The sequence below is a fragment of the Herbaspirillum sp. 1173 genome, assembly GCF_031455335.1.
Classification (GTDB): Bacteria; Pseudomonadota; Gammaproteobacteria; order Burkholderiales; family Burkholderiaceae_D; genus Herbaspirillum; species Herbaspirillum huttiense.
Window position 1 is genome coordinate 1,378,650 of record NZ_JAVDSP010000001.1, and the last position, 115,343, is coordinate 1,493,992.

The following is a 115,343-nucleotide window of genomic DNA, read 5'->3' on the forward strand; positions in this document are numbered from 1 at the left end:
GATCTTGATGACTTTCTTCTGCACCAGATCGACCACCGCCACCAGGTTTTCGATGGGATGGGCCCAGTAATTGCCGTCGCCGACATCCAGGTAGCTGACCACCTTGAGCAGGCGGGCATCTTCCTGCAAGGCATCCTTGCCGCCGAAGTAGCCCACGGTCAGCGGAGTGGCCACCACCTTCTTGATGTCGGTGATGCCGCGCTTGGCCAGCGCCTGGGCGTAGTCGGGGCTGGTTTCCATCGCATTCTGGACGGTGGCGAAGTCATCCACCAGCACCATGCCATGCACGCCGGTCTTGGGCTCCCAGCGCGTCACGCTGCGTTGGCCCAGATCCACCGTACCTTCGATCACCTGGCTGCCATCTAGCAAAGTGAAATCGGCGCGCCGGGCAAAGGTCTGTCCGCGTTCGCCGAGGGCGAATTTCCAGACCTGCTCCTTGGGCGCTTCGGCCACCGTGATTTCGGTAAAGCGATAGGACGGCTGCCAGCGGCCGCTGGCCTTCAAGACATCCAGCGTGGCATTGATCTCATCGGCGCTGAGCGGGTTCAGCGGATGCGGCACGGCCTCGATCTGGAAAGTCTTGTCCAGACTGGGCGCAAAGACGGTATTGATGAATTCGTCGGAGACATAGGGCTGTCCGTTCTTCATCACCAGCGGCACCGGCAGCTTCACGCTCTGGCCGTTGACCAGCGCGGTCGTGGCGCGCGGCTTGACGCGCACGGTCACGCTGTTGCGCTGGATGGTCCACAGACCCGCATAGGCATCCCAGCGCACGGTAGCGCCGAAATCTTCCAGGGTCTTCTTGAGCGGCAACATGTGTGCGGCCGCGCCATGGGCGGCGGCCGGCAGCGGCGCCAGCAAGGCAGTGGCCAGGCCGGCTACGGAAAGCGTAGACAAGACCGCCTTGCGCAGCAGGCGGGAACGGAAACGAGTGGAGGTCATGGTCGGAACGTGTCGGTGTGGAACGGGTGTGATGGATTATTGCGTTCCCTTCCCGCACCGGCGTAGCCCGATTTGGCAAACCTGCGCGCCGCACGAGGTCCTGCGGCGCGCGCAGCCTGCGTTCTCTTCCCGCATGCAGCCTTTCTTTGCCCCTGATGTCTCCGGATCGCACCGCTCAAAAGCAAAACAGCCCCCGCACTGCGGAGGCTGTTTTGCCGTTTTCGGCTATGTTTTTCGGCGCTCTCAGAACTTGTGCCGCAGCCCGATACGCAGGACATTCTGGCTGCTGTCGTCCGCCGGTGCCGACGAATAGGCCGCGCTGATGACGCCGGGATTGAGCACGTCGCTGGCTGACTGGCGGCTGGCCATGGCGTAGAGATCGGTGCGCTTGCTGAAGAAATAATCGATGCCGACATTGAGCTGCGTGGTGTGTCCGCGCGTAGCACCACCGCTGGCACGGGACAGATCGGCACGATCATGGATGACACTGCCCAGCAGGTGCAGCCTGGCATTCATCGCGTAATCCACGCCGACGTCGAACACATTGGCGCGGGTAGCGCTGGTGATGGCCACCAGTCCGCTCGCCGCCAGCGGCTGCTGGGTCGGGCGGCGCACCTGTGACCAGGCTGCGAACAGCTTGGCCGGACCGGCCTGGTAGCTGGCCCCCAGGGTGAAGGTCTTGAGGTCGGTATCACCGGCACTGGACGGCGGCGTATCCGCGGCCAGCTTGCTTTGGTAGTAAGCGGCACCGATGCCGGCATTGCCGCGCCGATAGTTGGCTCCGACGCCGAAGGCTTGTCCCGCTGAAGTCTTGCCTGCGACCTCGCCGAAGCCGTAGAAGAGGCTGCCGGTAAAGCCATCAATGTCGGCCGTATCGAAGCGCAGCGAATTGCTGGTCCGTGCGCCGGTCAGGCGATCGAGGCTGTTGAAGTGACCGGCACGCACACCGCCACCCCCGAAAATCTGGAAGGAACTGTATTGCAGACCAATCTCCTCCAGGTAATCGGTCTGGCGGCCGATGGTCAGGGTGCCGTATTGACTGCTCAGGCCGACCACCGACTTGCGGTCGAACAGGCTGCCCGGCGTGGCCATGGCACCGTCGTCAGCGGAGAATCCGTTTTCCAGCTGGAAGATGGCCGCCAGTCCGCCACCCAGTTCCTCGCGGCCGCGAAAGCCGATGCGCGAGGCCATGGCGTCACCGGAGTCGACACTGACGCGGCTGTTGTTGCCGGCACCGACCTTGCTGGCATAGACCAGGCTCATGTCGATGACGCCATAGACGGTGACGCCGGAAGTCTGGGCCTGGGCACATTGGCTGGCGTTGAGCAGCCCCAGGGCGGAAAGAGTGAAGACGAGTTTTTTCATGAGAAGCGTGCCGCACGCGGCATGGTGCAGAAAACGTCAAATCATCCCGGGTGCTTTCTGCCGGGTGGAGGGAGGAGAATGGCACTGGCCGGGTCCAGGGAAGGCACATGGTAGGAGCCCCTTCCCCCCGCAGCAATTACCTCTTGGGATAGTGCCCGCGCGGGTCATTGCGGCTGGCGCGAAGCCTGTGCCCATGCCATACTTGCGGCGGCCCGCTGACGCTTTTTGCGCAGTGGCGCGCAAGTTCGGTACACTGCCCTCTTCCAACCTTGCCCTCGCTGGCCTGACCTGATTTGAACAACGCCGCCACCTTCCGCCTCGAACCGTCCAGCCCGCCTGTGCTGCACGTGGAAGGCGACTGGACCTTGCGCAACTACCGCGCGCTGTCGCACCAGATCGCGCAGCAGCGGCCGGCGGTAGACGATCAGCTGGTGCTGACGTTTTCTGCACTGACCGCCTTTGACACCGTGGGCGCCAAGCTGCTGGTGGATCTGCTGGGCGTGCCCGCAGCCTTGCGCCAGACCGGCGAGGACAGCAATCTGCCGCGCGCCTGGCGCGGCCTGCTGGCCGCCGTGGCCGAGGCCAAGGCCATCGCCATGCCCAAGGCCGCCCCGCCGCCGCAGGCCTGGATTACCGACATGCTGGAACGGGCCGGCGTCGCCACCCTCAACCTGCGCGCCTGTTCGCGCGGCCTGCTGGGTTTTGCCGGACTGTGCCTGCAGACCTTGGCGGCCTCGTTCTGGCGTCCTTCGCGCTGGCGCTTTACGGGCGTAGTGGCCCAAGTGGAACAGACCGGGCTGGACGCGGTGCCCATCGTCTCCCTGCTGACCTTCATGGTGGGTGCCGTGGTCGCCTTCCTGGGGGCGACCGTGCTGGCCGATTTCGGCGCCAGCCTTTATACGGTGGACCTGGTGGCCTTCTCCTTCCTGCGTGAATTCGCCGTCCTGCTGACGGCCATCCTGATGGCCGGGCGCACCGCCAGTTCCTTTACGGCGCAGATCGGCTCGATGAAGGCCAACGAGGAAATCGATGCCATCCGCGCGCTCGGACTGGACCCGATCAACCTGCTGGTCCTGCCGCGCATCATCGCGCTGCTGATCTCCATGCCCCTGCTCACCTTCATCGCCATGATGTCGGGCCTCTTCGGCGGAGCCATGGTGTGCGCGCTGTCGCTGGACATCAGCCCGACCATGTTCCTCTCGCTGCTGCAGCAGGATGTGGGCATCCGCCACTTCGTGCTGGGCATGGTCAAGGCACCGCTGTTTGCCTTCGTGATCGCCATCATCGGCTGCAACGAAGGCTTCAAGGTCAGCGGCAGCGCCCAGTCGGTAGGCCAGCACACCACCTCCAGCGTGGTGCAGTCGATCTTCGTGGTGATTTTGCTGGATGCACTGGCGGCCCTGTTCTTCATGGAGATGGGATGGTGACCCCGGCGCACGACGATCAGGCCGTCGAAGCGATCATCGACGTGCGCGGCCTGCGCAACCAGTTCGGACCGCAAGTGGTCCATGACCAGCTGGACTTGCAGGTGCGGCGCGGTGAAATCCTGGGCGTGGTGGGCGGTTCCGGTACCGGCAAATCGGTCCTGCTGCGCAGCATCGTCGGCTTGCAACGTCCTGCGGCGGGACAGGTGAAAGTGTTCGGACAGGATCTGTCTGCACTGTCCACCGAAGCACGTTCGCAGTATGAGCGTCGCTTCGGCGTGCTGTTCCAGCAGGGCGCATTGTTCTCTTCGCTGACCGTGCTGGAAAACATCGCGCTGCCCCTGACCGAATACGGCGGACTCGATGCCGATGAGGCGCGTGGGGTCTCGGCGATGAAGCTGGCGCTGGCCGGTCTGCCCATTGCAGCCGGCGACAAAACTCCGGCGGAACTTTCGGGCGGCATGATCAAGCGCGCCGCGCTGGCCCGTGCGCTGGCGCTGGATCCGGACATCCTGTTCCTGGACGAACCGACCGCCGGCCTCGACCCCATCAGCGCCGCCGCCTTCGACCGCCTGATCCTGACCCTGCGCGACGCGCTGGGCCTGACCGTGTTCCTGGTCACCCATGACCTGGACACCCTCTATGCCATCTGCGACCGCGTTGCCGTGCTCTCGGCCAAGCGCGTACTGGTGGCCGACCGCATCGAGGCCGTGGCGGCCTTCGATGATCCGTGGATACGGCAATACTTCCAGGGCCCGCGCGGACGGGCCGCCAGCCAGGCCGCACTGCGTGCTTCGGCCACCCCAACGCATCAAGGAAACGCCTAATGGAAACGCGTGCCCATCACGTCCTCATCGGACTCTTCACCATCCTGGTCGCCCTGGCGGCACTGGTGTTCTGCCTGTGGCTGACCAAGGTCGGACAGGACCGCGACGTCGACTACTACACGGTCATCTTCAACGAGGCGGTCAGCGGCCTCTCGCGCGGCAGTCCTGTGCAATACAGTGGCATCAAGGTGGGCGATGTGGTCGGCCTGAGCCTGGACCCGGCCGACCCGCGCAAGGTGCGCGCCCGCATCCGCGTGACCGGCAAGGCGCCCATCAAGGAAGACACCGGCGCCAAGCTGGCCCTGGCCGGCATCACCGGTACCGCACTGATCCAGCTGACCAATGGCTCGCCCGAGAGTCCTCGGCTGGAGTCCAAGGATGGCAATGACCCGATCATCATCGCCTCGCCCTCGCCGCTGTCGGCGCTGCTCTCCAACGGCGAGGACCTGCTCTCCAACGTCAATGAAGTGCTGCTCAATGCCAAACAGTTCCTGGCGCCGGAAAACGCCCGCCGCCTGAACCAGACCCTGGCGCACCTGGAACAGCTGACCGATACCCTGGCCAACCAGCGCGGCAACGTCGGCACCGCCATGCAGGAACTGGCGGCAGCGGCGCGCCAGGCCAATCTGGCGATGCAGTCGGCCAACCAGTTGCTGGCCACACGCGGCAATGACGCCATGGGCAACCTGCAGCAAGCCATGCGTTCGCTGGCGGCCAGCAGCCAGCAGATCGAAAAGCTGATCCAGCAGAACCAGGCCGCCCTCAACAACGGTGCCCAGGGCGTGGCCGAGATCGGCCCGGCCATTACCGAACTGCGCAGTACCCTGGCCTCGGTGCGGGCCATCAGCCGCAAGCTGGAAAGCAATCCCGGTGCCTACCTGCTGGGCCAAGACAATCTTCAGGAATTCCAACCATGATGACCCCGCTCCTGCGCACCGCCCTGGTGACCGCCAGCCTGGCCCTGACCGCGTGTTCGATTCTTCCCAAGTCCGATCCGCTGGCGGTCTATCGCCTGCCGCCGCTGGCTTCGCCGCATGCGGCGAGCACCGGCACGCCCTATCGCGCGCTGCGCATCGCCACTCCGGCGGCCAGCCGCAGCATCGACAGCGAACGCATCCTGGTGCTGCCTGAAGGCGACGTGGTCAAGTCCTATGCCGGCGTGCGCTGGAGCGATCCGGCACCGCAGCTGCTGCGCGACCGCCTGCTGGATGCCTTCCAGGCCGACGGACGTTTCCCGCGCCTGTCCGGCGACAATGCCAACATCGCGGCCGAGGTCGAACTCGATGGCGCACTCAACGCCTTCCAGACAGAATATCGCAACGGCGCGCCCAGCGTGGTGATCGTCTATGACGCGCGACTGGTCGACACCGCCACGCGCCAGCAACTGGCGGCGCGGCGCTTTGCGGTGGTGGAAGCGGTGGCCGGCAGCAAGGTGCCGGAGGTGGTCAGCGCCTTTGGCAGCGCCTCGGCGCGGCTGGCGGGCGAAGTGGTGGCGTGGGCCGCCACGGTGCGATGAACGGATTTTCCGGACGCGCCATTATCCGAACGTAGCATGGGCAGGCGCACGCTGCTGTGGCAATCTGACCGGTATTTTTCTTGCGGATCGGAAAGCAGCCATGGACAAGTTGCAAGCGATGGAAACCTTTGTCGCCGTGGTAGAGAGCGGCAGCTTCGTAGCCGCCGTGGAGGTGACCGGCCAGTCCAAACCGGCGGTCTCGCGGCAGGTTTCGGAGCTGGAACAGTTCCTCGGCATCCGCCTGCTCCACCGCACCACGCGGCGGCTCTCGCTGACCGATGAGGGCCGCGTCTACTTCACGCGTTGCAAGGAATTGCTGGAATCCATCCAGGATGTGGAGAGCGAAGTCGGGCTCAATTCCGACCAGGCCTGCGGACGGCTGCGCATCGGCGCTCCGCAGGATTTCGGCGTGGAGCAACTGGCTCCGCTATGGGGCAAGTTCACCGAACAGAATCCGCTGATCACGCTCAACATCACCTTGTCTGACCGCACCATCGACCTGCTTGAGGAAGGTTTCGACATGGCCATCCGCATCAGCACCCTCGGTGACAGCCGCATGGTGGCGCGGCCGCTGGCACCGGTGCGCATGATTGCCTGCGCCTCGCCGGCCTTCCTGCAGCGGCACGGTACGCCGGTGAGTCCGGCGGAACTGCGCGACTATCCCTTCATCTCCTACAGCTACCGCAACGGCGGCGATGAGTGGCATTTCAAGCATGAGCACGGCGACACCTGCACGGTGCGCGTGCGCTCCACCGTCTACGTCAACAATGGCGCTACCTGCCGTGCCATGGCCATGGCCGGCCAGGGCATCGCGATCCAGCCGGACTTCATCGTCAACGCGGCAATCCAGTCCGGTGAACTGGTGGAATTGTTTGAAGGCTGGAGCACCGGCGAGCAGCTGGTGGTGCATACGCTCTACCCGACCCGCACGCATCTGCCGCCCAAGGTGCAGCGCATGCGTGATTTTCTGGTGGAGCAGTTCAAGGTACCGCCATGGTGCCCGAAGCAAGTAACTTAAATTTAAATTATTTAGTTCATTCTCAATTTCCGGTCCAGCGCAGGAACAGCGGCATGAGCACCGGCACCAGCACGGCGGTGAAGACGCCATTGAGTCCCATGCCCAATCCGGCAAAGGCCCCCATCTCCGCACTGACCTGCAAAGCGCGCGCGGTACCGATGCCATGCGAGGCCACGCCCAGCGCGAAGCCGCGCACCGGATGGCTGTCGATGCGCAGGAAGTTGAGCACGTAGCGCGCCAGGACCGCGCCCAGGATGCCGGTGCAGATCACCAGCACGGCGGTCAGCGACGGCAGGCCGCCGAAGCGTTCCGAGATGGCCATGGCAATCGGCGTGGTGGCCGACTTGGGTGCCATGGAAATGACGATGTCGCGCGAGGCCCCCATGGCGTAGGCGATCCCGACCGCCGAGACCACGGCCGTCACGGAACCGGCGGCCAGTCCCAGCATCAGCGGCAGCACTGCGCGGCGGAAATTGTGCCACTGCTTGTAGAGCGGCATGGCCAGCGCAACCGTGGCCGGTCCAAGCATGAAATGCACGAATTGCGCGCCTTCGAAATACGTCTTGTAGGGCGTATGCGTGATGCCCAGGATGCTGACCACGATGACGATGGCGATCAGCACGGGATTGGCCAGCGGGTGGTAACCCAGCCGCCGGTAGATCCACAGTGCCACGAGATAGGCCACCAGCGTGGTCGTCAGCCCCAGCAGCGGCGAGGCCGCCAGGTAGACCCAGACATCGGTCAGACGGGCCAGGCCGTGCATCAGTGCGACTCCTCATCGTGATCCGGCTGGCGTGCCGCAGAGAAGCGCTTCATCGCCGCATTGGTCACCAGCGCGCCGACGCCGATGGCCAGCACCGTGCTCACCACCAGCGCCACCGCGATGGCCGGCAGATCGCCTTTGAGCTGGCCGGCAGCGGCAATCACGCCGACACCGGCCGGCACGAACAGCAGCGACAGGTGCTGCAGGATGCCCCATGAGGTCGGCTCCATCATCTGCGCCAGGCGTGAGGAAGAGAGAAAGGCGATCAGCAACAGCAGCATGCCGATCACCGGACCGGGAATGGGCAGGCCCAGCAATTGCGCGGTGCCTTCGCCCAGGCATTGGAAGACCAGGAGGATGGCGAGGGGGGTGAGGTTCATGGGCGGCCAATGGTGATGGAAGTGGCAGACAATCAAAAAATGCGAGGAAAGCGGATTGATTTCACGATTTCGCTGCCAGACCAGGCAATTTGCGCGAGCATGCGCCTCTTCCATCCAAGGAGTGACATCATGCGCACGCAAGCAACCAGCAAGGCAGGCCTCTATAATGTACAGGAATCTGTACATCATTTTAGGAGGTCCGAGATGGCCTTTTCTTCCACTGACGTGATTACGCTGACGCAAGCCCGGGCCCAACTTTCCGAACTGGCGGATCAGGTCAAGGCGGGCACAGAGAAAATCATTACCAAGAACGGCGTCAGCTACGTCGCCTTGATCGATACAGAGCGACTGGATTACTACCATCAGTTGGAGCGGGAGCACCTGCACCTGCTGACCATTGAAGATGCCCGCGCCGGGCTGGCCGATGTCGCGGCCGGTCATGTGGACGATGCCCGCACCGCCCTCAACGGCCTCAAACGCCGCCGCACTGCCAAGACCACGCGCTGAGGTACAAGGTGGCCGTCCCGCATCGGGTCGAGGTCACGACGTATTTCCTTCGCGGGCTGGCGCAGATCGAGGATTTCCTCGACGCCAATGAGGCAACCGATGCCTATGACCAGCTGCTGGATGAACTGATCGCGACCGTCATCCCCAATCTGGAAAGTTTTCCGCAGCTCGGCCCCTTGATTCAAGGCGGCGCCGGGCAATCAATCGAAGTCCACAGCGCCCTGCGCCTCCTCGAACGGCAATTGGGCAGACTGGCCCGACACACGGAGGTACGAGAGTACGTAATGAAGGATACCCTGGTGCTCTATGCCCGCTCCAGGGGTGTCGTTCACTTGCTCTCAATACGCCACCAGCGGCAGCGCCGCAACTATCTCGCCGCGCCCTCACCGTAAGTCCTGCGCCCGGGCCAGCCAAGCTTGCCCGGGCGCAATGACGATAACGCGTATGCTCCGTCCAAGCCTCGCCCTGTCGCCAGAACCAAATCTTCACGGGTCTTGTCCCACATCCCGGGCTGTCTCTGCTTATCGGATGGCCCCACCAATCCGCGCACCACGCTGATGCCAACAATCAACAAGAACAGCCCAACGCCGGTCACGACCTCGATTTGATACAGGCGCGCTCACGCAGCCTTTACTGGAGCATCATGGACCACGCCACGCCCAGCCGCCCTCTCCGGGTACTGTCGATTTTCGGTACCCGCCCCGAAGCCATCAAGATGGCACCGCTGGTCAAGGCCCTCGATGCCGAGCCCGCCATCGAGTCCATCGTCTGCGCCACCGGCCAGCACAAGCAGATGCTGGCGCAGGTACTGGAGCTGTTCGCCATCGAGGCCGATCACAGCCTCGATGTGATGGTGCCGGACCAGACGCTCAACGGTCTCTCCGCGCGCCTCTTCGCCGGCATCGACCAGCTGCTGGAGCAGACCCGGCCCGACCGCGTGCTGGTCCACGGCGATACCACCACCGCCATGGTGGCGGCCATGGCGGCCTTTCACCGGCGCATCCCGGTCGGCCACGTGGAGGCCGGCCTGCGCACCCATGACATGCGCCGGCCCTGGCCGGAAGAGATGAACCGGCGCACCATCGACGTGGTCAGCGACCTGATGTTCGCCCCCACCGCGCAGTCGCGCCGCAACCTCGAAGCAGAAACCCTGCAGGGAAAAATCGTGGTCACCGGCAACACCGTCATCGATGCCCTGCAGATGACGGTGGCGCGCATCGATGCCGATGCCGGGCTTCGCGCCCAGCTCGATGCCGCCCTGCCACCGCTGCTGCCCGAACGCCGCCTGCTGCTGGTCACCGGCCACCGGCGCGAGAACTTCGGTACCGGATTCCTGCAGATCTGCCGCGCACTGGCCCAGTTGGCGCAACGCGATGACCTGCAGATCGTCTACCCGGTGCACCTCAATCCCAACGTGCGCGGCCCCGTCATGCAGGAGCTGTCCGGCCTGCCGCGCCTGCATCTGATCGAGCCGCTGGACTATCTTCAGTTCGTGCGGCTGATGCAGCGCGCCCACGTGATCCTCACCGATTCCGGCGGCGTCCAGGAAGAAGCGCCCGCATTGGGCAAGCCGGTACTGGTCATGCGCGACGTCACCGAACGCCCCGAGGCCGTGGCCGCAGGCACCGTGCAACTGGTCGGCACCGATACCGGCCGCATCGTCGATACCGTGGCCACCCTGCTGAGCGAAGACCGGCTCTGGCGCAGCTTCGCACGCAAACAAAATCCCTATGGCGACGGACAGGCCTGTGCCCGCATCGCCGATGCCATTCTCGGACGCAACTTCCAGCCCTTCTCCGCCTGACTCATCCATTCGCAAGCCACGGGGGGCGAGACGTTGCGGTTTGTAGCGTCGTCCCGTTTACTTAGTTTTTTATGGAAAGTTTTGCCCGCCAGAACCTGGTGAAATCAAACAATATAAAAAATTTTTTACGTCCCTTGATGTAGGTAATTCTCACAAAAATCCTTGTCAGTGTTGCGTTACCCCGCCTTTTCTCCTCAGGCGAAATCAGCCAGCAGCTCCCCTTTTCCCATGCGCTACTCCGGACGATGCCAGACGGCAATCGCCCTGAATACTTAGTTTTTCTGGCTCGCCATTTCAAGCAAAAAATCACGGAAAAATGGACACAAGGAAAGTGTCCGCGTGCTGCAAGGTGTAAAGAGTGATATCGAACATGCAACCAAATTGACCTCCCTCCGCTCCTACCGCACGCAACCGAGCCACGCAACCGAACAACAAACAATTCAACGAAACGCCACAAGGTCCGGACTACGCGGACCGATGGTCCCTCTTGCGACAGGAATCTGATGATTGCACGCCACCACCCCCAGCCAGCGGCTGCGCGCCGCCTGCGCTTGTCCGCGGGAACGCCGATGTTCATGACGCTGGCCGTCGCCGTGCTTGCCGCCGGCTTTTCGCCGGTCCTGCTGGCCGCCCCCACAGGCAATAACGCCGCCGCTGACGCTTTCCGCACCTTGACTGACGATACCTGGATCGAGCGCCGCGAGACCCTGGCCTCACTGGGCATTACCTCGCCGCTGGTGCTGGCGTCCAATGACAGCAGCCGCGAACTCTATCTGCCGGTGCCTTCCAACGTGCCGCTGGCGGATGCCAATCTGATACTCGACGCAAAGTATCTGCGCGCCGATGGCGGCCGCACCACCATGGTCCTGGCCATCGATACCTATCCGGTCGCGGCGCGTGCGATGACGGCCGATCAGGGCGATGCCAGCCTGGCGCTGGGCATCGATGGCGCGCCTCGCGCCAATGGATTCGTGCGCATGGGCGTGAACTGGACCACCATGCTCTCCGGCCTGTCGCAATGCGCCGACCCGCGTACGCCCGGCAACGTGCTGCAGGTGAATCCCGATTCCTCCTTCAGCTACCGCTACGACAGCCGCGCCATCGGCGACCTGCGCACCGCCTGGGGGGCGCTGCCGGCCCTGACCTCCATCATGGTGGCGGGACGCCAACTGGATGCACAGAGCTACGACAGCGCCTGGCGCATCGGTGTGGCGCTGGAACGCGCGGGCAAGCACAGTACGGTGACGGTGCTGCCGCGCGTGGGTGACGTGATCGACCTGAGCCGCCTCAACGTACCCGATGGGCTGCGCGGCATTGCCGCGTTTGCCGCGCTCAAGGGCAGCGGCCAACATGCCCTGAAGGATCCCGCCGAAGTCGGCGCCTTGCTGGCCCTGGGCCGCAACCAGGTGCGGGCCGACATCGTGGTGGCCGATGCAGCGCTGCTCTCCGGTATCGACAGCGCCATGAACGCCCTGCAGCAGCAGGTGCAGGCCAGCGCGCCCGAAGCGATGCCGGCCTTCAGCGCCTGGCGCGCCCGCGTGCAGCCGCAGTCCGCCAGCCTGCAGGCAGGTGAACTGCGGCTGTCGTCAGCCTTCGGCCATCCGGTGATCCTGGCGGGTGCGCAGTCCGGCCCCGCCTTTGCGCAGATGTTCGACCGCTACTGGCGCAACATCAGCGGTGCCGCCTCGCTGGTGGCGCGCACGGCGCACAAGCCGGTGACGGGTGAAGACTTCATCCTCCTGAAAAACCTGGGCGGTGCGCCGGGTAGCATCGATGTGCTCAGCCGCGCCGACTGGAGTGCGTCCTTCGATATCGCCGAAGTCGCCAGCGACGGCCGCCTGCCGTCCGAACTGGTACTGGATGTCTCGGCCGCGCCGGGTGCCACGCGCACGCCGCCGGTGGCCTCGGTGTTCCTCAACGATGTGCTGCTGGGAGCGCGCAGCCTGCAGGCCGACGGCCAGCGCGAGCGCATCATCGCGCGCATCCCGCCGGGTGCGCTGGCTGCACAGAACCAGTTGCGCGTGTCCTTCGTGCGCCAGCCCTCCAGCGACAACTGCCGTGAAACGCCCCAGGCCTTCCCGGTAGCGGTGCTGGGATCCAGCCACCTGAAACTGGACAAGGCCCAGGACGAAGCCAACTTCACCGGCATGGTCCGCCGCTTCGCCGCCGGTGCGCAGTTGCTGGTGCCGCACAGCTATCTGGACGACGTGCCGGCCAGCCTGCAGCGCGTCATCATGGTGGCCTCCAGCGCCGGCCTGCCCGCCGACCGCACCCGCATGACCGTAGTGGACGACGGCAAGGAGGCCGCTCCTTCTGGCAGCTTCCTGGCGTTTGACCTGCCCTTCAAGGATGCCCAGGGCATCGTGCAGGTCAAGGGCAATACGCTGGTGATGAATGACAGCAGCGCCAAGCCCATGCTCGACGTCACCGGCTTCGACCGCCTCGGCATCCTGGAGGTCGCCAAGACCAACGGCCAGCAAGGCGTGGTCTGGCACAGCGTCGGCAAGGAACGGCCGCTGGTGGCCAAACCGTTTGCGCTGTCGTCCGGCAATGTGGCAGCCGTCTCCTCGACCGGCCTGCTGGCGGAAATCGACACCAATGACGCCAGTGGCCGCGATGCAGTGCAGGACGCCCCCTCGCTGACCATTCCGGACATCCTGTGGTGGGTGGTGCCGCTGACCATCATCGGCCTGTTCATTCTCCTGCTGATCCTGGCCAGCCGCACGCGCCGCCGTCGCATGGCCGAGCAGGAAGCCCAGCGCAAGCAAGCCCAGGCGACGCCGCGCGACGCCGGCCAGGACTGAGGACGGCGCATGTTCACCACAGCCAATGCCACGGCCCAGCTCAACTTCCTGTTCGCCAACTACTACGCGGCACTGGAAATTGCGGCGGCCGTGGTGGCCCTGCTGATCCTGCTGTCGGCGCTGGACGACCTGTTCTTCGACCTCTGGTACTGGTCGCGCCGCCTGTGGCGCCGGTTCACCATCGAGCGCGTGCGCACGCCATTGACGGTCGAGCAGCTGCGGCAGCGCGATGAGCAGCCCATCGCCATCATGGTGCCGGCCTGGATGGAAGCGGACGTCATCGCGCAGATGATCGAGGACATGGTGGCCGTGCTGGACTATCGGCGTTACCACATCTTCGTCGGCACCTACGTCAACGACCGCGAGACCATCGACGAAGTGGAGCGCATGCGGGTGCGCTACAAGCAGCTGCACCGGGTGGAAGTGCCGCATGCCGGTCCGACCTGCAAGGCCGATTGCCTGAACTGGGTGGTCAAGACCATCTTTGCCAGCGAAGCCGGATTGGGCATGCAGTTCGCCGGTGTGGTCCTGCACGACAGCGAAGACGTGCTGCATCCGATGGAGCTGAAATTCTTCAACTACCTGCTGCCACGCAAGGACATGATCCAACTGCCGGTAGCCTCGCTGGAGCGCGAATGGTTTGAACTGGTGGCCGGTACCTACATGGACGAATTCGCCGAAAGCCATGCCAAGGACATGATGGTGCGCGAAAGCGTGGCCGGACTGGTACCCTCGGCGGGGGTCGGCACCTGCTTCTCGCGCAAGGCGCTGCATGGCCTGATGCAGGCCTCCGATGGGGAGCCCTTCAACGTGTCCAGCCTGACGGAAGACTACGAGGTCGGCACCAAACTCTCGCAGATGGGCATGCAGACCATCTTTGCGCGCTTCCCCGTGAAGTTCAAGGTACGCCGCAAACCCTGGTTCTTCGGCAAGCGCGAGCAGGTGGCCGAGAGCACGCTGGAAATGCCGCTGGCGGTGCGCGAATATTTCCCCGACACCTTCACCCAGGCCTATCGCCAGAAGGCGCGCTGGGTCATCGGCATCGGCCTGCAGAGCTGGGAGCAGATGGAGTGGCGCGGCTCGCTGGCGGCACGCTATCTGCTGCTGCACGACCGCAAGGGCGTCGTCACGGCCTTCGTCAGCATGCTGGGTTATGTGCTGGCCTTGCAGTTCATCCTGTTTTCGGCGGCCACCACTTTCCAGTGGTGGGACGTGTTCTACCCTCCCCTGCTGGCCGGTGACGGCTGGTGGCGCACCGTGCTCACGCTCAATGCTTTGGCGATGCTCAATCGTGCCTTGCACCGTTTCTATTTCACCACCGAGCTGTACGGCTGGCGTCACGGCCTGATGGCCCTGCCGCGCATGGTGGTGGCCAACTTCGTCAACTTCATGGCCGTGGCGCGTGCGTGGCGGCTGTTCCTGCTGTACCTGTTCGCGGGCCGCGCACTGGCCTGGGACAAGACCATGCACGACTTCCCCACGGATGGCATCGCCAGCCGCGTGCGCCTGCGTCTGGGTGACCTGCTGCGGACCTGGCAGGCAGTCGACGAGGCCACGCTGTCGATGGCGCTGGAGGAACAGCGCCGCACGCAATTGCCGCTGGGGACCGTCATGGTCAGCCATGGCTGGCTGGATGAAGAAACCCTGGCCGAAGCACTGGCCTATCAAGAAGGCCTGCCGCGCGTGAGCCTCACGCGGGAACGCGTGCAACGCCATGCGGGCGAACTGCCGGTGGAAATCTGCGCCCGCCTGCGCACGCTCTACCTCGGCCCCGGCAAGGAAGGCCGGCCCGACCAGGGCATGGCGCGGGTGGCCGTGGCCAGTGCGCTGACCGATGCCGCGCGGGCCGAGCTGGAAGCGGTCCTGGGCCGCGCCCCCTTCGCCATGGTGGCGCGCGAGTCCGAGATCGCTGCCGGCTTGCGCCTGCTGCGCGGGCAGGACAATGCCTTCGACCCGGCCCGCACCGAAGCCCGCGTCCCGCTGCTGGGCGACCTGCTGATCGCCAGCGGCCTGCTGTCGCGCCCGGTCTTCGATGCCGCCATGCAGCGCTATCGACCCGACCTGCATGGCCGCATCGGCGACTACCTGGTCAATGAAGCCGTGATCTCGCGCGAGGCCATCGAAGAGGCGGTACGGCGCCAGCGCGACTGGCTGGCACAAGGCGGCCAGCCTGCCTGAGCCCCGCCCTCATCACCACAACAAGAAGACACGATGAAGAACAAGACCTTGTCCCTGCTGCTCCTGCTGCTGGTCAGCGGTGCTGCTGCCACCACCGGAACCGCGCTGGCACAAACTGCGGTGGTGGAACTGCCGCTGTCCGGCCCGGCCTATCGCCTGGCGCAGCAGGCCTATGCCTCGGCGGCGCGCGGTGCGTTCGGGCAGGCGCAGGCGCAACTGCAGGAAGCGATACGCCTGCGCCCGGATTCCATGGCCTTGCGCCGCCAATTGCGCGAACTGCGCCAACAGCAGCGCGGCGGAATGAGCGCCGGGCGTGGCACGGCGCGCGACCCCGGCTATGCCGCCGCAGCAGCGGCCTATCGCGCCTACGATGGCAAGCGCTACGAGCAGGCCGTCACGCTGGCACGCCAGGCTGTGGCAGCCGCCCCGCACAATAGCGCCTACTGGCTGCTGCTGGGCAATGCGCTGATCGAGACCCATGACTACGACCGCGCCAGCGAAGTACTGGCCCAAGGCGCGGACAAGGTCACGGACCAGCGCCCGCTGCTGCGCCGCCAGCTGGAACTGCAACGCGAACGCGCCGCCATGGCTGCGGCCGAAGTCTTCCGCGCACAAAGCGGCAACCAAGTCGAGGCCGAGCTGGACGCTGCCCGCCGGGCCGTGGCACTGGCACCGCAGGAAATGGAATATCGCCTGATGCTGGTGATAGCCCTGCTGCACAACGAGCAGATCGCGCAGGCCGAGCGCTCCGCCGACGAAGCCCATGCCATGGACGAACGCCAGCCCGGCCCGCTGCTGCTGCGCGCCTATGCCCGCGTGCGTCTGGGCCAGGCCGATGCCGCCCGCGCCGACTTCGCGCAGGCACGCCGGTTGGCAACCAGCGACAGCAGCGCCGCTGAACAACTGGATGCAGGGATTCTGCAGGCCGATGCCGAACTGGCCATGCAACAACCGCAGGCAGCACTGGATGTGCTGAACGATCTTGATCCCGACACGCTCGCCCCCGCAATCGATGCACGCCAAGCTGCGCGCTTGCGCCTGACGCGCCAGCAGGCCACCCAGGCACTGGGACGCTATCGGCTGGCGGCGCTCGGTGCCGAACAGCGCAACCCGTCCGTATCGTCAAGCCAGTACCCCGTGCCGGCGCTGGATTGCAGCCGCGATGGTGCAGAAAACGTCAATCCCTGCCACGTGACGTTTGGCGCGCAAGCGCGCGATGCGGGCTTCGATGCCGCCACACGCGGCTACCAGGCGATGCAGCAGCAACAGTACGCACAGGCGGCGCAAGCTGCGAACGAGGCCGTAGCCCTGTCACCGCAGAATGCCGAATACCGCCTGCTGCTGATCGATGCCTTGCAGGCTGGTGGACAGGATCAGCAAGCCGAGCAGGCCATCAGCGCCACCCTGCAGGCACAGGGTGCGGACGGCCCCTTGCTGGCAAGGCGCGCAGCCTTGCGCGCGCAACTGGGAGATAGCGCGGGTGCCCGCGCCGATGGTGAGGCGGCCTTGGCGCAAGGCGGCTTGCCGGTCGAGACCGAGATCGCGCTGCTGGCCCGCACCGGTCATCCACGCGAAGCGCGTGAACGCTTCCTCGCCGCGCGCGATGGCGGCGCGCTGGATGGACTGGATGATCTCCAACTGGCCTACCTGGCGTCCCAGGCGGGGGATGCCCCCGCTGCCCGGGACGCCTTCCGTCGTGCCGATGCAGGCGGCACCCTGCCCGCCCGCGCACTTTCTGATGCGGGGTATGCCGCCATCGATGCCGGTGACGATGACGCCGCGCTGGGCTGGTTCAAGCGCAGCGTCGACCGTGCCGACGATGGCAGCCTGCAGCAGACGCCGCAGCAGCGCTTCGATACCCGTCGCAGCATCGCCACCATCGATCGCAGCGGCGGCTTCATTGCCTCGCTCACGCACAACGGCGGCGGCCCCAGCGCCGGCAATGGCGGACGTCCCGGTGCCTCCGCCACCGACAGCACCCTGCAGGCGGGAGCAGAAGCCTACTGGCGACCCTTCGGCTATCAGGGCGGCCGTCCGGTCGAACTGTTCGCACGCGTATTCCAGACCCTGCAGGACCAGTCCGGCGGCACCACCGGCACGCAGACTGCGCAAGCCACCGTAGGCGCGCGCTGGAAGCCGCTGGCCAGCCAGAACCTGGTGCTGTCGCTGGGGCGGCTGATCCCGCTGGGAAGCCAGTCCGCCGCCGACTGGCTGGTGCAGCTGGCCTATTCCGATGGCATCGGTACCGACCTGCGAGTGGATCGTCCCGACTGGTGGACCACGCAATGGTATGGCGAGGTCGGCCGCTACCTGCGCAATCCGCAGACCTATGGCCTGGCCTCGCTCCAGACCGGACGCAGTTTCCGGCTCGACAGCGTGAGCGATCAGCTGGTGCTGTTCCCGCATCTGAGCCTGAACGCCGACTTCAATTCGCTCAATACCCATCGCACTGCCATCGGCATGGGTCCGGGGGTGAACCTGCGTTACTGGTTCCGGGGCGATCGCTATCATGCACCGCGTTCCTATGTGGACCTGTCGCTGCAGTATCGCTGGCGCGTCGGCGGCGATGAACGGGCGCAGGGATTCTTCTTCAGCACCACGCTGTCCTACTGAGTCCTCATGAACCGCAGGTGCTCCCATGAAGTGCATGCCACCGGCACCCTTGTCCTCCCCGTTGCGCCGTAGCGCCCTGCTGGCCGCTGCCTCGGCGTGCCTGCTGGCCGCCTGCGCCGGCTGTGACCTGCGCGCGCAAGCGCAGGGCGAGATCGAGGGCATCGTCTGGCAGCCCGACAATGCCACCGTCGAACCACGCGGCCAGTGGCAAAAACTGGGAGCGCGAACGCTGCTGGTGCAATGGAGCGCAGTCGATGGCCAGGCCTTTGTTGCAGGCAGTGATTTGCCGACCGTGCCACGCCTGCCCGACTGGCAGCGCATAGCGCGCGAACCATGGGCACAGGAGGTGATCCTCGGACTGGCCGGCCGCTTCGATGAAGCAGCCGCCCGCGCCGACCTGCCGCAACTGATCGCGCAATCCGCCAAGCTGGCAAGATTGTCCACGCCGCTCAAGGTCAGCGGCTGGTACTTCCCGGTGGAGATCGATCCGACCTGGACCGAGGCTGCTCAACTGGGCCAGCTGCTCGGCCAGTTGCCACGACCGCTGTGGATCAGCGTCTACGACAGTGCCAATGTGGGGCCGGAAGCACTGGCCGCCGGCTTGCTGAGCTGGCTGCCGCCGGATGTCGGCGTGTTCTTCCAGGATGGCGTCGGCGTCTATGCCCGCGAGCCGCAGGTGGCGCTGCACTACGTGCAGGTGCTGTCGCAGCGGCTGGGGCCGGCGCGGGTGCGGATCATCGCCGAGGCCTTTCGCCCGCAACCCGGAGGCGGATTTCGCAGTGCCACCGTGGAGGAGCTGACGCCGCAATTGCAGCACTATCGCGGGTATCGGGTCTGGCTCTTCGACGGACCGCATTACGTGAACGATGCGCTGGTAGAGGCGCTGCGTCCACGCTGAAACCGAGCGCGCCTCTCGTTACATCCCGTTACGTTTGTGAAGCATCTTCCCATGGTGCAGCCAGGCCGAGGCGGCCATCATCCCGCCCTGGCCTCATCAGGCGCGCATTTCCGGCCGCGCCATTGCTCTTCCATGGACATCGTCTACCTGCACAGCCCCATCACCTATTCCATCGCACGGCAATTGCAGCGCGAGGGAGAAGTGCGCGCGCCGCTGGTGGTCTGCGGACGTGGCATGCAATGGGAGGGTCCCTACGTCAGCGTCATCGACGACGGCATCTGGGATCCGGCACGCACCGTGGCGTTTCTGGAGGGGATGGTGGCGGCCCTGCCTGCCACCTTCACGCCCTTGCGCATCTTCGTGCCGCACACCGGCTTCCTGCTGGGCAAGCTGCTCAAGCTGGCGGCAGCGGTGCAGACCGTGTGTTACCTGGAAGAAGGCAACACCTCCTGCAATCCCCTGCTGGCCGCACCGGCGCAAAATGCCGCCGTCGATGCCACCACACTGCTGCACATGCTGCAAGCCAAACCCATGCTGATGCAGCGCCTGGGCCTCACACCGCAAGCCGTCCTGCAGGTCAATGCGATGCCCGCCATCTGGTTCGATGCGCAGAGCCCGAAATATGGCGGCGCCTACCGGGTCTCGCCGCAAGCCTTTGCGGGCCTGCCGCAGGTGCGCACGATCAGCCTCGAACCTCAGGGCGGACTGCGCGAGACGGAGCGCCACTGGCTGTGCTTCCTGCCCAACATCATCAACATGGTGGCGCACTGCGGCCAGCACAGCGAAGAGGCCCAGCGCAACCTGCATGGCCTGATGAGTTCGCTGCGCACCATGCAGGCGCTGGTGGCCAGCCAGCATGCGCGGCTGGTCATGAAATTCCACCCGGTCGACGAGGCCAATCTCAATCCGCAGTTCAAGCAGCAGTTCTACAGCTTCGGCCTCAGCTACGCCAGCTTCGCGGCCCAGCAAGCCATCGACGCGCAGCTGGAACCGGCGCTGTTCGATTTCACCCGCTTCATCGTGATCAATGAATCGGCGGCCAGCCGCTATGTCGAACTGTTCCAGGGACTGGACTTCCTGATTTCGCTGAACCTGTTCTGACAACGCGGCACGCAGCACTCTGGGCGCGTTGACGCTTTCTGCACCGAGGCTGACGTTTTCTGCACCATGTCGCCGCTGCCAGCCCTCTACCATGGGCGCTCCTCAACCTTGACCGGAGCGCATTCATGTCCTTTTTCCGCTTTTCCGTGGCCACGCTGGCCCTGACGTTTTCTGCACTGTCGGCCCACGCTGCCGATTTCACCGTGACCAGCCGCGACATCCAGAATGGCAAGGCGCTGTCGAACGCGGAAGTCTTCAACGGCTTCGGCTGCAGCGGCCTGAACCGCTCGCCGCAGCTGTCCTGGTCCAACGCCCCGGCCGGCACCAAGAGCTTCGCCGTGACCGTGTATGACCCGGATGCCCCGACCGGCAGCGGCTGGTGGCACTGGACCGTGTTCAACCTGCCGGCCTCCACCACCAGCCTGCCGACCGGCATCGATGCCCAGGGCCGCGGCCTGCCCGCTGGTGCCATCCAGGGCCGTACCGATTTCGGCAGCAGCGGCTACGGTGGTGCCTGCCCGCCAGCGGGTGACAAGCCGCACCGCTATCAATTCGTCATTTGGGCACTGAACACCGAAAAATTGCCACTGGATGCGCAAGCCAGCGGTGCTATGCTCGGCTTCTTCCTCAACGGCGCGGCCCTCGGCCAGGCCCGCTTGACCGCCACCTACGGACGCTGATTCCCGCATGCAAAGTGACATCGCCATCCTGCCCTTCGCCCATGGCACCCGCCCCACGCTGACACGCATCCGCGCCCGGCACGAACAGCAGTTGCGCCAGGTCTTCATCGGCCTGGCCAGCATCTGCCACGTCCGCCAGGGCAAGAAGCGCATGCAATGGGGCCATCGCCATCTGCTGTGCGGGCAGGATGTGCTGGTGCTCATCGCCGCCGGTACCCAGGTCAATGTCGCCAACCTGCCCAAGGGCGGCGAATATGCGGCCGACATGGTGTCCCTGCCGCCGGCACTGATCGAGCGCTTTCGCCTGCACTATCCCGGCCAGGGCGTACAGGCGCGCGATGCCAGCGCGGTCAGCAGCGTGGCGCAGGATGCCGACATCCTGCGCGCCTGGCGCCATCTGCAGGACTGCATCCGCGAAGAAGCCGCCAGCGAACTGCAATGCCAGGCAGCCGAAGGCCTGCTGCTGGCCCTGAGCCTGCGCGGCGCCATCGGCGGCCTGCTGCGTGAACGTGGCGACGCCATCAGCCATCACATCGAACAGCACCTGCTGATGCTGGCCCCGGAAGAACGCAGCCTGGAACGCGTGGCCGAGGCTTTTCACTGCAGCGTGTCGACCCTGCGGCGGCGGCTGGCGCGCGAGCAGACCGGCTTCCGCGAATTGCTGGACAAGGTGCAGCTGGGACTGGCGCTGGACCAGTTGCAGGCCTCGTCCTTGCCCATCGCCGACATTGCCTCGGCCTGCGGCTATGACTCGCCCTCGCGCTTTGCGATGCGCTTTCGGCAGCATTACGGGATCAGCCCCAGCGAGTTGCGACAGACCCTGCCCTGAGGTCAAAGCCTCCCGAACCTTACCCCCAAACGGCGCGTTGACCTGCGTGGCTCAACAACAAGCGCCGTCATCCCGGTACGAAAGCACCGACACGCGATTGAAACAGCGTCCGACTGCCCGCATTCGGCGCAGGACCTAGTATGGCTCCAACGGCTCGCGATGGCGGGACGCCCCCCACAACAACCTTAGGAGATCTCCATGTCCAAACCGACCCTGAAATTCCTCGGCACTGCCCTGGTAGTGGCTGCCTTCAGCACCGGCGCCTTCGCACAGAATGCCGGCGGTGCCAGCGGTGGTGCAGCCGGTTCCGGCGCGGCTGGCTCGGGCGCAGCAGGTGCCACCGGCGCACAGACCACGCCCAACAACAGCGCCACTGAGTCGGGCGGCTCCTCTTCCGGCAAGAGCATGCGCAGTCACAACAAGTCGGACAAGTCGATGGACAAGTCGATGAAGAGCGGCAGCCAGAATTCCCGCTCGGGCAACAACGCCAATACCACTGACTCGAAGAACGGCCCGCTGGGCACCTCGCCGGGCGGCAATGGCGGCGGCACCGGTGGCGCCGGCGGCTCGGGCTCCTGATCGCTTGCGCAGCAATGCGCAGATGACTCAGATACTCTGATGACCTTTTTCAGCTTTTGTTGTCTCCGTAGTTCCTGTTGTTTCGTTGTGTAGTTGTTTCTGTTGTCTCCGTAGTTTCCTGTTGTTTGATGCTTGAGCGCAGCATGGCGAAGTCTTCATGCCTCCCGCCATGCATGATTTGCCCCGTCGAAGCTGACGGGGCTTTTTTATGGCTGCAGCCAGCAGTCGTTCGACGGTGAAAACGCGCGTGGCGGGAGGGTACAATGTCGCCTTCGCTCACTGCCCGCGCCTGTCCATGACCGATCATCTGGAAATTTTTTACCGGCTCCTGTTCGCCATGCTCATCGGCTGCGTCATCGGCATCGACCGCAACCTGCGCGGCAAGCCGACCGGCATGAAGACCCTGGGCCTGGTGGCGCTGGGATCGGCATTGGTCACGATGGCCGCCATGGACTTCTCGCTGGAGTCCGATGTGCATAGCCGCGATGCGGTCAGCCGTGCCATCCAGGGTGTCATCACCGGCATTGGTTTCCTTGGCGCGGGCGTGATCATCCATGAACAGCGCAGCGAGAAGGTACGCGGCCTGACCACGGCGGCATCGATCTGGGTGACCGCTGCCGTGGGCATCGTCTGCGGTGCCGGCTGGTGGCGCGTGGCGCTGATGGCGACGGGTCTGATCCTGACCTTGTTCGTCGTAGGCCGTCCGCTGGAACACTTCCTGCACCGCCGATGGCTGCGCAAGACCGACGACGAACGCGCCGACATCAGCGCGCGCGAAGAAGATTGAACGCCTCGCGCGCATGAAAACCGTTTTCCTCTATCTCTGCACCGCACTGGCCGAAATCGTCGGCTGCTATCTTCCTTACCTCTGGCTCAAGCAGGATCGCAGCGCCTGGCTGTTGCTGCCGGCCGCCGCCAGCCTGGCCCTGTTCGCCTGGCTGCTGACCTTGCATGAAGCCGCGTCCGGACGCGTCTATGCGGCCTATGGCGGGGTCTATATCGCCGTGGCCATGCTCTGGCTCTGGGCCGTAGATGGCGTGCGCCCTTCCGCCTGGGATTGTGCCGGGGTGGCCGTGGCGCTGGCAGGCATGGCGCTGATTGCCTTCCAGCCGCGATAAGCACGATTCTTTCCGGTCCCGTGCAGACGGGCTATCCCTGCGGCAACAAACACGTCACCGGCTTCATCTTTTCGGGCCCGCACGCTCACGCACTGTCACGATGCACTGCACCACGAACGCGCAGACTGCACTCGAATACATCATGCAATGATATATATCGGTGATCGGGCCCCGCGCCACTATTGCGCTTCATTTCCGCCTTCCTCTCCACAAAACCGCGCCCGTGCTGCCTCCGTGCCAAATCCCTGCGGCTGGCACGGCCTTTGCTCAATGTCCATCAGGATCAAGGACGATCCACCACTTTGATGCCGATCTAACGATGGATCTGCAATGCATACGGACAATGGCGTCCGCTTGAAACGAGGCAAGGCCTCGGATTCGAGCGGGCGCCTTTTTGTTTTTACGGGACCCCGACATGAGCAAATCCAATCGTATCGCGCTGTTCTCCCTGGGCACGCCCCAGATGCGCGCCTTCCACCTCACCTGGATGGCCTTCTTCGTCTGCTTCTTCGCCTGGTTCGCCTGCGCGCCGCTGATGCCGGTCATCAAGGGGGAATTCCACCTCACCCCTGGCCAGATCGCCAACATCAACATCGCCGCCGTGGCCGTGACCATCCTGGTGCGCCTCATCATCGGCCCCATGTGCGACCGCTTCGGTCCGCGCAAGGCCTATACCGGGCTGCTGCTGGCCGGTGCCGTGCCGGTCATCGGCGTGGCCTTCGCGCAGAGCTACGAGAGCTTCCTGTTCTTCCGTCTGCTCATCGGTGCCGTCGGTGCCAGCTTCGTCATCACCCAGTACCACACCTCGGTCATGTTCGCCCCCAACGTGGTCGGCACGGCCAATGCGGCCACGGCCGGCTGGGGCAATGCGGGCGGCGGCGTGGCGCAGGGCGTGATGCCCCTGCTGATGGCCGCCATGCTGATGCTGGGCGTCTCGCAAGGCTGGGGCTGGCGTGCGGCGCTGCTGGTGCCGGGCGTGCTGATGCTGGTGATGGCCGCGCTCTACTGGCGCTTTACCCAGGACTGCCCGGAAGGCAACTATGACGAACTGCGCGCCGCCGGCGTGACCATCGAAAGCGGCAAGCGCGGCGGCTGGGCCAGCTTCCGTGCAGCGGCCGCCAACTATCGCGTTTGGATGCTCTTCATCACCTACGGTGCCTGCTTCGGCGTGGAAATCTTCATCCACAACATCGCCGCCATCTACTACGTGGACCACTTCCAGCTCTCGCTGGAGTCGGCCGGTATCGCTGCTGCCAGCTTCGGCCTGCTGGCGCTGTTTGCCCGCGCCCTGGGCGGCTACATCTCGGACAAGGTGGCCCTGCGTGGCGGCCTGAACCGCCGCGCCACCCTGCTCTTCGTGATGATGCTGGGCGAAGGCCTGGGCCTGCTGTGGTTCGCCCATGCCGGCAGCGTGGTGGCCGCCGTCATCGCCATGCTGTGCTTCGGCCTGTTCACCCACATGGCCTGCGGCGCGACCTATGCGCTGGTGCCCTTCATCGACCGCAAGGCACTCGGCGGCGTGGCCGGCATCATCGGTGCCGGTGGCAACGTCGGTGCAGTGGCCGCGGGCTTCCTGATGAAGGGCCTGGGCAACACCCAGCAGACGCTGTCGATGCTGGGCGTGCTGGTGACCATTTCGGCACTGTGCGCAGTGGCCATCCGTTTCACCGCGTCGGACAAGAGCGGCGATGCCGCCCTGGCCGACAGCAAAGTTGCAGCCTGAGGAGAGCACCCATGAACATCATCGTCATCGGCCACGGCATGGTCGGCCACAAATTCCTGGAATGCCTGGCCGAGAGCGGCGCAGGCGACCTCAAGGTCACCATCCTCTGTGAAGAACCGCGTCCGGCCTACGACCGCGTGCACCTCTCCGAATTCTTTGCAGGCAAGAGCGCGGAAGATCTGTCGCTGGTGGCACCCGGTTTCTTCGACGCCGGCCGCAGCCCGGTGCAGTTCGATCTCAAACTGAACGCCAAGGCGCGGCACATCGACCTGGAACGCAAGCAGGTGGTGGTCAACGTGGCCGGCGCAGAAGAGACCTTGTCCTATGACAAACTGGTACTGGCCACCGGCTCCTATCCCTTCGTGCCGACGGTGGCGGGCAACCAGCGCAAGGATTGCTTCGTCTATCGCACCATCGAAGACCTGGAAGCGATGCTGGAATGCGGCAGCCGTTCGAAGAGCGGCGTGGTCATCGGCGGCGGCCTGCTGGGCCTGGAATGCGCCAAGGCCCTGCGTGACCTGAAGCTGGAAACCCACGTGGTCGAATTCGCGCCGCGCCTGATGGCGGTGCAGGTCGATGAAAGCGGTGGCCGCATCCTGCGCCAGAAGATCGAAGAACTGGGCGTGACCGCCCATACGCAAAAGAACACGGTCGAGATCGTCGATGGCAAGCAGCACACCCATCGCATGAATTTCGAAGATGGCTCGCACCTGGAAACCGACATGATCGTCTTCTCCGCCGGCATTCGTCCGCGTGACGAACTGGCTCGCCAGGCGGGCCTGAAGGTGGGAGACCGTGGTGGCATCGTCATCGACAACAGCTGCCTGACATCGGACGCGGCCGTCTACGCCATCGGCGAATGCGCGCTGTGGAACGGCAAGATCTTTGGTCTGGTCGCCCCCGGCTACGACATGGCCCGCACTGCGGCCAAGCACCTGCTCTCGCACCGCGATGACGCCATCGAAGTGCCGGCCTTCAACGGTGCCGACATGAGCACCAAGTTGAAGCTCATGGGCGTGGACGTAGCCAGCATCGGCGATGCGCACGGCAAGGAAGCCGGCAGCCGCTCCTACCAGTTCACCGACGAACGCAAGCAGATCTACAAGAAGATCGTGGTCTCCGAATCGGGCAAGCATCTGCTGGGCGCAGTGATGGTCGGTGATGCCGCCGAATACGGCACCCTGCTGCAAATGATGCTCAACAAGATCGAGCTGCCGGAGTCGCCGGAATTCCTGATCCTGCCGCAATCGGACGGCAAGGCAAAACCGGGTCTGGGCGTGGATGCCCTGCCGGAATCGGCGCAGATCTGCTCCTGCAACAATGTCTCCAAGGGCCAGCTGTGTGCAGCGGTCGCCTCGGGTGTCACGACGATTGGCGACCTGAAGGCTTGCACCAAGGCCGGCACCGCCTGCGGCGGCTGCGTGCCGCTGGTCACGCAGGTGATGAAGGCGGAGATGAAAAAGCAGGGTCTGGCCGTCAACAACCATGTCTGCGAACACTTCCCCTACTCCCGCCAGGAAATCCACCACCTGGTGCGCGTGGGCCAGATCAGGAGTTTCGATGAACTGCTGGCCAAGCATGGCAAGGGTCTGGGCTGCGATGTCTGCAAGCCGATGGTGGCCAATGTGCTGGCCTCGCTGTGGAACGACTTCGTGCTCAAGAAGGAACACGCCGGCCTGCAGGATTCCAACGACTATTTCCTCGGCAACATCCAGAAGGATGGCACCTACTCGGTAGTGCCGCGCATGGCCGGTGGCGAAGTCACGCCCGACGGCCTGATCGCGGTCGGCCAGATCGCCAAGAAATACGGCCTCTACACCAAGATCACCGGCGGCCAGCGCGTGGACCTGTTCGGTGCCCGCGTGGACCAGTTGCCGGACATCTGGGAAGAACTGATCGCCGCCGGTTTCGAGACCGGCCATGCTTACGGCAAGTCCCTGCGCACCGTGAAATCCTGCGTCGGCTCGACCTGGTGCCGTTACGGCGTGGGCGACAGCGTGGGCTTCGCCGTGCGCCTGGAAAACCGCTACAAGGGCCTGCGTTCGCCGCACAAGATCAAGTTCGGCGTCTCCGGCTGCACCCGCGAATGTGCCGAGGCGCAGGGCAAGGACGTGGGCATCATCGCCACCGACAAGGGCTGGAACCTGTACGTCTGCGGCAATGGCGGCATGAAGCCGCGCCATGCCGAGCTGATCGCCTCCGACCTCGATGAAGAAACCCTGACCCGCTACGTCGACCGTTTCCTGATGTTCTACGTGCGCACGGCCGACCGCCTGCAACGCACCAGCACCTGGCGCGAGAATCTGGAAGGCGGACTGGACTACCTCAAGAGCGTGGTCATCGATGACAAGCTGGGCATCGCCGCCGAGCTGGAAACCGAGATGCAGCGCGTGGTCGACACCTACCAGTGCGAATGGAAGAAGGCCGTCACCGATCCGGAAACGCGCAAGCGCTTCCGTCACTTCGTCAACAGCAAGGCGGCTGACGGCAACATCAAGTTCGTCGAGGAACGCGGGCAGATCCGTCCGGCCACGGTGGCCGAGAAGAAGCTGCTCGATATTCCGGTCGTCGTCGAGACCGTGTGAACATCAGGAAAAATCAGGAGCTCGGCATGCACAGCGACCAACAAATCAAGCACTGGACCCCCGTCTGCGAACTGGCCGAGATCGTCCCCAACACGGGCGTGGCCGCGCTGATCGGCGACCAGCAGGTAGCCATCTTCCACGTGATCGACCGCAGCCAGGGCGAGCCGCAGCCGCGCGTCTTCGCCATCGGCAATTACGATCCCAACGCCCAGGCCGCCGTGCTCTCGCGCGGCCTGGTAGGCAACCTGGGCGAACGCATCGTGGTGGCCTCGCCGATCTACAAGCATCACTTTGATCTCACCACCGGGCAATGCCTGGAAGAACCTGCCAATTCGGTCCCCGCCTGGCCGGCGCGCATCGATGAAGGCAAAGTCTGGATCGGTGGCTGAGATGACGACCGCCAAGCCCTCGCTGGTGGTGGTCGGCAATGGCATGGCCGGCATGCGCACGGTGGAGGAGTTGTTGAAGCTCGCACCGGATCTCTACGACATCACCGTCTTCGGTGCCGAGCCGCATGGCAACTACAACCGCATCATGCTCTCGCCGGTACTGGCCGGTGACAAGAGCATCGATGACATCATGCTCAACCCGCGCGCATGGTATGACGAACACGGCATCACCCTGCATGCGGGCGACCCGGTGGTGCAGATCGACCGCCGCCAGCGTACCGTCCACGCGCAATCCGGCCTCGCGGTGAAATATGACCGCCTGCTGCTGGCCACCGGCTCCACGCCTTTCATCATCCCGGTGCCGGGCCATCAACTGCCGGGCGTGATCGCCTTCCGCGACATCCAGGACGTGGACACCATGCTGCAAGCCGCACGCACGCATCGCCATGCGGTAGTGATCGGCGGCGGCCTGCTCGGACTGGAAGCGGCCAATGGATTGATGCGCCAGGGCATGGACGTGACGGTGGTGCATGTGACGGATGCGCTGATGAACCAGCAGCTCGACAAGCCCGCCGCCGCCCTGCTCAAGAAAGCGCTGGAAGACAAGGGCCTGCGCTTCCTCCTCAACGCCCATACGGACGAGATCGTCGGCCCGGATCGCGTGACCGCCGTGCGCTTCAAGGATGGCAGCAGCATTCCGGCCGACCTGGTGGTGATGACGGCGGGCGTGCGCCCCAACATTGCGCTGGCCAAGTCGGCAGGCCTGCACTGCGAGCGCGCCATCATCGTCGACGACACCCTGCAGACCTACGACCCGCGCATCTATGCGGTGGGCGAATGCGTGCAGCACCGCAAGGCCACCTTCGGACTGGTGGCCCCGATCTGGGATCAGGCGCGCGTGTGCGGTGCGCACCTGGCCGGTGCCGGCCATCGCCGCTATGTGCAGCAGGCCACGGCCACCAAGCTCAAGGTCACCGGTGTGGATCTATATTCGGCCGGCGATTTCATCGGCGGTGAAGATACCGAAGATCTCGTGGTACGCGACCCGCGACGCGGCATCTACAAGCGCCTGGTATTGCGCGGCTCGCGCCTCATCGGTGCGGTGCTGTATGGTGATGTCAAAGATGGACCGTGGTACTTCGACCTGATCCAGAGCGGACGTGACATCAGCGCCTTCCGGCGCGAACTGCCGTTTGGACAGGCCATGTGCCAGCATGCTGCCTAGCCATTGCGGCGAGAACGGCAATTAGTAACAGAGGATACCAATGAATCTTGCACAGACCCCGCTGGCCCTGGCCGTGGCCACCACCTCGACCACCTGCCCCTACTGCGGCGTGGGCTGCGGCGTGACGGCTTCGCTCAAGGACGATGGCCGCATCGGCGTGCAGGGCGACGTGCAGCATCCCGCCAACTTCGGCCGCCTGTGCGTGAAAGGCTCGGCCCTCGCCGAAACGGTGGATCTGGATGGCCGTCTGCTGCATCCGCAAGTGCGCGATGCGCAGGGCGCATTGCAACAGGTATCGTGGGATCAGGCGCTGGACCAGGTGGCGAGCAAGTTCTCTGCCGTCATCGCCGAACATGGTCCGGATGCCGTGGCCCTGTATGTCTCGGGACAATTGCTGACCGAGGACTACTACATCGCCAACAAGCTCATGAAGGGCTACATCGGCAGCGCCAACATCGATACCAATTCGCGGCTGTGCATGTCCTCGGCGGTGGCCGGCCACAAACGCGCCTTCGGTGAAGACCTGGTGCCGGTCTGCTATGAAGACCTGGAGCTGGCCGACCTGATCGTGCTGGTCGGATCCAATGCCGCGTGGTGCCATCCCATCCTCTTCCAGCGCATCGCCAAACTGAAGGAGACCCGCCCTGCCCTGCGCCTGATCGTGATCGATCCGCGCCGCACCGCGACCTGTGAACTGGCGGACTTGCACCTGCCCGTCAAGGCGGGCACGGATGTGTGGCTCTTCAACGGCTTGATGAGTTACCTCGCCCATCGCGGCCTGCGCGACAACGCCTTCATCGCCGCGCACACCAATGGCTTCGACGAGGCATTGGCAGTGGCCGATGCCGAGTGCGCCGATCCTGCCACGGTAGCGCGCATCTGCAAGGTGGATCTGCAGGACTTGCTGGACTTTTACGAAGCCTTTGCCGAGACGGAGAAAGTCGTCACCGGTTTTTCCATGGGCGTGAACCAATCCTCGGCCGGCACCGACAAGGTCAACAGCATCATCAACTGCCACCTGGCCACCGGCCGCATCGGCAAGCCCGGCATGGGCCCCTTCTCCATCACCGGCCAGCCCAATGCCATGGGCGGACGCGAGGTCGGCGGACTGGCCAACATGCTGGCCGCGCACATGGACCTGGACCAGCCATTGCATCGCGAGATCGTGCAGGAGTTCTGGCAATCCCCGCGTATCGCGGACAAGCCGGGCCTCAAGGCGGTGGACATGTTCCGCGCCATCGAGGAAGGCCGCATCAAGGCGGTGTGGATCATGGCCACCAATCCGCTGGTGAGCCTGCCTGATGCCGACCTGGTGCAGCGGGCGCTGCAGAAGTGCGAGCTGGTGGTGTCTTCCGACGTCATCACGCAAACCGATACCAATGCACTGGCCCATGTGCTGCTGCCGGCGCTGGCCTGGGGCGAGAAGGATGGGACGGTTACCAATTCCGAACGCCGCATTTCGCGGCAACGGGCTTTCCTCACGGCACCGGGCGAGGCACGCGGTGACTGGCAGATCATCTGCGAGGTCGCGCAGCGCATGGGCTTTGCGGGATTTGATTTCGACGGCCCGCATGCGATCTTTGACGAACACGCGCGCCTCTCCACGCATCGCAATGGCGAGGCCGATGCAGGGTGCGCACGCCGCGTTTTCAATCTGTCAGGCCTGACCGGGATGGACAAGGACGCCTATGACGCGCTGGCACCGATCCAGTGGCCGGTGCAGCGCTTGTCTGATGGCAGCATCAGCGGCACGGCACGCGTCCTGGAAGATCATCGTTTCACCCACACCGATGGACGCGCGCGTTTTGTGCCGACCGCCCCCCGCACGCCGGGCCACGCGGTTTGCGAGGATTACCCGCTGATCCTCAACACCGGCCGCGTGCGCGATCACTGGCACACCATGACGCGCACCGGCAAGTCGGCCACGCTGGCCAGCCATATTCCGGAATCCTTCATCGACCTGCACCCACAGGATGCGCTGCTGTATGGCGTGCGCGAAGGCGGTCTGGCGCGCATCAGCAGCCGCTGGGGCGCGATGGTGGCGCGCGTGCAGCATGGTGGCGGCATCCCGCGCGGCAATGTGTTCGTGCCGATTCACTGGAACGGGCAGTCGGCCTCCGATGCGCGTGTGGGTGCAGTGGTCAATCCGGTGGTCGATCCGGTCTCGGGCGAGCCGGAGTTCAAGCACACGCCGGTGGCGATCGAAGAATTCCGCGTGGGCTGGCATGGCTTCATCCTCACGCGCCATGCGCTGGATCTGGATGACATCACTCACTGGACACGCGTGCAGGGCCGGGATTTTGTGCGATATGAACTGGCCGGCCGCAATCACATCAGCGACCACACCGCGTGGGCAAGGGCGCTCTTGGGCGTGCAGGCCGATGATGCGGACTGGCTTGAATATGAAGACCTGAGCGATGGCAGCTATCGCGCGGTGCATGTGGTGGATGATCGCATCGACATGTGCCTGTTCATGTCGGCGCGCCCTGACCTGCCCTCGCGCTCGTGGCTGGCGGGACTGTTTGCCAAGGAGACGCTGGAAGAAGCCGACCGCGTCGGCCTGCTCGTGGGCCAGCCGATTGAGAAAGGTGCTGACGCCGGGCCGACGGTGTGTTCGTGTTTTGGTGTGGGGCGCAACACCATCTGCAATGCGATCCGTGCGCAGGGATTGACGGAGGTCAGCCAGGTGACGGCGTGTGTGAAAGCGGGCGGCAATTGCGGCTCGTGCGTGCCGGAGATCAAGAAGCTGATGGTGGAGATCAGGGTGCAGGGCGAGGCCGAAGCACGGGAGCGGGAGACGGCGGCTTAGGATCTTCTTTGAAGAATTTGCATTCTTTGTTGACCATTTGAAAGAGATGCTGCTATTATCTCGCTTCTCGGAGTGTAGCGCAGCCCGGTAGCGCACCTGGTTTGGGACCAGGGGGTCCAAGGTTCGAATCCTTGTACTCCGACCACTCATCAAAAACGGGCTGTCTGTGACAGCCCGTTTTCTTTTCTGGATCGTTGGCGGTAGCGCATCGGCGCAGCATCACCGCCAGCCACGCCGAACTGCCCTTAGCTCAACTGGATAGAGCAATGGCCTTCTAAGCCATAGGTCGGGGGTTCGAGTCCCTCAGGGCAGGCCAGTTTCAGTTCTCAGCTATCCCCTTTGCGATCAGGTGCTACGTTCAGGAACGCCGCGCGGATTCTTGCTCTGCTTGCGCATGACGCAATTGGCAAAGTAATGGAGTTCGGCTTGGAAATCGACAAAGCAACAGGGAGTAGTCAGTGAACAAGATGAACTGGTTAGGAACCCTTCGCCGCCACGTCTCAGTTGTCGCTTCGGCTATAGTTCTAGGCATCGCCTGGGGTATGTTGGCCGCAGCTGGTGGACGTTTCTTGTTCGGACTCCAAGAGGCGCAGTCGCTGTTATTTGTTGGATTGCCTTTCGGCTTGCTTGTTGTTGTTCTGATGTGGAAGCGCCTACCTCGGATCCTTGGCTTTGACGAGTAGTACGCAGCCTCAGTGTCATCGGGGGAAGGTCTTCATTTTTACGACCTTCCCGGTGACCACGCCCATGACCACCCCGGCCGCATAAAATTCTCCTGCAACGCTGTACCTGCTCGACTAGGCCCAGGCGTGACGTTTTCGTTACCCGACCTGTTGCTTCCCTAATAAACTCATCAGAGATCAATCATCAGGAACTGGCTCCGCTCGGTTGGTCGACGACTGCCGTATTGATGGGCAGCCAAGCTTTGGCGCTATGCGCACACGAGGCAACACCAAATTTTCTGCGTGCGCGGGTAACGGGGTGAGTCGGTGATCATTCAGCCGATTTATGCCGTCAATGAAACCCGTTTTTGGCACCAGCTACAGAGCCAAAATCGTTAGAAGAAATTCATCGCGTGTCTCATCCAATCAGATGACAGCGCGAGTAAACATGTGATTCTCAACCGATGGCCACTGGAAACGCCCGCTTTGATGGGCCTATTTCGGTAATTGGCGGTGGGCGCGATCGCGTACCATCTCACGCAATTCGATCTTGAGGATACGCGCTCATGACAGTTGCCAAGAAACTCTACGCGCTGGCCGCCATCGCCATTTTTGGAACGCTGCTGATCGTCGGCGTCGAAACCTACCATCTGCACCGAGTGGATTCTGCGGCCAGCTACGCCAGCGCCAATACTGTCCCGAGCATCCTGGAACTCGACAGCGTCATCGACGGAGCGTACGCCATGCGCATCTCGGTATGGAAATACCTCGCCAATCCCACCCCTGAGCAACGCCAGGAAACCGAAAAAGTCATCAACGCGTCTTCCAGCCAGATTGCAAGAGCACTGGACACGTACGAGAAAGAGGACATCTCCGACGCCACCGATGCGCAAATGCTCAAGGACGTTCGGCAGCACATCGCGACCTATGACGTATCGCTGGCCAAGGTCATGATCCTGGCGCAGAAGGATGCGGTCGCGGCCCGCAATGCCATGGCGGCCGATCAGGCGATCGTCGATACCATGATGTCCGCCCTGGACAAACAGAAAAAGTACAACCAAAAGCTGGGCAAGGCAGCCGCACAGACCGCCACCGCAACCAAGAATCAGGCGATGGTCACCGCCCTTGCAATTTCCGCGCTGATCGCTGCGCTGGTCGGCATGATTCTGTATTTCCTGCTCGCAAGATCCGCCCATCCCTCCCGATAGCGGCTAATGGAGCGAAAAAGCCCAAGCACTCCCAGTCCTTCGTCGGCGTCTTCGCACAGATAAGCACTGCATCGAGGCACTGACGATTTCTCGGCAAAAACCAATCCCGCCGCTTAAAATAGCCAGCGCTGAAGACGCCAACTCCGGTCAGCGATCTTCAGCGGAACACCTGAACATAAAAATTAACAGGGGGAAAAATGAAAACAGTCCTTTCCGCATCAGCCTTGGCACTCATCCTCACCGGCTGCGCCTCGACCCCGTCGAGCAAACCCGCTCCCGATCTGCCCTTCGCCGGCCCCGGCACCGGCGTGGTCTGCAAATCAACCACAGGCAAAGAAATCGCCGCCCTCTTCGAGCGCTGGAATGCGTCATTGCAAACCCTCGATCCCGAAGCCGTCGCCGAAAACTACGCCCCGCGCGCCCTGCTCTTGCCCACCGTGTCCAACAAGCCCCGGTTCACCAACGAAGAGCGCATCGATTATTTCGAACACTTCCTCCACAACAAGCCGGTAGGCAAGATCGACCAGCGCTGGCTCTGGATAGGCTGCAACACCGCCATCGATGCCGGCCTCTACAGCTTCACCTTCGGCACTACCGGCCAGGTCGTGCATGCCCGTTACAGCTTTACCTATGAATGGAATGGCAGGGAGTGGCTGATCACCAGCCATCATTCTTCAGGCATGCCGGAGAAGTAAGAACGCTTCGATTCGGTACGACATTGCCGTCGCCCTGAAGAAAAGAAAGAAGAGAAAGAGAAGAAACAAAAGAGGGACGCAGCAATGCGTCCCTCAATGCGTACCGATCTTCCTCAAGCCTGCACGCGCCCACCCACCAGCAGCAGATCGGCAGCCCGCTCCGGGATAGTCTCCCCGGACACCAGGTCAATGGTCAGCTCCCGTTCACGATCCAGCTTGAAGACCTGCACCGCGCCCGCCAGCTGCACCGCCTGCTCCTGCAGCGATTGCGAGGCCGCAGCCGCCTGCTCCACCAGCGCCGCATTCTGTTGTGTCGCCTGATCCATCAAACCGATGGCCTGATTGACCTGCACGATGCCATCGCTCTGCTCGGCGCTGGCGGCCGTGATGTCGGCAACGATGTCAGTCACGCGGCGCACGCTGTCGACCACGTGCTGCATCGTCTCGCCTGCCTGTGCGACCAGCCGGCTGCCGCTCTCCACCTTGCCGACCGAATCATCGATCAGTTCCTTGATCTCGTGCGCAGCCGCAGCCGAACGCTGGGCCAGTGAACGCACTTCGGCCGCCACTACCGCAAACCCGCGTCCCTGCTCGCCAGCACGCGCTGCTTCCACGGCGGCATTGAGCGCGAGGATATTGGTCTGGAACGCGATGCCGTCGATCACGCTGATGATGTCCACGATCCTCAGCGAGGAGGCATTGATCTCGTCCATCGTCTGCACCACCTGCTGCACCGCCTGGCCACCCTCGGTAGCGACGCTGGAGGCGGATGTCGCCAGCACATTGGCTTGCTGGGCGTTGTCCGCATTCTGGCGCACGGTGGCGGTCAGTTGCTCCATGGCCGACGCGGTCTCTTCGATGGAACCGGCCTGGGCTTCCGTACGCGCCGACAGGTCAAGATTGCCGGCGGCGATTTCCGCCGTGGCGGTGGCGATGGTGTTGGCACTGTTGCGCACGTTGCTGACGATGCGCACCAGGCTGTCGCTCATCTGCTGGATGGCCTGCATCAACTGGCCGACTTCATCATTGGCGCGGCGGCGGATGCGGGTGCTGAGGTCACCCGTGGCAATGGCGCGGGCCGTCATGATGGCCTCCCCCAGTGCGGTGGAAATGGTGCGCGAAATCAGCAGGCTCACCACCGCTACCACTGCACACACGGCCAGGCTCATCAGCACCGCCTGAACCACCGCCGAACGCAGGCTGGACTGCGCCGCCTGCACGCCTTGCTGGCCGAGCTGCTCGTTGTAGCGGCGATGGGCCGCCAGGGCGTTGATGAGTTTGTCACCGGGCGGGACCACCTGGTGCTCGACCGCATGCAAGGCTTCCTCGGTCTTGCCTTCAGCGCCCAGGGCGATGACGGCCTGGCGGCTCTTCTCGTAATCGGCGAAGGCATCACGGTCCGCCTGCAGCAGCTGACGGTCGGTGGCGTCGGAGATATCTTCCTTCTCGTAGCGGTCGAAGGCGGCGATGACCTTGTCGCGGTTCGTGTTCATGGACTTCTCCAGCTTGGCGCGCGTGGCGGCATCCGTGGCAGCGGCATAGCGCCAGATGCCAACCCGGATGCGGAAGACCGCTTCACCCGCCTCCCCCAACACCAGCAGGCTGGGGACCGTGTTGAACGACGAATAGCTGGCAGCATCGGCAATGCGGTTGCTGTGATAGATGCTCAAGCCGGTGAGGCTGGCCAGGCCGAGGACGACGGCGAGCAGAAGCAGACGGAGTTTGTTGGCAATGGTCATGGTCAGGATTCGTGGGTGCGCAGCATGGCGCAGCGGGTCGATGAGCTGAAATGAATGAGTGCCAAAATTATAAGTCTGCAAAAATGATGAAAATTCGCATCTGGCCGCTTCTTGATGCGGATCATCTTTGGGTCATTGCGACCGGAACTGGATCAAGTGTTCATCAAAACTAAGTTGCATGCTCCGTACACGCTGGTTTGACGCGGCGAATGGAATAAAAATACTTAGGAAGGGAAACGGAAGGAGGAGACCGGCGAAGCCATCGCATCGCACGCCGCAGGAATCGTCAGGCGCGAAGCGAGAGAGGAACAAGGAAGGGAAATCGCTGAAAAACTAAGTTTACTGGCAAAGCCAGCGAAGACCGGCAAGGTAAATCAGCGGAGCCACCCTGCGCTCCGCTGGACCGGGAATGCCGGTTTACTGCTGCACGCCCTGCTTGTAGATATCCGGACGCGAGATATGCCACACGAAGTCACCGCGATTGATGGCCTCGAAGCCACAGCTGGCATACAGCCACGGTGCGGTAGATGTGGTCAGCATGACGCGCCGCAGTTTCTGCAGCGTGGGATGCTGGTTGACTGATTCGATCATCCAGCGGCCCAGGCCCTGGCCGCGCAGGTCGCCGACGACGAAGACGTCGCACAGGTAGCCGAAGGTGGCGTGATCGGTCACCACGCGGGCAAAGCCGATCTGCTGCTTGCCGCGATAGAGGCCGAAGCACAGGCTGTTGGCCAGCGCCGTGCGCACGGTGTTGAGGTCGATGCCGGGAGACCAGCTCGAATGGGTCAGTACGTCGTGGATGAGGGGGATGTCCAGCCGGTCGGGATCGGTGTCGATGAGGAAATCATCGCGCCGCCAGATCAGGTGATGGCTCATGGTCGTTCCTTGCTTGATGGCTTGTTGTCGTAAAAAATTTGCCTTGGTACGTACTGCGGGTACTGCGAAAACTGTTTAGAACGTTTCTCTTCAACAAGAAAAGGCACGCCGGCCCTGGTTGTCCGGCCGCTGCAGCGCGTGCAAGGAATCGTGGCGATTGATCTGCGCGAAGCATGAAAACCGCTCGATTGATCGATTCCGTTGATGAGATTTGTTCCGTGGCCATTCATGATGCCACAGGCTCCCCTGCCTTGCGCAAGGCTTTCCCATCGGCAACCCGCGAGGCTCAGCCGACCCGGCGCTGAAACATCGCTTGCAATTCCGTTACACCTCGCCTGTCCGAGCTGGCAGACCATAGGCTCACCTCAGTGCGCCGGACCTGGCAATTTGTTTTTCCTCTTCCTGGTGCACGCCATCGCGCAAGGAGAACAACGTGAACAAGACATCCCTGGCCTGGGCCACCTGCCTGGTCTTCTCTCTGGTCTCAGGCCTGCCCGTGCAGGCGCAGACCGCTTATGCACCGCCGCCCGCGCCCGTCTATACCCAGCAACAGCTGGACCAGATGCTGGCCCCGGTGGCACTCTATCCCGATTCGCTGCTGGCCCAGGTGCTGATGGCCTCGACCTATCCTCTGGAAGTGGTGCAGGCCCAGCGCTTCGTCGAAGCGCGGCCCGGTCTGCAGGGCGATGGCCTGGCGCGCGCCGTGGCCCCCATGCCGTGGGATCCCAGCGTGAAGGCGCTGGTGCAGTTCCCCTCGGTGCTGGCCATGCTCAATGATCGCCTCGACTGGACCCAGCAGCTGGGACAGGCCTTCCTCGCCCAGCAGCCCTCGGTAATGGATACGGTACAGAACCTGCGCGAACGCGCCCGCATCGCAGGCACGCTGGAATCCAGCCCGCAGCAGCGCGTGGTGGTGCAGGATGAAGTCATCGAGATCGTGCCGGTCAATCCACAGGTGGTCTACGTGCCGTATTACAACCCGACCGTGGTGTATGGCAGCTGGTGGTGGCCGTCCGCTCCGCCGGTGGTGTGGGCGCCGCCGCCGCGTTATCGTCCGCCCAGCTATGAGCCGGGCTTCTCGGCCAGCATCAGCTTCGGGGTGGGCATTGGCGTCATGAGTGCGGTGTTTGGCGATGCGCGTCCCGACTGGCGCCAGCGCCAGGTGATGGTGACGCAGACACGCATCAACAACGTCACCAACGTGAACAACGTCAACAACACCAACGTCATCAACAATCGCTACGTCAACAACAACATCAACGTGAACCGCAACGTGAGCATGAACCAGCGCCCGGTGGTGTGGCATCACGACCCGCGTTACGCCGGCGGCCGTTATGCGCAGCAACCGGCCCCTGCGCTGGCCCCGCCGCCGGGACAGCGTCCGCTGGCCGGTCCGCAGGCACAGAACCTGACCCAGGCGCAGCACGTGCCGCAGTGGAATGGACATGGTCCGCAACCGCAAGCGGGCCAGCCCTTCCCGGCCAATACGCCGCGTCCGCTGCCAGTGGCCGACAACGTGCAGCAGCGATTGGCCCAGCAGGATCAGCTCCGCCAGCGCCAGGCCATCGATCAGCAACGCCAGCGTGAACAGCAGGCCAATGACCAGCAGCGCCAGCGTGAGCAGATGATCCGCGACCAGCAACACCAGCGCGATCAGCAAGCGCAGGAGCAGCGCCAACAGCAGCAGGCCCAGGAACGCCAGTGGCAGCAGCGCCAGCAACAGGTGCAACAGCAGCAACAACGCCAGCAGCAGATGCAGCAACAGCAATTGCAGCTGCAACAGCGTGAGCAGCAGATGCGCCAGCATCAACTGCAGGAGCAGCAACGCCAGCAGCAGATGATGAACCAGCAGCGCGAGCAGCAGCATCGCCAGATGGAGCAAGCCCGTCAGCAACAGCAGCAACATCAGGCCGCCCAGCATGAACAGCAGGCGCGCCAGCAGCAGGCCCAGCAGCGCGACGCCCATCAGCGGCGCGAGGACCGTCGCGACGAACGCTCCTGATCCTGCAGCGCCTCTGCCCCGCCAGTGATCGCCTGAGCGGCCCGCCGCGCGCACGTTGCCTCCCGGCAAACATGCGGGCAAGCGGGCCGCTTCAGTTATAATCTCGGGTTTTCCAGAGCTGTCGGAACAGGGCGTGCGCCGCCTCCTTGTCAAAGGAACAGTGCGCGCCGCTCAAGGCCAAGCGGGTTGGATCGTCCAGCCGCGCCAGGGGCCGCGTTCCGCCGGGCTCCCACCCCGACCGATCCGCCATGCAAGAACCCAGCAACGAACTCCCCGAAGTCGCCGCCACCGCTCCTGAGGCCGCTGATGCAGATACCGCCAGCGCGCCTGGCGCCGCCACCAAGGTCTCGTCCGACCTGATCGCGCGCGAAGTCAAGCGCCGCCGCACCTTCGGCATCATCTCCCACCCCGACGCCGGTAAAACCACGCTGACCGAAAAGCTGCTGCTGTTCTCGGGCGCGATCCAGCTGGCCGGCACCGTGAAGGCCCGCAAGAGCGGCCGCCACGCGACCTCGGACTGGATGGAAATCGAAAAGCAACGCGGCATTTCCGTGGCCAGTTCGGTGATGCAGTTCGAGTACCGCGACCACGTGGTCAACCTGCTCGACACGCCGGGCCACCAGGACTTCTCGGAAGATACCTATCGCGTGCTCACCGCCGTGGACTCGGCGCTGATGGTGATCGATGCCGCCAAGGGCGTGGAAGAACAGACCATCAAGCTGTTGAACGTCTGCCGCATGCGCAATACGCCCATCATCACCTTCATGAACAAGCTGGACCGCGAGACCCGCGATTCGCTGGAGCTGCTGGATGAGCTGGAGTCGGTGCTGAAGATTCAGTGCGCACCGGTGACCTGGCCGATCGGCATGGGCAAGAATTTCCGTGGCGTGTATCACCTGCTGCGTGACGAGATCATGCTCTTCAAGGCCGGTGAAGAACGCGCGAACGGCAACGTGGAAATCATCAAGGGCATCGACAACCCCAAGCTGGCCGAGATGTTCCCGCTGGAAATCGAACAGCTCAAAATGGAAGTGGAACTGGTGCATGGCGCCTCCCACCCCTTCAACCTGGAAGACTTCCTGGCCGGTGTGCAGACGCCGGTCTTCTTCGGTTCGGCCATCAACAACTTCGGCGTGCGCGAGATCCTCGATGCGCTGCTGGACTGGGCGCCGGGTCCGGGCGGACGCGACGCCACCGTGCGCGAGGTCAAGCCGACCGAAGAGCCCTTCTCCGGTTTCGTCTTCAAGATCCAGGCCAACATGGACCCGGCGCACCGCGACCGCATCGCCTTCCTGCGCGTGTGCTCGGGCCGCTTCGAACGCGGCATGAAGTTGAAGCACCTGCGCCTGAACCGCGACATCAAGGTGTCCTCGGTGGTGACCTTCATGGCCTCCAGCCGCGAACAGGTGGAAGAAGCCTATGCCGGCGACATCATCGGACTGCCCAACCACGGCAACATGCAGATCGGCGACAGCTTCTCCGAAGGCGAGATGCTGCAGTTCACCGGCATCCCCTACTTCGCACCGGACTTCTTCCGTGTGGCGCGCATCCGCAATCCGCTCAAGATCAAGCAGTTGCACAAGGGCCTGCAGCAGCTCGGCGAAGAAGGCGCTGTGCAGGTCTTCAAGCCCGTCACCGGCAGCGACCTGATCCTGGGCGCAGTGGGCGTGCTGCAGTTCGAAGTGGTGGCCAGCCGCCTGCTCAACGAATATGGCGTGGATGCGGTCTTTGAAGGCACCAGCATCAGCAGCGCCCGCTGGATCAGCTGCGATGACAAGAAGAAACTGGCCGACTTCGAGAAGTCCTCGGCCGGTGCCAACCTGGCCATCGATGCGGCCGGCAACCTGGCTTACCTGGCCAGCTCGGGCGTGAACCTGCGCCTGACCCAGGAACGCTGGCCGGAGATCACTTTCCACGCTACCCGCGAGCACGCGGCCAAGCTGGATTGACCCGGCGTTGAAGGGATCGACCGGCCACGTGCCGGTCATGAAAAAAATCGCCCGACAGGCGCAAACCTGTCGGGCGATTTTTTATGTCTTGCTGACGGGGAATTACTTGGCGTTCTTGAACGCTTCCACACCGGCCAGGATTTCAGCGCGGGCAGCGTCCGGGCCTTCCCAGCCTTCGACCTTGACCCACTTGCCCTTTTCCAGGTCCTTGTAGTGTTCGAAGAAGTGCTTGATCTGGTTCAGGCGCAGTTCGTTCAGATCTTCCGGCTTTTGCCAGTGGGTGTAGATCGGCAGGATCTTGTCGACCGGCACGGCCAGCAGCTTGGCGTCGATGCCCGATTCATCGGCCATCTTCAGCACGCCGATGGGACGGCAGCGCACCACCACGCCCGGGATCAGCGGGAACGGGGTGATCACCAGCACGTCGACCGGGTCGCCGTCTTGCGACAGGGTCTGGGGGATGTAGCCGTAGTTGCACGGATAGTGCATGGCGGTGCCCATGAAACGGTCGACGAAGATGGCGCCGGTGTCCTTGTCCACTTCGTACTTGATCGGATCGGCGTTCATCGGGATTTCGATGATCACGTTGAAGTCATTGGGCAGGTCGCGGCCAGCGGGGACGTTGTTCAGGCTCATGGGATTCTCACTAGGGAAAGAAACGAAAAGCGGTTTTCGGGCCGGCAGCGCCAAGGGCATCTTGTTTAATGCTCGATGCAATGAGCATTAAACGGGGCTTAATGCTCAGTTCTGGCATGCCAAACACCGGAAAGCGGCAATTATAGCGGCATTCAGGCTCAGACCGGCATCTTGGCCGGTGCAACTTACGCCAACATGACAGTGCCCGGCAGCGCACGTGAAAAAGGCGGAAGGGCTTGCGCCGCTTCCGCCTTGGTCATTCACCAGCGCAACAAGTTCAGCGGATGGCCGTGGCCAGGGCGCATTGCTTGTAGTGGCCGGCGGCCTGGTCCGGCTGATCCAGCGCCTCGTGCAGCTGGGCCAGGGCCAGGTGCGATTCGCGTACGGTGCGCGGTTCGATGGCGTCCGACAGGGCTTGCTCCAGGTGGCGCTGGGCCTTGCCCCACAGCTTCTGGCGCAGGCAGAACATGCCCAGCGTCAGCGCCAGTTCGGCATCGGTCGGATTCTTGGACAACCAGGATTCGCAATGCTCGATCTGCGACAGCAGGGCCGGCGAGCCGGCTTCGGCGGTCGATTCGCGATAGGCACGCAGCAGGCGGATATCCCAGTCGGCGGCCAGCGCGCGTTCCAGCAGGCTGCGCGCTTCGTCATGCAGGCCACGGCTGGAGAAGGCGTGGGCGGCCCGTGCGGCGATGTAGGGCTTGAGCTTGTCCACGCCGGGCACGCCATTCCACAAGAGGCGAATCGATTCGGCATCGTGCGAGCGGTCCGACAGCAAGGCATCGTAAGACAGCTCGCGCAGGCGGTTCGACAAGGCCGGATGCAGGGCATTGCGCTTGTCCAGGGTCTGCACCAGGCGCAGCACTTCGGGCCAGTTCTTGGCTTGCTGGTTGGCCTTCAGCGCCCATTGCAGGGCCTGGATGTGGCGCGTGCCGTTGGCGTTCAACTCTTCCACCGTTTCCAGCGCCTGCTTGAAGTGGTGTTCGTCCACTTGCAGTTCCAGCGCCGTCATCAGGCGCGCAGCCTTCAAGGTCGGATCGACTTCGGTGCTGGCCAGCCAGATGTCGCGGCGGTCGCCCTGGCGCATGCGATGCGCGGCGCGGGCGGCGATCAGGGCGGCGATGCCAGCGTTGTCGGGCAGGTCGGCTGCGCGCGTGGCGGACTTCTCGGCCTGGCCGAAGCGGCCTTCGAAGTAAGCCTTCAGGGCATCGCGCAGGGCCTTGTTGCTTTCATTCTCGCGCTTGGCACGGCGATAGGCGATCACGCGGCCGGGCAGCTTCTGCGTCAGGCGGATGGCGCGGATGACCACGTAGATGGTCAGGAACACCGCCAGCACGGCGAAGATGAAGAAGTTCAGGGACAGGTCAATCCGGTACGGCGGATAGAACAGCACCACATTGCCGGGGTTGAAGCGCGCCAGCACGGCCAGGCCGATGGCGGAGGCAAACAGGGTCAGAAGCCAGAGCAGTATTTTCATATCAGGTTCCCGTCAGCGGCTCACGGACGGGCCTTGTAGTTGCGCACCGCGTTCAGGCTTTCGGCCAGCGTGGGCAACTGGATGGAGACATTGCTGCCCTGCACCTGCTTCAACAGCGCCTGCGTGGTCTGGACCTGCTTGGCGCGGGTATCGAAATACTTGGCGATGGTGTCCTGGGCCGAGGACAGGTCATTGCGGAAGGCGAACTCGTTGCGCGACAGCAGCGCCAGGCGTGCATTCAACAAACGCAGCTTGAGGTTCTCGCGCACGAAGTAAGCCTGGCCCGGCGAGAGCAGGATCGCTTCCGGCGTCTGCACTTCGCGGATGCGCACCAGCTGGCGCAGCTCGGACCACATTTCAGTGCTCATGCTTCGCCAGGTTTCGCGGGCACCGGCCAGCCATTGCGACCAGGCAGACGCTTCGGCAGGTGCGGCTTCGGCCTTGGTCTTGGCATGGGCGGCATCGCCCTTGGCGGCAGGCTTCTCGGCGGCAGCGGTTTTCACCGGCTGCGGCTTGGGCTCGCTGGCCGACTCCACCGGACGCTCATCGACCAGCAGCGGCAGGTTGTCGACCTGGCCGATGGCACTGTCCAGACGCACGGCGATGCCGGCGATGTCCACTGTCGGCAGGGCCTTCAGGCGTTCGATGTCACGCGCGATGGCGCGGCGGATGGCGATGAACTGCGCCTTGTCCGAACGCGACAGGCTCTTGTCGGCATTCTGCAGGGCGATCAGCGCGCCTTGCACGTTGCCGGCCAGCTCCAGCTGCTGGTCAGCGGTGGAAAGGACTTCCTCGATTTCGGAGAGGGCCCAGTCGTCGCGGTTCTTGTTGAGGTCCTGGTACATCTGTTCCAGCGCCAGTTGCTGGCTCTGGGACTCGGCCTGCTTGCTGTCGAGCACGCTGACCTTGGATTGCAGTTCCTTGGTGCTCTCCTGCACGGCCTTGAGCACGCCCTTCAGTTCATTGCTGCTGTTGTCGCCATTCTGCAGGCGCTGCGCCACTTCGCTGCGCAGGTCGCGCAGTTCGGCATGCGAGACCCACCACTGTGCGCCCAGGCCGGCGATGACCAGCAGCAGCACGATGGTCTGCGCACGCTGGCGGCGGCGCAGCACGGCCGTGCCATCCGGGGGAGTGAAGGTATAGGACGCCTGCGGGGCCGCAGCACCAGCGCTGTGGCTGGCTTGCGGTTGAGGCTCCGGCAATTGGGGAGTGGGTTGCTGTTCGTTCATGGGCTGGATTGTAACGCGGCAAATTACGCGGCCACTCAGGGAGCGGGTGGAACAAGGGCGGCAAGCAGGCGTTCATCTCCCGACCCGGTCAGGACCACCTGCACGAAACCCTGCTCCCGCGCGGTCTCGGCGATCCTGTGGTGAGAGACGACGATGCGTTGTCGTTGCAGTTTTACCACACGTTCCTCGCCCCCGGCTAGTCTTGCCAAGTGAAGCAAATTGCGCAAGGCCTCGGAACTGGTGATGACCCAGTCGGCACCACCGTCCAGCAAATCCAGCAGTTGCAGGCGGTTTTGTGCGTTCAGCTGGGGGGCCAGGCGACGGTAGGCGGTAAGGAATTCGACTTCCACGCCCTGTTGTTGCAAAGCTTCACTCAGGAAATCGCGGCCGGCCTGGCCGCGCACGATCAGAGCACGCCTGCCGCGCAATTGTTCCAACGGGAGGGATTTGAACAATTCCTCGGAATCCATCTTGTCGGCGCGCTGCGGGCCGTAGATGGTGGCATTGGCGCCATCTACGCCATGCCCGCGCAAGGCCACCCTGCTGCCCTCCCCAACGATACCGATGGGCACATCACGCGGCCAGCCCTGCAGATGGGCAAAGGCGGCATCGATGGCATTGGGGCTGACGAAGACCACCAGCGCGAAGTCGTGCAGGCGTGCCAGCGTGGCCTTGAGTTCGCTGTCATCGTCGACCGGGCCGATGGCCAGCAGCGGAAATACCACGGCACGCCGGCCCAGCTGCTGCACGCGCTCGGCAAAGCCGCCGGCCTGTTGAAGTGGCCGCGTCACGACCACAGGCAACGGTGCAGCGGTCTCAGGCCGAAGCGGCATCAGCCTGGGCCTTGCAGGCCGCCAGAATCGCATCGGCACCGCGCGACTTGAGCAGCTCGGCCACTTGCGCACCGAGCGCCTCGGGCGCATCCGGCGAACCTTCGGCTTCAGCGGCAGCGGCTTGTGCGCCATCGGGGGTGGCGATCATGGCGCGCAGGTGCAGGCGCTCACCGTCCAGCGTGGCGTAGGCCGCCAGCGGGATCTGGCAGCTGGCACCGAAGATGCGCGAGACCGAACGCTCGGCTGCCGACACCACGGCGGCCGGCACATCATGCAAGGGGGCCAGCAGGCGTTTGATGTCGTCACGGCCTTCGGGGATCTCGATGGCCAGCGTGCCCTGGCCGGGCGACGGCAGGCTTTGTTCGGGATCGAGGAAGGAACGGATGCGCGCCTTCAGGCCCAGGCGGTTCAGGCCGGCCACGGCCAGGATGATGGCGGCGTAGTCGCCACGATCCAGCTTGGCCAGGCGGGTATCGAGATTGCCGCGCAGCGGCTTGACCACCAGTTGCGGATAGCGCGCGGCGATCATGGCCTGGCGGCGCAGGCTGCTGGTGCCGACGATGGCGCCATCGGGCAGCGCGTCCAGCGAGGCATAGTCATTGGAGACGAAGGCGTCGCGCGCGTCTTCGCGTTCCAGGATGGCGGCCAGCTCGAAGCCTTCGGGCAAATCCATCGGCATGTCCTTCAGGCAGTGCACGGCGAGGTCGGCGCGGCCTTCGGCCATGGCCACTTCCAGTTCCTTGACGAACAGGCCCTTGCCGCCGACCTTGGAAAGCGCGCGATCAAGAATCTGGTCGCCACGGGTGGTGGTTCCGAGGATATTGATGCTGCACTGCGGATATAATGCGGCCAGACGGTCCCGCACGTACTCGGCCTGCCACATGGCGAGGCGGCTTTCGCGCGAGACGATGACGATGTTGGAAGGAGGAAATTCTTTCAAGACGGGCTTTCCGATTCAGTCGTGGCACCCGCGGCCGAGGAGACAAGGAAAGCAGGAGACCGGCGCATCCAGACTGAACAATACGATTAAAAAAGCGATCGAGGGCAAGCAGCAACGCACATCGATCACAGCGACCAGAAGCGAGACGCACACCAAAAACGAGGCAAATTCTAGCACGCACACCTACGGCAATCCGATCCACAAGCACGACTTTCTCCTCCGAAAACCGCAGCAACCGTTGATCATGGCGACTAAAAATCCAACACCACGCAGTGCCCGTTCCACTCCTTCCACGCCACGCGCCACCACTGCCGCCAAGCGCAGCCCGGCCAGCAAGACCGTCACCAAACCCGCCCGCAGCACCGACAAGGATGCGCCCCTGAAGGAAGACATCCGCCTGCTCGGACGCCTGCTGGGCGAAGTCGTGCGGGAACAGGAAGGCGATGAAGTCTTCGAGGTGGTGGAAACCATCCGCCAGACCGCCGTGCGTTTTCGCCGCGAATCCGATGCCAAGGCCGGTGCCGAGCTCGACAAGCTGCTCAAGAAACTGACCCGCGACCAGACCAATTCGGTGGTGCGCGCGTTTTCCTATTTCTCGCACCTGGCCAACATCGCCGAAGACCAGCACCACAACCGCCGCCGTCGCGCGCACCTGCTGGCCGGTTCCGAAGCCCAGCCCGGCAGCGTGGCCTATGCGCTGTCGCGCCTGGATGATGCCGGCGTCTCGGGCGCACAAGTGCGCAGCTTCCTGAAGGAAGCCCTGGTGTCTCCGGTGCTGACCGCCCACCCGACCGAAGTGCAGCGCAAGTCCATCCTGGATGCCGAGCGCGAGATTGCCCGCCTGGTGGCCGAACGCGACCTGCCGCTGACCCCGCGCGAGCTGCGCCACAACACCGAACTGCTGCGCGCACGCATCGCCACGCTGTGGCAGACGCGCATGCTGCGCTATACCAAGCTGACGGTGGCCGACGAGATCGAGAACGCCCTCTCCTACTACCGCATCACCTTCCTGCGCGAACTGCCGGCGCTGTATGACGACATCGAAGCCGAGATCGACAGCCAGTTCCCCTCGCGCGCCAAGACCCGCGCCGTGGAGCTGCCGCCCTACCTGCAGATGGGCAGCTGGATCGGCGGCGACCGCGACGGCAACCCCAACGTCAATGCCGCCACCATGCAGCATGCGCTGAAGCGCCAGTCCACCACCATCTTCGATTACTACCTCGACGAAGTGCACACGCTGGGGGCCGAGATGTCCATCTCCACCCTGATGGTCGCGGCCAGCCCGGAACTGCTGGCCCTGGCCGATGCCTCGCCGGACCACTCCGAGCACCGCGCCGACGAACCCTACCGCCGTGCCCTCATCGGCATCTACGCGCGCCTGGCCGCCACGGCCCGTTCGCTGGGCGTGGTCAACATCCTGCGCCAGGAAATCGGCGCCGCTGCGCCCTACGCCAGCCCGGCCGAATGCGTGGCCGAACTGGAGGTGCTGGTGGCCTCGCTGCAGGCCCATCACGGTGCCGCGCTGGTCAAGCCGCGCCTGGCCGGATTGAAGCGTGCCGTGGAAATCTTCGGCTTCCACCTGGCCACACTGGACATGCGCCAGAGCTCCGACGTGCACGAGCGCGTGCTGGCCGAGCTGTTTGCCAAGTCCCAGGTAGAGGCCGACTATGCGGGCCTGACCGAAGAACGCAAGATCGCCCTGTTGCTGGGTGAACTGTCCAAGCCGCGCCTGCTGTATTCGCCCTACCTGCAGTACGCCGATGAAACCAACTCCGAGCTGACCATCCTGCGCGCCGCGCGCGAAATCCGCCGCCGCTATGGCGAACGTGCGATCCGCAACTACATCATCTCGCACACCGAGACCTTGTCCGACCTGCTGGAAGTCTTGCTGCTGCAGAAGGAAACGGGGCTGCTGCACATCGAAGGCAACCAGCTGCACGAGCTGGAGCTGATGGTCATTCCATTGTTCGAGACCATCCCCGACTTGCGCTGTGCGGCCGAGATCATGCGCGGCTGGCTGACCCTCCCGCAGGTCAAGGGCTTGATCGCCAAGCACGGCAAGCTGCAGGAAGTGATGCTGGGCTATTCGGATTCCAACAAGGATGGCGGCTTCCTGACCTCCAACTGGGAACTCTACAAGGCCGAGAACCAGCTGGTGGAACTGTTCAATGAAGCCGGCGTGAAGCTGCGCCTGTTCCACGGCCGTGGCGGCACCGTCGGCCGTGGCGGCGGTCCGAGCTACCAGGCCATCCTGGCGCAGCCGCCGGGCACGGTCAACGGCCAGATCCGCCTGACCGAGCAAGGTGAAATCATCGCCTCCAAGTTCTCCAATCCGGAAATCGGCCGCCGCAACCTGGAGCTGCTGGTCGCCGCCACCCTGGAAGCGAGCCTGATGCCCGCCGCCACCGATGGCAAGGAAGCCAGGAAGCTGGCCGAATTCGAGCGCGTCATGGAAGAACTGTCGGAGCGTGCCTATCGCGCTTATCGCAACCTGGTGTACGAGACCCCGGGCTTCACCGATTACTTCTTCGCGGCCACGCCCATCGCCGAGATCGCGCAACTGAACATCGGTTCGCGCCCGGCCTCGCGCAAGGCGACCCAGCGCATCGAGGATCTACGCGCGATTCCCTGGGGCTTCTCGTGGGGCCAGTGCCGTCTGCTGCTCCCGGGCTGGTATGGTTTTGGCAGCGCCGTGGCGGGCTGGCTGGAAGAAGCCGGCAACGCCAAGGAGAGCGCAAAACGCCTGGCCACCCTGCGCGCCATGTGCAAGGAATGGCCGTTCTTCGCCGCCCTGCTGTCGAACATGGACATGGTGCTCTCCAAGACCGACCTCGCCGTGGCCTCGCGCTACGCCGGACTGGTGGCGGACCGCAAGCTGCGTACCACGATCTTCGGCCGCATCACCGGCGAGCATGAACGTACCAGCAGCGTGCTCTCGGCCATCACCGGCACCAAGGAACGCCTGTCCGGCAATCCGCTGTTGGCGCGTTCGATCAAGAACCGCTTCGCCTATCTCGATCCGCTGAACCACCTGCAGGTCGAGCTGATCAAGCGCCACCGCGCTACGGCTGCAGCGAAGCGTGCGCCGGAAGAACGCGTGCAGCGTGGCATCCACCTCACCATCAACGGGGTGGCCGCCGGCTTGCGCAATACTGGCTAAACTGCAACGCCTGCCGGCGAAGCCTCACGCTGCGCAACGGGACCGACCTGCCATCATCAGGGACGGGCCCCGATCCCCCGGATACCTTCGCGTAACGGGGGATTTTTTTATGATTCAACGCATTGTCAGTCTCTGGACCCGTCGGTGCCCGCACCACCGGGCTCGGGACGCGACCACATCCAGGCGGCCCCCACTGCCATGCCCAGCGCCGCCAACAGGAGGATCCAGCGGCGCTGGATGGTCAACGCCATGATGATCAGGCAGAGCGTCATCGTCAGTGAGGCAGTCGCCTTGGCACGTATCGTCACGGCACGGCCATGGCGCCAGTTGTGGATCATCGGACCAAACAGGCGATGCTGCTCCAGCCAGCGCTGCAGACGCGGCGAGCCACGGCTGGCAGCCCATGCCGAGAGCAGGATGAATTCCGTAGTAGGCAAGCCCGGGATGAAAATGGCGATGACACCCAACGCCAGGCTCGCATAGGCCAACAGCAGCCAGGCCCACGCCACCAGTCTGTGACGAGTCAGGCGCTTCGGTTCAGCCTCGGTCGTGCCCCCGGTCACGCCGCATTTTCCGTCAGTGGCGCGCGGCAGAACCGACCGACATACGAGGTCACCTGCGCAAACGCAGCGCTCGCCCCTTGGATCACCTGCTGTTCCGCGACCGCGTCAAGCTCAATGGCGTTGAGCTGGGCCACGAAACCGCGCCAGCTCGGGGCCCTGCCTTCCGGGTGCGGCGCCAGGTGGCGCGCTCCGCGGTTGCCATCCAGGCCCAGCCCGGCCGCCATCTTGTAGAGGAACGCCGCACCGAGGTTGGATCCTTCCTCGACATACAACCAGCCGATGGCCACAGGCAGGGAGAAACGATCCGCGCAAAACACCGGCGCCGACAGCACCGGAAGCGGCAAGCCCAGGTCCTGCAGGTCGGCCGTTACCTGTGCCAGCCGCGAGCGTGCCTGCAGATCTGGAAACAGACGGTTCAAGGCAGCATCCTCGAACAAGGCTGCTACATCGCGATGAAACGCGTATTGCATCTGCAGGAAGCCGCCATAGCGCTGCAGCGATGCGAAGGGGTTGAAACGCATGATGCTCCCATCCAGCGCTTCGTGGGCCGCGCGGGTAGCCTCTTTCAACGCCGCGGCGCGATCCAGCTCCGGGGCGGCGGCAGGAACGGGAACGGTTTCGGTTGAGGTGGACGGGGAGGCAGGGATGGCAAGTGAAGTGGAAGTAGTCATGGCGTGGACGATTGATCAAAAACAAACCGACGTGGACACACCCGACTCGGACCAGCACATTCTAATTGCAAATGATTATCAATTGCTTTGCCTTTGCAAAAACTTAATTTTAAAATCGCGACCTCTCTGCGAGAGATGAATTGATTCAGATTTAGCCAGCCACTTGTTCTAGTCCACCCGCCGGTATCGATGAAGACAGCGTCAGCCAGTCGACGACCCATCACGCCGCCGCACCGCCAATACCGACGGCGCACACAAGACTAGAAGAGGAAGCAATGATTGCAGCAATCGCGCGCAGCACGACCGCGCAAAACCTGGCGCGTCCCGTTCCGCGGGTCCTGACCATCTCCATCCACCTGGCACTGGCCGGGCTCATGATCAGCCCGGCTCACGCCGCAGAGGACGCCAGCCGCGACAGCGCCCTGCCACAGATCAGCGTGACAGCAGACAGGGCCTCCCGCAGCACATCCCTGAGCGCCGATGACCTGCAGAATGCGGGGGTCACCGACATGGCGGGCGTGATCCGCTACCAGCCTCTCGTGAGCGCGCCTTCGGCACTGAGCGGAGCCGCCAACCTGTGGGACGGCAGCGGCACCTCGGGCTACAACATCCGTGGCGTCGAGGGCAACCGGGTCGGACTGGATGTCGACGGTATCGAGCTGCCAGCGGCCGTCCCCTTGCCGGATGGGCTCAAGGCCACAGGCGTGGGCATCGGTCGCGACTATATCGACCCCGAGGTCTTCCGTCGCGTCGACATCATCTCGGGGACCACGTCTTCCGGCGAAAATGGCGCCACCGGCCTGGGCGGACGCGTCTCCTTCCAGACCAGGTCGCCGGACGACTACCTGAGCGACGGCAAGAACAGCTATCTCGGTGCCAAACTCGGCTACACCTCCGCTGACCAGGCCTGGGCAGAATCCCTGACCACGGCACAGAAGATGGGCGACTGGAAACTGCTGGCCCTGTATTCGAATCGCGATGGCGCACTGACCCGGTCCAAGGACGTGAGCGATGCGAACCGTGACAACTGGCATTCCGACGCGGTGCTGTTCAAGGCGTTTTATGAAGGGCTGGCGCACCACAAGCTGGGCGTGACACTGGACCTCTATGATCGTGCCGACAACCGCTATCTTGACGGCAGCACCTATAGTGCCTATCCGGCCGGTGCAACGCAGTACTCCACGACCCGTCGTCATCGCCTGCAAGTGGAGGATGAATACACCCCGGCGGCTGGCAGCATCGCCGCCTTCGACAAGCTGCGCGTACATGCCTTCTATCAGGACAGCAAGAAAGAGGACTACACCATCGCTGCCAATTCCACCAACAGCTATACCCGCTACATCGACACCTATCTGGCCACCACCAGCGTCGGACTGGGCGCGGACGCCAGCAAGCGCATGGGAACGCACGAACTGTTCTATGGCCTGTCCTTCACCAGCACGGACGAGCAGCGTCCCTGGACCGAAGCGCGCATCACCAACGCCACCGGCAATTCGGTCAGCGGCTATCCCTACAGCAAGGACCGCATGGCACAGACGCGCACGAACAAGCTGGTGGCTTACGTCCGCGACGAATGGCACCTCTCTCCGCGCGCCACGCTCACGCCGGGCCTGCGGGCTGAATACTGGCAAACCCGGCCGGGCGACCTGAGCCATTACCTGGCCAACGTCGGCAGTGCCGCCAGCGAGGTCAGCGCAGACCATACGGCCTTGCTTGCCCCCAGCCTGCGCTTTGCCTATGCGCTCACACCGAGCTATGACTTCTTTGCCCAATACAGCCGCGGGGTACGCGTGGCCACTGCCGCAGAAAAAACCGGAACCTATGATTCCTCGACCTACGCCAGCTCGGCCTTCCTGTACGCCATCCTCGGCAATCCCGACCTCAAGAACGAGACCAGCGACGCCTTTGAACTCGGGACCAAGGGCGAGCTGATCGATGGCCTGACCCTCAACAGCTCGCTGTTCTATACCCGATACAAGAACTTCATCGACTACCAGACCACCACCTACAGCGGCACGTCGCTGGCATATCGCCTGCAGAACATCGCCAACGTCGATATCTACGGCGCAGAAGTCTCCGCACAACTGCGCCTGGGGACCTATGCCAGTGCGCTGCGAGGCTACAGCCTGGGGGGCAGCGCTGGAGTATCAGCCGGCCGTTCGCGCAATGACGCCGGTGTCAGTGGCTCGGTCAACTCGGTGGGACCCGCCAAGGGCACCGTGCGTGTGGCCTATGATGATCCCGGCGCCCGCTACGGCGGCAGCCTGATCATGACGGCCGTGAAATCCAAGCGTGCCAGCGCCGACGACGTCTCGGTCTATTCCACCAGCGGCGCTTACGTCAACGTGCCTGGCTATGCGCTGCTGGATCTGTCGACCTACTGGAAGCTGAACCAGCATGTGACACTGCACGCCGGCATCTACAACCTGACCGATCGCAAATACTGGGACTACGCCACGGTACGCGGCCTGACCACTTCGCAATCCGTCTTGTTCCAGCGCGCCGCGCAACCGGGCCGCAACGCCGCCATCACCCTCAATATCGATCTTTGAGATCGTCCGGCACGATGCCGCCACGGATGAAAGTTCCCGGCAGCATCGTGCGACCGGCCGGCGCGCCCGATGCTGACTCGGGCGCACCAGCCTCCCCTCCTCCTGCACTGACAAGCATGACGTATCAGAGACGCCCCGTCTCAAGTTCAGCGTTTGCATGCCGATAACAGATGGCTCATATGACATTTGACGAAGCGACAAGCTGTTGCAGGCGACGCACAGGTGCAGGCGCGCTCTTGTGATGGATCAGATTTTTGCACCGCAAAAACCAATCTTCCCTGCCGCACGACGCTTCGCTTTTGTAAAATACAAGCTGAAGAATTCAAATACATACAGTCGTTGCAATCCGTGAAGCTTATTGCTTCAGCGACCATTTTCCCCGTTGACGGGAAAGGCCGTCGGGCAACGATTTGGCATCACTACGGGGAATCAGACATCATGCGACATTGGGGAAAACCGCTGGCTGCGTTCTGCATTGCAGCATCGCTGGCCGTGATCGGCTCCTGGGCGCAGGCCGCGCCCAATTCGGCACCGCCGCCACCACTGGAAGCACGCCGCGTCTCGCTCACCAGCGTGGACAGCAAGGGCGGCAAGGCCACCGCGCTCTATGGCGTCTGGATCAAGGCACGCAAGTCGCTCACCACCAAGGGTCCGGCACCGACCGTGATCGCCCTGCATGGCTGCGGCGGCTTGTACAGCATGGTCAAGGATGGCAAGGGGGAATTCACGCCGCGCCACCTGGCGATGGCACGCGTGCTCAGCGACGCCGGCTACAACGTGCTGTTCCCGGACAGCTTCACCCCGCGCGGTCGCCGCTCCACCTGCCAGGACACCGTGGCCCAGCGCGAAGTCAGCGCCATGAACCGCCGCTACGACGTGCAGGCCGCCCTGCACTGGGTGACTTCGCAGCCGGATGTGGATGTGAAGCGCATCGCCCTGCTGGGCTGGTCGCATGGCGCGTCGACCCTGCTGGCCTCGATCAACCTGGCCGAAACCGACGTGGCCGTGCGCAAGATCCAGCCGCGCGCTGCCGTGGCGTTCTATCCGGATTGCCGCCCCTACGCCAAGACCACCGAGCCCTTCAAACCGGCCGCACCACTCCTGATCCTGATGGGCGAGAACGATGACTGGACGCCGCCCCAGGCCTGCGAAGCCATCGAAGAGAAGATGAAGGGCAGCGACACCGAGATCGCCCTGCGCCTCTATCCCGATACCTATCACGACTTCGACGCGCCCGGCCTGCCGGTGCACGTGCGCATGGATGTGGCCGGCGTGGGCAAGCGCGGTGAAGGCGTCACCAGCGGCGGCAACCCGGATGCGCGCAGCCAGGCGTATCGCTCCATGCTCAACTTCCTGGACGCCAAGCTGAATTACTGACGAAACACTGAGGATCCGGGCCGGCCACGCGCCTCCCGGGTTTTGACAGTACCCTTCACCAACGACAATGCCGGCCCCTTGCGGGAGCCGGCATTGTCGTTTTTTACGTCCTTTTCCTTCACATCGGCCGGAAACCACCGTACTTCGGCGCTCGCCGGCCTGCCCTGTTGGGGCGGATCAGGCCGCTCAGGAGATCAGGTCCTGCATGCCCTCGCCCAGTTCGGCCAGCGGCGGCATGTCCTCGGTGAAGGTGGACAGGCTCAGCCCCAGCTTGGCGGCCACTTCCGTCGGGAAGGTCGATTCCAGTTCGTCGGCCGAGTACTTGTTTTCCTCGGCACGGGCACGCCAGGCGGCCAGATGGACGACCGCGGCGAAGGGATCGAACTCGCCCTTGAGCGGCTGCGGGAAGGCCTTGATGACCTTGGCGAACTCGTCCGGGAAACGCCAGCGGCGTGCCAGCTCGGCCCCCACATCGGCAAAGTCGTAACCGAAGGACTGGCGCTCCACATCCAGGCGGCGCGCATCCAGGGGACCGGCGACCTTGTCGACCTCCAACGCCTGTTCGGGCATGCCGGCGTGCATCACCAGCTGGCCGATGGCATGCATCAGGCCGACCGTGAAGGCAAAATCGGAATTGAGCTTGACCTGCTTCTGCTTGGCCAGCCACTTGGCGACGATGGCCGTATCGAGGCTGTAGCGCCAGAACAGCTTCAGGTCCACGCCGGGCAGCTTCTTGAAACTGCCGGCCATGCCGGTGCTCACCACCAGCGTACGAACCGTCATGAACCCCAGCATCAGCACCGCATCATCGACGGTGCCGATGGTGCGCGAGACGTGGTAATAGGATGAATTGGCCAGGCGCAGGATCTTCGCGCTCAGAACCTGATCTGCGGCCAGCTTTTTGGCGATCTCTTCAATCGAGACCGATTCGTTGTTGAAACTTTCGATGACTTCCTGCACCACCTTGGGAATGCTCGGCAAGGCAGTTTGCTGCTGAAACAGTGCTTCCAAATTCATGCTTCTCTCCTGTAAGACGACCCCCATACATCTCGCTTGAGCGCTTGACAGGACCACCCCCTTGGCATTGTGCAGCTGGACGATGCCCCCACGACACCGGCCGGTGCCGGCATCATCCTGGCTGCGCCGTGGCTGGCAGCCCTGATCTTCTCCGGAAACCTGCAGAACTTCCCCCGGATCAGTCATCGCACCCTGAGTATAGCGTCAGCAAATGTCAGTAGCCCACGGCTTTTTAGCGTCTCAGCAGAGCTTGCGCAAAAACAACAAGCAAAAATGATGCCATCTGGAAACTTCGCCTGCTTTGATGTCGAGAAAAGCTTTTCCAAACCACCCGCTGGGAACGGATGAAAAAAGCGTGCGACAGGCTGGTGATGAAATGCGAAAAATCCGCGTGCCGCAGCATTTCCGGCTGCATGGCCGTGGCCTGGCGCAGTTGTGCTTGCTATAATCGCCCATTCTCCGGAATTCCCTATATGACAGACCAATTTGCTAAAAAGGGCGAAGCCTGGTCGGCTCGCTTTTCTGAACCCGTCTCCGATCTCGTCAAGCGCTATACCGCATCGGTGTTCTTCGACAACCGCATGGCCCAGGTCGACATCCAGGGCTCGCTGGCGCATGCCGAGATGCTGGCCCACCAGGGCATCATCAGCGCGGCCGATTACGCCGAGATCCAGCGCGGCATGGCCCAGATCAAGGGTGAAATCGAGTCCGGCCAGTTCGAATGGCTGCTGGACCTGGAAGACGTCCACCTGAACATCGAAAAGCGTCTGACCGAACTGGTCGGCGACGCCGGCAAGCGCCTGCACACCGGCCGTTCGCGCAACGACCAGGTGGCCACCGACATCCGCCTCTACATGCGCGGTGCGGTCGACGACATCATCGGCCTGCTGCGCGATCTGCGCTTGGCCCTGCTGGACCTGGCCGAGCAGCACGCCGACACCATCCTGCCGGGCTTCACCCACATGCAGGTGGCGCAGCCGATCACCTTCGGCCACCACGTGCTGGCGTATGTCGAGATGTTCGGCCGCGATGCCGAACGCATGATCGACGCCCGCAAGCGCATCAACCGCCTGCCGCTGGGCGCGGCTGCCCTGGCCGGTACCACCTTCCCGATCGACCGCCTGCGCGTGGCCAAGACCCTGGGCTTCGACGACGTGTGCCGCAACTCGCTGGACGCCGTCTCGGACCGTGACTTCGCCATCGAATTCTGCGCCGCTGCTGCGCTGGTGATGACGCACATCTCGCGCATGTCCGAAGAGCTGGTGATCTGGATGAGCCCGCGCGTGGGCTTCATCGACATCGCCGACCGCTTCTGCACCGGCTCGTCCATCATGCCGCAGAAGAAGAACCCGGACGTCCCCGAACTGGCACGCGGCAAGACCGGCCGCGTCAACGGCCACCTGATCGCTCTGCTGACCCTGATGAAGGGCCAGCCCCTGGCCTACAACAAGGACAACCAGGAAGACAAGGAACCGCTGTTCGACACCGTCGACACGCTCACCGATACCCTGCGCATCTTCGCCGACATGGCGCGCGGCATCAGCGTCAAGCCCGAAGCCATGCGCGCGGCCGCCCTGCAGGGCTACGCCACGGCGACCGACCTGGCCGACTACCTGGTCAAGAAGGGCCTGCCCTTCCGCGACGCCCACGAAGCCGTGGCGCATGCGGTGCGGACCTGCGTGGACAAGGGCTGCGACCTGGCCGACCTGTCGCTGGACGACCTGCGTGCCTTCTCCGGGCTGATCGGCGAAGACGTGTTTGCCGTGTTGACGCTCGAAGGCTCGGTGGCCGCACGTGACCACATCGGCGGCACCGCACCCAACCAGGTGCGTGCAGCCATTGCGCAACTGCGCAAGGAACTGAACTAAGTACCATCTCGCACCACCCTCGTCCGCTGGCCGGACGACATTCGCATGCCGCTGTGGCGCGCCCTACCCGGGCGCGTTGCAGCGGGTTGTAATCGCTGGCGCAGCCTGCCTTTTCGGGTATGCTGTGGCGGCTGTATCGAAAGAGACCACACAACGGTCTTCAGAGGATGGAGCACAAGTCCCGGCCATCCCGGGCGTCTTTTGCATCATCCTCGATGAAGGAATCGCCACATGACGTCGCGCCGCGCTGTTGCGCACGGCGCTCCGTGATGCGGACGATTTCTACAATATCTAACTGAGGAGAGAACTCGATGCAATTCAATACCATGCTCAAGACCATTCCGGCCCTGCTGATCGGTGCCACCCTGTCCTCGGCCGCCCTAGCCGCCGACATCAAGCTGGGCGTGGCCGAAGCCCTGACCGGCCCGGCTGCCAAATATGGCGTGGCCATCAAGAACGGCTTCACGCTGGCTTCCGAAGAAATCAATGCCAAGGGCGGCGTCAACGGCGACAAGCTGGCCCTGGTGATCGAAGACGAACAAGGCAAGAAGGAAGAAGCCATCAACGTCTTCAAGAAGCTGATCTTCCAGGACAAAGTACTGGCTGTCTTCGGCCCCACCCTGTCGAACTCGGCCTTCGCTGCCGACCCGATCGCCAACGCCGCCAAGGTCGTGGTGTTCGGCACCAGCAATACCGCTGACGGCATCACTGCCATGGGTCCCTTCACCTTCCGCAATTCCGTGATGGAAGCCGACGTGCTGCCCGTCACCGTCAAGGCGGCCGTGAAGCACTTCGGCATCAAGAAGGTTGCCGTGATCTACGGCAACGACGACGCCTTCACCAAGTCCGGCTATGACGTCTTCAAGGCCACCCTGGAACAGCAGAAGATCCCCGTCACCACCACCGAGGCCTATGCCAAGGGCGACGTCGACTTCAAGGCCCAGCTGACCAAGATCAAGGCCGGCAACCCGGACGCCATCGTCTGCTCCTGCCTGGCGGAAGAAGCCGCCAACATCATCCTGCAAACCCGCGCGCTGGGCATGAAGCAGCCCTTCATCGGCGGCAACGGCCTGAACTCGCCCAAGCTGTTCGAGATCGCCAAGGATGCCGGTGACAACACCCTGATGGGCAGCCCGTGGTCGGCCGAGAACCAGACCCCGGCCAACAAGGCATTCATTGCCGCCTACAAGGCCAAGTTCGGTTCCGATCCCGACCAGTTCGCCGCGCAAGCCTATGACGCCATGTACATCATGGCCGATGCGATCAAGAGCGTGAAGCTCTCCGGCAACCTGGCCAAGGACCGTGACGCCGTGCGCGCTGCACTGCCGGCAGTCAAGATCGACGGCGCTACCGGCAAGTTCGCCTTCCGTGCAGCTCCGGCGGTGGCAGGCAAGCAGGTCGGCTTCGATGCGGACCAGGAAGCCATCGTCAACATCGCCAAGGGCGGCAAGTTCGTCCTGCTGAAGTAAGCACGCCGTGTGACGCAGGCTGGGTGGCCTGCCGGGCAACCGGCAAGCCACCCGCAAGCGACGCTCACCCGGGCGCAGCCGGCAACAGCCGCCGGCTGCCCGCCTGGGAGGGGATATGAAGCAAATCGCCAGGCCGGAACGGGGAACCACCAACTGCCGCATGACGCGGGCGAGTTGAACCCGGCACTACGACGCAACGAGGGAGGGCCCCGCGCAGCATGCACAGTCGTGCAAATTTGCCGGCGCGGCGCAAGGTCTCCCATCACCTATCGCAGGTTCCAATGTTAGAACAACAGCTCATCAATGCCCTTTCGCTGGGCAGCGTGTACGCGCTCTTCGCGCTCGGATTCACGCTGGTCTTTGGCGTTCTGGGCGTGATCAATCTTTCGCACGGCGCCATCTTCATGCTGGGCAGCTATGCCGCCCTGCTGCTGGTGGAGCAGATGGCCCTGCCCCTGTGGGTGGCGCTGCTGCTGGCCATGGTGGCCACCGGCACCCTCGGCCTCATCATCGACGTGCTGGTCCTGAAGCCACTGCGCAAACGAAATGCGCCCCACCTGATCCCCATGATCGCCACCATTGGCGTGGCCATCATGATCACCAACATCTCGCAGGGCATCTTCGGTGCCGAGAACAAGCGCTTCCCCCAGGGCACCATCCCTGAAGACAGCGTGAGCCTGGGCAACCTGCACATCACCGCCGTGCAGGTGGCGATCATCGTGATCGCCTTCGTGCTGATGGTGGTGCTGCTGGGCGTGATGCGCAAGACCCAGCTCGGCCGCGCGCTGCGCGCCATCGCCGAGTCGCCCAAGGCGGCTTACCTGCTGGGCATCAACGTCGAAGGCCTGTTCCTGCTGACCTCCTTCGCTGCAGCGGCACTGGGTGGTGCGGCCGGCGTGCTGGTGGGCGTGTCCTTCAATGCGATCTCGCCCTTCATGGGGCAGCCGATGCTGCACAAGGGCATCGCCGTCATCATTCTGGGTGGCATGGGCGATATCCGTGGCGCCATGATCGGCGGCCTCTTCCTCGGCTTTGCCGAGGTGCTGACGGTGGCCTATATCTCCAGCGACTTCCGCGATGCGGTGGCGTTCGGCCTCCTGTTCCTGATCCTGCTGGTAAAACCCTCCGGCATGTTTGGCAAAGTGCTGGAAAGGAAGGCATAAGATGGGCTTCATGGAATGGTGGGATGGCTTCTGGGCCACCTACAACACAGTCATTTTCAGCATCGGCGTCAACGCCATGCTGGCACTCTCGATCTACGTCACCCTGTCCTGCGGCCTGCTGTCGCTGGCCAATGCGGCCTTCATGGGCATCGGTGCTTACACCGCGTCGCTGTTGACGATGCAGTTCGACATGCCCTTCCCCATCGCGCTGGCCGCCGGCGGCGTGCTGCCCTCGCTGGTGGCGCTGGTGATCGGCATCCCGACACTGCGTCTGTCGGGCGTATATCTGGCCATGGCCACGCTGGGCTTTGGCGAAGTGGTCCGCGTGATCGTCCTCAACCTGGAGATCACCGGCGGCCCGATGGGCCTCAATGGCGTCCCGCCGATCACCGAGTGGTGGCACATCGTGCTGCTGCTGGGCGTGACGATCTATGCGCTGGCCCGCCTGCGCCGCTCCAAGACCGGCCGCGCCTTCGAAGCCATCAAGGAAGATGAAGTCGCAGCGCGCCTGATGGGCGTGAACGTGGCCGGCTACAAGCTCTTGGCCTTCGTCATCGGTGCTGCCATTGCGGGTGTGGCCGGTGGCCTCAACGCGCACTTCACCTTCACCATCGGCCCCAACAACTATGGTTTCGAGAACGCGGTCGACATCCTGACCATGGCCGTCTTCGGTGGCACCAGCAACCTGATCGGTCCGATGATCGGCTCGACGATTCTTTCGCTGCTGCCGGAAGTGCTGCGTCATTTCAAGGACTTCCGCCTGGCCATCAATGGCCTGATCCTGATCCTGGTGGTGCTGTACCTGCCCAAGGGCATCTGGGACCCGCGCCGCATCCGCGCCTTCCTGGGCCGCAACGCTGAGAAGAAGGTGAAGTAATGCTTTTACAACTGAACGACATCAGCAAGAACTTCGGCGGCCTGCAAGTGCTGCAGGGTGTGAACTTCAACGTCAAGGAAGGCGAGATCTTCGGCCTGATCGGCCCCAACGGTGCCGGCAAGACCACGGTCTTCAACCTCATCACGGGCCTGCTGCGCGCCTCCTCCGGCAGCATCCGTTTCAATGACGACGACATCGGTGCCGTCGCCCCGCACAAGATCACCGAGCGCGGCATTGCCCGCACCTTCCAGAACATCCGCGTGTTCAAGGAAATGACGTTGCTGGAGAACGTGGTGGTCGGCATGCACGAGCACCTGAACTATGGCGTGGCCAGCATGCTTTTCAACCTCGGCGGCTTCCGCAAGGCCGAGCAGGAAGCGCGCGAACGTGCACTGGAACTGCTGTCCTGGGTGCGCCTGGATCACAAGGCGCACATGCTGGCCGACAGTCTGTCCTATGGCGAGCAGCGCAAGCTGGAGTTCGCGCGTGCGCTGGCGACCAAGCCCAAGCTGCTGTTGCTGGACGAGCCGGTGGCCGGCATGAACCCGGCCGAGAAGACCGAGCTGATGAGCGAGATCGTCAACATCAAGGCGCGCGGTTTCACCATCTTCATGATCGAGCATGACATGCGTTTCGTCATGGGCCTGTGCGAGCGCATCGCGGTGCTGAACTTCGGCAAGATCATCGCCGAGGGCACCCCGGACCAGATCAAGAACAACCAGGAAGTGATCGAGGCCTATCTCGGCAAGGAAGAAGCATGAGCGCCAGCGGCAACAAGCAACCCATTCTGCAGGTCGAGGACCTGGCGGTGGCCTATGGCCACATTGAAGCGGTCAAGGGCATCAGCCTGTCCCTGAACGAAGGCGAGATCACCGCGCTGGTCGGTGCCAATGGTGCCGGCAAGAGCACGTCGCTGCTGGCCATCTCCGGCCTGGTGAAGGCGCAGCGTGGCCGTGTGCTGCTCAACGGGCAGGATCTGCTGCAGATGTCGCCGCACCGCATCGTCGAATCCGGCGTGGTGCAGGTGGCCGAAGGCCGCGCCACGCTGACCACGCTGACCGTCGAAGAGAACCTGGCCCTGGGCGCTTATACGCGCAAGGACAAGGACGGCGTGGCGCGTGATCTGGAGTGGGTGTATTCCCTCTTCCCGGTCTTGAAGAACCGTGCGGCCGGACTGGCGGGCAATCTCTCGGGTGGTGAGCAGCAGATGCTGGCCATTGGCCGTGCGCTGATGGCCAAGCCCAAGGTCTTGTTGCTGGATGAACCGTCGATGGGGCTGGCCCCGTTGATCATCCAGGAAATCTTCCGCATCGTGCAGGAGATCAACAAGACCGGCATGACGGTGCTGCTGGTGGAACAGAACGTGCGCCAGGCGCTGCGCATTGCGCAACGCGGCTATGTGCTGGAGACGGGCAAGATCGTGCTGGAGGATAGCGGTGCGAATCTGCTGGGCAATCCGAAGGTGGTGGAGGCTTATCTGGGGGGCTGATGCGCTTGATCTGTTGCATGTGACGGGGCTGGAGAAAAAATAATAAAAAATTTCTCAATTAGGTGTTGACCATCAGCCTGATAGGCCTTAATATGCAGCCTCTTTCAAGCACAGCAAGTCACCGCTGATGCCAGAAGGCCCACGTGGCGGAATTGGTAGACGCGCATGGTTCAGGTCCATGTGCCGCGAGGTGTGGGGGTTCGAGTCCCTCCGTGGGCACCAGACATAAAAGGTCGGTTGATGAAAATCAACCGGCCTTTTGCGTTTCTTGGATTGGAAAATAGTTTTACTTGCTGATGGTTTCTTTGAAAACTATCTCTTCAAATTGTTAGTTTTTAGTAGCTCGCTTCATTCTTGAGCAGTCTTTTTTTACTTAGTTTTTTAAGAATAAAAAACTTAAAAAAACAGGTGACAACTTAAAAGTTTGCCCTTAGAATGCAGCCTCTTTCAAGCAATGCAGTTTGAACGCATTTGCAGAAGGCCCACGTGGCGGAATTGGTAGACGCGCATGGTTCAGGTCCATGTGCCGCGAGGTGTGGGGGTTCGAGTCCCTCCGTGGGCACCAAAATAGAAAAGGTCGATTGACGAAAGTCAGTCGGCCTTTTGTATTTTGGGGTCCACGAGCAAGGCGCCTGCGCGCCTTGCAAGGCCGGACGGGGTCGCGGGACGTGACCGAGGTCCTCCGTGGGCACCAAGCCCAAATATTTCTACAAATGCACGAATATGCATAGCTACTTTCTAACGAGTTATCTTGTTTAGCCCGGACTATTCCACACGCAAGCTAAGTTTTAGTAACAAGCCTGGCACAACCTTTTTAACAGACTTCGAGCTACCAGAGTCAACAGTATCAATAACCATCAAGTCTTGATAGCAACGAATAATAGTGTTGTTGGCTCTCAGAATGAAGGGTGCTGTCTTATATGAAGTGACATTGACCTTCCAGCCGACACGCTGCATCTCAAAAAAAGAAATTAAGTTCAGATAAACAGCATCATCCATCGGGAGTATGCGCTTCGAAATCAATTCTCCGTTGGGCGCATATGATTCCAGGATCACCTGTGATGGCAGTTCTTTCAAGGGACTCTCTCCATCGCATCCCGGCAATATGAAAAATAAGACCATCAGGAAAACCAATCGGCAAAGAGAATGTTGCATATCGACCGCCTAAAATTTGGAATCGCGTCCCTCGGAGCGAGCCCGAAGAATCTCTGCTTTATATAGTTGAACTGCGCTGCAGTAAAATCTCGACAGCTATTGGTCAAGGCATTGTAGGGAGCGACATCCAGTTACTCGACGGCTAACTCCATCTCATCTTGTGTCTCGCGGCAGGATCAAGCTCAAAGCGAGTGCAAATTATCAATCTCCAAATCAATACGCCCTGCACCGCGGTCGATTAACGTGCATTCCAACGAGAGGTCAGACCGGCCCTCCTCAGCCGTCCAAAGATCAAAGCGAACAGACCAGGTTGGGCTAGCGGCATTCCTGACTTCAATCGCATCGATACCGGCGAATGCAGTGTCGGGCGGAATAACCAACGTCCCACCGTATCTCAAGACAGCATCACGCATCAGGTCGGCGGAAAGGCGAATACCACGTGAACGGCGCTGGGCCGCTTCGTAATCACCCGCGACTAGCCATGAAATGAGCTGACGAATCAGAGTGATAAGTCGTTGATCAAACATGTTCATGTGTTCGCATTCCTGGAAATCCGGGTGGCTGTATCTGCACGATGCTAGCCGGGCAATATTCCGTTTCAGCTATATTTTCTGCGCCTGAGGAACGTCTTCTCAAGATCTGCTCCCGAGGGAGCTTTTAATTCCAGCACGGAAAACACGCGTCATGCCGCTTTTTCGAATGAAAGCCATGTCGCTGCCAATCGAGCGGCACAGCCTATTTCCTTACGTTCGCAAAATTCGACGCATTCTCTCTTTGTAATTTAAGGATCGTCTGTGCTGCCATTCGATATCGGGGTTAACACATGCATATTTCAGCTCACCTTTTTTCAGGGCCTCTTTCGCCTGAGCGATTTCACCATTGCGCATGGACAAAATAGCCGAATAGATAAATGGATCAGCCGATCTCGGCTTTCCCCCCTGCATTATGTTAGCCGGATATTCATCAATATTTTCGAGGGCATTCGCCAATTGATCAGGCCTCGATAGCGAAGAAATGAATGGAATTCCGAATGTATCCAAGTCTTCAAAAAATCTCATGCATCCAGATTCAAATGATTTCCGATAATCATCGCGGTAGTTTTGCATCAAGTCCGGGTTGTTGTTCCAACGCAGCCATAGCAGCTCCACGGACAATACCCCAATCGAATTCCCTTCCAAACCTGGCATCTCATCAAGCCACAAATCTTTTTCACGAAATTCTTCAGCCACATCTCGTGAGCATAAAATTATTGCGCTTCGAAAGGTGCTCTCATCCCATTGCGAAAGCGTTTTTCTTGGAAAAATTTTTAGCCTGATCTCCGGATAGAAAATACACTGATTTTCATCATCGGACGCACATAATCTATAGCCGCGATCATGCATCCCTGAAATCAGGGATGACTTATTTTTGATCCAATTGGTAAATTTCATCTTTATATCGCTGCCGGTTAAGCAGCACTCTATTCAGCGGCCATCAGACTTCTGCCTCTGAGGTCGCTTTACCATGTCACCACATCCCCATTTTTTACGCGTCCAGAAGTGACAATCAAGCTGTCCCGATACTGACACTCATCAAGCTCCTTGGATTACCAAAGACTGCGCCGAAGCTCATTGCAATAGTGTAACCGGCGTCTTCAAATGCTTTCGCTTCCGGGTATCAAGGACCTGCCATTGCACGGCGCGTACACCTGTTTGCACAAAACTATTGCTCAGCTCGATACGCACTCAACTTCTCTCGCGTCACCAGCAGAAAACTTATCGGCGACGTCACTCACAGAACTGATCAATCATCTTTCCCTTGAGTCTGTATTCCATAAAGATGAAATCACCGAAGGTGACGCTAGCGATAAAAACCCGTCATCCCAGTTTGCGGTAGGCTTGGTCTTCCTCGTTCCCACAAAATCACGGAGACCATGAAAACCACCCTCACCTTGCTGGCCCTCGTCGCTGGCACGGCAGCCACGGGACAGACGCTCGCCGCCAACTCACCTGCCAGGCCGTCCGGCTACATCGACCAGCTTGAAATCACCCAGACCGCCGATGCCTTCGGTGGCGCAACGCCAGCCGGTGCGGCCGGCCCCTACCAGTTGATCTCGGGCGTCGTGCACGGCAAGCTCAATCCGCTTCACCCGGACAATGCCAGCATCACCGATCTCGACAAGGCCCCCAGAGACGCCCATGGCTACGTTTCCTACACGACCGACTTCGTGATCCTGCGTCCGAAGTCGGCGACCCAGGCACGTCGCGTGCTCTTCTATGACGTGGCCAATCGTGGCCGCAAGCTGGCCGAGGAATTCTTCATCGGCGGCAAATCCCTGCGCAACGGCCCGGCTCCCGGCGACACCTACCCTTCCCTGCTGCGCGCCGGCTACACCATCGTCTGGAGTGGATGGCAGGGTGATCTGAAGCAATCGGGCGCGGCCATCGACGGCGCACTGGGCACACAATTCCCGGTGGTCACGAACAAGGATGGTTCCGCCATCACCGGTCTGAGCCGCGAAGAATACATCCCCGACTTCCATCAGGGAAACAACGAATTCAAACTCTCGTACGCACCTGCCTCCCTGCGCGACAAATCGCAAGTGAGTTTCACCGTGCGCCAGACCTGGCGCAATGCGCAGGGCCAGCAGGATTACCAGGCTCCTTCTGCGCCGGTGACCGACTGGCATTACGAACCCAAGGCGGACGGCAGCGTGAACGTGGTCTTCACTCCGCCCGCTGCAGTCCCCGGCCCCGCAGGCGGGACCGTGCCCGCCGACCAGGGCAGCATCTACAGCTTCGTCTATCCCGCCGCCCATCCCAAGGTGATGGCGATCGGCTTTGCCGCGGTCCGCGACCTGGTGAGCTTCCTGCGCGATGCGCCTGCCGATGCCAGAGGCACGGCCAATCCCCTCAACGATATGAAGAACGCCGCCTGCGTCGAACAACAGTCCTGCACGGCGCGCGACAAGCGCAATGTTGACTTGACTATCGGTGAAGGTATTTCACAGTCGGGCCGCTTCATGCGCGACTTCCTCTACATGGGATTCAACAAGAATGCGCAGGGCAACAAGGTCTTCGACGGCATGATGGCCATCATCCCGGGCGGACGCCGCACCTGGATCAATGAACGCTTTTCCCAGCCAGGCCGCTGGTCCAAGGGCCATGAAGAACACTGGATGCCGGGCGACCAGTTTCCCTTCGCCTACAACGTGATGAAAGATCCCGTCAGTGGCGTCACCGATGGCTTGCTCAAGCGATGCACTGCCAGCGCCACTTGCCCGAAGATCATGCAGATCGATGGCAGCTTTGAATGGTGGGGAGGACGCGGTGCACTGGTGGTGACCGACGGCGCGGGCAAGGATCTGATCTTGCCGGACAACGTGCGCTATTACCTGATCTCAGGCACCCAGCACGCGGGCGGAGCCGGCATCAGGAATGGCGTGGTGAAGCGGAACGGCAAGGACAGCATGTGCCAGTTCCCGGCCAGCCCCGTAACGCAGGCTCCCGTGCTGCGCGCCATGATTCCGGCGATGGAAAACTGGCTGGCGAAAGACCGGTTGCCGCCACCCTCGCGCTACCCCACGGTGGCCAGCGGCACGGCGGTCACGCCGGACCAGGCCTCGATTGGTTTCCCTGCACTGGACAACGTACTGGTACCACTGGCCGACTCCTCGGGGACAGTCACGCCAACCCCACTGCAGTTGGCCTACAGCGGCATCCACAATCCGCTGGCCGTCACCGATTATCGCAACGCCATCCCGGTCGTGGATGTCACGCGGCCCTACCGCATTCTGGTGCCCAAGGTTGATGCCGATGGCAATGAGCTGGGCGGCATCGCCCAGCCGGAAGTGGCAGTACCACTGGCTACTTACACGGGATGGAACCTGCGCGCCGGCGGCCACGCGCAAGGGGAAACCTGCTCTTCGCTGGGCAGCGCAATTCCTTTCGCCGTGAGTGGTGCGAGCAGGAGCAGCAGTGATCCCCGGCCTGCACTCGACCAGCGCTACCATGGCCGGGCAGACTATGCCGCGCAGATCAAGGCCGCTGGCGACAAGTTGGTGCAGGAAGGCTATCTGCTACCACTGGATGCCGAACACCTGTTTGCGGCTCATGCGCAACAGGTGTCGCCGCAATTGATTCCGCAACCCTGAGTGATGTTGCCGGGTCCATGGGCGCAGGCCGGCCCATGGACTGCATGTTCACGTATTCAGGTGAGGCAGCTTTCCGGTAGGCCCTAATACCCCAGACCGCGATCAACACCATTCAGCACAGGCTGCCCGCTGCGTACCCGCTGCAAATTGTCCAGAATCTGTCCGACGATCACCTCAGGCTGCGCACTCGACGCCATATGCGGCGTAACCACCACGCGCGGGTGCGACCACAACGCGTTGGATGCGGGCAACGGTTCCTGCGCAAAGACATCCAACACGGCCCCGCGCAAATGCTGCCGGTCCAGTGCTTCCAGCAGGTCCTCCTCCACCAGATGCTCTCCCCGGCCGCAATGCACCAGCGCTGCACCCGGCTTCATCGCCGCAAATACGTCGCGCCCCAGCAGCTTGCGGGTGGCATCGGTCAGCGGCAAGAGGCAGACCACGATATCGGGTGCCTGCAGGAATGCATGAAGCGCATCGTCACCGGCACAGGTGCTAACCCCATCGATGTGATGCACGGAACGCGACCAGCCACTGACAGTGAAACCCTGGCCTCGCAACACCCCGGCCAGATGGCTCCCCAGAGCACCCAGCCCCATCAGGCCGACATGGGTCTGATGCGCCGGCTTTTGCGTCGGGATCTTCCACACGCGCTGTACCTGCTGCTGCAGCGCCTGGTCCAGCGCGCGGTGGTAATACAGCACGGCCCACAAGACGTACTCGGCCATTCCTGCCGCCAGCGCGGGATCAACGATGCGGCACACCGGCACAAGAGGGTGAGCCCGCGCAGCGCCGAGCACATGATCGACTCCGGCTGCAATGGAAGAAATCAGGCGCAGATTGGGCAAGCGCTCGATGACCCCGGCCGGCGGATACCAGCCGGCGACCGCCTCCACATCGCCCGCATCGGGCAGGTCCGGCCACAGCCGCACTTGCAGCTCCGGCATGCGGCGCGCGGCCTCTTCACGAAACACCGCGTGCAGGTCGCTGAGGTCATCGGTCGCGCTGCAAATCAACAAGGTCGGCATGGCGTGGCCCTCAGTCGCGGTAGGAAGGATCCAGTCGGTCCAGGCGCCGCAGCCAGGCTTGCCACAGGATCTGGCGCTCATGTTCGACGCTTTGCAGCTGCTCGCAGGCGTGCTGGCTCAAGTGCGCGGCAATCTCGGTAACCGGTCCGGCGACTGTGGCCATTTGCGCGGCAGCCATCTGGATCTCGCACGCGCGATTGAGGTAGAACATGATCGCAAACGCATCGGCCACCGTGGCCCCCACTGACAAGAGGCCATGGTGGCGCAACAGCAAGGCGATGTTGTTGCCCAGCGATTGCTGGATGCGTGTACGTTCATCCAGATCGAAGGCCACGCCCTCATAGGCATGCACGCCGACCCGCTGGTGGAACTCGGTACTGATCTGGTTGAGCTGCAGCAGCCCCTGCTCGCAGGCTGCCACGGCCATGCCGGGCAGCGTGTGGGTATGCAGCACGCAGTGGGCATCCTCGCGCGCCATGTGCACGGCACTGTGGATGGTGAAGCCGGCGACGTTGTAGTCGGCCTTGCCCGATACCACGCGGCCTTGCAGGTCCACCACCAGCAGGTCGCTGGCACGCACTTCGTCAAACATCAGCCCGAAAGGATTGATGAGGAAACGGTCCTCCTCGGGGGCCGCGTTGTCCGCACGCGGCAGCCGCACCGAAAAGTGCGTGTAGAGCGTGTCATCCCAGCCGAACAGTGCGGCCAGCCGGTAAGCGGCCGCCAGGTCGCGGCGCAGGACGAGTTCATCGGGTGTCGTAGTCATCTCAAGCATCCAATCCCATGAAGCGGCGCACGCGCAGGGTAGCGGCGTCGGTTGCGGTGGCCTCCCGGATCTGCCGGGGCGAAGCATCCAGTTGCACGCGGCCGTTTTCCATGAACAGCACGCGGTCGGAGATGGTCAGCGCAAAGTCCATCTCGTGGGTGACGATCACCATCGTCATGCCCTCCTGCGCCAATTCCTGGATCACCTTCAAGACCTCGCCAACCAGTTCAGGGTCCAGTGCCGAGGTCGGTTCGTCAAACAGCATCACGTCAGGCGACATGGCCAGCGCCCGGGCAATGGCCACCCGTTGCTGCTGGCCGCCGGAGAGCTGGTGCGGGTATTTGTGCTGGTGCGCCAGCAGGCCCACCTTGTCGAGCAATTGCAGGGCCCGGGTCTGGCGCAGCGCCGGCTCGCCCGGCTGGCGGTGGTAGCGCGGTGCCAGCAGCACGTTGTCCAGTACGCTCAGGTGCGGAAACAGGTTGAAACCCTGGAACACCATGCCGATACGGCCGATGCCATTGCGTACCAGGCTGGACTCCAGCGAGGCGTTGGCGCTGATATAGCCTTCGCCGAAGAGGATGATTTCACCCTGGTCGATCTTCTCCAGCGCATTGATGGTGCGGATCAGCGACGTCTTGCCGGAGCCCGAAGGACCGATGATGGACACCACCTCGCCCGCCCTCACGCTCAGGTTCACGCCCTTGAGCACCTCATGCGCACCATAGGCTTTATGGATGCCGATCAGCTCCAGTGCACTCGGCTGCCCTGCCGCCTGGGGCACTGCCGGTGCGACAGGCGGTTTGCCGAGATGGCTGCGCAAGGCGCTGCACTGGTCCTCACTGAGGGTTGCGGGATGGCGCTTCTGGAGATCCAGGCGCCGCTCCAGCCAGCCCAATAGCGTGCTGAAGAGAGTCACCAGCAGCACGTAATACACGGCCACGCCAAGCAGGGTTTCCATCACCAGGAAATTCTGCGAATACAGGCGCAGGCCCGTCATCAGCAACTCCGGCAAGGAGATCACCGACACCAGCGACGTGAGCTTGATGATGGTGACGTATTCGTTGATGAGAGTGGGCAAGGCAATGCGGAAGGCCTGCGGCATGACGATCAACCGCATCGTGCCCAGGCGGCTCAACGCCAGTGCTCGCCCTGCTTCGCGCTGTCCGCGTGCAACCGACTGCAGGCCGCTGCGATGAATTTCCGCCATGTAGGCCGCCTCGGTCAGCACCATGGCCACCAGCCCGGCAAAGAAGGGATCACCGACAACGGCGCGGGTCAGCGGAAAAATTTGCGGCAGGTTGAAGACCACCACCACCACGACCAGCAGCGGCAGGCTGCGGAACAGCCAGATATACAGCCCGGCGGCCCAATTGATCCAGCGCGTGCCGGAGGTACGGGCGCAGGCCAGCAAGAAGCCCAGCACCATGCCCAGTACCCACACCAGCGAACCCAGTTCGACCACCGTGAGACACGCGCGCCAGAAGATCCCCATTGAAAAGAGGGACCAGAAATACGACCAATCCAATGCCATGCGAGGGCTCCCGGTGGTTCAAGGTCGACGTTACTTGGCGACTGCTACAGGCTCAAGATCGTATTTCTTGATGAGGGCCGCGTATTCCCCGCTGGCCTGTCCTGCCGCCAGCGCTTTCTGCAAAGCCTGATACAAGGCGGTATTACCCTTCTTGACGTAGATGCCCAGCGTCTGCGGATACACCAGGGCCGGCGAACTGATGACGATGCGGCCCTTGCTGCGCTCGGCCAGCATCTTGGCGGCACCGGCGATTTCCATCTGGGCCTGGATGTTCTTCGACAGCAGGGCCTGCGAGGCTTCCGGCGCGGTCGGGAATTCGCTCACGGCCACGGCCGGCTTGCCCTGGGGCACACAGTATTCGGCCGAGAGTTTCTTCAAGGCGTTGACCCAGCTGGTCCCTGCTTGCAGGCCGACCTTGAGGCCACACAGGTCGTTTTCGCTCTTGGGCATGACGCCGCCATCCTTGGCCACCATGATGGCCGCACCGGTCTTGCCGTAGGCAATGGCATCAGCCTGAGCAGTGCGCTCGGGCGTGATGTACATACCGGAAATGATCGCATCGAACTGACCACCGCCCAGGCCCAGGATCAGGCTGGGGAACTTGGTATCGATGAAGGAAGGCTTGAGCTTCAATTCCCGGCCCAGCATCTCGGCGATGTCCGGATCGAAACCGACGACCTTGTCGCCCTGCCAGGATTCAAAAGGGGGATAGGTGATTTCCATGCCGACCTTGAGCTGGCCGGGGACCATGGTCTGCGCGGACGCTGCTACCGGCAGCAAGGCTGACAGGGCCAGCGTGAGCAGGTTGCGCTTGAACGAAATGCGGCGGGCGGTGTGGGTCATGGCGCGGAACTCCTTCTGTAAGCGGGCTAAAAAAGAAATGTGGACGAGATCTCAATGACCGGCCGTCGTCCGGGGCCGGGTATAACCAAAACTGCCGGGCTTCAATGCGTCCGCAGACATCGCCAACTCGCCTGCTTCCACCTTGCGCTTGAGGTAGGTATAAGTCTGCTGAGCCTGCGCATACATGTGTTCTCCGATGGACAGCTCACCGTAACGGGTCGCGTCTTCAGATCCGCTGGCAAATTGCGGCAAGGGGCTGATGCGCGTGTGATAGTCGCAGGCGAAAAACAGCGGGAAGGAATAGCGTTCCTGCTGCACCTTGCGCACGCGGTGCGACGTGGCGGGGAAGGCGCCCGCGGTCATCACTTCGAGCATGTCGCCGATATTGATGACGAAGGCTTCCTCGCCGGCCACCGAACAGGGTGGCGCGTCGATCCAGGCGCCCTGGTCGTTCATCACTTCCAGGCCGGGCTGATCGGCCAGCAGCAGGGTGAAGCATTCGTAATCCGTGTGGGCACCGATGCCGGGCGCATCGACCGCTTCCAGGTCGACCGGATAATGAATCAGGCGCAGCTTCGAGGGCGGACAGGTCACCAGGGACTCGAAGGCATCCTCGGGCTGGCCCAGCGCCAGGGCAAAGCCACGGAACAAGGTGCGGCCAAGCGCGAACACCGCCTCGTAATAACGGGAGACGGCCTCCTTGAAACCCGGTAGCTCGGGCCATTTGTTGTTGCCGATCAGGGGCGTGCCGGCCAGTACCAGCGGGTGGTCATCCGGCACCTCGAAACCGATGTCGAAGGCTTCCTTGTGATCGGGCCGGCCCTTGGAATAGACCTCTTCGCCCTCGGGCACATAGCCCTTGTGGCCCCAGGCATCGCCGATGTAATAGCGCATCTTCCACGGCATCGGCTGCGCAAACAGCGCGCGGCTGGCCTCGCGCAGGCCGGCGATCAACTGCGGATCGATCCCGTGGCCGGTGATGTAGAAAAATCCGACCTCGCGCGCCGCCGCTCCCAGCTGATCGGCAACCGCCTGGCGCTGTGCCGGCTCGTCGCGATAAAGGCCGCTGATATCGATCACGGGCAAGGCCGTGAAATTGCGCTGTCCGGTGTGCATGTTCAAACTCCTGCGGTAGAAGGCGACTGCGTTGATGACGAAGAACCGATGCCGTGCTGCTGCGACCAGCGTGCAAAATGCGCGCGCTCCTGCTGCGCCATCCAACGATTGAGCTGCCACAGGTCGGCCACGGGGCTGCGGGTATAGGGCAGCAGATGCAGGTAGCCGTCCGGACCGAATTCCGGCGTGAGCGTGCTGATGGCATAGCCGCTGGCGTGCTGGAAGGACCAGACCGTCTCCCAGATGCGCTGGTGAAATGCCAGCTCGGGCGCGTATTCGGGTGCGGCCGGATCAGGGACCTGCGGCCCCTGCGCATAGCCCACGCGCGCCTGCACATGGTGTACACGCTCAAGGAAGGGCGTAAGGTCATCCAGCGGGTCATCCAGCAAGCGCTCGCAGACCACGACCCAGTGGCTGATGTCGGCGGTGTAGCGCAGCCGGGGCAGCTGGCGCACGATGTCCAGCGTGATCCAGGGACTGTAGAGCGAACTGGCGCGATGGGTCTCGAAGCTGCAAGGCACGCCCGCATCATCAGCCAGGGCCTGCGCCCGCCCCAGGAAATCGACTTGTTCCGCCAAGGGCCAGCGGTCGTTGCCGGCCAGCAGGTTCACGAAACGGGGCTGCAGTTCCGCCGCCGCATCGAAGGCGCGCGCCAGGTGCTGCAAATGCACCTCCGGCCGGTCGGCCTGGCGCGGAACGACGTCCACGCCACTGAAGACGATGGCGATGTAATCCAGCGCCTCGGCCTGCAGGCGGTCGCGCAATGCGCGCCGCTCCTGCAGCGCCATCGGCAGGCGCGCTTCCAGGCCGCTGCAGCCGGCCTCGCGCAGTTCGGCCACGCAGCGGCTCCAGGGTTCTTGCATGCCCCAGCCGCTGCGAAAGATCTTCAGCTCCATGGCCGGCCTCTCAGCGGTAGGTCACGCCGGGCAGCACACACAGCATTTCGTAGAGCAGGTTCGCGCCCAGCTGCGAGGTATTGCCGCTCAAGTCATAGGGAGGCGAGACCTCCACCAGATCACAGCCCACGAGGTTCATGCCACGGCAGCCACGCACGATTTCCAGGGCCTGGATGGAAGTCAGCCCGCCCACTTCGGGGGTGCCGGTGCCGGGTGCCCAGGCCGGGTCGATGCCGTCGATGTCGAAGCTCAGGTAAACCGGACCGGTCCCGATTTGGGCGCGTACTTCTTCCATCAGCGGCGCCAGCGAGCGATGCCAGCATTGCTCGGCCTGCACGAGGCGGAAACCCTGGTCCACGCCCCACTGGAAGTCGCCGCTGGAGTAGCCCTGCGCACGCTGTCCGATCTGCACCACCCGCTTGCAGTCGAGCAAGCCCTCTTCCACGGCGCGGCGGAACGTGGTGCCATGGGCGATCTTCTCGCCGAACATGTCGTCATTGGTATCGGTATGGGCATCGACGTGCACCAGGCCGACCGGGCCGTGCTTGCGTGCAATGGCGCGCAGGATAGGCAACGTGATGGTGTGGTCGCCGCCCAGCGTGAGCGGAATGACCGGATGCGCCATCAGCTCCTTATACGCCTCTTCGATGACGCGGACCGATTCGAGCAGATTGTAGGTATTGATGGCGACGTCGCCGATGTCGGCCACCGACAGGGAATCGAAGGGCGCGGCACCGGTGGCCATGTTGTAGGGGCGGATCATCACCGATTCCGCGCGGATCTGGCGCGGACCGAAGCGGGTCCCCGCGCGCAGGGAGGTGCCGATATCGAGCGGCACGCCGATGAAGGCAGCATCCAGGCCCTCGGCGCTGTCCATCGCAGGCAGGCGCATCATGGTCGAACGGCCGGCAAAGCGCGGCATGTCGTTGCCGCTTTGGGGCTGGTGGAAGACTTTGGACATTGCGTATCACCCTTGTTCTGGCAGCAACATCAGGCTGCGATGGAGCGAATATACAATGGCCGATAGTTATCAAAAGATAGCTGTATTCAAATAATAAGTTGTTAAAATTCGAAACTGATTTCGGGCACTGAACGCGCGCCCTCCTCCATGCAAAGACGATTTATCCATGACCCCAGGCATCGATTTCAAGTTGCTGCGCATATTCGCCGCAGTGGTCCGCCACCAGGGATTCGCCCGGGCCCAGCAGGAGCTGAACCTGACGACCTCGGCCATCAGCACCTACATGGCCCAGCTGGAGAGCGATGTCGGCTTTACCGTCTGCCGGCGTGGACGAGGTGGTTTCGCGCTCACTGACAAGGGGGAACTGCTGCTGTCGGAAACGCTGCGCGTCTTGGGTGAGGTAGACAGTTTCGAGCGCTATACCCAGTCGCTCAAGGGCGAACTGGGCGGTACGCTGAAGATAGGCGTGCTCGATACGACGGTCACCGATCCTTCCCTGCCCATGGCGGAGGCGATCGGGATGTTTTCCAGCAAGTTTCCGGGCATGCACCTGAACCTGCTCATCCGCAGCCCCTACGAACTGCAGAAGGGCTTGCTGGACAATGAACTCGACATCGCGGTGGGCTTTTTCCCCGCCAAGGCCAATGGCCTGATCTATCAGCCGCTCTACCGCGAGCAGCAGTGGCTGTATTGCAGCGACCGGCACCCCTGCTTCCAGCAGCGCAACCTGCGCGCCTCGGCCGTCTCGGAAATGAGCGTGGTCAGCCGCAGTTACTGGAGCCAGACCGAGCTGAGCCGGCACGGTTTCAAGCGCAGCGTGGCCACGGTGGAAAGCATGGAAGCGCAGTTGATCCTGATCCTCTCGGGCCGCTATATCGGTTATCTGCCGGAGCACTATGCGCAGTCCTGGGTCGAGCAGGGACGGCTGAAGGTCTTGCTGCCTTCCGAGTTTGGCTACCAGTCGCAGTTTTCCCTGGTGCTGCGCCGGGGCCGCAGCCGCGAACTGCCTTTGCAGGCAATGCGCGAACTGCTGCAGACCGGCAAGCGGGGCAGCAAGCGCTAGAAATGGGCCAGAAGGGATCTGTGCTGGGCCCTGCAGCACGCATTATTTGCGCGCTGGTCCACCAGCCTTGGATTCATTGCGCACTACCGCCCCCCTGACCTCGAAGCGCACGCTATCGAGCAGCTTGCCCTGCTTGTCCTGCAGCACCAGCACATGCTTGCCGGGCCAGGGCATCCAGTCGAAGTCCAACGCTTCTTCCCCTGCGGCCGTAAGGTTGGCCGCCACCTTCTGCGCCTGTACCCTGCCCGCCTGCATGACCTCCTGCGGCATCAGCTTGCCATCGAGCATCCAGCGGCTGCCCGCAGGCGCGCCCTGAGCGCGGAAGCGGATGCGCTGACGCGCCGGCGGGATATCGGGGTCCAGCGCTGCGAGCATGCCTGTGGTGGGATAAGTGATGGCGGGACGAATATCGCGCGCATGCGCCAGGCGGATCTCGGCCTGGCCGGTGCCCGGTAAAAAATATTCGGTGCGCGCTGCTTCCACATCCTGCTCGTAACGGATCATCTGCGCCTCCACGCCGGCCGGTTTTGCGGGCGGGCCGTTGCCCGCATCACGTCCGCCGTTGCGGCCTCGTTCATGCAGATATTGCATGACCTCCTGCCACACCGGTGCCGCACCGGTCACGCCGGACACGTCCCACATCGGCGCGCCAGAAGCGTTTCCGACCCATACCCCTACGGTATAACGCGAGGAATAGCCGACACACCAGTTGTCGCGCATGTCCTTTGAAGTACCGGTCTTGACCGCCGTCCAGATACGGGTGGACAGCGCATTCTCCAGGCCGAAGGTGCGCGCGCGCGCACTGCGGTCGGAGAGGATGTCGCCGACGATGTAGGCGGCATCGGCGTCCATCACCTGCGTGGTACGCGCTGGCGTGCGCGCTTCATCGAGCCGGGTGCGCAAGGGCGTGTAGCGGCCTTGATTGGCCAGCACGCGATAGGCATTGGCCAGGTTGGCCAGCGTGATGTCGGCGCTGCCCAGCGCGAGGCTGTAGCCGTAATAATCACCGCTCTCGCGCAGGTTGAAACCTAGCGCCTGCAAGCGCCGGAAGAAGCGCTCGGGCGTCACCATCACCAGCGTGCGCACCGCAGGGATATTGAGCGAGGAACCCAGCGACGTGCGCAGGCTCACCAGTCCCTTGTATTGCTTGTCGTAGTTCTGCGGAATGTAGAGCCCGGCCGAGGTGGCCAGGTTGACCGGAGAATCATCCAGCAGGGACGCGGCCGTCAGCCATTTCTTTTCGATGGCCAGTTCGTAGAGGAAAGGCTTGAGCGTCGAGCCCGCCTGCCGCTGCGCCACCACCCCATCCACATTGGCCGCCGCCGACAGCGGGCCGCTAGAACCGACCCAGGCCAGCACCTCGCCGGTGGCATTGTCGATGACGATGACGGCACCATCCTCGATGTTGCGCTCGGCCAGTCCGGCCAGTTGATGACGCAGGGCTTGCGTGGCAAAGCGCTGCAAGGGCGCGTCCAGCGTGGAACGCAATTGCTGCCCCGGTGCATTCAAGAGCTTGCGGGCCAGATGCGGCGCCAGCTGCGGTGAATCGCTCGTCCCCGGCAAATCACGCTTGGCGGACACGCGCGCCAACGCCAGCTCGGTGCGGCCATCCATGCCGCTGCACTGCTCGCCTGCGCCCTCTTCCTTGAGAATGGCGCAGGCGCGTTCGGTCACGCGGCGCGGCGTCGCATTGGGCGCACGGATCAACGCGACCGCGATGGCCGCCTCGCCCTGGTCGAGTCCGCTCGGATGCTTGCCGAACATCACGCGCGACAGCGCATGCACGCCTACCAGCTCGCCCCGGAAGGCTACCAGGTTGAGATAGGCTTCCAGGATCTGGTCCTTGCGCCAGTTGCGCTCCAGCGATTGTGCAATCCACGCCTGCGATACTTTCTGCGTGAGCGAACGCACGCCGGACTTGCGGCGCAGATCGTCATAGATCAAACCCGCCAGTTGCATCGTGATGGTGGAGGCACCGCGTGTCTTCGTATTCCACAGGTTGCCCCAGGCCGAGGCAGCTACAGCGCTCCAGTCGATGCCGCTGTGCTGGTAGAAACGCCGGTCCTCGGAGGCCACCAGGGCATGCCGCAGCGCCGGGGATACGTCTTCCAGTTTGACCCAGGACAATTTGCGCTCGTCCATATTCACGCGCATGCGCTGCAACAGCTCGCCGTTGCGGTCCATCAGGCTGGCCTCCGAGGGCAGGAAGTCGCGCTGTACTTCGCTGAACGATGGCACGGCACTGGCTGCGGTGGGCATCAGCAGAGCCAGCACCAGCGCGCTGATCGAAACCAGCGCGCCAGGCCGGAGGGTGCCTGCGGTCAAGCGCATCACTGCGCCGCCTTCACGACCAGCTTGCCATTGGGGACTTCACCGAACATTTCCGGCGCATACATCGCTTCCACCCGCGTGGGCGGCAGATTGAATTCACCCGCATTGTTCAGGCGCACCGTGTAGCTGATGCTGGTGCGGCCCTTGGGCATGGCCTCGTAATACGCGCGGTAGGCTTCGAAGCTGCGCTCTTCATAGGCCAGCCAGCCCATGCCACGATCACGCGGGGCCTCCTGCTTGCCCTGCGCGATGGCGGAGTCGCGGCCCAGGCCGGAACCCAGCAGGGTCGCACCGCCCGGCACCGGATCACTGACCACGACCCAGGTCATCTCGGCTTGCGCGTCGATGTCCAGCGTCACGCGCAGCACGTCGCCACGTGTATATACACCGGCCTGCTTCTGCTCGATGGCCTCGACCTTGCGGGTGATGCGATAGCCGGCCGCAAAAGGCTGCTTCAAGGGGACTGCAGCCAGGCTCTGCAACGTCACCCAGGGCTTGCCGTTGCCCTCTTGCGCCAGGCGTACGCTGCCACCCTGCGCATTGCCTTCCGGCCAGGGCAGCTGCAGCTTGCCGCCGTTGGTAGCACCGCTCCAGGCCAGGCTCTGGGTGGCGGCGCTGGTGCCGTTCTGCTCCAGCGTGGCACGGGTGGTGCCGGTGACGGGTTCGGATTCGAACTTGCGCGCGAATTTCTCCAGCGCCAGGCTGCCCCAGACGTTGGCCGTGGTGGTTCTCCAATGACCGCGCTGCTGACGGCCGATGGCACCGGCGATCAGGCGCGGCATGTCCTCGCGCCAGGCCGGGTTGTTCAGCTCCAGCAGGATCAGGCGGTTGGCGTTGGCATCGGCGCTGCTCATGAGCCACCACCAGTAATCGCTCTCTTCATTGGAGAAGCCCATGCGCGTACCCTGGAAGTTCAGGCGGGCACGCAGGATCTGGTCTGCCTGCTCCAGCTTCTTGTCGCGATCGGGGATGGCAGAGACGCGCTGCAGGATGCCGATCCAGTCCAGCAGGCCCGAGGTGGGCCAGACGTTGGGATTGATCTGGATCGAACCCAGCATCGCGGGTTGCACACGGTTGTAGCGCGACAGCGCTTCCAGGGCGGCCAGCTTGCGCACGTCCAGATCCTTTTGCGGCGACCAGAAATCGCGCATCACCTTGCCCTCCACAAAAGCCGCAAGACCATCCAGCATCTTGTCGCGGCTGCCTTGCGGGATGGCATAGCCGGCTTCGTTGGTGGCAGCCAGCAGATAGGCCGTCAGCGTATCGCTGCCGCGGCGCGCGCCACTGTCGCTGGGCGGGAAGTAATACGCCAGGCCATCGCCATCCAGATAGGTCGGCAGGTCGGCCACGATCTTCTGCCATGCCGCTTCATCGCGCAGGCCGATGGCCTTGGATGTCTTCTGCTCCAGGCAGGCGAAGGGATAGTTGACGAAGTAACGCGTGAGCGCATCGCTGCCACCGGCCAGGCTGGGCTTGAGCGAGAGCGCCAGGCCACCGCGTCCCGGCAGGCTGTCGGCGGGTCGCGCGACGTTGATGGCGGCACTCTTGTCCAGCTGGAACAGCGTGGCCTGCTGCACCGTGACCGGCACGGCCGGGACGACGCGCTGGGTGAACTTCATGGCGTCTCGCGCTTTCTGTCCGCCCTGCTCCTGGGCGCTGATTTCCCAGGCCAGCTGGTTGATGCCTTCCGGCGTCTGCACCGGCCACATGACTTCGGCCGACTGTCCGGCTGCAATCTTCATCTCACGTTCCGGCAGAGTCAGCGTGCTCGCCGGCGTACCACCTTGCGCACGCGCGGCGACCTTGATCGTCATATCGTGCGTGGTGGTATTGCGTACGGTGACGCTGCCGTTGAAGTTGTCGCCCTCGCGCACCAGCGGCGGCAGGCCGGAGATGACCTGCACATCCTGCGTGGAACGAATGCTGATGCTGCCGGTGCCGAAGTCACTGATGCCATTCTCGGCGATGGCGACGATGCGGAAGGAAGTCAGCGCATCATTGAGCGGCACATCCAGCTGTGCCCGGCCCTCGGCATCCAGCGTGACATTGGGCTTCCATACCAGCAAGGTATCGAACAGTTCACGCGTGGGCGCCCGGCCACCGCCCCCGCCAGCGGGCGTGGCCTTCTTGCCGTAGTGGCGCTTGCCAACCACCTGCATCTGGGCCGTTGATGTTTCGACGCCGTAGCTGCGACGTTGCAGCATGGCGCGCAGCACATCCCAGCTGCCATTGGGCTGCAGTTCCAGCAGGGCTTCATCGACGGCGGCCAGGGCGAATTCACCACCGGCGGCGGGCTTGCCGTTGGGCAGTTTCACTTGCACTTGGACCTTGGCCGTGGCGCGGATGGGATACGCCGGCTTGTCGGTGCTGACGGCCACTTGCAGACGATGGCCCGCGTCACCCACGTTGACTTCGGCGATGCCGAATTTCCAGGCCGGTTTGGAGAGATCGACGATGGGGCCCGGTCCCTGGTATTCGCGGAATTCATGCCACCAGTTGATCGGTTCCTTCCAGCCCCAGATGAAGAAGGAATACCACGGCACCTCGCGCATGCGGCCGCGCACGGCCAACACCGACACATACACGTTGGGACCATACTCGGCCTTCATCGGCACGCTGATGGTGGGATCCTGGCCGGACAGCTGCACCACGCGCGTATCGATCACGCCTTCACGCTCCACCGCGACCAGCGCGGTAGCGTAGCGGAACGGCATGCGGACCTGGAAGTTGGCGGTCTCGCCGGGCTGGTAATTCTTTTTCTCGGGCAGGATGTCGATGCGGTCCTGGTTCTCGCCATCGAACCAGACTTCGCCGCGTCCGGTGACCCACACCGAGGAACGGGCGGCAGCCGCATTGCCATTGCCATCCTTGGCGCTGGCGATCAATTCCACATTGCCCGCTTCGGACAATTCGGTATCGCAGCTGAACATGCCATGCTGGTCGCTCTTGCCGGAGCAGAGCTTGCCGAGGTCCTGCTTGCTCTCGTCGTTTTCATAGGCGTAGAAGCCGCCGACCATGCGCTTGCGGTGCGAATTGGTCTTGCGCGCCAGGCCACGGATTTCCACCGGCACACCAGCTTGCGGCTGGCCAGCGGTATTGAGGGTGACGGCGGTCAGCGTGAGCTTCTTCTTCACCGAGACCCAGTTGCCGGTGCGCAGGCCCACCACCACCGCCGACGGCCACAGGGGCGTGACGTTGGAGATGGTCTGCACTTCGCCATTGGGGTCGCTGTAGGTCATCTCGGTGAGCAGTTCCTGCGGGCGTTGCAGCGCGGGCAGCTTGCCGATGACGGCGCGGCCGGCACCGTTCTTGTCGAGCGTGACGGCGAGTTTGTCGGCGACGATCTTCTGGTCATCAGCATTGCTGTCATCGTCATTACGCGGCGCATCGAAGGAGAAACCGTCGTAACCCGTGATGTTGACCGAACGTGACCGCAACAACGACGACACCCGCACCGCCTGGTTGGCAGCCGCACCGCCATTGATGTAGTTCAGCTGCAGATCCAGCGGCAGCTCCTTGATGGCCACTTGCGCGCCCTTGGGTGGCGTGATGCGCCCCTGCATCAGGGGCAGGCGGAATTCCTCCACGCGGAAGCTGCCGGTGACGTAGGTGCCGCGGCCGTAGCCTGCTTCATTGTCGCCGTCATCGGATTGGCCATTGGCATTGCTGCCGGCAGCGGGATCGACCGTGCCCTGGTCGAGCACAACCTCGTAGCTGCCCAGCTTGGCTTCCTTGGGCAGGGTGAAGCTGGTCTCGGCGCTCTTGTTGCCGCGCCAGTTCAGCGGGAACTGGTATTGCTGGCCGCTGCCGAGATGGCTGATGCGCACCCGCGTAGGCAGGTCTTCCTTGCGCATGAGGCCGAAGCCTTGCATGGTCTCGGTGCGGATCACGTGCTTCATCGAGACGGTCTCCCCGGCGCGGAACAGGGTGCGGTCGAAGATGGTAGTGGCGCGTGTGGTGGCCGACTTGTCCATGTCGGTCGGCAAATTGAAGCGCCAGGATTCGATGCCTTCATTCCACGAGGTCAGCGCAAAGGCCATGTCCTGGCGGCCCTTCTCATCGGTCTTGCGCGCGCTCACGAAGAGGCCGCTGATCTTGTCGGCGTTCTCCGCGCTGTAGCCGCGGTTCACGCAGGCATCTTCCAGCACCGGCATCATGGCCACGCCGCTGGCGTTGGTCTTGCCCTGCCAGAGCTGGGTGCCGTCGCAATTGGAGACGCGGATCTCGGCATCGGCTACCGGTTTGGCATCGTCCAGCCGGGTTACCCAGACGGCGCCATTGGCGCGGCCCAGCTTGACGTGCACCGACAGGTTGGTCACCAGCGCGCTGGTGCGCACATACATCGGCTGCGGCTTGCCCAGCAGCGACGCGCCCAGCTTCTGGGATTCCAGTTCGACCACGTAGAAGCCCGGATCCTTCAGGGGAATGCCGATCACTTCAAAGGGCCATTCGCCCTCCTTGGCGTCCTTCTGTGCAGGCAGATCGAGTTTCTTCGCACCGGGTTCCTTGGCCAGCAGGCTGACGCTGCGCGTATCCACCTTCTTCGGATCGCCCCACTTCTCGTGATACTTGTTCAGGCGCGTGAGCCAGGCGATGACGGCCTTGTCGCCATCCACTTTCAGATCCGCGACCTGGCCGGGCATGGCGCGGCCGTCCTTGCCGCGTACCAGCAGCCCGGCTTCCACTCGGCGCAGGGTGACCGGCAGTGTGGGATCAGCGTTGAGCTCGATGATGCCAAAGGGGGCGGCCGGGAATTTGGCCAGCGGCGGGAAATCCGCCAGCGCCGATTTCAACGGGAAGGCTCCTGCATTGGCCAAGGTGCGCCCATCTTCATCCTTGAAGCCGGAAGGCAGGCTGATGGTGAAGTCGGATTTCTCCGGGAACGGCGGCTTGAAGCGCAGCTCTCGCACGGCTTCGTCCTTGTCGCCTTCCAGTGTGGGCTTGATCTTGCCGGTGGTGGCATTCATCACCACCTGCTCGGCCAGCTTGCGCGGCACCGGGGCCGAGAACGACAAGGTGACCGGCAGGATGGGCGAGCAGGCAGCGTTGGCGTTCTCGCGCTGGCACGAGAGGCTGGCGGCGAATTCGCTGCGCACCTGGAAATTGAAGACCTGCGGCTTGGAGGTCACGATGGCAGGCGCATTGGCAGGGGCAATGCCACGATCCCAGACCAGCTTCACGTGCGCCTCGTTGGGCAGGCGCTGCTGGCACTGCACGATGGTGACCGACGCCGGGTCCGAGCCCTTGGCGAACTGCTGCAGCAAGGCCTTGCGATCAGCGTCGCCGACGGCCTTGGTGGGGATGCGCTCATTGATGCCTTCGGCTTCGCAATACAGGTGGTCGCGAACCGTAGCCTCGGTGGCCGGCCCGTTCTGGAACAGGATGAAGGCCTGGTCTTCCGCAATCTGTGCGCCGCTGTAGGGTTCGACGCGGCTCACCGCCGGGCCGCCGGTACTGAACTGGAAGCGCGTCTTGCCGCTGACCGTGTTGCCGGCGACGGAACGGGCATCCGCACGCAAATTGAAACTGCAGCGGGTACCGGGTGGCAGGTCGCGTTCGAAGTCGTAGACCCAGTTCTTGTCATCAGCCCAGCGTGCCGTGCCGCTGATGGCGCAATCGGCATCGAAGGGCGAGGCCGCCTTGGGGTCGCCAAACTTGACCATGGATTCCGAGAAGCGCGCCCGCACCTGGCGGATGCGCTGCACTTCGCCCTGCGGCGAAAAGGACAGCACGCTGGCATTGGCCGCATGCGCAGCCGGTGCAGTGAGCGCCGTGACCGTGCCGAGGCTGAGCAAGGCCGCCCCGGCCAGCAGCAGCCCTTGCAGCGGTGCGCGGCACATCGCCGCGATCGATGGACGGCCTGTGGCCATGGCGTTTTCCGTTTGCTTCATCTTGTTCTCTCCGGATCAATCTTGTCGTGATGACAGCCACAGGATCCTTCCCCTTGCGGCAGTGCTGGCGCTCAGACTGGAATAACGGCAAAACGTTTCCGATTTACAGCTTGCATTGCAAAAAATCCAGAAAACAGCTGATCCGGCGCGATAGCTGGGTGTTGTGGTAGTACACCGCCGAGATCTTTTGACGGAAGCCGCTATCGTATTGATCCAGCAGGCGCACCAGGCGGCCTGCCGCCAGGTCGGCCGCGGTCATGAAGTCGGACAGGCAGGCAATGCCCTGCCCCTGCAGCGCCAGGTGACGAATGGTCTCGCCGCTGGAGGCGCGAATCGCCGGACGCACCTGGTAGCGGTCTCCTGCGGTGTGGCGCAGCGGCCAGTGATTGAGGCTGTCGGGCTGGGAAAAGCCGATCAGCTGGTGCTGTTCCAGCGCTTCCACCGACTCCGGCGCGCCATGGCGGGCCAGGTACTCGGGACTGGCCACGATGTTCAGGCGCGCCGAGCTCAGCGGCCGCGCATGCAGGGTGGAATCCTGCAGCTCGCCGATGCGGATGGCGATGTCGGCACGCTGCTCCACCAGGTCGATGAAGCGGTCATTGGTGGTCAGCTCCAGTTCGATCTCCGGATAGGCGGCGCGGAAAGCGCCCACATGCGGCACCACACAGTGCAGCATGAAAGGTACGGCCGCATCCACGCGCAACTTCCCGACCGGCTTGCGCGTGCGCATGCGCACCGTGTCTTCGGCCTGCTCCATGGCGGCCAGGATGGCGCGCGCCTGCTCGAGGAAGGCCTCGCCCTCTTCGGTCAGCTCCATGCGGCGCGTGGTGCGGGTCAGCAGGCTCGCGCCCAGCTTCTCCTCCAGCCGCGACAGCGCGCGGCTCACCCCGGACGTGGTCTGCTCCAGCACTTCGGCTGCGGCTGAGAGCGTGCCCGCCTCCACCACCGCAACGAAGGTCCGCAATTCCTCGGACTGAATACTCATTGTTGACTCCGGATCAAATATTCTTTGATTGTAACGGCATTTTTCTCAACAAAGAGTGCGCGCACAATCCTTCACATCGCTGCGACTCCATTTCGGGTTCGGCAGCCGGAAACCCTCATTACTCCTCATTCTGGAAGGATTGCCATGCCAATTGCACTTTGGGCGCTGACCATTAGCGCATTCGCCATCGGGACTACCGAGTTCGTCATCATGGGTCTGCTGCCCGAGGTGGCGAACAATCTGGGCGTGAGCCTCTCTTCGGCCGGTCTGCTGGTAACCGGTTATGCGCTGGGCGTGTTCGTGGGCGCCCCGCTGGTCACGGCCACCACCGGACGCCTGCCGCGCAAGACCTTGCTGATCGCCTTGATGGTGGTCTTCGTCATCGGCAACCTGGCCTGCGCCATCGCGCCGGGCTATGCCACGCTGATGATCGGGCGCGTGGTGGCCTCCTTCGCCCATGGTGCCTTCTTCGGTGTCGGCTCGGTGGTGGCCACCAGCCTGGTCCCCAAGGAGAAGCAGGCCTCGGCCATCGCCCTGATGTTTACTGGCCTGACGGTGGCCAACGTGCTGGGCGTGCCCTTCGGCACCTGGCTGGGTCAGAGTTATGGCTGGCGCGCCACCTTCTGGGCCGTCACCGTCATCGGCGTGATCGCGCTGGCTGCGACCGCCGTGCTGGTGCCGCGCTCGCAAGGCGGTGAAGAAGCCGACTTCGGCAAGGAAGTGCGCGTGCTCATGCGTCCGCAGGTCATGCTGGGGCTGTTGATGACGGTGTTGGGCTTTGGCGGCGTGTTCGCGGCCTTCACCTACATCGCTCCGATCCTGACCGACATCAGCGGTTTCCCGGCGTCGGCGGTCTCGCCCATCCTGCTGCTGTTCGGCCTGGGACTGGTGATCGGCAACCTGGCCGGCGGCAAGCTGGCTGACCGCAAGCTCATGGCCACCCTGCTGGGCAGCTTGGTGCTGCTGGCGGTGGTACTGGTGCTGTTCGGGCTCACCAATGAAAACAAGATCGCCGCCATCATCGGCGTGGGCCTGATGGGCATGGCGGCCTTCGCCACCGTGCCGCCGCTGCAAATGCGCGTGCTGGAAAAGGCGACCGGTGCGCCCAACCTGGCCTCATCGGCCAATATCGCGGCCTTCAACCTGGGCAATGCTGCGGGTGCCTGGCTGGGTGGCGTGACCATCGATCATGGCCCGGGCCTGCATGCAGTGCCTTACGTGGCGGCGCTGCTGCCGCTGGCGGGGATTGCCGTGGCCCTGGTGAGCTGGAAGATGGATGCACGACCGGCCGCCCTGGCCCGCACCGAACGGACCACCCCCATCTGATTGACGGAGCCCGCCATGACCCAGACCCCAAGCACTTCCCCGCCGCAGCGCCAGACCGCCCTGGTAGTGGGAGCCCACGGCGTGATCGGCAGCCAGCTGATCGCGCACCTGCTGTCCCTGCCGCAGTGGGAGGTCATCGGCCTGTCGCGCCGTGGTGGCGAGCACCGCAAGCAGGACCGACTGCGCCACGTTTCCGTGGATCTGCTCGATGCCAGCGATGCCAAACGCCAGCTAGCCCCGCTGGAACACGTCACCCACGTGTTCTATGCGGCCTATCAGCATCGCCCCAGCTGGAGCGAACTGGTGGCCCCCAACCTGGCCATGCTGCAGAACACGGTGCAGACGGTGGAAGCCCACGCGCCCGGCTTGCGCCATATCAGCCTGATGCAGGGCTACAAGGTCTATGGCGGCCATCTTGGCCCCTTCAAGACGCCGGCGCGCGAAAGCGATGCGCAGTTCATGCCGCCGGAGTTCATGTTCGACCAGCAGCGCTGGCTGGAACAGCGGCGCGTCGAGTCAGGCCGCTGCTGGAGCTGGTCGGCACCGCGTCCGGCGGTCGTGGGCGGCGCTGCCCTGGGCAATCCGATGAACCTGGCGCTGGCCATTGCGCTGTATGCCTGCATGAGCAAGGCGCTGGGGCTGCCGCTGCGCTTTCCCGGCAAGCCAGGGGCCTACGACAAGCTGGTCGAAATGACTGATGCCCGCCTGCTGGCCAAGGGCACCGTATGGGCCGCCACCACCGAAGCGGCTGCCAACCAGGCCTTCAACATAGGCAATGGCGACCTGTTCCGCTGGAGCGAGATGTGGCCGAAGATCGCCCGTTATTTCGGCATGGAAGTGGGCACGCCGCTGCCGCTGAAACTGGCCGAGGTAATGGCGGACAAGGCGCCGTTGTGGGAAAGGATCGTCACAGCACATGGCTTGAAGCAGCATCCTTATGCTTCACTGTCGGCATGGGAATTTGCCGACTTCGTGTTCTCGTGGGACTACGACATGTTCGGCGATGGCAGCAAGGCCCGGCGCCTGGGCTTTCACGAGTATGTGGAGACGGAGCAGATGTTCTATCAACTCTTCGACACCTTCAAGGAACGCAAGATCATTCCGTGGTCCTGAAGCGTTGCACCGGTCATCAACAGACGAAAAAAAGAGCTTGCCGCGGCAAGCTCTTTTCACGTCTGACATCAGCTTCAATCAAACCAAAGCGAACGATCAGGCACCCTTCTTGATCCAGGCCGCCAGCTGATGCGGGCCCAGGCCGTCATATTCTTCGAACGGCTGGTGAATCCAGGGGTTGGTCGGCAGGTAGTCGATGTGGAAATCGGGCTCCACGACCGAGCAGGCCTTCCACCAAAGAACGGCACTCTTGATCTCGGTGACGGACGGGTAATGTTCCTTCAGGTGGACCATCACCTTCTGCAGGGTGACGCCGGAATCGACCAGGTCGTCCACCAGCAGGATGCGGCCACCCAGGGTTCCCTTGGTGATGGTGATGTACTTGGCGATGTCCAGGGAGCTGCGGATGGTGCCGGCAGCTTCCCGGTAGGAGCTGGTCGAGAGAATGGCCAGCGGGACATCGAAAATGCGCGACATCACGTCACCCGGGCGCAGGCCGCCGCGCGCCAGGCACAGCACCTGGTCGAACTGGTAGCCGGATTCGTAGACCTTCAATGCCAGTCGTTCGATCAGGCGGTTGTAGTCGTCCCAGGAGACCCAGAGGTCTTTGTCGTCAGAGATCTTCATATTGTTGATTGCTTCGTAGTGCCTTGTGCCCTTGCGGGCGATTGCGTGGTGAATTACTTGAACGGATGGCGCAGGACGATGGTCTCTTCGCGGTCCGGGCCGGTGGAGATCATGTCGATGGGCACGCCCACCAGTTCCTCGATGCGCTTGATGTAAGCGCGGGCGTTGGCCGGCAGAGCGTCCAGCGTCTTGGCGCCGACGGTGGTCTCGGACCAGCCAGGCATTTCTTCGTAGATCGGCTCGCAGGCAGCGGCTTCTTCAGCGCCGACCGGGAAGATGTCCACGGTCTTGCCGTTGAGCTTGTAGCCGGTGCACAGCTTCAACGACTCCAGGCCATCGAGCACGTCCAGCTTGGTCAGGCACATGCCGGAGACGCCATTGATCTGCACCGAGCGCTTCAGCAAGGCGGCATCGAACCAGCCGCAACGGCGCGCACGGCCGGTGACGGTACCGAATTCATGGCCGACCGACGCCAGGTGCTTGCCGGTGCCGGCGTCCGTCGGCAGTTCAGCCGGGAACGGGCCCGAACCGACGCGGGTGGTGTAGGCCTTGGTGATGCCCATGATGTAGTGCAACATGCCCGGACCCACGCCCGCACCGGCGGCGGCGTTGCCGGCCACGCAGTTGCTGGAGGTGACGAACGGATAGGTGCCATGGTCCACATCCAGCAGGCTGCCTTGGGCGCCTTCGAACAGGATCTTGCCGCCGGCCTTGTGGATGGCGTACAGGTCGCTGGAGACATCGGTCACCATGGGCTTGATGCGCGGCACGTTGGCCAGGGCATCGTCCAGGGTCTTCTGGTAGTCCACCGGCTGGGTCTTCAGGTAGTGGGTCAGGACGAAGTTGTGGTAGTCCAGGTTGGCCAGCAGCTTTTCGGCAAAGCGCTTTTCGTTGAGCAGGTCAGCCACGCGGATGGCGCGACGGGCCACCTTGTCTTCGTAGGCCGGGCCGATGCCCTTGCCGGTGGTGCCGATCTTGTCCACGCCACGGGCCGCTTCACGCGCCACATCCAGCGCCACGTGATACGGCAGGATCAGCGGACAGGCGTCCGAGACCTTCAGGCGCGAGCAGACTTCCACGCCGGCGGCTTCGAGCTTGTCGATTTCGCGCAGCAGGTCGGGCACCGACAGCACCACGCCGTTACCGATGTAGCAAGCCACGCCTTCGCGCATGATGCCCGAGGGAATCAGTTGCAGCGCAGTCTTCTTGCCGCCGATGACCAGCGTGTGGCCGGCATTGTGGCCGCCCTGGAAACGCACCACGCCCTGGGCGTGATCGGTCAGCCAATCGACGATCTTGCCCTTACCTTCGTCGCCCCATTGCGTACCGATGACGACGACATTCTTTGCATTGCTGTTCTGTAACATGACTCAACCCAAGTTTTTGATAATCCAGTTTCCATTGCTGAAATCGAGTGCGCGATCGCAATCGAATTCGTCCTGATCGTTTTCGTGGCCGGGAAGGCTTTGGATCACGATCTCTCCCGCTTGCCGCAATTGCGCTATTTTCTCACGCAGACCGGCGTCCCTGCCCCAAGGGGCGAGGATGGCGCGTTTTCGTTCTGCGCCCGGCATCAGTCGTGCCAGTTCACGCAGGTCCAAGGAGAAGCCGGTGGCCGGCCGCGCACGGCCGAAGGCTTCACCCACATGGTCGTAGCGGCCGCCGCGCACCACCGCATTGGGCAGGCCCGGCACATAGGCGGAGAACATCACGCCGCTGTGGTAATGATAGCCGCGCAGGTCGGCCAGATCGATGGTGACAGCCGCGCCTTCATGGCCAGCCGCCAGTTCCACCAGGGCCTGCAGCTCGTCGAGCGCCTGGCCGATGCCCGGCAGCGCCGGCAAGGTGATACGAGCGCGCGCGATGACCGAAATGTCGCCATACAGGTTGGGCAGCGCCAGCAAGGCGGTACGGGTACCTTCCTGGTAGGAGGTGGTGATTTCCTTCAAGCCCGGCACATCCTTGGCCTGCAGCAGGCCGAAGAGCTGGGCTTCGTCGCGCTTGGCCGCGGCATCGTTGGCAATGATGGCGCGCAGCACACCAACGTGGCACAGGTCCAGGCGGATGGTGCGCATGCCGGCCAGGGCCAGCGAATTGAGGGCCAGTTCCTGGATCTCGGCGTCGGCTTCGATACCTGCATGGCCATAGATCTCGGCACCGATCTGGATCGGTTCGCGGGTAGCGTGCAAGCCCGTCGGGCGCGTATGCAGGACGCTGCCGGCATAGCACAGGCGGGTGACCGAGGCGCGATTGAGCAGGTGGGCGTCGATGCGCGCCACTTGCGTGGTCATGTCGGCGCGTACGCCCAGGGTGCGGCCGGAGAGCTGGTCGACCAGCTTGAAGGTGCGCAGGTCGGTATCCTGGCCGGCACCGGTGAGCAGCGATTCGAGGTACTCCAGCAGCGGCGGCATGACCATTTCATAGCCATAGAGGCGGAAATTGTCGAGCAGGCGCCGGCGCAGTTCCTCGATCTTGCGCGCTTCGGAGGGCAAGACATCGGCGATGTTTTCGGGAAGAAGCCAGTTAGGCATAAACAAAAGTCAAAGCAGAAAAAAACGGTTTGCGTACTTGCATGGTTCGGACAGCCAGATCAGAAGCAGCCGCCCAGACGAACAATCGGGGCGGTCCGGGAATGCCTGCCGCCCCTCTTCTTGCACGTCGGGAAAATTGCACCCCGGCACATTGTATCCGACCAAAAAAGGAAAGATGCCCTTTACCAGCGGCATCCATCCGGTTTGCCCTGCCCGCCGGAAATACGCGGCGGCGCAGAACTGTTCACATTATCGCCTGATAAGCGGATTTTTACTTCTTCGCAGCGCTGGAATTGCCGCCGCCGACTCCCTTGAAGTACTTGAAGAACTCCGAGCTCGGATCGACCACCATCACATCGTGACGGTTCTTGAAGCTGGCACGGTAGGCTTCAAGGCTGCGATAGAACTTGTAAAAGTCCGGGTTCTGGCCGAAGGCCTGGGCGTAGATCTGGGACGCCTTGGCGTCGCCGGCACCACGGATCTTTTCGGATTCACGATAGGCTTCGGCCAGGATCACCACGCGCTGGCGATCGGCGTCGGCACGAATCTTTTCGGATTCGGCAGCACCCGTGGAACGCAGCTCATTGGCGACTCGCACACGTTCGGACTTCATGCGTTCGAACACCGAGTTGTTGATCTGGTCCACGTAGTCCACACGGCGCAGGCGCACGTCGATGACTTCCACGCCGATCTGCTTGGCTTCGTTGGCCACCCGAGCCTGGATGGCATCCATGACGTTGTTGCGCTGGCTGGAAATCACTTCGCGCACGGTGCGCTTGGTGATTTCATCGTTCAGCGCCGCTTTGACGATCTGCGACAGGCGATCTTGCGTGCGGCGCTCGTCGGCACCGAAGCTGACGAAGTACAGGCGAGGATCGACGATGCGCCACTTGACGTAGGCATCGACCAGCACGTTCATCTTTTCGGCGGTAATGAAACGGTCGGCGTCAGGGGTATCCAGGGTCTGGATGCGCTTGTCCAGGTACATCACGTTCTGGAACGGCGGCGGCAGCTTGAAGTGCAGGCCGGGTTCGCTGATGACCTGCTTGACTTCACCCAGGGCAAAGACGATGGCCGAGGAACGCTGGTCGACCACGAAGATGGTGGAAGAAGCCAGCCAGATCGCCACGACGGCGACGATGACGGAAGTGACGAGGCGGCCCATCAGCGCACCTCCCTATCACGCGCATCACGGGGATCGCGGTTTCTCGAATCTCGCATCAGCTCGGAAGAATACACAGTGTCGTTTCCTGCAGTCGAAGTGGTGGACGCCGCGCCCGCCGAGGGCTGTACGGTCGACGATGCCGGGGCCTTGCCGCTGGCCGGGGCCGCGTCGCCGGCACTTTGCTGGATCAGCTTGTCCAGCGGCAGGTACAGCAGGTTGCTACCATTCTTGGCATCGACCATGACCTTGGTGGTATTGGCGAAGATCTGCTGCATGGTTTCCAGGTACATGCGGTCGCGGGTGACGGCCGGGGCCTTGGCATAGGCTTCCTGCACCTGGGTGAAGCGCGAGGCATCACCTTCGGCGTTGGCGGTCACGCGGGAGCGGTAGGCTTCGGCTTCTTCCAGCAGGCGCGAGGCGGCACCGGAGGCGCGCGGGATCACGTCGTTGGCATAGGCCTGGCCTTCGTTCTTGAGGCGTTCGCGGTCCTGGCCGGCCTTGACGGCGTCGTCGAAGGCGGCTTGCACCTGTTCAGGCGGTTGCACGCCCTGCATGGTGACGTTGGTGATCTGCACGCCGGACTTGTAGCGATCCAGGATCTGCTGCATGCGCTGGCTCACGTCGAGCGCCACCTTTTCACGGCCTTCGTAGAGGACGAAGTCCATCTTGCTGCGGCCGACGATTTCACGGATGGCCGTTTCGGCAACCTGACGCACGGAATCATCCGGGTCACGGTTGTTGAACAGCCATTCGGCGGCATTCTTGAGCTTGTACTGAACGGCAAACTGGATGTCGATGATGTTTTCATCATCGGTCAGCATCAGGGATTCCTTGAGCTGCTTGTTGCGCACGTTGCCACGGTAGCCGATTTCGGCGGTACGGACCTGCGACATGTTGACGATCTCGTGGCCCTGGATGGGATAAGGCCAGCGCCAGTTGAAGCCCGGCAGCGTAGTGTGGCTGTAGCGGCCGAAGGTGGTGACCACGGCAGTCTGGCCTTCCTGCACGATGAAGAAGCCGCTGGCCAGCCAGAGGAAGGCCACGATCACGGCGATCACGCCCACGCCGATGCCGGCGCCCTTGACGTCGCCACGATTGAAGCCGCCGCCACCGTTGCCGCCGTCGGAACCGCCACCGCCCTTGCGGCCCAGGAGGCCGGCGATGCGCTGGTTGAAGTCGCGCCAGAGCTGGTCGAGGTCAGGCGGGCCGTCGTTGTTGCCGGACGGTTTTTCGGGCCGTTTGTCGCCGTTACTTCCGTTATTCTGATTCTCGCGGTTGTCGTTTTGCGAACCACGTCCCCATTGGGGGTCGTTCAACGAAAACTTGACACCGATTTTCCTGAATAAAGACACAAGCATGCGTTTGCGTTCCGGCTGAAGTGATGGATTAAGAGAATCTAGGAGGAATGCGCGCCAGGAACGTGCAACGAACCGTCCCCTCGAACGGCTCAAGCGTGCATGTCTTCGGAATCGACTGGCTGGGAACGGCTGCGACCCCTGGCCTCCAAGGCGGCCTTGAGCGAAGCGGCGATCGCTTCGCGCAGCAGATCCAGGCCAGCACCAGACTTGGCACTGACGAAAACCCGCTGGATTTTACCATACTCGTCATACTCGACCGTCGGTTCCAGACCGGCGGCGTCGATCTTGTTCCAGACCAGGATCTGCGGCACGTGGTCGGCACCGATTTCCTTCAAGACCAGGTTGACCTGCTCGATCTGTTCCATGCGCACCGGGCTGGCAGCATCCACCACATGCAGCAGCAAGTCGGCGTGGATGGTCTCTTCCAGGGTGGCCCGGAATGCCTCGACCAGCTGGTGAGGCAGTTCGCGGATGAAACCCACGGTGTCCGAGATCACCACATGCCCGACCTCGCCCAGGTAGACGCGACGGGAAGTCGTGTCCAGTGTGGCGAAAAGCTGGTTGGCGGCATACACGCCGGCCTTGGCCAGCGAGTTGAAGATGGTCGACTTGCCGGCGTTGGTATAACCCACCAGCGAGACCGAGAAGGTTTCACTGCGTCCGCGCGCTCGGCGCTGCGTGGCGTGTTGCCGGCGCAGCTTGGCCAGCACCGCACGCAGCGCCTTGACGCGCTCGCCCAGCAGGCGGCGGTCGGTTTCCAGCTGGGTTTCACCGGGACCGCGCAGGCCGATACCGCCCTTCTGCCGCTCCAGGTGGGTCCAACCGCGAATGAGGCGGGTCGCCAGGTGCTGCAGCTGGGCCAGTTCGACCTGCACCTTGCCCTCGTGACTCTTGGCCCGTTGGGCGAAGATGTCGAGGATCAGGCTGGTACGGTCGAGCACACGCACCTTCAGCACCCGCTCCAGGTTACGTTGCTGGGCCGGTGAAAGAGCGTGATTGAAAATGACCAGTTCGAGCTGGAGGTCGGCGACGGCGTCAGCGACTTCTTGTGCCTTGCCGGTACCAACGAAGAGAGCGGCATCCGGACTGGCACGGCGGCCGGTGATGGTAATCACCGGTTCCGCACCAGCCGATTTTGCCAAGAGGAAGAGCTCATCCAGACTAGCGGCGAAATCGTTCTTGCCGAAGTCCAGGCCGACTAACGCGGCACGCATGTCAAAATGCCCACGGCGTCAAGCCGGCCAGGTAGACCATTATTCGTCGGACGAGGATTCGAGACTGAGGTTGACCGCACGTGCAGGCACGACGGTAGAGATGGCGTGTTTGTAAACCATTTGCGTAACGGTGTTGCGCAGCAGGACCACGTATTGATCGAAAGACTCCACATGGCCTTGCAGCTTGATGCCGTTGACCAGATAGATAGAGACGGGAACGTGCTCTTTTCTCAATGCGTTCAGGAATGGGTCTTGTAACAATTGCCCTTTGTTGCTCATGGCAGCTCCACGGTGTTGTTGTGATTAGGACTTGGAGGCACTTCAAGGAAAATCAAGTGCTTGACCAACTTTATGCTATTCAATTTAAACGATTTTCGCTCCAACGCCAAAAACATTGATCGAATAGCAGGATTTACGATTATTTTTCCTGCCGGATGAAAGGATTCTTGCCCGACTTGAACTCGATACGCAGTGGAGTGCCCACCAGGGAGAAAGTTTCCCTGAAGTGCTTTTCCAGATAACGTTTGTAGTTGTCGTCGATGGCTTCCAGTGCATTGCCGTGGATCACCACCACCGGCGGATTCTGGCCACCTTGGTGAGCATAACGCAGCTTGGGGCGGATCGAACCCTTGCGGCGCGGCTGCTGGTGCTCCAGCGCCTCTTCCAGTGCGCGCGTGAGGCGCGGGGTGCTCAGCTTGGCCATGGCGGCAGCATAGGCCGAGTCGATGGACTTCATCAGCGGACCGATGCCGGTCGACTTCAGGGCAGAGATGAAGTGGAACTTGGCGAAGGAAAGGAAATTCAGTTTGCGCTCCAGATCCATCTTGATCTGGTTGCGCTGGTCGCTTTCCATGCCATCCCATTTGTTCACACCGACCACCAGTGCCCTGCCCGACTCCAGCACGAACCCGGCGATGTGGGCATCCTGCTCGGAAATATCCTGCTGCGCGTCCAGCAGCAGCAGCACGACGTTGGCGTCCGAAATCGATTTCAGGGTCTTGACCACGGAAAACTTCTCGATGGCCTCGAAGACCTTGCCACGGCGGCGGATACCGGCGGTGTCGATCAGGGTGTAATGACGCCCTTCGCGTTCGAAGGGAATCTCGATGGAATCACGGGTCGTGCCCGGCATGTCGAAGGCGATCACGCGCTCTTCGCCCAGCAGGGTATTGACCAAAGTCGACTTGCCCACGTTGGGACGGCCGACGATGGCGATCTTGGTACCGCGCACGGCCGGTTCCTCGGCTTCGGGCTCCTGGGCGCGCTGGGCGTCGACCTGATCCAGGGCTTCTTCCACCAGGTCGGCCACGCCATCACCGTGGGCAGCGGAAATCACGTAAGGATCGCCCATACCCAGCTCATAGAAGTCGGCGGTGACCGAGGTGTACTTCATGCCTTCGGACTTGTTGACCACCAGCAGCACGGAACGGCCGCACTTGCGCAGGAAGTCGGTGATGGTCTTGTCGTGCGGCGTCAATCCCTGGCGGCCGTCGACGATGAACACCACGATGTCGGCCTCGACCACCGCCTGCTTGGTCTGCTTGGCCATCTCATACATGATCCCGTCCTTGGCGACGGGTTCGAAGCCACCGGTATCGATCACCAGGAACGGACGTTCGCCGACCCGGCCTTCGCCGTAGTGACGATCGCGCGTCAGGCCGGGCAGGTCCGCCACCAGCGCATCGCGGCTGCGGGTGAGCCTGTTGAACAACGTCGATTTGCCGACGTTGGGACGGCCTACAAGTGCAATTACCGGTTTCATTTCTTTTCTTGGGGGTCGTTCGTCACTTATTCAGCGACGACGGAGACCACGGTTCCTGATTTGGTTTGGAAAACGACAGACGAGCCGGTCGAAACCGGAGGCGCCTGGACAGCACTGCCGTCGGTAGCCAGACGGGCCACGAAGGCACCATCTTCCCGCGACAGGAAGTGAATATAACCCTGGAAGTCAGCCACCGCCACCGCCTTGCCCACTGCGATCGGGCTGGACAGCTGGCGATTCTTCAGGCGGTCGTTGCGCCAGATGACGGCACCGGTATCGCGTGCGAACTCGGTGACGGCACCATTGACATCGGCCGCATAGACGTAGGCGTCATCCAGATTGACGCCGACATCGCTGGAAAACTCCTTGATCCAGCGCACATTGCCGTTGAGCAAATCGAAGCAACCGATACGCCCCTGGTACGACACCGCACAGATATCACGCGAACCCAGCGCCGGCACGCCCGACACGTCGGAGATGCGTTCCAGTTCGGTGGTACCGCGCGGATCGCCCACCGGCACTTCCCAGCGCGGACCGCCGTTGTTCAGTGCCAGGGCCGACAGACGGCCACCCGGCAGGGCCACGAAGGCGGTCTGCGAACCGATCACGATGCCCGGCGCGTTGCGCAGGGTCAGCGACGGCACGTTGCGCTGGACCATCCAGCGCTGGCTGCCATTGTCGGCATCATACGCGGTCACGCGGTTGTCGATGCTGCGAATGACTACCAGGCCCTCGCCCACGGCCGGAGCCGACAGAACTTCGCTGGGTGCCTGAGCGCTCCAGGTCGGCTTGCCGGAGGCGGCATCGAAGGCCTGGATACGGCCCTTCTCGGCCACCACCACCACGGTGCTGCCATCGCTGCCGACACCAGCCGTCAGGTTGCCTTCGGCACGGCTGCGCCATAGGGTCTGGCCATTCTGGGCGTTGATGCGCACCACGGTGCCATCATTGGCGGCGGCAAACACGCTGCCCGCAGCGAAAGCCGGGCTGAACTGGTAGCTGCCGGCCTTGCCGACCGACACCGTCCAGGCAGCCTGGGCACGCATCTTCTGGGTGAATTCGACCAGCGGGGCCGGCGGATTCGGATCTTTCTTGCTGGAGAACAGCGAGCAGCCGGACAAGGCCACCACGGCGGCCATGGCGGCCACATTCAGCGCCAGCTTGCAGGCGCTACGGGATCGAGCAAAGGATGTTGCCTTGGCAGCAGTGGCTGTCACACTACGCATATTCTGTTTCCTCTAAGCGATGGATGGATTCGCGGTGGGATTGCGATTCAATTCGGGGTTGCATCTGCAACCCGCCAGACCACCGGTGCGCCACAGCGAACCGGGACCCGGAGCATTCTTCAGTGGCGCGAGCGCCGGCCTCAGGCCTTGGGCGCTTCGCCGCCGATGGCGTCGAGCTTGATCTGGATCAGCTGGCGGCCCGGATCCTTGGCGTCGCTCTTTTCCAGCGCCAGCTTGTAGGCGGTGCGGGCTTCGTCGCGCTTGCCCTGGGCAGCCAGCACATCGCCCTTGCGGTCGGCAATGGCACCGGCGAACTGGGCGGGATAGTCACCCGACAAGACCTTCAGCGCCTCGTCATACGCCTTGGCATCGAGCAGCACGCCCGCAAGGCGCACGGCAGCGATGGCCTTGTATTCCTTGCCACGGCCGTGGTCGATCACCCATTGCAGCTGCTTCTTGGCCGCTTCCAGGTCATTGGCATCGAAGGCCGACTTGGCTGCCACCAGGGCGCTCATCTCGGCATAGGCGGTGCCGCTGAACTTGTCCTGAATGTCGGCGGCGGCGCGTTGCACCTTGGCATTGTCCTTGGCCGCCAGCGACTTCTGCTGTTCTTCGTAGAGCACCGAGGCTTGCGCCGACTGGCGGCCCTGCCAGGTGTTCCAGCCGGTCCAGCCGGCGTAGGCGGCCAGCGCGATGATCAGGGCCCAGGTCACCAGGTTGCCGTATTTCGCCCACCAGGCCTTGATGGAATCAAGCTGTTCTTGTTCTTCGAGATCGTATGCCATGTAACTCTGCGTTTAGATAAGTTGACGGTCGAGGTGGACGGGTCTTCAGGGGTGATAGTGCACGTGGTCGTGATCATGGTCGTGATCGCCGACGATCTGTTCCACGATGTAGTCGACCACGCCGTCGAAGGCCATGTTGCTCTGGTTGGCACGCCCTTCCTCGGCATTGCCTTCGCGCATGTGCTTGACGGTGGCAGTCCCGGCCTTGAGCTCGTCTTCACCGATGATCACGGCAAAGGCAGCACCGCTGGCGTCGGCGCGCTTCATCTGCGCCTTGAACGAACCACCACCATTGGACGATGCGCAATGTAGCACAACATCGAGCCCGGCAGTCCGCAAACGTTCAGCCAGAACGAAAGATTGCAACTGTGCTTCTTCGCCTTGATGGACCAGATAGACGTCGCACTGGTTCGGCGCGTACTGCTCGCCATTGGCCTTCATCAGCTCCAGCAGGCGCTCCACGCCCATGGCGAAGCCGCAGGCCGGGGTCGGCTTGCCGCCGAACATTTCGATCAGCGGATCGTAGCGACCACCGCCGCAGACCGTGCCCTGCGAGCCCAGCTGGTCGGTGACCCACTCGAACACGGTACGGTTGTAGTAGTCCATGCCGCGCACCAGGCGCGGGTTGATGGTGAAGGGAATATTGTTGTGGCGCAGGATCTTCTGCACGCCCTCGAAGTGCGCGCGCGATTCTTCACCCAGGTAATCCAGCAGCTTGGGGGCGGCGTTCACCATCTCCTGCATGGCAGGATTCTTCGTATCCAGGATGCGCAGCGGGTTGGCGTGCAGGCGGCGCTGGGCGTCGGTGTCCAGCAGGTCCTTGTGCTGTTCGAAGTAGGCAATCAGGTCGGCACGGTGCTTGTTGCGCTCTTCGGCGTTGCCGATGGAGTTCAGTTCCAGGCGGATGTCGGACAGGCCCAGGTCATCCCACAGGCGCTGGCACATCATGATCAGTTCGGCATCAATGTCCGGGCCGCTGAAACCCACGGCTTCGGCGCCGACCTGATGGAACTGGCGATAACGGCCGCGCTGCGGACGCTCATGGCGGAACATGGGGCCGACATACCACAGGCGCTTGGGACCGTCATAGGTCAGGTTGTGTTCCAGGGCAGCACGCACTACGCCGGCGGTGTTTTCCGGGCGCAAAGTCAGGTTGTCGCCGTTCATGGAATCGGTGAAGGAATACATTTCCTTCTCGACGATGTCGGTCACCTCGCCCAGGCCGCGCGCGAACAGCGCGGTCGGCTCGACGATGGGGGTGCGGATCTGCTGGAAACCGTAGCTCTTGAGTACCGATTGCACGGTGTTCTCGAACAGCTCCCACAACGGGGCGTCCGCCGGCAGGATGTCATTCATGCCTTTGACGCCAACGATTTTTTCGACTTTCTTTTGTTCTGACATACCGAAACCCGGAGTTTTTACTTTTTACTTCATTTCTGGAAACTGGTATCTGACGCATCTTTCGTGCGACGCACCAGCGCAAGTGTACTGCATGGCCCGCAACGCCCTATGGTGGCAGGCTCCACGGTGGTCAGGAATGGCTGCCCTGACCGTAATGCGATTCGACATATTCCAGCACCACGTTCTGGAATTCCTCGGCGATGCGTTCGCCGCGCAGGGTCATCTTCTTTTCGCCATCGATGAACACCGGTGCCGCCGGCGACTCGCCGGTGCCCGGCAGGCTGATGCCGATGTTGGCGTGCTTGGATTCACCGGGACCATTGACGATGCAGCCCATGACGGCCACGTTCATGGCTTCCACGCCGGGATACTTGCCCTTCCAGACCGGCATCTGCTCGCGCAGGAAGGTCTGGATCTTGTCGGCCAGGTCCTGGAACACGGTCGAGGTGGTGCGGCCACAACCCGGGCAGGCGATCACCATCGGGGTGAACTTGCGCAAGCCCATGGTCTGCAGGATTTCCTGGCCGACCACCACTTCCTTGGTCCGGTCGCCGCCCGGCTCGGGGGTCAGCGAGATGCGGATGGTGTCGCCGATGCCTTCCTGCAGCAGCACCGACAGCGCCGCCGTGGAGGCCACGATGCCCTTGCTGCCCATGCCGGCCTCGGTCAGACCCAGGTGCAGGGGGTAGTCGCAGCGGCGCGCCAGCTCACGATAAACCGCGATCAGATCCTGCACGCCGGAAACTTTGCAGGACAGGATGATCTTGTCACCCGACATGCCCAGCTCCTCGGCGCGCTGGGCGTTTTCGATGGCCGAAGTGACCAAGGCTTCATACATCACCGCCTGGGCCGACCACGGCTCGGCACGACCAGCGTTTTCGTCCATGATGCGCGCCAGCAGCGCCTGGTCAAGGCTGCCCCAGTTCACGCCGATGCGCACCGGCTTGTCGTACTTGCAGGCCACTTCGATCATCTGTGCGAACTGGGTATCGCGCTTGGCGCCCTTGCCCACGTTGCCGGGATTGATACGGTATTTGGAGAGCGCCTGGGCGCACTCCGGATAGTCGGTCAGCAGGGTGTGGCCGTTGTAGTGGAAATCGCCCACCAGCGGCACATCCACGCCCATGCGGTCGAGCTGCTCGCGAATGGCCGGCACGGCTGCGGCGGCCTCGGGCGTATTGACGGTCAGGCGCACGATCTCGGAGCCGGCCCGGGCCAGTTCCTTGATCTGGATGGCCGTCCCGATGGCATCCGCAGTGTCGGTGTTGGTCATGGATTGCACCATGACCGGGGCACCACCACCCACGATGATCTCGCGCGCCCCATGGCTGATGACCACGCGGCGGCTGTTGCGGCGGGCCAGCGGCCCGGAGGCGATCGGGAAGGAAGACATGATGGCAGTCGACTCAGTTCAGGTTCAGGCGTGCAACATTGCTGCCGCCCGGGGTTTTCAGGTCCAGCGGCTGGCCGCGCAGGCTGGCGTCGACGCCTGCGGCGTTGCCGATGATCAGGGTCGTGGCGTCCGAGACATCAAAGGTCTCGGTGGTGCCGGCCTTGAGCAGGCGCGAAATCACGGTGCTCTTGTCGGCACGCCGGATTTCCACCCAGGAATCCTCGCGGAAGGTCAGGCGCAGCAAATCCTTGCTGTTGACGATGTTCAGGCCACTGGGGACAGTGGTCGAGGCCATCTGGGCGGGCGCAGCCGATGCGGCAGACGCAGCCGCCGGGGCCGGCGTGGATGCCGGCTGGCTGGCTGCCGGCGTGGCAGCCTGAACCGGTTCCGGCTTGGCCGCCACCGGGGCCTGAGCTAGCGGTGCGGGTGCCTCCGCAACGGGAGCAGCAGGCTTGGCGGGCTCCTCGGCGGGTGCGGACGTGATTGTTTCAACGCGGGCATTCACCGGTGTCTCGGTGGAAGAAGCGGTCTCGGCCGACTGCACATTCTGCGCATCCGGAGAAGTGCCCGACGCTGCTGCTGCCTCCTCGTGATGCGATTTGAGGAAGGCCAACTGCGGCACATTGGCACCGAGTTCAGTCCAGCGCATGGCTGCCGCGCCTGCCAACAGGGCGACCACCACCACACCGGCGACGATGGGCAAGGCCGAGCTGTTGCCGCGCGTGCTCATCATCATGGCCGGCAGCGGACCTTCCGAGAACGGCGTGGAGAGCTGGTGCTGCGGCACGATGTGGTCGCGCTGCTGCACGGCCGACTCCTGCGGCAAGGAAGCCGTCACGGCATTCACATCCAGCCCCAGCACCTTGGCATAGCTGCGCACGAAACCGCGCGCGACGGCCAGGCCAGGCAAGGCTGCGTAGTTATCCGCTTCGATCGCCAGAATCTGGCGCGGGGCCAGCTTCACCAGGCTGGCTGCCTGCTCGATGGTCCAGCCCTTCTTCTGACGCGCTGCCGCCAGCGCGGCGCCGGGCAAGACCTGGGCCGGGGACGATGGACCAGGATCTTGCGGTTGCTGCGACGACATTTCGTTCATTTGTTGATCACTCATCAAATGCTCCACATGGAAAAGCTTTTTTTAGCCGGCCCTGGCCGGATTCTTCTGGAGCGTCCCTGCGCGGCACCTGCCGCGTCCCTCCGGGGAAATTCGACAACTTCAGCCCATCCTGAACCATAACGGCAGAATGGACGATCATTTCAGCAAAAACACAAAAAGGACGTGCGATGCCTGCGCCCCAGCGCAACATCGACGCCCCCGTTACCCATTCTGTAAAAAGCGGCAGCTGATCCCTCGCCGTGGCGGCGAAGGCTGGTACCGCAGGACCAGCAAGGACATGGGACCACCCTGCCGTCACCCGGAGATCTCCACGATGCGGCCAAAGTCCTTGCCGAACTTGGCCTGGTATTCGGCCATTTTCTGCATCCGTTCCTGCACCCGCGTACGATCCTTCACTTCGCCGGCCAGCTGGCCGCAGGCGGCATCGATGTCGTCGCCACGGGTCTTGCGGATGGTGGTCACGATGCCAGCATCCATCAGGATCTGCGCAAACGCCTTGATGCGCGGATTGTGCGAGCGCTTCAAGCCCGACTCGGGGAAGGGATTGAAGGGAATCAGGTTGAACTTGCAGGGGATGGCGGTCTCGCCTTCCTTCACCAGCGCGACCAGTTCGCGCGCATGGGTGTCGGTGTCGTTGACGCCATCGAGCATGCAGTACTCGAAGGTGATGAAGTCGCGCGGCGCGAATTCCAGATAGCGCTTGCAGGCCAGCATCAGCTCGCGCAGCGGGTGCTTGCGGTTCAGCGGAATGAGGGAATCGCGCAGCACATCGTTGGACGCGTGCAGCGAGACAGCCAGCGCCACCGGGCACTCCTGCGACAGCTTGTCGATCATCGGCACCACGCCGCTGGTGGAGAGCGTGACGCGGCGGCGCGACAGGCCATAGGCATTGTCGTCCAGCATCAGGCGCAAGGCGGTCACGGTCGGCTCAAAGTTGAGCAGCGGCTCGCCCATGCCCATCATCACCACGTTGGTGATCTGGCGCTCGCCCTTGGGGCCGCCTTCGATACCCTTGGTCTTGCGCAATTCGAATTCCGCCATCCACAGCTGGCCGATGATTTCGGCCACGGTCAGATTGCGGTTGAAGCCCTGCTTGCCGGTGGAGCAGAAGCGGCAATTCACGGCACAGCCCGCCTGCGTCGAAACGCACAGCGTGCCGCGGTTTTCTTCAGGAATGAACACGGTTTCCACCGCATTGCCCTGGCCCACGTCGACCAGCCACTTGCGTGTGCCGTCGGTGGAGGTATGGTCGCTGATGATGGCCGGCGCACGGACTTCGGCGCGGGTCTTCAGCTTGTCGCGCAGCGATTTGGCCAGGTCGGTCATCTGATCGAAATCAGACACGCCGAACTGGTGTATCCATCGCTGCAACTGCTTTGCACGAAACGGCTTCTCACCCAACTCGCCGCAGTAGGCGACGAGTTGCGCGGGATCCATATCCAGCAGATTGGTGAGAGCTGTAGTCATGATGCTTGCGGTCGGGACCAAGGCAGAAAGACGCGGCAGGGATTGCAGCGCCGGTTTCCGCCCCAGCCCGGAAGACCGATGAAAAACAGGAACAGATTAACGCGAATAAACGTTCAGTGCCGGGAAGAAGTAGGCGATTTCGCCCTTGGCGGTTTCTTCAGCGTCCGAACCGTGCACGGCGTTGGCATCGATGGAGTCGGCGAAGTCGGCGCGGATGGTGCCCTTCTCAGCCTTCTTCGGATCGGTTGCGCCCATCAGGTCGCGGTTCTTCAGGATGGCGCCTTCGCCTTCCAGCACCTGGATCATCACCGGGCCGGAGATCATGAAGTCCACCAGATCCTTGAAGAAAGGACGCTCACGGTGCACAGCGTAGAAACCTTCGGCTTCAGCGCGCGACAGTTGGGCCATGCGAGCAGCGACGACCTTCAGGCCGGCGTTTTCGAAACGGCTGTAGATCTGGCCGATCACGTTCTTGGCGACGGCGTCGGGCTTGATAATCGACAGGGTGCGTTCAATTGCCATGAGAAAAACTCCAATAAAAATAAAGGCTTAAAGCCAATAATTGTTAATTCAATGAACCTTGTATTTTAGCATGAAACCATCAGATATCATGTCAATTCACCTGCTTTGACACCGCATACGGGCAGTAGCGCATTGAAACCAGCCAGGATGCGCGGAATAACGGGCTTACATAAAATGCCTGCATCTCGAACCAGAGCGAGGGAAGACTTGTCTTAGCAGTGAGCCATCGTGCTATTCTCTGGCTCGCATTCAACGCTTCGGAGGACATATGAATCAACTGGACACGACCTTCGGCCACTCGACCACGAGCCTGGCCACCCGCAACCGCGTTCTGCGCAACACCTACTGGCTGCTGGCGCTGTCGATGATCCCGACCGTGCTGGGCGCCTGGCTGGGCGTGCAGATGCATTTCAGCCTGTTTGCCGCCAGCCCGATGATCGGCTTCGTGCTGTTCCTGGCGATCGCCTTCGGCTTCTTCTACGCGATCGAGAAGACCAAGAATACCGGCTGGGGTGTAGCTTTCCTGCTGGGCTTCACCTTCTTCATGGGCCTGATGCTGTCGCGCCTGATCGAGTACACGCTGGGCTTCTCCAACGGCGCCGGACTGATCATGACGGCCTTTGGCGGCACCGCCATCATCTTCTGCGGCATGGCCACCATCGCCACCGTCTCGAAGCGTGACTTCTCGGGCATGGGCAAGTGGCTCTTCGCAGGCGTGCTGGTGATCCTGGTGGCTTCGCTGGCCAACATCTTCCTGCACCTGCCGGCGCTGCAACTGACCATCTCGGTGGTGGCCATCGCCATCTTCTCGGCTTACATCCTGTATGACGTGCAACAGGTGGTCAACGGCGGCGAAACCAACTACATTTCGGCCACGCTGGCGATCTACCTGGACGTCTACAACGTCTTTGCCAACCTGCTGTCCATCCTGGGCATCGTTGGCGGCAACCGAGACTGATCTCGCGAATATTGCTTCAAATGAAATAAAAATGCCGGCGCAAGCCGGCATTTTTTTCGTCTGCTGCCCTCGCCCTCACTCGGGCAGATCGAACACGGCGATGGATTCCACGTGGGCCGTATGCGGGAACATGTTCACTACGCCAGCATACTTGAGTGCATAACCACCCAGATGGACCAGCATGCCTGCATCGCGCGCCAACGTCGCCGGATTGCAGGATACGTAGACGATACGCTTGGGCTTCAGGTGCTGCTGTTCCGGCGGCAATTCCACGAGGGCCTTGCAGACTTCCATGGCACCTTCGCGCGGCGGGTCGATCAGCATGCGATCGAACTTGCCCAGCGCCACGAAATCCTCCGGCTTGGCTTCGAACAGGTTGCGACAATAGAAACTGGTCTTGGCATCGACGCCATTGACCTTGGCATTGTCCAGTGCGCGCTCGGTCAGGGCCGTGCTGCCTTCGATCCCGACCACTTCGCGTGCCAAGGTAGCGATGGGCAGCGTGAAGTTACCCAAGCCGCAAAACAGGTCAGCCACGCGATCCTGCGGCTGCACATCCAGCAGGCGCAGCGCACGGGCCACCAGAACGCGGTTGATCTGGTGATTCACCTGGGTAAAATCGGTCGGCTTGAACGGCATGCGGATACCGAATTCAGGCAAGGTGTACTGCAGGCGCGATTCGGCGGGATAGTATGGCGCTGCCGTATCCGGCCCCTTGGTCTGCAGCCACCATTCGATCTTGTGCTCGTCGGCAAAGGTCTTGAGCAGGGTTTCATCGGCCGGGCTCAGCGCCTCCATGATGCGCAACACCAGTACGGTAACCTTGTTGCCATCGTCGCCCTCACCTACGGCCAGCTCGATCTGCGGCATGCGATCACGAATCGACAGCGCTGCCACCAGTTCACGCAGCGGCACCAGCATGGCCGACACATTGGGCGGCAGGATTTCACAAGTCTTCATATCGGCGATGAAGGACGAGCGCTTTTCATGGAAGCCCACCAGCACCCCACCCTTCTTGGCCACGTGGCGCACCGAGATGCGGGCGCGATAGCGATAACCCCAGGTGGGACCATAGATGGGACGCAGCATGACCTCGGCCTTGGTCTTGCCCAGGTGCCAGAGGTTGTCTTCCAGCACGCGCTGCTTCATGGCGACCTGGGCCGACGGCTCCAGATGCTGCATGGCACAGCCGCCGCAGGTGCCGAAATATTCACACCTGGGCTTCACCCGCAGCGAGGACTCGCTATGCAGCGTGGTCATCACGCCCGCTTCCCACTTGGGTTTCTTGCGATAGGACTGGAAACTGACCCGCTCGCCCGGCAGCGCGCCTTCGACGAAGATGACCTTGCCTTGCGTGCCATCCTCGTTTTGGAGATGACCAACGCCGCGCCCGTCCATGTCGAGCGACTTGATTTCAATGATGATGTCTTGTTGCATGAGGGAAACCACAGGGTAGGACCGAAGCCCGCTGCCGAAAACAAAAGCGGTATTGTCCGCGATCCGGGACCGCGAGGGAAGCAGCAAGCGCATCCGGACCGCGCCGGCCCGCGAAAACCACTGCAATTTAGAGGAAGCGCCCTAGAACAACGCGTCGCGGCTCACGCCGCGCGAGGTCAGCAGCCGCTTGAGCTTGACCAAAGCCTCCTGCTGCACCTGGCGCACACGCTCACGAGTGATGCCCATTTCGCCCGCCAGTTGCTCCAGCGTCGAGGGATCGTCGTTGTCCAGGCCGAAGCGGCGGGCCACCACGACACGTTGCTTTTCGGACAAGCTCTTGAGCCATTCCCGGATCAGCAAGGCCATTTCCTGGCTTTCGGCACGGGTGTCAGGATGCTCTTCAACGGCACTGGGCAAGAGATCCATCAGGCTGGCCTGCGGGTCGTTATCCAGCGGGGTGTCCAGCGAGGCTGCATGTTCGGACAGGGCCAGCACATCCTGCACCTCTTCCACCGGGCGGTCGACCAAGTGCGCGATGTCTTCGGCGCTGGCGTCTCTTCCGTCACGTTGCTGCGCTTCGAGGTGATATTTCGCGCGGAGAATCTGGTTCAGCTCGCGCACCATATGCACGGGAAGCCGCACGGTACGGGCCTGATTCATGATGGCGCGCTCGATGCTCTGGCGGATCCACCAGGTGGCGTAGGTGGAGAAGCGGAAACCGCGCTCAGGCTCGAACTTGTCGATGGCGCGCATCAGGCCGAGGTTGCCCTCTTCGATCAGGTCCAGCAGGGCCACGCCCCGGTTGATGTAGTGCTTGGCGATTGACACCACTAGCCGCAGGTTGTGCTCGATCATCTTCTGGCGCGCCTCGAATTCGCCGGCCTTGGCCTGGGTGGCGAAATGCAGCTCTTCGGCCGCCGTCAACAGCGGCTTGGCACCGATCTTGTTGAGGTAATGCTGGGTGGTGTCGGTGGAGAGTTCGGCGGCGAGCACCTTCTTGAGCTCGTCCACGCCTTCGGCCGGGGCAGCCTCCTGGGGCTGCTCGGCAGCATCGCCGTCAATCACTTCCGGTTCATCGATCTCCTCGATGGGATCGTCCATATCCTCTTCACGAGGGTCCTGGTCTGGCAAGTGATCGCGGCGATTGCTTGTCATACGCTAGCGTGGCGGTAAGTATTTTGAAGGATCAACAGGTTTACCCTGCTGGCGGATCTCGAAATGCAGTTTGACGCTGTCGCTGTCGGACTTGCCCATTTCAGCGATCTTCTGTCCCTTGGTCACCGCCTGGCCTTCCTTGACCAGGATGGTCTTGTTGTGGGCATAGGCCGACAACAAGTTGTTGGTGTGCTTGATGATCACCAGGTTGCCATAGCCACGAATGCCGCTGCCGGCATACATGACCTTGCCACCGGCTGCTGCCAGCACGGCCTGGCCATCCTTGCCTGCAATGTCCACACCCTTCTTGCCGCCTTCGAAGGTGCCGACCACCTTGCCATCGGCCGGCCACATCCAGGTCACGCCTTCATCATCGCTGGCGACCGGCGCCTGGCTGGCTGCCGCCGGCTTGTCCGCTGCATGCGGCACTTCCGGCTTGGCGACCGCCGCAGGGGCTGCAGCAGGTGCGGCTGCCGGTGCAGCATCAGGCTTTTCCAGTTCAGCCAGGGCGCTTTCCGAGTAGGCGCGCTTGTCACCGCGCGGACCAGTCTTGTTGCTGCCCGAGGCCATCGGTGCTGCAGCCGGTGCGGCGGCGCCTGGGGCACCCAGCGGCTTCACATCCAGGCCTGCGCCCGGCGCGGCAGCCACGGTCGCCGTCTGGGCCGGACCGGCACGATCGGGCGGCGCCACGCGCAGCACCTGGTCGACCTTGATGTCGTTCGGGTTGGTCAGATTGTTCCAGGCGACGATGTCGCGCCAGTTCTGCCCGACGTCCAGGGCGATGCGATACAGGGTATCGCCCTTCTTGACCGTGTAATAGCCACGTCCCGACGGGGCCGGCACCACCGGAGCGGCAGCAGCATCGGCCGGCTTGGCGGTGCTCGACGTGCGCTCGACGACGGGCGCCGGCTGCTGATTCGGTGTCGAGCCGCAGGCGGCCAGCAAACTGACGACACTGCCCAATACAGCCAAACGAATTTTCTTCATGCTCTTACGTTAGATTTTGTACGACGCTAGTTGACACGCAGCCAGCGCCAGAAGTTCATCAGGGAAATGCGGCCCCCTCGCCTGCCCATCCGCTCTTTTCATCGACCCGCGGCTTGGATGCTTGTGCTTGTTGCCGCCCGTTCCCTGTTCGATGATGCGTGGCGGACCTGATATCCGCCGGTTTTGCTCATTGCGTCCTGCTCATGCCGGGCTTTTCCGACCTACACCGTTCCCGGCCGCAGCGGCACGAAATGGCACTGTTCCAGGGTGGTACGGCGCCAGTCGCGCTGGCCGACACGTTCAATCAGTTCCAGCACCTGCTGGCGTTCGCCCACGGGCGCTACCAGCCTGCCGCCAATGGCGAGCTGTTCCAACAGGGCCTGCGGCACTTCGAGACCTGCCGCCGCGAGGATGATGCCATCAAACGGCGCAACTTGCGGCAGGCCAAGCATACCATCTCCGTAATGCAAGCGGATGTTCGCCACGCGCAAGGGACGCAGATTGGTCTTGGCCAGTTCATGCAAGGGCTTGATGCGCTCGATGGAATACACCTCGCCGGCTACCCGTGACAGCACGGCGGCCTGGTAGCCGCAGCCGGTACCGATCTCCAATACCCGGTCCAGGCGGCCGCCATGGCGATTCTGGCGCATCAGTTCGATCATGCGCGCCACGATGTAGGGCTGCGAAATGGTCTGGTGATGGCCGATCGGCAGCGACGCATCGATATAGGCCTGGCTGGCCAGGCCGGGTTCCACGAACATGTGGCGCGGCACTGCCTCCAGCGCGGCCAGCACCTTGGCATCGGCCACACCCTGCTTGGCCACGCGCGCCACCATGGCCTTGCGCACCGCTTCCGAGGCCAGCGGCGAGGCATGATGGGAAGCATTAGTCTGGGTCACCGTCATGACGTTCCTGACGGCCGTGCGCGGCACCGGCGCGGCGCTCAGCAGCGGCTGGGCCGGCGCTAGCGGCGCGCGCGGTGGTGCCGGCGGCGGACGCAGCGCCTGGGCCAGGCCCTGCTGCACCGGCTTCAAGGCCGCACGCTGCGATGACTGAGCGGCATTCTTGGCCGCCGTCTGGGTCGTGGCCTGAGGCCGGCCAGCCGCATCCCGCCCGGCGTTGGCGGTCTTTTTCTTGTCGACCACCGAGGACAGGCTCAGCGGAAAGCGGCTGGGCTTGTCGCTCATGCAAGCGCTTTCTTGAGATTGTCCAGTTGCGCGGTGTGCGTCAGGTCGATCTGCAGCGGCGTGATGGAGACGTAGCCATTGGCCGTCGCATGGAAATCGGTGCCCTCGCCACCATCCTTGGCGGCCCCGGCCGGGCCGATCCAGTACAGGTCCCGACCATGCGGGTCAGTCAGCTTGTGCACCGGCTCGGACATGTGGCGTTTGCCCAGCCGGGTTGCCACGCAGCCCTTGATCTGCGCATACGGCAGGTTGGGAATGTTGACGTTGAGCAGGTAAGGCTTGGGCAGGCTGTCGAAGCGGCGCTCAACGATCTCGCGGGCGATGCGTGCGGCCGACTCCAGGTCGCCCCAGCCCTTGTGCAGTTGCGAAAACGCAATGGAAGGAATGCCGAACAGAAAACCCTCGGTCGCCGCCGCCACCGTGCCGGAATAGAGCGTATCGTCGCCCATGTTCTGGCCCTGGTTGATACCGGAGACGATCAGGTCAGGACGCTCCTTGAGCAAGCCGGTCAGCGCCACGTGGACACAGTCCGAAGGCGTGCCATTGAGATAGTAGAAGCCGTTGGCGGCCTGCTCCACCCACAGCGGGCGATCCAGCGTCAGGGAATTGGAGCTGCCCGAGCGATTGCTGTCGGGGGCCACCACGGTGATGTCGGCGATCGGTGCGAGGGCTTCGGCCAGGGCATTGATGCCGGGTGCCAGGTAGCCGTCGTCGTTGCTGATGAGGATTTTCATGGGCTGAATTTTAACCGAAGCCGAGCTTTGGACAGCCCCTCCTCCTGACATTCTCCTGCCCTGTTGCGTCGTCTATTCCTGCAGCGTCAGTTCCTGATAGACATAGGCTGACAGCACCAGTTTGTCGCGCACCGTCAGTTGCGCAAATTCCACCCCGTACTGATGGAAATCGGCCTCCCCCAAAGACTCCACCGTCCGCAGGACCACCGGCAGTTCCAGCGGCAACTGCTGGTCCGCCACCGAGGCCACGAAACGCAGCTGGCCCGTCACGCCCTTCTTTGCAGCCACCTTGCCGGAAAGCGAGGTCGCCACCAGCGAAGCCCCAGCCAAACTGAGGTCGATCACGCTGGCGGCCAGCGGCTGGCTGCCATCCACCGCGAGATAGCCTTCCGCCCCGACAGGCACGCGGGTGGCCTGGCGGATAACGGTGGAACGTACCTCCTTGGGCAGGGAGACATGAAGGTAAACGAAAGGAGTTTGCTGGTACTTCAGCAGTTGCGCCGCAAAAGCATAGGCGCGGCGACCGGTCAGGGCGCGCACCACGAAGCCCTGGCCTTCTCGCACGAAGAGCTGCTTGCCCTCCTTTTGTGGCGCTGTCACCAGGATACTGCGGTTGGGCAAGCAGCCCACCAATGACACCGCATAGCGCTGCGCGGCATCGTCGGCAAATTGCAGCCACAAGGTATCGCCGATCTGCCAGCGCACCTCGTCAAGCGTGATCACGGTTTCCTGGCCGCGCACTGCCGCAGAGGGCTTCAAAGGTTTTTTGCCACCCTGCTTCTTGCGCAAGACGTCGCGTGCCTGCGGCAACGGTACGGATTCGGTATCCGGCTCGGCAATCCAGTTGGCATTGCGGTAGAGACCGTTTTCGATCAGCCCGGCCAGTTGATCCGGTGTATCGATCAAGGTACCGCGTGCCAGCAGGAGCTTGCCGGCATCGTTGTAGATCGGCCAGGGCGCGGGGCGGCCCAGGGCGAGTTCGGAGGCGCGCACCGGCACCAGCGAGGTGTGATCTGCCATCTCAACCCTCCGCCGCAGCGTCCTCGCCGGCGGCGGCAGCGGCGCGGCGTGCATCCTGCTCGCGGAAGAAGGCTTGTACCACCTCCAGCTCGCGGGTGCGCTTGAAGGGCGGCAGGCTCTGCCAGATACGGCGACCGTAATTCTTGGTGATGATGCGCGGATCGCAGATCATCAGCACGCCGCGGTCGCCCTCGTCACGGATCAGGCGACCCGCACCCTGCTTCAGGTTGATGATGGCCGCCGGCAACTGGTGGTGCACGAAGCCGTTCAGGCCCTGCTTTTCCATTTCGCTGATACGGGCCGCCAGCACCGGATCATCCGGTGGCGAGAACGGCAGCTTGTCGATGATGACCAGGGACAGAGCGTCGCCACGCACATCCACGCCTTCCCAGAAGCTCTGGCTACCGATCAGCACGCCATTGCCCGCAGCGCGGAAACGGTCCAGCAACTCCGTACGTCCCGCCTCGCCCTGCACGAACAGCGGGAAATCATGGCCGCGCGCCTCGAACTCGGCGCGCAGCCGCTCCGCTGCACGATTGACTGCACGCAGCGTAGTGCACAGGAAGAAGCAGCGGCCGCCGGCGGCCTCGATGGTCGGCAGTGCGGCATCGATGACGGCATCGGTGTATTCAAACGAATTCGGCTGTGGCAGGTTCTGCGGTACGTACAGCAGCCCCTGCTCGGCATAATTGAAAGGGCTCGGCCACGATTGCGCCGGGGCATTCCACAGGCCCATCTGGGCTGCGTAGTGATTGAAATCCTTCTTCACTGCCAGCGTCGCCGACGTGAAGATCCATGAACGCGGCGTACCCTCGCGCTGCTTGTTGAAGATGGGCGCGATCGACAGCGGCGTGCGGTGCAGCTGCAGCGAGGACTGGAAGGCTTCCACCCAGAGCACGTAGAAGGGTTTCTGCGCGGGCGAATCTTCCTGCTCCTCACCCTCGCCTGCTCGCTTGTTGTCGGCGGGCTTGGCCGCTGCCTTGGCGGCGGCTTCGGCCTGGATCTTGGCCAGTTCGTCGGGCGTGCCCCAGTTTTCCAGCTGCCGCAGCAATTCATTGGCACGGTCGCGGCACTGCTCGATGGTCTCGGCACGTTCGGCCTGTTTTTCGAGCACGGCGATCATGTCGTCCATGCACTCCTTCAGCGTGTCGAGCGACGGGAAGAAGGCGCTGGAAGGCGCAATCTGGTTCAGTGCCAGGCGCACCGATTCTTCCGGGAAAGCCAGCCGCAGATCGCGCGCCGCACGTTCCACCGGTGCCACCAGACGCGCCCAGTCAGCACCGTCACGGGCATGCGACAGGCCTTCGGCCAGCACGTCGCGGCAGAGTTCGAGAATCTGCGAGGTGGAGATGGTCTCGCCAAAGAACAGCGTGGCCGTATCCGGCAACTGGTGCGCTTCGTCGAAGATGACGGTATTGGCCGAGGGCAGCAGTTCGGCGATGCCGGTGTCCTTCAGGGCCACATCAGCGAAGAACAGGTGGTGATTGACCACCACCACATCAGCCTGCTGCGCTTCCTTGCGCGCCTTCATGACGAAGCAATCCTGGTAGTACTGGCATTCAGCCCCGAAACAGGTATCGCGGGTGGAGGTCACCAGATTCCATACCGAAGCCGTCTCCGGCACCTTGGTCAGCTCGGCCTTGTCGCCGGAGGAAGTGGATTTGACGAAGCGCGAGATCTCGCGCAGGTAGCCCACATCCTCGCGCGCGGTCAGGCGGCCGTTCTGCAGGGTGCGCTCCAGGTGGAAGTGGCAGACATAATTGCTGCGCCCCTTGAGCAGCGCCACCGAGACGGGCGCATGCAAGGCCTTGCGCACGGTGGGGATATCACGATTGAAGAGCTGGTCCTGCAGCGTCTTGGTGCCGGTGGAGACGATGGTCTTGCCGCCCCACAGCAAGGCCGGGACGAGGTAGGCAAAGGTCTTGCCGGTACCGGTACCGGCCTCGGCGATCAGCGTACCCTGATTGGCGATGGCGTCAGCGATGGCCTTGGCCATCTCGGTCTGGGCATGACGCGGGCGATAGCTGCCAACGGCACCGCCCAAGGGACCGCCTTCACCGAACAGGCGCTCGACCTCGGCATCATGGAGACCTGGTTCTTCGGGGGCAGCGCCCTCCGTCCCGGCGGGAGCGGTGCGACTGTCGGCGTTGTGGGCGGGGGCTTCGGGAGCTGTCACTGCGGCAAACCTGTAGAAGAACACGTGTGGCGCAGGCATCGGCGATACCGGCGCATCTTGCACGTCATTGGGAACAAGGCGCTATTTTACGCGGAGTCGGCAGCACACCCCCGACTCGCATGAAGGACACAGGAACGTGGACCGCGGATTTCGAGAAGCTCGCCAGCAGGAGCAGGCGCGCAGCGGGGCTCAGGCGGGGATATCGGGGACCAGCTGCATCTTCAGCAGCGCAATGTGGTCCTTCAGTTGCAGCTTGCGCTTCTTGAGGCGGCGCAGTTGCAGGTCTTCCGAACGGGCATCGCGGATGAGCATGTCGATCACGCTATCGAGATCACGGTGCTCGACTTCGAGTTCGATGATGCGGCGCTGGATGTCTTCGCGATGCGTACTGGTCATGATGGCGGCTGGTTGCTGATGTGCTTGCTAGTGTAATGCACCCGCAGGCCCACGCCAAATCGGCATGGGCCTGCGGACGGAGGGGCCAGCGTCAAAACGCCTTACTTGGCGGCGGGCTGCTGCGATTGCTGCTGTGGCTGATCCTGCTGTTGCTGGTCCTGCTGTTGCTTCTGCTTGCGCTCGGCGCGTTCACGCTCGTTTTCGGCCTTCTTGCGCTCCACTTCCAGGCGGTGCTCCTCGGCTTCCTGAATGCGGCGCTGACGTTCGGCGGCGTTGGCGGCGCGCGACGGTGCGCGCGCGGCTTCCTCAGCCTGCTGGCGCTGGACTTCCGCCTCGTGCTGACGCACACGGTAATCGGCCGGCACGTTCTTGTTCTGGTCGATACGTTGCTGGACTTCGCTGTTCTTGGCGCGGCTTTCCTGCACCTTGCGGGCGGAATCGGCTTCCTTCTGCTTCTGGTCGGCCAGGCGGCGGGCGGAATCTTCCTCGTCCTTGGCGCGCTGCTCGGCCAGTGAACGATCACGGTCGTCCACGGTGGCCTGGCGTTGGAACACCTTGGCTTCGTATTCCACTGCCTTGATGCCCTTGTCGGTCAGGCGCTTGCGGTCGCGCGCGGCTTCCAGGCAGTCCGAGACCAGGAATTTGGGATAGCAGGCACGCTGATCAAGGATGTAGCGCAGTTCGGCCACCTGCCGGTCTTCGGCGGCTTCGTCCAGCGCCTTTTGTGCCGTTTCGTCGGACTTGATGGAGCCGGCAGGATAACGCTGCGCAATCGGCGCACGCGCTTCCAGTTCGTCGAAGCGTTCACGGCTCATGACGGGCGCGGGGGCAACAGGAGCAGCCTGTGGTGTCGCACCGGCATCGGCCGGGCTGACTTGTCCCTGGGCTTGCGCCTGGATCCGTCCCGGCTGTGCGCCGGACGTGGCGCTGGCCGATGCCTGCCCTTGCGCCATGCTGGCACCGGCGGCCAAGGCCAGCATCAGGCCGCACAGGGAAGAAGTGACGCCTTTGGCATCGGCAAAAAGACCTTGCATGGATTTCTTGTTCATCAGGTGGTTGTTC

The 115,343-nt window shown here is 63.0% G+C and carries 93 protein-coding genes and 4 tRNA genes (2 of these 97 cut by a window edge); 45 read left to right on the top strand and 52 right to left on the bottom strand.

What is annotated here, in order from left to right; translation table 11 throughout:
* A protein-coding gene (gene tynA / locus J2X56_RS06150) for a primary-amine oxidase (protein ID WP_310158932.1) crosses the window boundary here: on the bottom strand, positions 1–942 show its start. 1,350 nt of this gene lie to the left of the window's left edge; the window shows 942 of its 2,292 coding nt (coding positions 1–942); it begins with the start codon at positions 940–942; its stop codon lies off the left edge, out of view.
* Positions 943–1,185: 243 nt separating this feature from the next.
* The gene (locus J2X56_RS06155) at positions 1,186–2,307 is read right to left on the bottom strand and encodes a porin (protein WP_310158934.1); all 1,122 of its coding nucleotides are present in this window, start codon (positions 2,305–2,307) and stop codon (positions 1,186–1,188) included.
* Positions 2,308–2,600: 293 nt separating this feature from the next.
* Here J2X56_RS06155 and J2X56_RS06160 point away from each other — a divergent pair, with 293 nt between their 5' ends.
* From J2X56_RS06160 to J2X56_RS06180, 5 genes are all read left to right on the top strand, one after another.
* The gene (locus tag J2X56_RS06160) at positions 2,601–3,734 is read left to right on the top strand and encodes an ABC transporter permease (protein ID WP_121041767.1); all 1,134 of its coding nucleotides are present in this window, start codon (positions 2,601–2,603) and stop codon (positions 3,732–3,734) included.
* Positions 3,728–4,558 carry an ABC transporter ATP-binding protein gene (locus tag J2X56_RS06165; protein WP_034339621.1) on the top strand — a complete coding sequence of 277 codons (831 nt, stop codon included), beginning with the start codon at positions 3,728–3,730 and terminating at the stop codon, positions 4,556–4,558. The genes J2X56_RS06160 and J2X56_RS06165 overlap by 7 nt, the downstream gene beginning before the upstream one ends.
* Positions 4,558–5,475 carry an MlaD family protein gene (locus J2X56_RS06170; protein ID WP_039785481.1) on the top strand — a complete coding sequence of 306 codons (918 nt, stop codon included), beginning with the start codon at positions 4,558–4,560 and terminating at the stop codon, positions 5,473–5,475. Before J2X56_RS06165 ends, J2X56_RS06170 begins: the two co-directional genes overlap by 1 nt.
* A complete protein-coding gene (locus J2X56_RS06175; RefSeq protein ID WP_310158946.1) occupies positions 5,472–6,074 on the top strand; it encodes an ABC-type transport auxiliary lipoprotein family protein in 603 nt (200 codons plus the stop codon). The genes J2X56_RS06170 and J2X56_RS06175 overlap by 4 nt, the downstream gene beginning before the upstream one ends.
* A gap of 100 nt (positions 6,075–6,174) precedes the next feature.
* Positions 6,175–7,092 (top strand): LysR family transcriptional regulator, encoded by a 918-nt coding sequence (locus J2X56_RS06180; protein ID WP_134135924.1) that lies wholly within the window; start codon positions 6,175–6,177, stop codon positions 7,090–7,092.
* A 22-nt stretch (positions 7,093–7,114) separates the two neighbouring features.
* Here the strand turns inward: J2X56_RS06180 and J2X56_RS06185 are convergent, their stop codons facing one another.
* Together J2X56_RS06185 and J2X56_RS06190 are read right to left on the bottom strand one after the other, a co-directional pair.
* Positions 7,115–7,855 (bottom strand): LrgB family protein, encoded by a 741-nt coding sequence (locus tag J2X56_RS06185; protein ID WP_034339613.1) that lies wholly within the window; start codon positions 7,853–7,855, stop codon positions 7,115–7,117.
* The gene (locus J2X56_RS06190; protein ID WP_310158951.1) at positions 7,855–8,235 is read right to left on the bottom strand and encodes a CidA/LrgA family protein; all 381 of its coding nucleotides are present in this window, start codon (positions 8,233–8,235) and stop codon (positions 7,855–7,857) included. Before J2X56_RS06190 ends, J2X56_RS06185 begins: the two co-directional genes overlap by 1 nt.
* A gap of 204 nt (positions 8,236–8,439) precedes the next feature.
* On the opposite strand from J2X56_RS06190, the gene J2X56_RS06195 reads away from it, so the two are divergent.
* From J2X56_RS06195 to J2X56_RS06300, 22 genes are all read left to right on the top strand, one after another.
* Positions 8,440–8,742 carry a type II toxin-antitoxin system Phd/YefM family antitoxin gene (locus tag J2X56_RS06195; protein ID WP_209567631.1) on the top strand — a complete coding sequence of 101 codons (303 nt, stop codon included), beginning with the start codon at positions 8,440–8,442 and terminating at the stop codon, positions 8,740–8,742.
* 8 nt (positions 8,743–8,750) lie between these two features.
* Entirely contained in the window at positions 8,751–9,134 is a 384-nt protein-coding gene (locus tag J2X56_RS06200; RefSeq protein WP_310158953.1) for a type II toxin-antitoxin system RelE/ParE family toxin, read from the top strand.
* 251 nt (positions 9,135–9,385) lie between these two features.
* Positions 9,386–10,546 carry a non-hydrolyzing UDP-N-acetylglucosamine 2-epimerase gene (gene wecB / locus J2X56_RS06205; protein WP_310158956.1) on the top strand — a complete coding sequence of 387 codons (1,161 nt, stop codon included), beginning with the start codon at positions 9,386–9,388 and terminating at the stop codon, positions 10,544–10,546.
* A gap of 503 nt (positions 10,547–11,049) precedes the next feature.
* The gene (locus J2X56_RS06210) at positions 11,050–13,350 is read left to right on the top strand and encodes a hypothetical protein (protein WP_310158958.1); all 2,301 of its coding nucleotides are present in this window, start codon (positions 11,050–11,052) and stop codon (positions 13,348–13,350) included.
* A 9-nt stretch (positions 13,351–13,359) separates the two neighbouring features.
* On the top strand, positions 13,360–15,528 hold the full coding sequence (locus J2X56_RS06215; protein WP_134135934.1) for a glycosyl transferase family protein: 2,169 nt from the start codon (positions 13,360–13,362) through the stop codon (positions 15,526–15,528).
* A 33-nt stretch (positions 15,529–15,561) separates the two neighbouring features.
* Positions 15,562–18,141: an NfrA family protein gene (locus tag J2X56_RS06220; RefSeq protein WP_310158962.1), complete on the top strand. Its 2,580-nt coding sequence runs from the start codon at positions 15,562–15,564 to the stop codon at positions 18,139–18,141.
* Positions 18,142–18,166: 25 nt separating this feature from the next.
* Positions 18,167–19,039, top strand: coding sequence for a hypothetical protein (locus tag J2X56_RS06225; RefSeq protein WP_310158965.1), 873 nt, complete (start codon positions 18,167–18,169; stop codon positions 19,037–19,039).
* A 51-nt stretch (positions 19,040–19,090) separates the two neighbouring features.
* On the top strand, positions 19,091–20,140 hold the full coding sequence (locus tag J2X56_RS06230; RefSeq protein WP_310158966.1) for a hypothetical protein: 1,050 nt from the start codon (positions 19,091–19,093) through the stop codon (positions 20,138–20,140).
* Positions 20,141–20,265: 125 nt separating this feature from the next.
* Positions 20,266–20,820, top strand: a complete 555-nt coding sequence (locus J2X56_RS06235) for a YbhB/YbcL family Raf kinase inhibitor-like protein (RefSeq protein WP_134135938.1) — start codon at positions 20,266–20,268, stop codon at positions 20,818–20,820.
* Between the two features lie 7 nt (positions 20,821–20,827).
* Positions 20,828–21,649 carry a helix-turn-helix transcriptional regulator gene (locus tag J2X56_RS06240; RefSeq protein WP_039785463.1) on the top strand — a complete coding sequence of 274 codons (822 nt, stop codon included), beginning with the start codon at positions 20,828–20,830 and terminating at the stop codon, positions 21,647–21,649.
* Positions 21,650–21,847: 198 nt separating this feature from the next.
* Positions 21,848–22,228: a hypothetical protein gene (locus tag J2X56_RS06245; protein WP_209566853.1), complete on the top strand. Its 381-nt coding sequence runs from the start codon at positions 21,848–21,850 to the stop codon at positions 22,226–22,228.
* Between the two features lie 295 nt (positions 22,229–22,523).
* Positions 22,524–23,015: an MgtC/SapB family protein gene (locus tag J2X56_RS06250; RefSeq protein WP_039785458.1), complete on the top strand. Its 492-nt coding sequence runs from the start codon at positions 22,524–22,526 to the stop codon at positions 23,013–23,015.
* A gap of 13 nt (positions 23,016–23,028) precedes the next feature.
* On the top strand, positions 23,029–23,346 hold the full coding sequence (locus J2X56_RS06255; RefSeq protein ID WP_039785457.1) for a YnfA family protein: 318 nt from the start codon (positions 23,029–23,031) through the stop codon (positions 23,344–23,346).
* Positions 23,347–23,761: 415 nt separating this feature from the next.
* The gene (locus J2X56_RS06260; RefSeq protein ID WP_121041806.1) at positions 23,762–25,069 is read left to right on the top strand and encodes an MFS transporter; all 1,308 of its coding nucleotides are present in this window, start codon (positions 23,762–23,764) and stop codon (positions 25,067–25,069) included.
* Positions 25,070–25,080: 11 nt separating this feature from the next.
* On the top strand, positions 25,081–27,654 hold the full coding sequence (gene nirB / locus J2X56_RS06265; RefSeq protein WP_209566856.1) for a nitrite reductase large subunit NirB: 2,574 nt from the start codon (positions 25,081–25,083) through the stop codon (positions 27,652–27,654).
* A 26-nt stretch (positions 27,655–27,680) separates the two neighbouring features.
* A complete protein-coding gene (nirD, locus tag J2X56_RS06270; protein WP_034337836.1) occupies positions 27,681–28,043 on the top strand; it encodes a nitrite reductase small subunit NirD in 363 nt (120 codons plus the stop codon).
* 1 nt (position 28,044) lies between these two features.
* Positions 28,045–29,268 carry an NAD(P)/FAD-dependent oxidoreductase gene (locus tag J2X56_RS06275; RefSeq protein ID WP_051156323.1) on the top strand — a complete coding sequence of 408 codons (1,224 nt, stop codon included), beginning with the start codon at positions 28,045–28,047 and terminating at the stop codon, positions 29,266–29,268.
* A gap of 40 nt (positions 29,269–29,308) precedes the next feature.
* The gene (locus J2X56_RS06280; RefSeq protein WP_310158976.1) at positions 29,309–32,077 is read left to right on the top strand and encodes a molybdopterin-dependent oxidoreductase; all 2,769 of its coding nucleotides are present in this window, start codon (positions 29,309–29,311) and stop codon (positions 32,075–32,077) included.
* Between the two features lie 68 nt (positions 32,078–32,145).
* Positions 32,146–32,222: transfer RNA gene (locus J2X56_RS06285), tRNA-Pro, on the top strand.
* 94 nt (positions 32,223–32,316) lie between these two features.
* Positions 32,317–32,393 (top strand) — tRNA-Arg (locus tag J2X56_RS06290).
* 912 nt (positions 32,394–33,305) lie between these two features.
* Positions 33,306–33,947 (top strand): MCP four helix bundle domain-containing protein, encoded by a 642-nt coding sequence (locus tag J2X56_RS06295; RefSeq protein WP_134135948.1) that lies wholly within the window; start codon positions 33,306–33,308, stop codon positions 33,945–33,947.
* 197 nt (positions 33,948–34,144) lie between these two features.
* Positions 34,145–34,642, top strand: a complete 498-nt coding sequence (locus J2X56_RS06300) for an SgcJ/EcaC family oxidoreductase (RefSeq protein ID WP_209566860.1) — start codon at positions 34,145–34,147, stop codon at positions 34,640–34,642.
* A gap of 113 nt (positions 34,643–34,755) precedes the next feature.
* Here the strand turns inward: J2X56_RS06300 and J2X56_RS06305 are convergent, their stop codons facing one another.
* Positions 34,756–36,381 carry a methyl-accepting chemotaxis protein gene (locus J2X56_RS06305; protein ID WP_209566861.1) on the bottom strand — a complete coding sequence of 542 codons (1,626 nt, stop codon included), beginning with the start codon at positions 36,379–36,381 and terminating at the stop codon, positions 34,756–34,758.
* 417 nt (positions 36,382–36,798) lie between these two features.
* Entirely contained in the window at positions 36,799–37,257 is a 459-nt protein-coding gene (locus J2X56_RS06310; protein WP_034333342.1) for a GNAT family N-acetyltransferase, read from the bottom strand.
* 433 nt (positions 37,258–37,690) lie between these two features.
* Between J2X56_RS06310 and J2X56_RS06315 the strand changes: the two genes are divergently transcribed.
* The gene (locus J2X56_RS06315; RefSeq protein WP_310158981.1) at positions 37,691–39,259 is read left to right on the top strand and encodes a DUF3300 domain-containing protein; all 1,569 of its coding nucleotides are present in this window, start codon (positions 37,691–37,693) and stop codon (positions 39,257–39,259) included.
* A 248-nt stretch (positions 39,260–39,507) separates the two neighbouring features.
* Positions 39,508–41,208, top strand: coding sequence for a peptide chain release factor 3 (locus tag J2X56_RS06320; protein ID WP_204726621.1), 1,701 nt, complete (start codon positions 39,508–39,510; stop codon positions 41,206–41,208).
* Positions 41,209–41,310: 102 nt separating this feature from the next.
* Here J2X56_RS06320 and ppa read toward each other — a convergent pair whose 3' ends face one another.
* The 5 genes from ppa to hemC form a co-directional block, all read right to left on the bottom strand.
* On the bottom strand, positions 41,311–41,844 hold the full coding sequence (gene ppa, locus J2X56_RS06325; protein WP_006463345.1) for an inorganic diphosphatase: 534 nt from the start codon (positions 41,842–41,844) through the stop codon (positions 41,311–41,313).
* Positions 41,845–42,121: 277 nt separating this feature from the next.
* Positions 42,122–43,321, bottom strand: a complete 1,200-nt coding sequence (locus tag J2X56_RS06330) for a heme biosynthesis protein HemY (RefSeq protein WP_121041830.1) — start codon at positions 43,319–43,321, stop codon at positions 42,122–42,124.
* 20 nt (positions 43,322–43,341) lie between these two features.
* A complete protein-coding gene (locus J2X56_RS06335) occupies positions 43,342–44,550 on the bottom strand; it encodes a uroporphyrinogen-III C-methyltransferase (RefSeq protein WP_034333323.1) in 1,209 nt (402 codons plus the stop codon).
* A gap of 35 nt (positions 44,551–44,585) precedes the next feature.
* Positions 44,586–45,383 carry a uroporphyrinogen-III synthase gene (locus J2X56_RS06340; protein WP_121041832.1) on the bottom strand — a complete coding sequence of 266 codons (798 nt, stop codon included), beginning with the start codon at positions 45,381–45,383 and terminating at the stop codon, positions 44,586–44,588.
* Positions 45,367–46,323 carry a hydroxymethylbilane synthase gene (gene hemC, locus J2X56_RS06345; protein WP_121041834.1) on the bottom strand — a complete coding sequence of 319 codons (957 nt, stop codon included), beginning with the start codon at positions 46,321–46,323 and terminating at the stop codon, positions 45,367–45,369. Before hemC ends, J2X56_RS06340 begins: the two co-directional genes overlap by 17 nt.
* 244 nt (positions 46,324–46,567) lie before the next feature.
* Between hemC and ppc the strand changes: the two genes are divergently transcribed.
* Positions 46,568–49,483, top strand: coding sequence for a phosphoenolpyruvate carboxylase (ppc, locus tag J2X56_RS06350; RefSeq protein WP_121042324.1), 2,916 nt, complete (start codon positions 46,568–46,570; stop codon positions 49,481–49,483).
* Between the two features lie 125 nt (positions 49,484–49,608).
* Here the strand turns inward: ppc and J2X56_RS06355 are convergent, their stop codons facing one another.
* Both J2X56_RS06355 and J2X56_RS06360 read right to left on the bottom strand, forming a co-directional pair.
* Entirely contained in the window at positions 49,609–50,046 is a 438-nt protein-coding gene (locus J2X56_RS06355) for a YbaN family protein (protein ID WP_121041836.1), read from the bottom strand.
* Entirely contained in the window at positions 50,043–50,717 is a 675-nt protein-coding gene (locus J2X56_RS06360; protein ID WP_121041838.1) for a biliverdin-producing heme oxygenase, read from the bottom strand. The genes J2X56_RS06355 and J2X56_RS06360 overlap by 4 nt, the downstream gene beginning before the upstream one ends.
* Before the next feature lie 275 nt (positions 50,718–50,992).
* Between J2X56_RS06360 and J2X56_RS06365 the strand changes: the two genes are divergently transcribed.
* Complete coding sequence (locus tag J2X56_RS06365) at positions 50,993–53,269, top strand: TonB-dependent receptor domain-containing protein (RefSeq protein ID WP_121041840.1); 2,277 nt, start codon at positions 50,993–50,995, stop codon at positions 53,267–53,269.
* Between the two features lie 438 nt (positions 53,270–53,707).
* Complete coding sequence (locus J2X56_RS06370; protein ID WP_039785426.1) at positions 53,708–54,646, top strand: dienelactone hydrolase family protein; 939 nt, start codon at positions 53,708–53,710, stop codon at positions 54,644–54,646.
* 186 nt (positions 54,647–54,832) lie between these two features.
* On the opposite strand, the gene J2X56_RS06375 is transcribed toward J2X56_RS06370, so the two are convergent.
* Entirely contained in the window at positions 54,833–55,663 is an 831-nt protein-coding gene (locus J2X56_RS06375) for an HDOD domain-containing protein (protein ID WP_134135966.1), read from the bottom strand.
* Positions 55,664–56,136: 473 nt separating this feature from the next.
* Here J2X56_RS06375 and argH point away from each other — a divergent pair, with 473 nt between their 5' ends.
* The 8 genes from argH (at position 56,137) to J2X56_RS06415 (ending at position 63,094) form a co-directional block, all read left to right on the top strand.
* Complete coding sequence (gene argH / locus J2X56_RS06380; RefSeq protein ID WP_121041846.1) at positions 56,137–57,531, top strand: argininosuccinate lyase; 1,395 nt, start codon at positions 56,137–56,139, stop codon at positions 57,529–57,531.
* Between the two features lie 311 nt (positions 57,532–57,842).
* Positions 57,843–59,000 (top strand): ABC transporter substrate-binding protein, encoded by a 1,158-nt coding sequence (locus J2X56_RS06385; protein WP_034335504.1) that lies wholly within the window; start codon positions 57,843–57,845, stop codon positions 58,998–59,000.
* A 281-nt stretch (positions 59,001–59,281) separates the two neighbouring features.
* Entirely contained in the window at positions 59,282–60,163 is an 882-nt protein-coding gene (locus J2X56_RS06390) for a branched-chain amino acid ABC transporter permease (protein WP_034335502.1), read from the top strand.
* Position 60,164: 1 nt separating this feature from the next.
* Entirely contained in the window at positions 60,165–61,040 is an 876-nt protein-coding gene (locus J2X56_RS06395) for a branched-chain amino acid ABC transporter permease (protein WP_034335500.1), read from the top strand.
* On the top strand, positions 61,040–61,801 hold the full coding sequence (locus J2X56_RS06400) for an ABC transporter ATP-binding protein (RefSeq protein ID WP_121041850.1): 762 nt from the start codon (positions 61,040–61,042) through the stop codon (positions 61,799–61,801). The genes J2X56_RS06395 and J2X56_RS06400 overlap by 1 nt, the downstream gene beginning before the upstream one ends.
* The gene (locus tag J2X56_RS06405; RefSeq protein ID WP_088753394.1) at positions 61,798–62,529 is read left to right on the top strand and encodes an ABC transporter ATP-binding protein; all 732 of its coding nucleotides are present in this window, start codon (positions 61,798–61,800) and stop codon (positions 62,527–62,529) included. Before J2X56_RS06400 ends, J2X56_RS06405 begins: the two co-directional genes overlap by 4 nt.
* A 137-nt stretch (positions 62,530–62,666) precedes the next feature.
* Positions 62,667–62,751, top strand: a tRNA-Leu gene (locus tag J2X56_RS06410).
* A 258-nt stretch (positions 62,752–63,009) separates the two neighbouring features.
* A tRNA-Leu gene (locus J2X56_RS06415) sits at positions 63,010–63,094 on the top strand.
* A gap of 200 nt (positions 63,095–63,294) precedes the next feature.
* Here J2X56_RS06415 and J2X56_RS06420 read toward each other — a convergent pair.
* From J2X56_RS06420 to J2X56_RS06430, 3 genes are all read right to left on the bottom strand, one after another.
* Complete coding sequence (locus J2X56_RS06420) at positions 63,295–63,606, bottom strand: hypothetical protein (RefSeq protein WP_134040251.1); 312 nt, start codon at positions 63,604–63,606, stop codon at positions 63,295–63,297.
* Between the two features lie 260 nt (positions 63,607–63,866).
* Positions 63,867–64,217: a hypothetical protein gene (locus J2X56_RS06425; RefSeq protein WP_310158996.1), complete on the bottom strand. Its 351-nt coding sequence runs from the start codon at positions 64,215–64,217 to the stop codon at positions 63,867–63,869.
* Positions 64,218–64,427: 210 nt separating this feature from the next.
* On the bottom strand, positions 64,428–65,114 hold the full coding sequence (locus J2X56_RS06430) for a hypothetical protein (RefSeq protein WP_310158999.1): 687 nt from the start codon (positions 65,112–65,114) through the stop codon (positions 64,428–64,430).
* Between the two features lie 482 nt (positions 65,115–65,596).
* Between J2X56_RS06430 and J2X56_RS06435 the strand changes: the two genes are divergently transcribed.
* Complete coding sequence (locus tag J2X56_RS06435) at positions 65,597–67,816, top strand: alpha/beta hydrolase domain-containing protein (RefSeq protein WP_310159001.1); 2,220 nt, start codon at positions 65,597–65,599, stop codon at positions 67,814–67,816.
* 83 nt (positions 67,817–67,899) lie between these two features.
* Here the strand turns inward: J2X56_RS06435 and J2X56_RS06440 are convergent, their stop codons facing one another.
* From J2X56_RS06440 to speB, 7 genes are read right to left on the bottom strand one after another with little or no spacing between them, the layout of a single operon-like run.
* Positions 67,900–68,844 carry a glyoxylate/hydroxypyruvate reductase A gene (locus J2X56_RS06440; RefSeq protein ID WP_158601258.1) on the bottom strand — a complete coding sequence of 315 codons (945 nt, stop codon included), beginning with the start codon at positions 68,842–68,844 and terminating at the stop codon, positions 67,900–67,902.
* A gap of 10 nt (positions 68,845–68,854) precedes the next feature.
* Entirely contained in the window at positions 68,855–69,610 is a 756-nt protein-coding gene (locus J2X56_RS06445; protein ID WP_121041857.1) for a class II aldolase/adducin family protein, read from the bottom strand.
* Position 69,611: 1 nt separating this feature from the next.
* Entirely contained in the window at positions 69,612–71,141 is a 1,530-nt protein-coding gene (locus J2X56_RS06450; RefSeq protein ID WP_121041859.1) for an amino acid ABC transporter permease/ATP-binding protein, read from the bottom strand.
* 30 nt (positions 71,142–71,171) lie between these two features.
* Positions 71,172–71,984, bottom strand: a complete 813-nt coding sequence (locus J2X56_RS06455; RefSeq protein WP_121041861.1) for an ABC transporter substrate-binding protein — start codon at positions 71,982–71,984, stop codon at positions 71,172–71,174.
* A gap of 51 nt (positions 71,985–72,035) precedes the next feature.
* Entirely contained in the window at positions 72,036–73,100 is a 1,065-nt protein-coding gene (locus J2X56_RS06460) for an isopenicillin N synthase family oxygenase (protein ID WP_121041863.1), read from the bottom strand.
* A 2-nt stretch (positions 73,101–73,102) separates the two neighbouring features.
* Positions 73,103–73,996 carry a sugar phosphate isomerase/epimerase gene (locus J2X56_RS06465; RefSeq protein WP_121041865.1) on the bottom strand — a complete coding sequence of 298 codons (894 nt, stop codon included), beginning with the start codon at positions 73,994–73,996 and terminating at the stop codon, positions 73,103–73,105.
* Positions 73,997–74,006: 10 nt separating this feature from the next.
* Positions 74,007–74,957, bottom strand: coding sequence for an agmatinase (gene speB, locus J2X56_RS06470; protein ID WP_121041867.1), 951 nt, complete (start codon positions 74,955–74,957; stop codon positions 74,007–74,009).
* Positions 74,958–75,123: 166 nt separating this feature from the next.
* Here speB and J2X56_RS06475 point away from each other — a divergent pair, with 166 nt between their 5' ends.
* Positions 75,124–76,020 (top strand): LysR family transcriptional regulator, encoded by an 897-nt coding sequence (locus J2X56_RS06475; protein ID WP_121041869.1) that lies wholly within the window; start codon positions 75,124–75,126, stop codon positions 76,018–76,020.
* A 42-nt stretch (positions 76,021–76,062) separates the two neighbouring features.
* Here the strand turns inward: J2X56_RS06475 and pbpC are convergent, their stop codons facing one another.
* The 3 genes from pbpC to J2X56_RS06490 form a co-directional block, all read right to left on the bottom strand.
* A complete protein-coding gene (pbpC, locus tag J2X56_RS06480) occupies positions 76,063–78,351 on the bottom strand; it encodes a penicillin-binding protein 1C (RefSeq protein ID WP_121041871.1) in 2,289 nt (762 codons plus the stop codon).
* Entirely contained in the window at positions 78,351–84,242 is a 5,892-nt protein-coding gene (locus tag J2X56_RS06485; RefSeq protein ID WP_310159009.1) for an MG2 domain-containing protein, read from the bottom strand. Before J2X56_RS06485 ends, pbpC begins: the two co-directional genes overlap by 1 nt.
* Positions 84,243–84,345: 103 nt before the next feature.
* On the bottom strand, positions 84,346–85,227 hold the full coding sequence (locus J2X56_RS06490; protein WP_121041875.1) for a LysR substrate-binding domain-containing protein: 882 nt from the start codon (positions 85,225–85,227) through the stop codon (positions 84,346–84,348).
* 144 nt (positions 85,228–85,371) lie between these two features.
* Here J2X56_RS06490 and J2X56_RS06495 point away from each other — a divergent pair, with 144 nt between their 5' ends.
* Both J2X56_RS06495 and J2X56_RS06500 read left to right on the top strand, forming a co-directional pair.
* Positions 85,372–86,553, top strand: a complete 1,182-nt coding sequence (locus J2X56_RS06495) for an MFS transporter (RefSeq protein ID WP_209566871.1) — start codon at positions 85,372–85,374, stop codon at positions 86,551–86,553.
* 15 nt (positions 86,554–86,568) lie between these two features.
* Positions 86,569–87,666, top strand: coding sequence for an SDR family oxidoreductase (locus J2X56_RS06500; protein WP_209566873.1), 1,098 nt, complete (start codon positions 86,569–86,571; stop codon positions 87,664–87,666).
* A 96-nt stretch (positions 87,667–87,762) separates the two neighbouring features.
* Here J2X56_RS06500 and J2X56_RS06505 read toward each other — a convergent pair whose 3' ends face one another.
* The 15 genes from J2X56_RS06505 to ndk all read right to left on the bottom strand — a co-directional run bounded on the left by J2X56_RS06505 (position 87,763) and on the right by ndk (position 104,231).
* Entirely contained in the window at positions 87,763–88,293 is a 531-nt protein-coding gene (locus J2X56_RS06505; RefSeq protein ID WP_034332511.1) for a phosphoribosyltransferase, read from the bottom strand.
* 53 nt (positions 88,294–88,346) lie between these two features.
* Positions 88,347–89,660 (bottom strand): adenylosuccinate synthase, encoded by a 1,314-nt coding sequence (locus J2X56_RS06510; RefSeq protein ID WP_088753376.1) that lies wholly within the window; start codon positions 89,658–89,660, stop codon positions 88,347–88,349.
* Between the two features lie 3 nt (positions 89,661–89,663).
* Positions 89,664–90,824: an ATP phosphoribosyltransferase regulatory subunit gene (locus J2X56_RS06515; protein WP_209566876.1), complete on the bottom strand. Its 1,161-nt coding sequence runs from the start codon at positions 90,822–90,824 to the stop codon at positions 89,664–89,666.
* Between the two features lie 271 nt (positions 90,825–91,095).
* Positions 91,096–91,989, bottom strand: coding sequence for a protease modulator HflC (gene hflC, locus J2X56_RS06520; RefSeq protein WP_121041883.1), 894 nt, complete (start codon positions 91,987–91,989; stop codon positions 91,096–91,098).
* The gene (gene hflK, locus J2X56_RS06525) at positions 91,989–93,347 is read right to left on the bottom strand and encodes an FtsH protease activity modulator HflK (protein ID WP_121041885.1); all 1,359 of its coding nucleotides are present in this window, start codon (positions 93,345–93,347) and stop codon (positions 91,989–91,991) included. The genes hflC and hflK overlap by 1 nt, the downstream gene beginning before the upstream one ends.
* Positions 93,348–93,436: 89 nt before the next feature.
* Positions 93,437–94,561 (bottom strand): GTPase HflX, encoded by a 1,125-nt coding sequence (gene hflX / locus J2X56_RS06530; RefSeq protein WP_121041887.1) that lies wholly within the window; start codon positions 94,559–94,561, stop codon positions 93,437–93,439.
* A 39-nt stretch (positions 94,562–94,600) separates the two neighbouring features.
* Positions 94,601–94,840: an RNA chaperone Hfq gene (hfq, locus tag J2X56_RS06535; RefSeq protein ID WP_006463311.1), complete on the bottom strand. Its 240-nt coding sequence runs from the start codon at positions 94,838–94,840 to the stop codon at positions 94,601–94,603.
* A 139-nt stretch (positions 94,841–94,979) separates the two neighbouring features.
* Entirely contained in the window at positions 94,980–96,323 is a 1,344-nt protein-coding gene (der, locus tag J2X56_RS06540; RefSeq protein ID WP_121041889.1) for a ribosome biogenesis GTPase Der, read from the bottom strand.
* A gap of 26 nt (positions 96,324–96,349) precedes the next feature.
* Entirely contained in the window at positions 96,350–97,549 is a 1,200-nt protein-coding gene (gene bamB / locus J2X56_RS06545) for an outer membrane protein assembly factor BamB (RefSeq protein WP_134135984.1), read from the bottom strand.
* 140 nt (positions 97,550–97,689) lie between these two features.
* On the bottom strand, positions 97,690–98,334 hold the full coding sequence (locus tag J2X56_RS06550) for a tetratricopeptide repeat protein (RefSeq protein WP_121041891.1): 645 nt from the start codon (positions 98,332–98,334) through the stop codon (positions 97,690–97,692).
* 45 nt (positions 98,335–98,379) lie between these two features.
* Entirely contained in the window at positions 98,380–99,735 is a 1,356-nt protein-coding gene (gene hisS / locus J2X56_RS06555) for a histidine--tRNA ligase (protein ID WP_039785359.1), read from the bottom strand.
* A gap of 130 nt (positions 99,736–99,865) precedes the next feature.
* The gene (gene ispG / locus J2X56_RS06560) at positions 99,866–101,128 is read right to left on the bottom strand and encodes a flavodoxin-dependent (E)-4-hydroxy-3-methylbut-2-enyl-diphosphate synthase (protein ID WP_134135986.1); all 1,263 of its coding nucleotides are present in this window, start codon (positions 101,126–101,128) and stop codon (positions 99,866–99,868) included.
* A gap of 13 nt (positions 101,129–101,141) precedes the next feature.
* The gene (locus J2X56_RS06565) at positions 101,142–102,236 is read right to left on the bottom strand and encodes a helix-turn-helix domain-containing protein (RefSeq protein ID WP_134135988.1); all 1,095 of its coding nucleotides are present in this window, start codon (positions 102,234–102,236) and stop codon (positions 101,142–101,144) included.
* 300 nt (positions 102,237–102,536) lie between these two features.
* The gene (gene rlmN, locus J2X56_RS06570) at positions 102,537–103,709 is read right to left on the bottom strand and encodes a 23S rRNA (adenine(2503)-C(2))-methyltransferase RlmN (protein ID WP_121041897.1); all 1,173 of its coding nucleotides are present in this window, start codon (positions 103,707–103,709) and stop codon (positions 102,537–102,539) included.
* Positions 103,710–103,805: 96 nt separating this feature from the next.
* The gene (ndk, locus tag J2X56_RS06575; RefSeq protein WP_034333977.1) at positions 103,806–104,231 is read right to left on the bottom strand and encodes a nucleoside-diphosphate kinase; all 426 of its coding nucleotides are present in this window, start codon (positions 104,229–104,231) and stop codon (positions 103,806–103,808) included.
* A gap of 268 nt (positions 104,232–104,499) precedes the next feature.
* Here ndk and J2X56_RS06580 point away from each other — a divergent pair, with 268 nt between their 5' ends.
* Positions 104,500–105,189, top strand: a complete 690-nt coding sequence (locus J2X56_RS06580) for a Bax inhibitor-1/YccA family protein (protein WP_039785351.1) — start codon at positions 104,500–104,502, stop codon at positions 105,187–105,189.
* A 75-nt stretch (positions 105,190–105,264) separates the two neighbouring features.
* Here J2X56_RS06580 and rlmD read toward each other — a convergent pair whose 3' ends face one another.
* The 10 genes from rlmD to zapE form a co-directional block, all read right to left on the bottom strand.
* Positions 105,265–106,626 (bottom strand): 23S rRNA (uracil(1939)-C(5))-methyltransferase RlmD, encoded by a 1,362-nt coding sequence (rlmD, locus tag J2X56_RS06585; RefSeq protein ID WP_204726645.1) that lies wholly within the window; start codon positions 106,624–106,626, stop codon positions 105,265–105,267.
* Positions 106,627–106,767: 141 nt separating this feature from the next.
* Entirely contained in the window at positions 106,768–107,781 is a 1,014-nt protein-coding gene (rpoS, locus tag J2X56_RS06590; RefSeq protein WP_039785345.1) for an RNA polymerase sigma factor RpoS, read from the bottom strand.
* A gap of 3 nt (positions 107,782–107,784) precedes the next feature.
* Positions 107,785–108,768, bottom strand: coding sequence for a peptidoglycan DD-metalloendopeptidase family protein (locus tag J2X56_RS06595; RefSeq protein ID WP_121041901.1), 984 nt, complete (start codon positions 108,766–108,768; stop codon positions 107,785–107,787).
* A gap of 221 nt (positions 108,769–108,989) precedes the next feature.
* Positions 108,990–109,955: a protein-L-isoaspartate(D-aspartate) O-methyltransferase gene (locus J2X56_RS06600; RefSeq protein ID WP_034333980.1), complete on the bottom strand. Its 966-nt coding sequence runs from the start codon at positions 109,953–109,955 to the stop codon at positions 108,990–108,992.
* Positions 109,952–110,689 (bottom strand): 5'/3'-nucleotidase SurE, encoded by a 738-nt coding sequence (surE, locus tag J2X56_RS06605; RefSeq protein WP_134135992.1) that lies wholly within the window; start codon positions 110,687–110,689, stop codon positions 109,952–109,954. Before surE ends, J2X56_RS06600 begins: the two co-directional genes overlap by 4 nt.
* Positions 110,690–110,761: 72 nt before the next feature.
* Positions 110,762–111,709 (bottom strand): flagellar brake protein, encoded by a 948-nt coding sequence (locus J2X56_RS06610; RefSeq protein ID WP_121041907.1) that lies wholly within the window; start codon positions 111,707–111,709, stop codon positions 110,762–110,764.
* A 1-nt stretch (position 111,710) separates the two neighbouring features.
* A complete protein-coding gene (locus J2X56_RS06615) occupies positions 111,711–113,924 on the bottom strand; it encodes an ATP-dependent DNA helicase (RefSeq protein WP_227022672.1) in 2,214 nt (737 codons plus the stop codon).
* A gap of 150 nt (positions 113,925–114,074) precedes the next feature.
* The gene (locus J2X56_RS06620) at positions 114,075–114,281 is read right to left on the bottom strand and encodes a YdcH family protein (RefSeq protein WP_006463294.1); all 207 of its coding nucleotides are present in this window, start codon (positions 114,279–114,281) and stop codon (positions 114,075–114,077) included.
* A gap of 101 nt (positions 114,282–114,382) precedes the next feature.
* The gene (locus J2X56_RS06625) at positions 114,383–115,330 is read right to left on the bottom strand and encodes a hypothetical protein (RefSeq protein WP_134135994.1); all 948 of its coding nucleotides are present in this window, start codon (positions 115,328–115,330) and stop codon (positions 114,383–114,385) included.
* 11 nt (positions 115,331–115,341) lie between these two features.
* Positions 115,342–115,343, bottom strand: a 2-nt sliver of a protein-coding gene (gene zapE, locus J2X56_RS06630; protein WP_121041911.1) for a cell division protein ZapE. Its footprint extends 1,096 nt past the window's final position; only 2 of the gene's 1,098 nt are visible here; its start codon lies off the right edge, out of view; only part of the stop codon is in view: it crosses the right edge, with 2 bases visible at positions 115,342–115,343.

Coding starts and splice junctions, on each gene's coding strand:
- J2X56_RS06240 (WP_039785463.1), top strand. CDS start 20,828: ATGCAAAGTGACATCGCCATCCTGCCCTTCGCCCATGGCACCCGCCCC.
- J2X56_RS06505 (WP_034332511.1), bottom strand. CDS start 88,293: ATGAAGATCTCTGACGACAAAGACCTCTGGGTCTCCTGGGACGACTAC.
- J2X56_RS06295 (WP_134135948.1), top strand. CDS start 33,306: ATGACAGTTGCCAAGAAACTCTACGCGCTGGCCGCCATCGCCATTTTT.
- J2X56_RS06405 (WP_088753394.1), top strand. CDS start 61,798: ATGAGCGCCAGCGGCAACAAGCAACCCATTCTGCAGGTCGAGGACCTG.
- J2X56_RS06400 (WP_121041850.1), top strand. CDS start 61,040: ATGCTTTTACAACTGAACGACATCAGCAAGAACTTCGGCGGCCTGCAA.
- J2X56_RS06375 (WP_134135966.1), bottom strand. CDS start 55,663: ATGAATTTGGAAGCACTGTTTCAGCAGCAAACTGCCTTGCCGAGCATT.
- J2X56_RS06335 (WP_034333323.1), bottom strand. CDS start 44,550: ATGAACGAACAGCAACCCACTCCCCAATTGCCGGAGCCTCAACCGCAA.
- J2X56_RS06450 (WP_121041859.1), bottom strand. CDS start 71,141: ATGGCATTGGATTGGTCGTATTTCTGGTCCCTCTTTTCAATGGGGATC.
- J2X56_RS06460 (WP_121041863.1), bottom strand. CDS start 73,100: ATGCACACCGGACAGCGCAATTTCACGGCCTTGCCCGTGATCGATATC.
- speB (WP_121041867.1), bottom strand. CDS start 74,957: ATGTCCAAAGTCTTCCACCAGCCCCAAAGCGGCAACGACATGCCGCGC.
- der (WP_121041889.1), bottom strand. CDS start 96,323: ATGAAACCGGTAATTGCACTTGTAGGCCGTCCCAACGTCGGCAAATCG.
- J2X56_RS06395 (WP_034335500.1), top strand. CDS start 60,165: ATGGGCTTCATGGAATGGTGGGATGGCTTCTGGGCCACCTACAACACA.
- argH (WP_121041846.1), top strand. CDS start 56,137: ATGACAGACCAATTTGCTAAAAAGGGCGAAGCCTGGTCGGCTCGCTTT.
- J2X56_RS06465 (WP_121041865.1), bottom strand. CDS start 73,996: ATGGAGCTGAAGATCTTTCGCAGCGGCTGGGGCATGCAAGAACCCTGG.
- J2X56_RS06440 (WP_158601258.1), bottom strand. CDS start 68,844: ATGCCGACCTTGTTGATTTGCAGCGCGACCGATGACCTCAGCGACCTG.
- J2X56_RS06195 (WP_209567631.1), top strand. CDS start 8,440: ATGGCCTTTTCTTCCACTGACGTGATTACGCTGACGCAAGCCCGGGCC.
- J2X56_RS06515 (WP_209566876.1), bottom strand. CDS start 90,824: ATGCCTAACTGGCTTCTTCCCGAAAACATCGCCGATGTCTTGCCCTCC.
- J2X56_RS06320 (WP_204726621.1), top strand. CDS start 39,508: ATGCAAGAACCCAGCAACGAACTCCCCGAAGTCGCCGCCACCGCTCCT.
- J2X56_RS06365 (WP_121041840.1), top strand. CDS start 50,993: ATGATTGCAGCAATCGCGCGCAGCACGACCGCGCAAAACCTGGCGCGT.
- J2X56_RS06565 (WP_134135988.1), bottom strand. CDS start 102,236: ATGAGTGATCAACAAATGAACGAAATGTCGTCGCAGCAACCGCAAGAT.
- J2X56_RS06225 (WP_310158965.1), top strand. CDS start 18,167: ATGAAGTGCATGCCACCGGCACCCTTGTCCTCCCCGTTGCGCCGTAGC.
- J2X56_RS06220 (WP_310158962.1), top strand. CDS start 15,562: ATGAAGAACAAGACCTTGTCCCTGCTGCTCCTGCTGCTGGTCAGCGGT.
- hflC (WP_121041883.1), bottom strand. CDS start 91,989: ATGGGCCGCCTCGTCACTTCCGTCATCGTCGCCGTCGTGGCGATCTGG.
- hisS (WP_039785359.1), bottom strand. CDS start 99,735: ATGTCAGAACAAAAGAAAGTCGAAAAAATCGTTGGCGTCAAAGGCATG.
- bamB (WP_134135984.1), bottom strand. CDS start 97,549: ATGCGTAGTGTGACAGCCACTGCTGCCAAGGCAACATCCTTTGCTCGA.
- J2X56_RS06155 (WP_310158934.1), bottom strand. CDS start 2,307: ATGAAAAAACTCGTCTTCACTCTTTCCGCCCTGGGGCTGCTCAACGCC.
- J2X56_RS06595 (WP_121041901.1), bottom strand. CDS start 108,768: ATGAAGAAAATTCGTTTGGCTGTATTGGGCAGTGTCGTCAGTTTGCTG.
- ndk (WP_034333977.1), bottom strand. CDS start 104,231: ATGGCAATTGAACGCACCCTGTCGATTATCAAGCCCGACGCCGTCGCC.
- ppa (WP_006463345.1), bottom strand. CDS start 41,844: ATGAGCCTGAACAACGTCCCCGCTGGCCGCGACCTGCCCAATGACTTC.
- J2X56_RS06250 (WP_039785458.1), top strand. CDS start 22,524: ATGACCGATCATCTGGAAATTTTTTACCGGCTCCTGTTCGCCATGCTC.
- J2X56_RS06385 (WP_034335504.1), top strand. CDS start 57,843: ATGCAATTCAATACCATGCTCAAGACCATTCCGGCCCTGCTGATCGGT.
- J2X56_RS06510 (WP_088753376.1), bottom strand. CDS start 89,660: ATGTTACAGAACAGCAATGCAAAGAATGTCGTCGTCATCGGTACGCAA.
- rlmD (WP_204726645.1), bottom strand. CDS start 106,626: ATGCAACAAGACATCATCATTGAAATCAAGTCGCTCGACATGGACGGG.
- J2X56_RS06610 (WP_121041907.1), bottom strand. CDS start 111,709: ATGGCAGATCACACCTCGCTGGTGCCGGTGCGCGCCTCCGAACTCGCC.
- J2X56_RS06275 (WP_051156323.1), top strand. CDS start 28,045: ATGACGACCGCCAAGCCCTCGCTGGTGGTGGTCGGCAATGGCATGGCC.
- J2X56_RS06210 (WP_310158958.1), top strand. CDS start 11,050: ATGATTGCACGCCACCACCCCCAGCCAGCGGCTGCGCGCCGCCTGCGC.
- J2X56_RS06430 (WP_310158999.1), bottom strand. CDS start 65,114: ATGAAATTTACCAATTGGATCAAAAATAAGTCATCCCTGATTTCAGGG.
- J2X56_RS06500 (WP_209566873.1), top strand. CDS start 86,569: ATGACCCAGACCCCAAGCACTTCCCCGCCGCAGCGCCAGACCGCCCTG.
- J2X56_RS06260 (WP_121041806.1), top strand. CDS start 23,762: ATGAGCAAATCCAATCGTATCGCGCTGTTCTCCCTGGGCACGCCCCAG.
- J2X56_RS06495 (WP_209566871.1), top strand. CDS start 85,372: ATGCCAATTGCACTTTGGGCGCTGACCATTAGCGCATTCGCCATCGGG.
- J2X56_RS06310 (WP_034333342.1), bottom strand. CDS start 37,257: ATGAGCCATCACCTGATCTGGCGGCGCGATGATTTCCTCATCGACACC.
- hflX (WP_121041887.1), bottom strand. CDS start 94,561: ATGCGTGCCGCGTTAGTCGGCCTGGACTTCGGCAAGAACGATTTCGCC.
- J2X56_RS06425 (WP_310158996.1), bottom strand. CDS start 64,217: ATGAACATGTTTGATCAACGACTTATCACTCTGATTCGTCAGCTCATT.
- J2X56_RS06615 (WP_227022672.1), bottom strand. CDS start 113,924: ATGCCTGCGCCACACGTGTTCTTCTACAGGTTTGCCGCAGTGACAGCT.
- J2X56_RS06625 (WP_134135994.1), bottom strand. CDS start 115,330: ATGAACAAGAAATCCATGCAAGGTCTTTTTGCCGATGCCAAAGGCGTC.
- J2X56_RS06370 (WP_039785426.1), top strand. CDS start 53,708: ATGCGACATTGGGGAAAACCGCTGGCTGCGTTCTGCATTGCAGCATCG.
- surE (WP_134135992.1), bottom strand. CDS start 110,689: ATGAAAATCCTCATCAGCAACGACGACGGCTACCTGGCACCCGGCATC.
- J2X56_RS06180 (WP_134135924.1), top strand. CDS start 6,175: ATGGACAAGTTGCAAGCGATGGAAACCTTTGTCGCCGTGGTAGAGAGC.
- J2X56_RS06185 (WP_034339613.1), bottom strand. CDS start 7,855: ATGCACGGCCTGGCCCGTCTGACCGATGTCTGGGTCTACCTGGCGGCC.
- J2X56_RS06390 (WP_034335502.1), top strand. CDS start 59,282: ATGTTAGAACAACAGCTCATCAATGCCCTTTCGCTGGGCAGCGTGTAC.
- pbpC (WP_121041871.1), bottom strand. CDS start 78,351: ATGCGCTTGACCGCAGGCACCCTCCGGCCTGGCGCGCTGGTTTCGATC.
- J2X56_RS06245 (WP_209566853.1), top strand. CDS start 21,848: ATGTCCAAACCGACCCTGAAATTCCTCGGCACTGCCCTGGTAGTGGCT.
- rpoS (WP_039785345.1), bottom strand. CDS start 107,781: ATGACAAGCAATCGCCGCGATCACTTGCCAGACCAGGACCCTCGTGAA.
- J2X56_RS06620 (WP_006463294.1), bottom strand. CDS start 114,281: ATGACCAGTACGCATCGCGAAGACATCCAGCGCCGCATCATCGAACTC.
- hflK (WP_121041885.1), bottom strand. CDS start 93,347: ATGCTTGTGTCTTTATTCAGGAAAATCGGTGTCAAGTTTTCGTTGAAC.
- nirB (WP_209566856.1), top strand. CDS start 25,081: ATGAACATCATCGTCATCGGCCACGGCATGGTCGGCCACAAATTCCTG.
- rlmN (WP_121041897.1), bottom strand. CDS start 103,709: ATGACTACAGCTCTCACCAATCTGCTGGATATGGATCCCGCGCAACTC.
- ispG (WP_134135986.1), bottom strand. CDS start 101,128: ATGTCTTCCTTCCCGATCGCCTCCGGGCCGCTGGCCCGCCGCAACAGC.
- J2X56_RS06235 (WP_134135938.1), top strand. CDS start 20,266: ATGTCCTTTTTCCGCTTTTCCGTGGCCACGCTGGCCCTGACGTTTTCT.
- J2X56_RS06170 (WP_039785481.1), top strand. CDS start 4,558: ATGGAAACGCGTGCCCATCACGTCCTCATCGGACTCTTCACCATCCTG.
- J2X56_RS06305 (WP_209566861.1), bottom strand. CDS start 36,381: ATGACCATTGCCAACAAACTCCGTCTGCTTCTGCTCGCCGTCGTCCTC.
- J2X56_RS06330 (WP_121041830.1), bottom strand. CDS start 43,321: ATGAAAATACTGCTCTGGCTTCTGACCCTGTTTGCCTCCGCCATCGGC.
- J2X56_RS06360 (WP_121041838.1), bottom strand. CDS start 50,717: ATGACTACTTCCACTTCACTTGCCATCCCTGCCTCCCCGTCCACCTCA.
- J2X56_RS06255 (WP_039785457.1), top strand. CDS start 23,029: ATGAAAACCGTTTTCCTCTATCTCTGCACCGCACTGGCCGAAATCGTC.
- J2X56_RS06280 (WP_310158976.1), top strand. CDS start 29,309: ATGAATCTTGCACAGACCCCGCTGGCCCTGGCCGTGGCCACCACCTCG.
- J2X56_RS06165 (WP_034339621.1), top strand. CDS start 3,728: ATGGTGACCCCGGCGCACGACGATCAGGCCGTCGAAGCGATCATCGAC.
- J2X56_RS06445 (WP_121041857.1), bottom strand. CDS start 69,610: ATGACTACGACACCCGATGAACTCGTCCTGCGCCGCGACCTGGCGGCC.
- J2X56_RS06175 (WP_310158946.1), top strand. CDS start 5,472: ATGATGACCCCGCTCCTGCGCACCGCCCTGGTGACCGCCAGCCTGGCC.
- wecB (WP_310158956.1), top strand. CDS start 9,386: ATGGACCACGCCACGCCCAGCCGCCCTCTCCGGGTACTGTCGATTTTC.
- J2X56_RS06600 (WP_034333980.1), bottom strand. CDS start 109,955: ATGAGCGACAAGCCCAGCCGCTTTCCGCTGAGCCTGTCCTCGGTGGTC.
- J2X56_RS06230 (WP_310158966.1), top strand. CDS start 19,091: ATGGTGCAGCCAGGCCGAGGCGGCCATCATCCCGCCCTGGCCTCATCA.
- J2X56_RS06490 (WP_121041875.1), bottom strand. CDS start 85,227: ATGAGTATTCAGTCCGAGGAATTGCGGACCTTCGTTGCGGTGGTGGAG.
- J2X56_RS06550 (WP_121041891.1), bottom strand. CDS start 98,334: ATGGCATACGATCTCGAAGAACAAGAACAGCTTGATTCCATCAAGGCC.
- J2X56_RS06455 (WP_121041861.1), bottom strand. CDS start 71,984: ATGACCCACACCGCCCGCCGCATTTCGTTCAAGCGCAACCTGCTCACG.
- hfq (WP_006463311.1), bottom strand. CDS start 94,840: ATGAGCAACAAAGGGCAATTGTTACAAGACCCATTCCTGAACGCATTG.
- J2X56_RS06340 (WP_121041832.1), bottom strand. CDS start 45,383: ATGCCGCTTCGGCCTGAGACCGCTGCACCGTTGCCTGTGGTCGTGACG.
- J2X56_RS06435 (WP_310159001.1), top strand. CDS start 65,597: ATGAAAACCACCCTCACCTTGCTGGCCCTCGTCGCTGGCACGGCAGCC.
- J2X56_RS06485 (WP_310159009.1), bottom strand. CDS start 84,242: ATGAAGCAAACGGAAAACGCCATGGCCACAGGCCGTCCATCGATCGCG.
- J2X56_RS06190 (WP_310158951.1), bottom strand. CDS start 8,235: ATGAACCTCACCCCCCTCGCCATCCTCCTGGTCTTCCAATGCCTGGGC.
- J2X56_RS06300 (WP_209566860.1), top strand. CDS start 34,145: ATGAAAACAGTCCTTTCCGCATCAGCCTTGGCACTCATCCTCACCGGC.
- ppc (WP_121042324.1), top strand. CDS start 46,568: ATGGCGACTAAAAATCCAACACCACGCAGTGCCCGTTCCACTCCTTCC.
- J2X56_RS06475 (WP_121041869.1), top strand. CDS start 75,124: ATGACCCCAGGCATCGATTTCAAGTTGCTGCGCATATTCGCCGCAGTG.
- J2X56_RS06580 (WP_039785351.1), top strand. CDS start 104,500: ATGAATCAACTGGACACGACCTTCGGCCACTCGACCACGAGCCTGGCC.
- nirD (WP_034337836.1), top strand. CDS start 27,681: ATGCACAGCGACCAACAAATCAAGCACTGGACCCCCGTCTGCGAACTG.
- J2X56_RS06215 (WP_134135934.1), top strand. CDS start 13,360: ATGTTCACCACAGCCAATGCCACGGCCCAGCTCAACTTCCTGTTCGCC.